A 110407-nucleotide genomic window follows, 5' to 3' on the forward strand; every position below is an offset into this window, starting at 1 on the left:
TTATGCTGGGGGCCTTTCCTTATTTCCGGGGAAGAACAGACGCGGTCACGCCCATTGGAATCGCCAGGCCGGGCGCTTGACGAGGCCGGCCGCATAGCTGTTCAGCGCGACCTCTTCCTGCCAGATACTCGGGCAGAATCCCGCGTGCTCCAAGGTGATTCGTCGGGCCTCGGTGATGGTCGACGGCGGTGCGGCCACCGACAGTTCCAGTGTGGTGCCGCCGAGCCGGATCACCCGGACGCCGAACCTGTCCTCCCAGGTACGCAATACCGCGGAGATCTTCTCGACGTCCCAGGTGTAATCCATCGCGCCGGTCCAACCGATCAGCGCCGGAGTATCTGCACCGCGGACGCTGGGAACCAGTGCGAGCCGAGCTGTGTCGGCCCCCTCGGCGGCCAGGCGGGCGGCGGCGTATCCGGGATGTACGGCCAATCGTTGTGCCGGAGCGAATCCGGGCCATCCGTTGCCCGAGAAGTCGAAGTACTCGCGGATGAGCTGGTCGCCCGGGACGCGGTCGATGACGTCGGCGGTGGGGGCGGTGCCCAGCAGGGCGATATCGATGGATTCATCGAGTAACAGTGGATACAAGCCGGTCTGGGGATGGTCGTCGAACATCGGCTCCCACCACCGCTGGATGGCGAGACCGGCGTGCTCGGACACCCACATGACGGGCCGGCCGCGGCCTCCCTCGGCGGAGACGACGTGTCCGGCGGGAAAGCCCGCGGGCAAGGTGTTGAACGAATTCTTGACGCACATGACGGATGAACCCCCTGGAGTCCGTTGGCAACTCGATCGGATCTGTCCGGTGAAGCTATGCCGGGGCACCGACAGACAGCGACCTCGGAACGCATCTCCAAGGTGAGAGATATGTGCAGGTCGGGGCATCACCATTTTCGCCGCGGCCGTGAGCTGCGGTTGGCGCGGGTACCGGCTCAATCTGATCGATACGCCAGGGCACGTGGACTTCTCCGATGAGGTCGAGCGATCGCTGCGGGTGCTGGACGGCGCCATCGCGATCTTCGACGCGGTCGCAGGTGTCGAGCCGCAGAGCGAATCGGTGTGGCGACGGGCCGATCGATGCGGTGTGCCGCGAATCGCCTTCGTGAACAAGATGGGACCGTGCCGGAGCCGATCTCGACGCCGCTGTGGATTCCATCCGCCGCAGGTTGCATCCGACTCCGGTCGTGGTGCAGCTGCCGATCGGGCGGGAGGACGGATTCACCGGTGTCGTGGATCTGGTGCGGATGCGGGCGCTGGCGTGGGCGGACGACTCCGGCGTGTTCGTGCAGGAGTCGATTCCGGAGCACCTCGTCGCAGAAGCGGTTCGTCGACGCGCCGAGCTGGACGAGCTTGTGGCCGAACGACATCCGGCGGCACTGGAGGAGTATGTCGTGCGGTCCGAACTGTCGGCGAACACACTGGTCGAGGCGTTGCGGGAGCTGACTCGTAGCGGCGAGGTCGTAGTGGTGCTCTGCGGGGCGGCCTACGGCGACCGCGGGGTCGAACCACTGCTCGATGCGGTGGTGGACTATCTGCCCGCACCGCTGGATCGTCCGGCGGTGTGCGATGTCGGTGACCCGACGCGACGGCGCTCCGCAACGGTGGGTGTGGCGCTCACGGCCGGAGTCGCGGCTATGCCGGGCGGGTTGCCTGGTAGTAGACGATGTGGCCCATGCGGGGGTGGGATTCGGAACTGATGAGGGTGTGGTCGAAGCCGGCAGTTTCGAGGAGGTGCGGGAGGGCGAGGTTGGCCTCGACGTGGCCGTTGCGCAGCAGCTGGCGGCCCAGGAAGGTGTTCGCCCGGGTGATGTCGCCGCCGACGTCCACCAGGTGGAGGCGGCCGCCGGGGCGCAGGACGCGGCGGGCCTCGGTGAGGGCCGCGGCCTTGATGTCGGTGGGGAGGTGGTGCAGCATCAGGGCCGACAGGACTCGATCGAATTCGCCGTCGGGATGCGGCAGGTTCTGGGCGTAACCGCGCTCGAAGCGTAGTCCGCTCAGTCCCTTGGCCTTTCGTTCGGCACGTGCCAGTGCCTTGGGGTCCGGATCGGAGCCGATCACCTCGGCGGCCGGTTGGGCTCGTATCGCCTTGATGACGAGATTGCCGGTACCGCAGCCGATTTCGATGACGCGATGTCCGGGTCGGAGCTCGGCTTGTGCGACGAGGCGGTCGTGGAGTGCGGGCGTGCCCAGCGCCCGGGAGAGCAGGTCGAAGGCGGGGAGCAGGATGTCGTGCCCGGCCGCCGGGAGGTAGTCGTGTGACTGGAGAACCGAATGTGGACGATTTTCGTTCATGAAGTCCATGGTGGGCGCGTATCAGACCTGGAAGTGGGGTGATAGTCGGCAGGAATTGGACTATCTTCGGTTCATGAGCGAGCCGACGCGGGTGGTGCGCCATCAGGGTGGCGTGCCGGTCTACGACTACCGGAGCGATCCGGTGACGCCGCCCGTTTCGACCATGCGAGCCCCGGCCTCCGCGCCCACCCGACGTCGGCATATCCACGATTTCCCGGCACTGTGGTACGTGCCGGGGACCGGTTCGGTGCATGTGGTCGCGGCGGGGCAGGTGGTCGACGGTGCGATGATCGACTCCGTCCGCTCGGGTGTGGGCGTGTTCTTCGATCCGGCCGCGCTGGGCGAGGATGCGCGGGCGCCGTGGCCGGTGTGGCGGTCGCATCCGCTGCTCTATCCGTTCCTGCACGCGCAGCGGGACGGGCTGTTGGAGCTCACCGTGCCTGCGGCGCGACGTCCGGTGTGGGACAGCACGATCGAGGCCATCGAGACCGAGTTGTCGGAGCAGCAGGACGGTTATCGGCTGGCGGCCTGTACTCATCTGACTCTGTTGCTCATCGATCTCGCGCGGTTGGCCGCCGAGACGGTGGGCGATGTGCGGCGCAGTGGTGAGCCGCTGCTGGCCGAGGTGTTCGAGGTGATCGACGAACGTTATGCCGAACAGTTGTCGCTGCGTGATGTGGCGCAGGCGGTCGGCATGACGCCCGGGTACCTGACTACGGTGGTTCGTCATCGCACGGGCCGCACGGTGCAGGACTGGATCCTGCAGCGCCGCATGGACCAGGCTCGTCGGCTGCTGTCGGGAACCGATCTGCCGATTGCCGAAATTGCCCGTCGCGCAGGATTTTCCGACCCGGGATACTTCAGCCGGCAGTTTCGTCGGGCCTTCGGGGTGTCGCCCCGAGCCTGGCGCGCGGCCTCACAGACCTGAGCGCTGAACCGATCGGTCGTTCCGATGTGTGCCCGCACCGACCACCGTCGCGATCCCGGTGAGCGTCCTGGCGCCGCAGATACGCAGCTGGATGTCTCTCGCCGACATGCCTTCTCGTAGGTGGTGGACGTGTCGGTCGCAGAGTCCGGCGTCGGCGCGAGACGACTGTGGGCGGTATCGGCCCGCACCGATACCGCCCACAGCAGGACTGCCAACTACAGCCAGGTGTCGAGAGTGGTTGTGGTGAGGAAGTGTTCGAGGTCGGCGCGCCAGGGGGCCGGGGTGGTCTTCTCCGGTTCGATGGCGGTGTACTGACCTCGGTAGAACAGCAGCGGCCTGTCGGAGTCGGTGGACTCCGACAGGGCCTGTACTCGGCCGATCACGACGTAGTGATCGCCGCCATCGAGCACGTTGTCCACTGTGCACTGGATCGTGGCCAACGCGCCGTCCAGGGCCGGAAGGTCCAGGTCCGTTGTATGCCAATCGATTCCAGCGAACTTGTCGGGTTCGCGGGAGCCGAAGCGGGCACAGACGGGCTGCTGTTCCTCGGCGAGCATGTTGACGCAGAAACTGCCGTTGCGCTCGATCGCCTTCCAGGAGCGGGACTCCTTGGTGGGGCAGAACAGCACCAGCGGCGGTTCCAGCGACAGCGCGGCGAAGGACTGGCACGCGAACCCGATCGGGGCGGCATCCTCACCGAAGGTGGTGATCACGGTGATGCCGGTGCAGAACTGCCCCAGCACATTCCGAAACTGGCGCGGGTCGATGACGGGTTGCTCACTCGTGGTCATTGTGCGTGGCCCTCTACTTGAATCCCACCGAGAAGTCGTGACCCCACAGGCTCACCGCGGTGGACTCCCGGGCGATCCAGGAGTGATCGTCGACTTCCAGTCCCTCGCAACCATATTCGATATCGAAGCCGCCGGGGGTCTTCATGTAGAACGACAGCATCTTGTCGTTGATGTGGCGGCCGAGGGTGGCGGACATCTTGACCTTCTTGCGCATCGCGCGATCCAGGCACAGCCCGACGTCGTCGGAGTTCTCCACCTCGACCATCAGATGCACGATGCCGGTCGGATTCGGCAGCGGCAGGAACGCCAGCGCGTGGTGGCGCGGGTTGCAGCCGTAGAACCGCAGCCAGGCCGGGTCGCCGTCCGCGGGACGCCCGACCATCTGCGGGGGCAGCCGCATCGAGTCGCGCAGCCGGAAGCCCAGCACATCCTGGTAGAACGCCTGTGCCGCAGCATCATCGGTGCAGGTCAGCACGACGTGGCCGAGGCCCTGTTCGGCGGTGACGAACTTGTGGCCGTACGGGCTGACGAACCGGCGGGCCAGGTACTGCGCACCGTAGAACGCCTCGAGCGTGTTGTCGCCCGGGTCCTGGAAACGGATCATGCCCTCGACGCGGCGGTCGGCGAGTTCTTCCTTGGTGGCCTCGGTGAACGGGACTCCCGCCTTGGACAGCGTCTCCCGAAGGCGTTGCAGCGCAGGGGCGTCGGTGACCTCCCAGCCGGAGACCTGTAGCCGGTCCTTCTCGCCGGGCACGATGACCAGGCGGGCCGGGAAGTCGTCCATGCGTAGATAGAGGGCGTCGGGGTCGGAGCCCTCGCCCTCCATCATGCCGAGCACCTTGAGCCCGTACTCGCGCCAGGCCGCCATATCGGTGGCCTCGATGCGCATGTATCCGAGCGCGCGAATACTCATATCACCTCTCCTTGAGGCCGAGCAGGAAGTCGGTTGTCAGACGGTTGAATTCGTTGAACTTCTCCGCCTGAGCCCAGTGACCGCAGCCACCGAACACATGCAGTTGTACCCGCGGGATCGACTTGACCGCCACCAGAGCGCCGTCGAGCGGGTTGACCCGGTCCTCGCGGCCCCAGATCAGCAGCACCGGCTGGCGCAGCTTGTAGGCGTCGCGCCAGAGCATGCCCTTCTCGTAATCGGCCGAGGCGAAGGATTTGCCCATCGCGCGCATGGCGGCCAAGGACTCCGGGGTACGGGCCAGTTCGAACCGCTCGTCGATCAGTTCCGGGGTGACCAGCTTCTGGTCGAAAACCATGATCCGGATGAACTTCTCGATGTTCTCCCGGGTCGGCTCGCCGACGAAGGTGCTCAGCGCCTTCACGCCCTCGGTCGGATCGGGCCCGAACAGGTTCGTGCTCACTCCGCCCGGACCCATCAGCACGAGTTTGCCCGCGCGGTCGGGGTAGTCGAGCGCGAAACGCACCGCCGCGCCGCCGCCGAGCGAGTTGCCCAGGACGTGCACCCGGTCGGTGATTTCGAGGGCGTCGAGCAGATCCTTCAGCGCCGAGGCACTGTGCACGAAGTACTGCGGATGCTCGGTCGGCTTGTCGGACAGGCCGAATCCGGGCTGATCCACGGCCAACACGTGAAAGTCCTTGGCCAACACCGGAATATTGCGCGCGAAGTTGGCCCAGGACGACGCGCCCGGACCGCCGCCGTGCAGCAGCACGATCGTGGGGCCGTTGCCCACGCCCGCCTCGTGATAGTGCAGCTTCAGATCCGGCCGCACCTGGGCGTATCGGGAGGTGGACTCGAAGGTGATCTCCGAAACCGTCGTCATCACACCATCCCGTCGGTGACCGGCATGCCGAACGCGTGCGTGCCGTACATCGTGTAGGCGCGCTCGGGATCGTTGGCGGCGTGCACGCGCCCGGCGTGCGCGTCACGCCAGAAGCGCTGCAGCGGAGTGCCGTTCGCCAGCGCGGTGGCGCCGGAGCTCTCGAACATCTTGTCGATCGAGGCGATGGCCCGGCCGGTGGCGCGGACCTGGTCGCGACGGGCGGCCACGCGCAGATCGAACGGGATCTCCTCGCCCGCGACCAGCAGCTTGTACTCGTCGGCGACGTTGCCCGAGAGCTGACGCCACGCGGCGTCGATATCGCTGGCGGCCTCGGCGATGCGGACCTTGGCGAACGGGTCGTCCTTGGCCTTCTCGCCGGCGTAGGCGGCACGCAGGCGCTTGCCCTGGTGCTCGACGTGCGCCTCGAGCGCACCGTAGGCCATGCCGACAATCGGGGTGGAGATGGTGGTGGGATGGATTGTGCCCCAAGGCATCTTGTAGACCGGGTCGGTGTTCTCGGTCAGGCCGGGCGCGGTCAGGTCGTTCATGGCCTTGTAGCTCAGGAACCGGTGCCGCGGCACGAAGACGTTCTCCAGCACCAGCGTGTTGGAGCCGGTTCCCTTGAGGCCCACCACGTTCCACACGTCATCGATGCGGTAGTCGGTGCGCGGCACCAGGAAGCTGCCGAAGTCGACCGGCTTGCCGTCCTTGATCACCGGGCCGCCGACGAAGGTCCAGCTGGCGTGGTCGCTGCCCGAGGACCAGGCCCAGGAGCCGTTGACGATGTAGCCGTCGCCGCTTTCGGTGACCACGCCCGCGCCCATCGGGGCGTAGGAGGAGGAGATGCGCACGGACGTGTCCTCGCCCCAGACCTCTTGCTGGGTCTGCTGGCTGAACAGCGCCAGATGCCAGTTGTGCACGCCGATGATGCCCGACACCCAGCCGGTGGAGCCGCAGGCGCTGGCGATCCTGCGCACGGTGTCGTAGAAGATGACCGGATCGCACGCGTAGCCACCCCACTGGCGCGGCTGCAGCAGCTTGAAGAAACCGGTTTCCTGTAGCGCCTTCATGGTCTCGTCGGGGATGCGGCGCAGATCCTCTGCCTCCTGCGCCTGCTCGCGCAGCTTCGGCAACAGCGCTTCGACCCGTTCGGTCACTTCTTGCGTCATCTCGGTGGCTGCTCCTGGCTCGATCGGTGCGGGGATCCTTCGTCCTGGGGCTGATGTGTCCCCGGGACTGATACTTACTCTGAGACTAGAACACGTTCTTGTTCATGTCGAGAACGGGTGTTCGCTGAGGGTGGTGGGTGGCCAGTGCCTGGTAGTCGCGGGAATAACTGGCGCAGGGCCGGACAATTTTGTAACGTGTTCTAGTAATCGTAGAGGAGGGATCGCAATGGCAGTAACCCCACCGCGGGGCGGTAAGGTCCGCGAGATCGATGTCGGCACCGCGCCCACCCGGTATGCGCGGGGATGGCATTGCCTCGGCCTGGCCGCACCGTTCCGGGACGGCAAGCCGCACGCCATCTCGGTGTTCGGCACCAAACTGGTGATTTTCGCCGACAGCAACGGCGAGCTTCAGGTGCTGGACGCGTACTGCCGGCACATGGGCGGCGACCTGAGCATGGGCGAGATCAAGGGCGATTCGGTCGCCTGCCCGTTCCACGACTGGCGCTGGGGCGGTAACGGCCGCTGCACGGGAATCCCGTACGGCCGCCGGGTGCCTCCGCTGGCGCGGACCCGTTCGTGGACCACGCTCGAGCGCAACGGACAGCTGTTCGTCTGGCACGACCACGAGGGCAACCCGCCGCCGGAGGATGTCACCATCCCGCACATCGAGGGCCCCTACACCGACGCCGACGGCAACGCGACCGAGACCCTCGACGACGGCTGGACCGAGTGGACCTGGCACTCGATGCTGATCGAAGGCGCCAACTGCCGCGAGATCATCGACAACGTGGTCGACATGGCGCACTTCTTCTACATCCACTTCGCCTATCCGACGTTCTTCAAGAACGTCTTCGAAGGGCATGTGGCCTCGCAGTTCCTGGAGACCAAGTCGCGTCCGGACGTGGGTATGGGCTCGCAGTACGGTGATTCGCTGCTCAAGTCGGTGGCCGCGTACTACGGACCCTCCTACATGATCAATCCGCTGAACAATTTCTACGGCGGGTTCGAGGTCAAGAGCGTCCTGATCAACTGCCACTATCCGGTGTCGCAGGATTCGTTCATGCTGCAGTACGGCATCACGGTGCAGAAGCCCAAGGGCCTGGACGACGAGTCCTCGAAGAAGCTGGCCGCGAAGATGACCGAGGGCATCGGCGTCGGCTTCCTGCAGGACGTGGAGATCTGGAAGCACAAGTCCAAGATCGAGAATCCGCTGCTGTGCGAGGAGGACGGGCCGGTCTATCAGCTGCGTCGCTGGTACGACCAGTTCTACGTCGACGTCGCCGATGTCGATCCCAAGAGCACCCAGCGCTTCGAATTCGAGGTCGACACGACCAAGGCGAACGAGGCGTGGGAGGCGGAGGTCGCCGAGAACCTGCGCCGCAAGCGGGAATCCGACGAGGCGGCCGCCGCGGAGGCGGGAGTCTGATGACCGCCTGGGCGAAAGCACCGGACTTCGTGGATCGTCCGGAGCGGCGGGCGCAGGTGCGCGCCCAGACGGTCGTGGACAAGCAGCGCTATCTCGAAGACGGGATGACTCCGCTGTCCTGTCTGACATGCGGGACGAAAGTCCTTGTGCGCAAGTCCAGTTCGCAGCAGACCTCGGTGCAGTGGACGGTGGATCCGGCCCAGCACTGCCCGGTGTTCCAGCAGTTGGCCGGCGGGCCGGGCCGTCCCGAGGGGTGCCCGAACCTGCATCGTGCGATCGAGCACGCCGTGCACGAGGGGATCATCGCCGTCGAGGAGTAGCGGCAGATCCGTTGTGCCGGAACGCACCCCGCCCGAATGTCCGGGCGGGGTGCGTTTTGTCATGATTGCCCACTGATCATCGATCGCCGAACGATGAATATGCCTCGCATCCCTGGGGTATCCTCGCTGCTGTTCTTCACCAGATATGCGCTCGGGTTGAAATTCTTCTTCCATGCGAAAGGTGATCTGTGGGAACAGGCAAACATCGAGCTGTGCGTCAGCGTCGATACAAGATGCCATCGTCGGTCGTTCTGAGCGCCGTTCCATTTGCGCTCATTCTGACAAATGCCGGGACCGTGAACGCCCAGCCTGTCAAGAGTAGCGCGGTATCGCGGGCCGATCAGGACCAAGGCGACCAATTCGTCCCTGACCAGCCGGAGCAATGGCCTTCGGCGGTGGCACCGAATGTGCATACGTACCGAGGAGCGCATATTCCGGATGACACGTTGAGTTCGTTGCAGTGGGCGCGGCCGATTCCGGACGAAAAGTATCTGGCTCCCCTGGGGCCGCTGACTGCGCCGGTTCAGGTCGCGCCGGTACCACCGATCGCACCTCGGCCGGGCAAATTGCGTTTCGGTGACCTGCAAGTCGATTCACCGGGATGGCTCGGTCGGGAGCAGGCGATTCAGCTCAACGACGGTGCCGCCGAAACCGAAGCCGGACTGGCAACCTTTCTCGATTCGATTGGAATGGAACGCAGTCGATCCGACCGCGTCGCGGGAGAAACTGTCGCAGGCGCCGTGACCGGCGCGACTGCGGGCGCGGTGGCGGCGAGTCCCTTCGGCGTGATCGGCGGGGTCGCCGGCGGAGCACTCGGCGCTGTCATCGGCATTCCATTCGCGCCGATCGGCCTCGTCGCGGTTCCCATCGGCGCCGCATACGGCCTCGCGCTCATGGAGGTTCCGATTGCCGCACTCGGCGCCGGTGTGGGCGCAACCCTCGGCGCGGCGGACGCGCTGAGCGCACCACCACGGGCGCTTCACGACTGACGCCGTGAACCTCGATCGTCCGGGGCGGTGCGGACCTAGCGGGTGCTTCGGATACGTCGACGAGCATCAGCCCGTCCACCCAGGCACGCCTCAGTCGAGGCGGAAGTCGGCGAAGTCGAATCCGGGGGCGACGATGCAGCTGACCAGGACGTATTCGTCGGTGGCGGGTTTGGCAGACTGGCTCACGCCGCCGGGGACGACGGCCTGGAGCAATTGTCCGCCTTCGACATCCGGGCCGAGGGTGATCTCGTCGCCGCCGATGTTCAGCAGCAGTGGGCCGCCGCGCTGCCACAGCCAGATCTCGTCCGAGCGGACCGTATGCGGTGCGGAGTGCTCGTGCGGCAGCAGCAGGAAGTGGATCGCGGTCGCGGACGAGCGCGGGGCGCCGTAGCCTTCGGGCTCGAATTCCACCGGGCTGCGGTAGGTTTCGCGGAACCAGCCGCCCTCGGGGTGCGGTTGCAGGTCGAGGGCGCGGGCGAGTTCGGGGCGGTCGGTCACGGTGTGTGCCTCCTGGGCTGGCGGATGCGGTCCATCGAGACGATCGTGCTGGGTCGCGCGCCCGAACACGAATCGGCCGTGGACTTATCGGTCGGTGTCGTGCGGCCGGCTGTAGGCCAGGGCGACGTGCGTGAACAGGTCGACGCGCTGGGCGTGGGCGGTGGCGCTGTCGGGTTCGAGCAGGCATTGGGTCGCGGTGCCGTCGTGGACGGCCACCAGGGCGCGGCCCAGGGCGTCGGGATCGGTCACCGTGCGGCCCGCGCGGTCCAGCAGCGCGCCCAGTACCGGCAGCAGGGCGGCGACGATCGCCTCCTCGCGTGCGGCCATCACCCGCCGCAGCGCGGGATTGCGCAGGGCGTGCGCGGTGAATTCATAGGTGATGCGAAACCATTTGTCCTCCAAGGGGATCGCATCCAGGACCCGTTCGACGCCGGCATGCAGATCGTCCACGTTCGCGACCTCGTCGAGGACCGCGGACAAATCGCGCAGCATATTCGCCGACCGCTGCTCCCACATCGCCAGGAACAATTCCTCGAGCGAGGTGAAATTCGAGTAGAACGCCCCGCGGGTATATCCGGCCCGCTCGCAGATCTGCTCGACGGTGCAACGCCCGAAACCCTCCTGCGCGAAGGCATCGAACGCGGCGTCCAGCAGCCGCTGCCGAGTTTCGGCCCGCCGCTTGGTGACCCGGGGCGTACGCGGTGCCGCCGCGCCGGTCTCGTCGGCCTGCACGGACATCGTCACCTCCCGCTCAATGGATACACGACCGTATCAAACTTCGGGTCCGCGCTGGTTGCTCGGCTGATGCCGGTGGAGTGGGCCCGCGATGCGACCGGTCGGCGGTTAGTGTGTCCGGTATGAGCTGGCGGCGACGTGGCGGCTCGGTCGGGGTGCTGACCGGCGCGGGAATCTCGACCGATTCCGGAATTCCGGATTTCCGCGGACCGCGCGGGGTGTGGACCGAGGATCCGATCGCGGAATTGCTCTCCACCTACGACAACTACATGGCCGATCCCGAACTGCGACAACGTGCCTGGATCGCGCGGCGGGACAATCCGGCCTGGCAGGCCCGGCCCAATGCGGCGCATCGCGCGCTGGTCCGATTGGCGCAGGCGCGCACGGTCAACATCGTCACCCAGAACATCGATCGGCTGCATCAGCGCGCCGGATCGCCGCCGGAATCGGTGGTGGAGATCCACGGCAACATGTTCGAGGTCGAATGCACCGTCTGCGATTTCCGCACGACGATGTCCGCGACGTTGGAACGGGTGGCCGCCGGTGAGCCGGATCCGCCCTGCCCCGACTGCGGCGGCATCCTCAAGGCCGCGGTCATCATGTTCGGTCAGCAATTGAATCTGCGCAGTATGCTCACCGCCCAGTTGGTCGCCGAAACCTCGGACATCTTCCTGGGCGTGGGCACATCGCTGCAGGTCGAACCGGCCGCCTCGCTGTGCGGCATCGCTGTGGAGCACGGTGCGGACCTCGTCATCGTCAACGCCGAGCCCACGCCCTACGACTCGATGGCCACCGAGGTTATCCGCGATCCCATCGGTACCGCTCTGCCGGATCTGGTCGCCGATCTGCTGGCCCGCCCCGATTCGTAGGCGGGCCGGGCTTCGACAACCACGGCTACCTGCGCGCCTGACCAGTGGAGAGCCGATGGATGGCCGTGTCGGCGCGCAGGGCCGGTTTCAGGCGAAGGGCGAGTCCGGACGGGGTTGGAGTTCCTCGTCGAGATAGATGTCGACCTTCTCGTTGTAGAAGCAGACCAGGCCGGTCACCTTCTGGCTTTCGGGCAGCGGGGTTCGGTAGATCCAGACGAGATCTTCGTGAGTGACGCCGTTGACGTCGAGGTTGAAATAGCCCGCGGTGCCCTTGTAGGGGCAGTGCGTCCGGGTCTCCGACGGAGTGAACAGGTCCTGGCGGGTGTCCGGGAGGGGGAGGTAGTAGCGCGGCGGGAGGCCGGTTTCGAACAGGATGTGCGGAGAGTGCGAATCGGCGACGGTGACGCCGTCCACCACGACCCGCACGTGCCGGGAACTGCTCAGGATGTCCACGCGGGTGTAGGGGTTGCGGGGGTGGACGTAGATGGGTTCGTCCTCCTCGAACCATTCGTCCATCGCACTCCACTCGAGGCGCACCAGATCACGCAGCTCCGGAATCGGTGAATCCGGATAACGCAGGGCCGCAGCGGATTTGGTGATGCCGTCGACGACGACGTCGTGGATCAGGCCGTCGCCGCGACTGGGCGAGTGCTTGGTCTCACCGGTCGCCTTCAATTCGGCGTGCACATCGTCCAGCGGCACGTAGTAGGCGGGGTAGTACGGAATCTCCCAGACCAGGGTGGGATGGATGGTGTCGGCGACGAGCCGACCGGCAGCGTAGGCGCGCACACGTTTGTGTCCGGGTTCGGTTCCGACCCGGCCCCGATTCCTGTCGCTCATACCCGCCCAAGGTACTCCCGGACGGTGACATCCCGGTGTCGCCGTGCGCAGGGTCAGTCGGTGACGAGGAAGTCGCGGGCCGCGGTCAGGATCTGCTCGGACAGGTCGTCGCCCGCGGCGGCCCGGGCGAGCATCACCGCGCCCGCCATGACCGCAATTTCGACCAGGGTGTCCCGATTGTCTTCGGAGGCAGTCGGATTCAGGCGACCGAGATCGTCGATCATCTGCCGCATGCCCTCGAGGTATGCCGCGCGCAGGGGGCTGTCTGGGTCGGTGCGGGCGACGTCGCCGGCCAGGGCGGCGATGCCGCAGCCCTGCGCGGGGGTGTCGCGGTGGGCTGTGGACAGGTAACGCTCGAGGAAGGCGCGGCGTGCGGCGCGTTCGTCGGGCCCGGCTTCGAGCAGATCCGCTCGTTCGCGTTCCTTCTCCGCGCAGGCGGCCGAACAGGCTTGTGCCACAAGGTCTTCCTTGGATCGGAAGTGCCGGTAGAAGCCGCCGTGGGTGAGTCCGGCCGCGGCCATCACCTCCGGCACCGTCACGCCGTCGACCCCGTCGCGGCGCACCAGTGCCGAGGCCGCGTCCAGGACCTCTCGGCGGTGCGTCTCGGCCTGCGCACGCGATGACCGCGGCATGGCGTCCCCTTTCCGTGTGCTGTGTATCGCCTCACCAGTCTTGCGCAGCAGAATAGATGATGGCAATAATCTAAAACGTAGCGGGTGCGGGCTCACCGCATCCGAACCGCATCGGAAGGACACCGCATGACCAGGATCGAAGGGGCGACCGCGCTGGTGACCGGCGGTCAGCGCGGTCTGGGCCGCGCATTCGCCGAGGAACTGCTGGACCGTGGCGCGCGGAAGGTCTACGTCACCGCACGCCGTCCGGTCGAGGCCGAGGATCCCCGCATCGTGCCGCTCGCGCTCGAGGTCACCGATCAGGATTCCGTCGCGGCCGTGGCAGCGCGAGCCGGCGAGGTGAGCATCGTGATCAACAACGCCGGGGTGCTGCGCCCGGCTCCGCTGCTGACGGCCGAGATCGCCGATGTCGCAGCGACTTTCGATACCAACGTGTTCGGCCCGCTGCGTATCGCGCAGGCGTTCGCGCCGATCCTGGCGGCCAACGGCGGCGGCGCGCTGGTGGACATCCACTCGGTGCTGTCCTGGGGATCCGGCGCGGCGGCCTACGGCGCGTCCAAGGCGGCGTTCTGGTCGCTGACCAATTCGCTGCGCACCGAACTGGCCGCGCAGCACACCCAGGTGGTCGGGGTGCATCTGGGATTCGCCGATACCGACATGGTCAAGACGCTGCAGGCCGAGAAGATCAGTCCCCGGCAGGTTGCCCAGGCCGTTGCGGACGGTCTGGAGAAGGGCGAGAACGAGGTGCTGGTCGACGATCTGACCAGGCGCGTCAAAGCCGCGCTGTCCGGTCCCGTGGAAAACCTCGCATTGCCGATCGGCGGCTGAGCACTACCCATTCGCAATCCGCAGAGTAAGGATTCACCCATGCCGCTGTGGCAGATCTACCATCCGGTCGGGGTCTATTCCGACCGGGACAAGCAGGATTTCGCCGCCGATATCACCAAGCATTACGCCGATGTCGGCCTTCCGGAGTTCTACGTCGTCGTACATTTCCACGAACTGGCCCAGGCTGATTTCCTGGTTGGTGGCAAACCGTCGGCGAACACCGTGCGCATCGTCGTCTCGCATCTGGCCCGGCGAATCGACGACGCGCCGCGACGCAGGCGCATGACCGAATTCGTCAACGCGATCACCTTGCCCTACACCGCTGATCGCGGCTTGCATTGCGAATTCCACATCGAGGAGAGCGCTCGGGATCTGTGGATGATCGACGGGTTGTGGCCGCCCGAGGCGGGCAGCGATGCGGAGAAGGCGTGGGCCGCAGCGAATTCGCCGGTACCGGCCGATACGTAATCCCTCCCCTGGGAAACGGAAACGGCCGCCGCGACATCTCGGAAGAAGATGCCGCGGCGGCCGTTTCGGTGGCTACCGGGTCAGTTGCCCTGGAGCAGGCGGAAGAACGTGGAGTTGATCTGGTTGCCGTTCGGGCTGCCGATCGTGCCGCCGATGGCCGCGCCGATCGCGCAGCCGGGCAGGACGAAGAACCAGAAGCCCAGCAGGCAGCCGATGATCGCGCCGACCGCGCCGCCGTGCTGCACGCCCCAGACCCACTCGTTGATGAGCTGGTTTCCGGTGTCGGTGAAGCCGATCTGCTTCAGGGTCACCGAGCGGCCGTTGTTGCTGATGGCGGCCGCGACCGGAACGGTCTTGCCGTGCACCGACATCGGGATGGACTCGGTGGTCTTACCCGCGGCGTCGACGATGTCGATCGTGTGGGCGGCCGCATTGGAGATGAAACGACCCGCGGGCAGCGTCGCGGTGATCGTGTGCGCGGACGTGTCGTTCGTGGCGGAGACCACCTGGGTCTCGACGTTCTGCGGCTGCTTGGCGACCGGGGCCGCACCCGAGGTGCTGGAACCGATCATCACCGCGCCCGCGGTGAGGACGGCGAGGGCCATGCTGCGGCCGAGGGTCTGGATCGAAACTGACACGAGGATTCCTTACATCACTAAAGATTGTCGGGTCATGGCGAAAGGACGCCCCGAAAAAAACTTACGCCCCGTTCGACATTGCGCCCACACTATGTGGAAATCGGCCGCATGTAAATTGGTGGTGACACAATGTCCGGATCCGCGGACGCACCAATCGACGTTCTCGTCCAGTGGTTGTCGCAAATGTGCCATGAATTCGCTGTGGGCCGCTCCGAGATGGAGCGGCCCACTGATTCGCGCCTCACGAATGGATCGGGATCAGTCCTCCCCGGCGCTGATCGCCTGTGCCTCCTCGATGCTGTGCGGCTCGGGATCGTGATCGTCCACGTGCGCCAGGTACGAACGTCCGGCCAGCAGCACGATCACACCAACTGCGGTGCATGCCGCGCCGACCCAGAACGGCAGGGCCATGTGCTGTTCGCCGAGCTTGCCGGCCAGGTAGGGAGCCGCCGCGCCGCCGACGAACCGGACGAAGCTGTACGCGGCCGAGGCGGTCGAACGCTCCACCGGTGCGGAGATCATCACGGCCTCGGTGATCAGGGTGTTGTTGACGCCCAGGAACAGTCCGGCCAGGACGGTGCCGACGATCAGCACGATCTTCTGGTCGGCGAAGATCGCCATCACCGCGAGATCGGCGGCGAACAGGGCCAGCGCCAGGGCGATCATCGGCACGGTGCCGAACCGGCGTTGCAGTTTCGGCGCCAGGAACACCGAGGCCAGCGCGAGCATCAGACCCCAGCCGAAGAAGATGAAACCGATCGAATAGGTGCCCATGTTCAGCGGGAACGGGGTGTAGGCCAGCAGGGTGAAGAAGCCGTAGTTGTACAGCAGCGCGGTGATGCTCACCAGCAGCAGGCCGCGGTGCCGTAATGCCTTGAACGGCGCGGTGATCGAGGTGTGGTGCGTCGGTTTCGGAGCCTGCGGCAGTAGCACGATGATGGCGATGAAGGCCACGGCCATCAGCACCGAGACGCCGAAGAACGGTGCGCGCCAGCTGATTCCGCCCAGGACGCCGCCGACCAGCGGTCCGGCCGCGATGCCGATGCCCAGTGCGGCCTCGTAGAGGATGATCGCGCGGGCGACGCCGCCGGTGGCCGCGCCCACGATGGTGGCCAGCGCGGTCGCGATGAACAGCGCGTTACCCAGGCCCCACCCGGCGCGGAAGCCCACGATCTGGCCGACGGTGCTGGAACTACCGGCCAGCGCGGCGAATACGACGATGATCGCCAGACCCGCCAGCAGCGTCTTCTTCGCGCCGAAGCGGCTCGACACCACGCCGGTGATCAGCATGGCCACGCCGGTTACCAGCATGTAGCTGGTGAACAGCAGCGTGACCTGAGAGGTGGATGCGTGCAGTTGTTCGCCGATCGGTTTCAAGATCGGATCCACCAGGCCGATGCCCATGAAGGCGATGACCGAGGCGAAGGCGACGGCCCACACGGATTTGGGTTGTTTCGCGCGGTTCGGGCGGGTGGTGTTCGGCGCGTCGGCGATGTCGGCACGCGGAGACACAGTGATGCTCATCAGAGACGCTCCTGGGTGATCTGCTTGTTACGCGGCCGATTTCAGGGCTTCGAGCAACTCGTCCAGCTCGGCGCGCAGATGCGCGAGCCGGGCGGTGTCGAAGTCGGGCAATCGTGTCGTGAGGGCGGTGCCGATCGCGCGGCGGGACACGGCCAATCGGTCGCGTCCCGCCGGCGTCAGCGCGACGACCACGGCTCTGGAGTCGCCGGGATCTGCTGTGCGGCTGACCAATCCGGCTGTCGCCATCCTGCCGATCAGCGCCGTTGCTGTCGGCTGCGAGCAGCCGTCGAACCGAGCGAACTCGCTGACCCGCAGCGGTCCCCGCTCGTCCAGGACCGACATCGCACGCAACATCGCGTTCGGGAGGTCGTCCTCGCGGAGTGTGCGGGCCAGCCGGGTCAGCTGCGCCGCGGCCGAGACGATGTCGACCACGTGCTTGTTCCCCTCGGCGAGGGGTTCGGATTCGGCTGCCTGGTTCAACTGCACGGTTATTAATTTACATAGGCTAACTAAGTATGTACATAGGTTGGCTATGTAAATGGCTGTGAGATCCCCCACCGGCGAGCCGGGTGTGCTTGTTGCTCACGAGTCGGTGCTGGGGGACGGCCTGCGGCCGGATGCGGACCGTCAGCGCGGGAGCGCTCCGAACGGATCGGGATGTGGATTTCGCGAATCATCCCCAGGGGTGGTGGGTCTTGCATGGGCGGTGGCGTGCGGCCGGTCGGTAGTGTGCCCGTTTGCCTATGGCCGGAGAAATGGGGGCGACGTGCTGGAAGAACCGGAAGGCACGCCGGTGCAAGTGGCGGCATCTTCCGCCGTTCCTGGTGCCGGTGACAATTCGTCCGGTGGCAGCAGTAGCGGTGGTGGTCAGTCGAATTCCGGTGGGGGCCAGGGAAGTTCGGCGACAGGCGACACCGTGCCCAACGACAGCGGCTCGGGGGTGCACGTCGACCCGGACGGTCTCATACACCCCATCGCGATCGTCTCCAAAGCGGCATCCACCTACTCCACGGCGTATGCGTCTCTGGTCGGAATGATCTTGTCGGGCGCGCTCGATTTGGGGGATTCTGATGTCAATTCCGCCTGGAGCGCGTTTCTGATGGCGTGGCTCGGCGAGGTCGACACCGCCCAAAAGGCGCTGAAGGAACTCGCGAGTCACGTGCCCAAGGCCGTTCACGCAATGCAGGCCGCTGATACCAGCGGTGGTGGGTCGGTGAGTGGCGCCACCGGCCTGATCGGTGTTCCCCCGGCCAGCCTTCCCCCTGTCAGCTCTGCGCCGAGCAGCACCGGCGGGAAGGGCGGGAGTTCGTCAGGCAGCGCCACGAACGGACGGGTGCGTCCCCAGTGAGCGCCGTGCAGGTGCTCGAGGAGGCCCTGGACCTCCTCGATGTGTGCAAGCTGTTGCCCAGCTTCCTCCCGCAGGTGATCAATATTGCGCTGCAGCCGCCGACCCCTGGCGGTTCGCCGGAGCAGATCGCGGGTTCACCCCCGGGACACGGTGGAATGGCGCACATCTGCAACACGATTTCCGTCGATTCGTTCGGTTCGAGTTCGGATCTGGCGGCTGTCGCCGAAACTTCGCTGCCGGCCGCTTGGCGAGGGCAGGCGGCCGAAACTGCGGCCGAGGCCGTCCGGGCGGTGGGGGCGCAGGCGCAAGCGGCGGGAACGGCATTCGAGTCCGGGTTCGCCACGCTGACGACATGGGGAGAGCAACTGGCGGATGCGCAGCGCCGCGACGAGCGAGGGCTGGGGTTGCTGCGCCAGGCCAAGGGCCTGACTGCGGACGAGTCCGTCCTGGGCAGGTTGTTCGGGCTCTCGAAGTCCCAGCGAAAAGCGCAGGCGTTGGCCGACGAGGGCTGCAAGGATCGGCTGGCCGCGGCGAAGATTATCGAGGGTGCGGCTTCGGATGCCGCCGGCGTGCTGAATCAGCTCGCGGCGCAGGCGCGAGCGCGGCAGATCAACTCACCGGGCATCGATCCGCTCAGCGCGGTGGTGCTCGGATATTCCTCGGACTTCGGCTGGACCAGCGATCCGCTGATCGCCATCATGAGCCCCACCGCGCTCGCCCGCGCATCGCAAGCGCTGAACGCCATGTCCGACGCCGATCGTGCGGCGTTCGAGAAAATGCTCGCAGATGCCAAGTCACCGCAGGAGGCGGCCTATCTGTGGAAGGCGCTGGGCGCGGGATACAAATTGTCCGACGTGCAGAAATTCGACAAGGTGATCCATCCGCATGGTGATGATGACGGGTGGCTGTCCAAGCATCTGGATCCGCACATAAACGACATCTCCACCTCCGATACGGGTAAGGATGGCAAATACACGCTGAGCTACGCGGGGCAATCGAAATACTGGGTTGCGAACCCCGACAAGCCCGGATACGGCCACTACACCGATTTCTACTACCAGCTCACCAATGGCGACAAGAACTCGGGAGACTGTGTCGCCGCCTCGACCGTTATGGCACGAGCTGCCAATGACCCGGTGTTCATGCTCGGCATGACCACAGGACAGGGGCCCATGGCAGTTGGCGGAGCCAAGGTGGGCGATGACAGCCCGAAAGCTGTCCACAACCGGCTGGAGCAGAACTACACCAGCAACTACAACCTCAACAAAGGCGACCCGACGGCGAACGCCAACACTCTCCTCAAATCCTCCACCGGAAGCTCGTATCAGGATGTCTCCGTACACACCTCCGAGGAGCGAAAGGCGGCGCTTCCTCGCATCGAGGCAGCGGTCGACGCCGGAAAGCCGGTTCCTCTCGGTGTCTTTCCGACCGACCCGAAGCCGAACAAGGACGGAGTCGTCGTCGGCCACCAGGTGATGATTCTCGCGGCCAAGGGCGATGAACTCGAGATCTACAACCCGTGGGGGTTCACCGAATGGGTCACCAAACAGCAGTTCGTCGACGGACAGCTCGGTGAAGTGACCAACGCTACGCCGACCGGCGGGTTGGCCGATCCCGCCAGTGTCGAGTTGCCGCAATGACCGGCAGACGTGCCGACGAGATGGTGCGCGGCCTCGATATCGAGGCCGCGATCGTCGCGGGAATGCCGGAGGGGGATGCGCGCCGCACGATGTTCTCCGATGCCGCCATCGCGGCATCGCATCTGGCCGAAGCTCTGGGGGTCGGGCCGTATCCGGTGGAGTTCCTGGCGGACTGTGTGCGGTCGATGGGGCTGGGTGGGGCACTGGAGTTGCCGGAGCCGTTGATCGGTCCGGAACCCACCGCGCTCGTGCGGCGGTGGATGTCGGCTGCCGCCGGAACGAGTTCCAGCATCGAGCGCGACGAGCTGTTCGCGCGATGGCTCGAACGCGTCGCCATGCTGATCGCCGTGCGCAGGCAGGTAGCGCCTCCGGGCCCGGTCAACGACACCCCGGACGAGATCGGGCGGCCGGTCAGCGACGACGAAATCCACGAAGCGGTCCGCTCCGGTAGGAACACCATCTCGGTCCGCCCCGACGCCATCGGTGGCACTGCGCTCGGCTCTGGCAGTCCCGTGATCGACGACGCCGGTCCCGTGATCGATGAGGGCGGCATCGCGATCGACGAAACGCGTGCCGAGGACCGGTCCGACCAGGGCCGCCGCTGAGGCGGTGCGTTTCCTCGAGTGGGGTTGTATCGGGTCGGTGGTTTCGCATCGCGATGGCTGGGTTGTGTCAAGGGGGCGATACGTCACCGACAGGGCGCTGGGAACGATCACCGTGCCCGATGGCCCGCCACCGGCGTGGAGCCGATTCACCCAGGTTGGCATCCGTGTGCGGGGTCTGCCGAGTCCCCCGGGGAAGACCCGGTGATGCGCCCGCCGCAGGAGCCCGCCGCCCGGCCCGATCGGGCGGATTCTGTTTGAGCAGAGGACCGGCGGGAATTGCGAGTGCACACCATCCAACAACGTTGGGATACGCCATGATTGCACTCATCGGTTTGATCGTGCTCATCGCGGCCGTCGTAGCCGGAGTAGCCGCGGTGACCGGAAATATCGGCCAAAGCCATCTACTGCCAACAGATTTCACCATCTTCAACCAGCACTACACCGGCTCGGCCGGTGAGGTGTTCGCCGCGGGCATTGTCGTCGGCGCGGTCGCCGCGATCGGGCTGGCCCTGCTGCTGGCGGGGTCTGTGACGACGACCCGCCGACACTGGGCGACCCGCCGCGAGCTGCGCCGGTCTCGGCGTGAGGTCACCGCCACGCGGCGCGATCTCGACCGTGCCGCGCCCGGGAAGTCCGGGACCGGGACGTCGCGTCGGGCGCAGCCGCAAGGCTGACACCGGGTCCGCGGTGAGGGTGGCTCTGACATCTCGTCCAGCTGCCGACGCGGACATCAGCTTCCGTCATATGAGCGAGGGGCGGTCCCACTGCTGTGGGACCGCCCCTCATCACATGCCTGGGGCGAATCTAGGCCGGGCGGGCCAGGGGGCGGGGTGGCTGGCCGAAGAGTTGGGCGTCGCCGTGGGCGCGTTTGAAGAACAGGTGCGCGTCGTGCTCCCAGGTGATCGCGATGCCGCCGTGCATCTGGACGGTCTCGCCGACGATCGCGGAGAAGGTGTGCGAGCAGTGGATGCGGGCGGCGGCGATGTCCAGGGGGTCGGCGGCGCCTCGGGCGAGGTCCGCGATGACCGCGTAGGCGGCCGAGCGGGCCGATTCCACCAGGACGTACATATCGGCCATCCGGTGTTTGAGGGCCTGGAAGCTGCCGATCGGGCGGCCGAACTGGACTCGGGACTTGCTGTACTCGACCGTCATCTGCAGGCAGGCTTCGGCCGCGCCGACCTGTTCGGCAGCGATTGCGGCCCAGGCGATTTCGCGCAGCCGGGTGATCGCGGCCGGATCGCCGCCGAGCGCGCGCGCCGGGGCGGCGGTGAAGGTGATCTCGGTCAGGCGACGGGTCGGATCCATCACCGGCGCGGTGGTGCGGGTGAGCTCCGGTGCGGCCGCGTCGATTTCGTACATGCCGTCGGCGGTGACCACGATCAGGGTGTCGGCCGTGTCGCCGTCCAGAACATAATGCGCTGTGCCGTTGAGCTTTCCGTCGGCGACCCGAACGCCGGGCTCGTCCCAGCCCGACGCGCTCGCCCAGCAGACCGCGAGCGTGCGGCCGCCCTCGGCGACATCGGGCAGTAGCCGCTCACACGCCTCGGCATCGCCCGCCAGCAGCAGCGCCTGCACGCCCAGCACCGCGGAGCCGAGCATCGGCGGCGTATGCAGAGTGCGGCCGAGCTCCTCGACCACCGTGAGCGCCTCGACGAGTCCGGCCCCGATCCCGCCGTACTCCTCCGGAACGGCCAGCGCGGCCACCCCGACCTGCTCGCACAGCAGCGTCCACAGCGCCGGGTCGTATCCGGCCTCACCGTCGATCGCCCGGCGCAGCGTGTCGCGATCGCCGTGCTTGGCCAGCACCGCGCGCACGGTGCCGGCCAGTTCCTGCAGTTCGGCCGTGCTGCTCACGGTGTTCCTCCTGATGTGTTCTCGGCGTGGGAGACCGGGGCCAGGTGAGCTGGACCGACCTGGTGGAGCAGTTCGTTACGGATGCTCATGCGGCGTCCGGATCACGCAGCGCCGCGGCCACTCGCGAACGATGGAAGTCGGTTGTGCCCCAGGCCGATTGCAGGGCGGTGACCTTGGTGAGCCACAGCGACAGGTCGTATTCGGCGGTGTAGCCGATGGCGCCGTGGACCTGCAGGGCGATGCGCGCGGTGCGGTAGGCGGCCTCGGCGCAGGCGATCTTGGCGGCCGAGATGTCGCGGGACGTGGACGTCAGCGCGGCGTTGAACAGCAGAGGCTGGGCCATCTCGAGGCCGATCAAGGCGTTGGCCAGGTGATGTTTGATCGCCTGGTACTGGCCGATCGGCTTACCGAACTGGTGCCGCTGCTTGACGTAGGCGACGCTGGTGTCCAGCAGCGCCTGGCCCGCACCCAGCAGCACCGCCGCGGTGGCCAGGGCGCCCGCGTCGAATGCCGCCGCCGCGGCCTCGCGCACCGAATCACCCTCGGCCACCAGCTCGTCCGGAGAAACGGGGAACAGCCGGCGCGCGCGGTCCACGGACCGGATGCTCGCCGTGCGATGCGCGGTGTACAGCCGATCACCATCGACCAGCAGAATCACCTCGGCGGTGTCGGCGTCCACCGCGGGCTGGTCGGGGGACAGGGCCACAGTGCCCAGGGCCGCGCCTTCGGCGAACGAGCCCAGCCAGCGTCCGGCGAGTTTGCTGTCCGGAAGTGCTTGCAGCAGTGCGGGAATCGCGGCAGCGGTCTCCACCAGCGGGCCGGGCACGGCGGCCCGGCCGAATTCGGTGAAGGCGACCACCGAGTCGATCGTCTCCGCGCCCATGCCGTCGTGCGCCTCGTCGATCGCCAGGCCCAGGGCGCCCGCACCGGCGAGCTGCCGGATCAGTCCGCGCCCGCCGTGGTGGTCGCCCTCGCCCCAGTCGCGGATGATGCCGGGCGTCCCGGCCGCATCGCTCATCTTGCGCAGGCTGTCGGCGAAGTCCCGCTGTTCGGGCGAAAGTGCAAATCTCATCGATCGGTCCAATCCGGGTCGGGCGAGTTCAGCGGGGCAGGCCGAGCAGGCGTTCGGCGATGATGTTGCGCTGAATCTCGTTGGTGCCCGCGTAGATCGGGCCCGCGAGGGAGAACAGGTAGCCGTCGGTCCAGGTGCTCTCCTGTTCGGCGACGGGGCCGAGCAGTTCCAGGGCCGTCTCGTGCATCGCGATGTCCAGGTCGGACCAGAACACCTTGTTGACCGAGGATTCCGCGCCGAGCTTGCCGCCCTCGGACAGGCGGGTCACGGTCGCGAAGGTGTTGAGCCGATACGCCTCGGCCCCGATCCAGGCGTCCACCACTCGATTTCGCGCCGCGGTGTCACCGGCCCCGGTATTCGCGCGCCACAATTCGATGAGCCGGTCCGCGGTCGCGTTGAACCGGCCCGGACTGCGCAGCGACAGGCCGCGCTCGTTGCTGGAGGTCGCCATCGCCACCCGCCAGCCGTCGTTCGGCTCCCCGATGACGTCGTGATCGGGCACGAAGACGTTGTCCAGGAAGATCTCCGCGAATCCGGGCTCACCGTCGAGCTGCGGGATCGGCCGCACCGTGACCCCGTCCGCGGACAGCGGGAACATCACGTAGGTCAGTCCGCGATGACGTTCGGCCTCGGGATCGCTGCGGAACAGCCCGAATCCCCAGTCCGCGAACGAGGCCCGCGAACTCCAGGTCTTCTGCCCGTTGAGCACCCAGCCGCCCTCGACGCGTTTGGCGCCGGACCGGATACCGGCCAGATCGCTGCCCGCCTCGGGCTCGGACCACGCCTGCGCCCAGATGTCTTCTCCCCGGGCCATTCTCGGCAGGATCCGGTCGAGCTGCTCGGGGGTGCCGTGCTCGAACAACGTCGGCGCGAGCAGGAAGATGCCGTTCTGGCTGACCCGTCCAGGCGCACCGGCCGCGTAGTACTCCTGCTCGAACAGCACCCATTCCAGCAGGGAGACATCGCGTCCGCCGTATTCGCGCGGCCAGGCGACCACCGACAGCCGGGCATCGGCCATTGTGGCCTCCCAGCGCCGGTGCGCCTCGAAGCCCTCCTCGGTGTCCATCGACGGCAACGGCGTCGCCGGGACGTTGGCGCGCAGGAATTCGCGCACCTCCAGCTGGAATTGCTCTGCGGCGGAATCGAGTTCGAGATCCATCTAGTTCGCCTTGTTCTCTACGGATACGGTGGCGGTGGCCTTCATCGACTTGGCGTTCATGCCGCCGAGCGAATCCGCGCCGACCTCGGCATTGTGGGCGTGCGCGAAATGATGCAGTCCGAAGACCGAATCCATTCCCGAGCGCAGTCCCATCTGGTCCTCGCACTGGTTGACGGCCTTCTTGGTCAGTGCCAAGCCGAATTGCGGCATGGTGGCGATCTTCTCGGCGAGGGCGAAGGTTTCGGTCTCGAGGTCTTCGCGGGCCACGACCCGGTTCACCATGCCCCACTCGTACGCCTGCGCGGCGCTGAAGCGGTCACCGGTGTACAGCACCTCCTTGGCCCGGCGCGGTCCGAGCACCCAGGGGTGGGCGAAGTACTCCACACCCGGAATACCCATGCGCACAACGGGATCGGAGAAGAACGCGTCCTCGGAGGCGACGATCAGGTCGCAGACCCAGGCCAGCATCAGCCCACCGGCGATGCACGCGCCGTGCACCATCGCGATCGTCGGCTTGGGAATTTCCCGCCAGCGGCGGCACATGCCGAGATACACCTCGAGTTCGCGGGCGTACCGTTGATCGCCGCCGGGGCGGTCGAGGTGGTCCCACCACAGCGCGGCCTTGTTCTCGTACTGCACGTGGTGGTCGCGGCCCGGGGTGCCGATATCGTGTCCGGCGCTGAAGTGTTCTCCGTTGCCCGCCAACACGATCGCCGTCACCTCGGCGTCCTCGACCGCGCGCGTGAAGGCCGCGTCCAGGGCGTAGGTCATCACCGAGTTCTGCGCGTTGCGGTAGTCCGGCCGGTTCATCGTGACGACCGCGATCGGACCACGCCGCTCGTAGGTGACGACCTCACCCTCGTCGGGCACGGCGCCGGGGATATCTGTGCTGGTCACGAATTCTCCTCGCGTAGTTGCCGTTTGAGTACTTTCCCGGCGGCGCTGTAGGGCAGTTCATCGCGGAATTCCACGTAGCGCGGGACCTTGAAGTTGGCGAGTGTCTGCTTCGCGTGCGCGACCACGTCCTCCGCGGTGAGCGTGGAGCCCGGACGCCGGACGATGAATGCCTTGCCGACCTCGCCCATGCGCTCGTCCGGCGCGCCGATGACCGCGGAGTCCGCGACGCCGTCCAGGCGGGCCAGGGTCTGTTCGACCTCGGCGGGGTAGACGTTGAATCCGCCGCTGATGTAGAGGTCCTTGAGCCGATCGGTGATCTTCAGATAACCGCGCTCGTCCAGGACGCCGACATCGCCGGTGTGCAGCCAGCCGTCGGAATCGATCGTCCTGGCGGTGTTCTCGGGATCGTCGAGATAGCCGAGCATCACGTTCGGGCCGCGCAGCAGCACCTCGCCGTGCTCGCCGATGCGCACCTCGAACTCGGCGATCGGGCCGCCGGAGGTGTTGGCGACGGTCTGCGCGTCGTCGTCGGGCAGGCACATGGTGCCGAATCCGGCCGATTCGGACAGGCCGTACGCGGTGACCACGACGTCGAATTCCAGTTCCCCGCGCATTCTTTCGATCAGCACCACGGGAACGGTCGCCGCGCCGGTGACCGCGACCCGCAGGCTGCTCAGGTCGAACTCGGCGCGGGCCGGATGGTCCAGGATGGTCTGGTAGATCGTCGGGGGACCGGTCAGCACGGTGATCTGCAATTCGTGCACCATCCGCATCGCCTGCGGCACATCGAAACTCGCCTGCGGGACGATGGTCGCGCCGGTCACCAGACAGGCCAGCATCGCGGCCTTGTAACCGAAGTTGTGGAAGAACGGCGGGATGACCAGGTACCGGTCGTCACTGTTCAGCGTCGAGCAGGCCACCCACGCGCGCACCACGCTCAGCGCCTGCCGATGCGCGACGAGCGTGCCCTTGCTGCGCCCGGTGGTGCCGGAGGTGAACAGGATGTCCGAAATGTCTTCGGAGTCGACCGATTCCCCGCGCGCGAGCACCTCCGCGGCCGGGGTCTGCTCGGCGATCCGGGCCAGATCCGGCCAGGGGACGACGGTGTCGGTCGCCTCGGGGAGCGCGGCGTCCGCCTCGGCGGGCACCACGATGATCGTCTCGATGTTCAGATCCGGTGCGGCAGTGCGCAATTCGGCCAGTCGATCGCGCCCCAGGAAGGGGCCGGAGATGAACAGTGCTTTGGCGCGCACCCGCTCGAGCACATCCACGGCCTCGTCGGCGACGTAGCGGGTGTTCAGCGGAACCAGTGCCGCGCCGGCGTAGTGCGAGGCCAGCGCGGCCACGATCCAGTGGTAGGTGTTCGGCGCCCAGATCGAGATCCGGTCGCCGCGCTGCACACCGCGAGCGATGAGCGCGCCCGCGACCTGTTGTACCTGGTCGAGCAGTTGAGTCCAGCTCAGCTGCACCTCGCCGTCGTGGACGGCCGGTGCGTCGCCGTAGGCGCGCGCCGCATCGTGCAGGGCCCGGGGGGTGGTCTGCGAAAGGGTGGTCACGGGCGTCCTCCCGCGGCGAGCCGCGATTCGAAACTGTCGGTCTACAAAGCAAGTGCTTGGTAGGTTACTCTACCGGAGTGAGTGTGATCCAGACCCCCGATGCCGCGGCCGGTAGCGACACGTCCGCGGATGTGAAGTTCCGCGCCGACGTGCGCGAATGGCTGGTCGAGAACCTCGAGGGCGAGTTCCGTGAGCTGCGTGGACTGGGCGGGCCCGGTCGCGAGCACGAGGCGTTCGACGAGCGGCTCGAATGGGACCGCCACCTGGCCGCGGCCGGTTGGACCTGCCTGGGCTGGCCCGAACAGTACGGCGGCCGCGACGCGACCCTGCGCCAGCAGGTGATCTTCCACGAGGAGTACGCCAAGGCCGATGCGCCCAGCCGCGTGTCGCACCTGGGTGAGGAACTGCTGGGCCCGACGCTGCTGGCGTTCGGCACCGAGGAGCAGAAGCAGCGCTTCCTGCCCGGCATCCGCTCGGTCACCGAACTATGGTGCCAGGGTTATTCCGAGCCGGGAGCCGGTTCGGACCTGGCCGCGGTGACCACGTCGGCGCGGCTCGAGGGCGACGAGTGGCGGATCAACGGTCAGAAGATCTGGACCTCGCTGGCGCATCTGGCCGACTGGTGTTTCGTCATCGCGCGCACCGAACCGGGCTCGAGCCGACATCACGGCCTGTCCTATCTGCTGGTGCCGATGAAGCAGGACGGCGTCGAGGTTCGGCCCATCATCCAGCTCACCGGTACGGCCGAATTCAACGAGGTGTTCTTCGACGACGCCCGGACCGAGGCGAGTCTGGTGGTCGGGGAGCCGGGCAAGGGCTGGGGCGTGGCCATGGGCACCCTCACCTTCGAACGCGGCATTTCCACTGTCGGACAACAGATCCGGTTCGCCCGCGAGCTCGCCGACCTGGAGGCGGTCGCTCGCGACAACGGCGCACTGGAGAACCCGGTGATCGCCGAACGCATCGATCAGGCGTGGGTGGGTCTGCGTGTGCTGCGCGCGCATGCGTTGCGCACCTTGGCAACCGCGCACGAGAACGTCGACCCGCGCACCGCCGCCGGACAGGCGTCGGTCTCGAAGCTGTTGTGGGCCAACTGGCATCGCGATCTCGGCGAACTCGCCATGGACGTCCTGGGCGCACCGGGCATGGTCGCCCTCCCGGACGACCTGAACGAATGGCAGCGCCTGTTCCTGTTCAGCCGCGCCGACACCATCTACGGCGGTTCGAACGAGGTGCAGCGCAACATCATCTCCGAACGCGTGCTCGGCCTCCCGCGTGAGGCCCGCTAACCCTTGACCGGATCGGCCGCACCCGGCCGGATCGACCGATCGGATGTGAAGATCCGATCAGACCTGGAGGAATCACAGTGACCGATCTTTCTGTTGCGCCGCAGCCGGTTTCGGGGCACGGGCTGCTGGCCGGGAGGATTGCGGTGATCACCGCCGCGGCGGGGACCGGGATCGGATCGGCCACCGCGCGCCGCATGCTCGACGAGGGCGCGGACGTCGTGGTGTCCGATTGGCACGAGCGGCGTTTGAAGCAGACCGAGGAGGAGCTGGCCGCGGCCTATCCGCAGCGCCGGGTGGCCTCGGCGGTCTGCGACGTCACCAGTTCCGAGCAGGTGGACGAACTGATCGCCGCGGCCGCGAAAGCGTTGGGGCGCATCGACATTCTGGTCAACAATGCCGGACTGGGCGGTGAGACGCCGGTCGTCGACATGACCGACGAGCAGTGGGACCGCGTCCTGGACATCACCCTCAACGGCACGTTCCGCTGCACCCGCGCGGCCCTGAAGTACTTCCGCGAGGCCGGGCACGGCGGCGTCATCGTCAACAACGCCAGCGTCCTGGGCTGGCGCGCCCAGCACGGCCAGGCCCACTACGCCGCCGCCAAGGCCGGTGTCATGGCCCTGACCCGCTGCAGCGCGGTGGAAGCCGCCGACCTGGGCGTTCGCATCAACGCCGTCGCGCCCAGCATCGCCCGCCATCCCTTCCTGGACAAGGTCTCCTCCAGCGAACTCCTCGACCGACTCTCCGCCGGCGAAGCCTTCGGCCGCGCCGCCGAACCCTGGGAGGTGGCCGCCACCATCGCCATGCTCGCCAGCGACTACACCTCGTACATGACGGGCGAGGTCGTCTCGGTCAGCAGCCAACGGGCCTGATCTGTCGCCAGGACGCGTCCTTTTCGAACGATTCGACGACGTTCGACACTGTTTCGGCGAAGTTCGGGGAAGATATGATCGAACGTGCTCCTCGAGGTACCGCTGCTGACGTGGCGTGCTCGCTCAGGCGTCGCAGTGGTGGCGACATATTCGACCGCGCGATGTATCAGCCGTTTCGATCAGCGGTCGCACACAAACTCGCAATCACAGAACGGAGAAATCTATGCCTGTGCGCGATACGCCCTGGTCCGCGGGAACCCCGTGTTGGGTCGACTGCCAGGTCGATGACCCGGCCAAGGCGAGCGAGTTCTACTCCACCCTGTTCGGCTGGCAGATCCAGGGGGGTGAAGCGGAAGCCGGCGGATATCTGATGGCGTCGAAGGACGGCAGATCCGCCGCCGGGATCGGCCCGAAGCCGCAGCCCGGAATGCCTTCGGTGTGGACCACGTATTTCGCGACCGATGACAGCGACAGTCTGGCCACTCGGATCACCGCGGCGGGCGGCCAGGTACTGATGCCTCCGTTCGACGTACTCGACGCGGGTCGAATGGCGGTTGTCGCCGATACCACCGGCGGCGTTTTCGGCATCTGGCAGGCACGCGCACACCACGGCGCCGGCGTCTACAACGAGCACGGCACCTACTGCTGGAACGAATTGCACACCCGGCAGCTCGACACCGCGAAACAGTTCTACGCCGACGTCTTCGACTACACGTATACCGACGCCGGGGACGGCACGAATATGCGATACGTGATGTTCACCCCGCCCGGCGGTACCGAGGCCGTGGGCGGCATGAACGACGACTCCCTCATGCCCGGCGATCCGATGCCGACCCACTGGCTGACCTGGTTCCAGTTCGACGGCGTCGACACCGCCGTGGAACGGGTGGCGGAGTTGGGCGGGACGATACTGATGCCCACGGCCGATTCACCGTTCGGCCGGATGGCGATGGTCGCGGGGCCGCAGGGTGAGGTATTCGGTCTCATCGACACATCGGTCCGCGCGGGTTAGCGCCCGGTCGCGACAGTCGTAGAGGAGGGCCGTACCGGCGTATCGGTACGGCCCTCAACCCTTTTCGACTCCGATCGCACATGCGGTAGGCGGTCGGACGGATCCGGCGACGGTCAGCAGCAGTCGTCGCCGCGCCAGGACTGCACACCCTGCCAGACCGCCGCACCCGCCACGCCGAGGCCGACGATCGAGTCGAGCCACCAGCCGCCACTCCACACCGATGTGAGCGCCAGAGCGGCCAGGACGGCGGCGGCCTGGATGGCGCACAGGTAGTTCTGGGTTCCCTCACCGGCGGTCGCCGCGGAATCCAAGCGGACGGCCAGGCGATGCTTCGCGCGCCCGAGCAGGGGCATGGCCACCAGTGACAGTGCGGTCACGACTATTCCGAGCGCTGTGGCTTCGGATCGATGCTCACCCAGCAGATTTCGCACGGATTCGATGGCGATATACGGAGCGAGTAGCCAAAACGACACGGCCACAAGCTTTTGCGCAGTCCGCTCGGCGGTTTCGGACATGGTCCGCTCACCGGTGAACCGCCACACCACGATCACACTGGCCATACCCTCGACCACGCTGCCCAGCGCCCAGCCGAGCAATGCGATCGACCCGGCCGCCACCCCCTGCCACAGCCCGATCACGCCCTCGGCGAGCATCCACACCAGGCTCACCCAGGCCAGAGCGCGCGCCCATCGCGCGGCACGATGCCACGCCGCATCCTTGACGACCGGTGCGGCACACGAACTTCCGCAGCAGCTCTGCGTCGCCATCAGGTTCGTGCTCGCATCCACCTCGCTCACGACTCCACCTCGCTGGCGCTCGGCTCCATCGTGCGCGAGGCGCGCTGTGCCGACGGTTCGCTGCGCTGCGCTCCGCTCACGACACCTCCCGCGCACAGCACGAATCGATGCCGTATTCGGGGCACAACGCGACGGCGTTCCCGGTCGCGGCCAGCACGGCCTCCGCCGAGGACAACATCTGCACCAGCTCCGGGCGGGTCAACCGGAACAGTGATGCCCGCCCGACCGGCTCCGAATCCACCAGACCGCAATCACGCAGGCAGACAAGATGTTTCGACACCGTCGACTGCGCCAGACCGACGGCCTTGACCAGATCGGTCACCCGGGTCGGACCCGCCGCCAACCGTCGCACGATCGCCAATCTGGCCGGATCGCCCAACGACCGGAACAGTGCCGCAGCGGGAATCAACTCCACCCGCTCGACATCGATATCAGACGCTTTCATCGTCATGCAGCGATGTTATACCTGGCGGTCCTTGTGTACCAAGAGTCGGGTGCGGCGGCCGGACTTGCCGCCGCGGCTTGCGAACGCCCCGAAGGCAGTCGAAACCGCTGGCTGGCGGCCGAATCGCCGTGCGCCGCGATGTGAACGGCCGCCGATTACGCCTGCGGAGCGGTGCGGTTCGCGTTGATCTCGTCGCGGTGCGCCATGGCCCACTCGGCGAGGGAGACCAGCAGCGGCAGCAGGGTGCGCCCTAGCTCGGTCAACTCGTACTCGACCCGGGGCGGCACCTCCGCGTAGGCCGTGCGACCGACCAGGCCGTCCTCGACCAGGTGCGCGAGCGTCAGGGTGAGCATCCGCTGCGAGATGCCCGCCACGGCTTCGCGCAGTTCGCCGAATCGCAGCGGTCCCTCGCGCAGGGTGCCGATCACCAGCAGACTCCACTTGTCGCCGATGCGATCGAGCACCTCCCGGACCGCACCGCCGTCGGGTATTCGCACCGTCTTTCGTGTGACTTGCGTCATACCCGAGCTTCCTTCCTGGATACATACATCGATGTGCCTTTTGTCGCCGCATCGACGCTCACCCACGATATGACCACGTGCCAACGTGAGGATCGGTGAATACGGTGAATATCGCAGTGTGGATCGCGCAGGGCCTGCTCGCGTTCGTGTATCTCGTCGCGGGCGGATTGAAGCTCGTCCGCTCGCGCGAGCAACTCGCGGCGACGGGCCGGCTGGACTGGATGAAGGACAACTCGGATGCGGTCGTGCGGGCGGTCGGCGCGATCGAAGTGCTCGGGGCGCTGGGCGTGATCCTGCCCGCGGCGACCGGCATCGCGCCCATTCTGACTCCGATCGCCGCGGTCGGGCTGGTCATCGTGCAGATCGGCGCGTTGCGGGTGCACCTGACCCGCAACGAGCGACAACCCGTGCCCGCCAACGTGATTCTCCTGCTGCTCGCGGCCTTCGTCGCGATCGGACGTTTCGCGAGCTGACCTCGGCACACCGGATCATGCCCCGGGTTCGAGGCGGCAGGTGAATCGGTCGAACACCGGCTCACCAGGTGTCGGGTTCGTCCTCGCGGAGGCGTTGCAGGGCTCGTTCGATCCAGGTTTCGAAGGTGGTGGTGAGTTCTCGGGGGCTCGCGGGGCGCACGGTGAGGTGCTCTCGGGTGCGTAGTTGCAGGTAGCGGCCGTCCCGGGCGACGTCGACCCATTGCACGGCGTACCAGGGGTCGAGGGTGTGGAAGATCGAGCCGGTGAACAGGGCCGCGCCGCCGCCGCCGTCGACGGGACGCTGGGATATGCGGTCGTAGCGGTCGCGGGGAGTGTTACGGCTCAGCCCCTCGGCGGGGCGGCGAATGTCCGCCAGGTGGAAGGTGTCCGGCTTCTCCTGGCCCGGCGGGAAGGACGGCACGATGGTGGCAAGGCGCTGGGCGAGCTGTTCGGTGCGGAACAGGCGGCAGCGCACGGTGCCGTCGATGCTGTCCTCGACGCCCGGATCGGCGGTCTGGGTGAGCATCATCGCGTTGAATCTCGTTCGCGCGCCGATGATCCGGTAATCCTTCGGCTTGCCGCGGCCGAGAGTCGTGGACTGCCCGAGGATTTCGATGCGCAGCTCGGCGTCGGTCAGGGTCTGGAAGGCGAGTTCGATGAGGTTGCGCTCGTCCGTGTCGTACCGGCCGTGCACCTGCTGACGGTGGAAGCGAACCTCGTCCTGGGTCGGGAAGCGGCTGGTGTAGCTCAGCGGGCTCGGCAGCCGATCACGCGCCTCGCCGAGCCACAGGGCAGCGAAATCATCGGGCTCCCAACTCCATTCGGTCATGGAACATCCTTCGATCACGAACTCCGGTCACCTGAGAACCGGAACGACAGTGGAACGAGCGCCGAAGCGCCCCCGCATTCGCGGGGGCGTCCGGAAATACAAGGGGCACACCGGGTTCGGCGCTCACCCGCGAGTATTGGGGTCCTGGTCGAAATCCCCGCCGATGACGCCGCCCGGAATGCTCTTGGGCGCCGGACCGAGCAGTTCCTCAGCGTTCTCCATATTGCGCAGCCAGTCCGGGAGCGAGTGCTCTTTGTCGTCCTCGCCCTTACCTTTGCCCGCCGCGCCGCCCATTCCACCCATACCGGCCATATTGCTGTTCGTACCAGCGGCTTTCGCGGCATTCGCGGCCGCCGCGGCGGCGTTCGATCCGGTGCCCGCCACACTCTTGCCCAGTCCGCCGCCGGTCGCCGAGCCCAGCCCGTTCAACGCGCTGTCCCCACCCGATCCGCTACCGACCCCGCTGTAATTGCTCGGAGTGGTGGATGTCGGCGAGGTGCCGCTGTAGTAGCCGGTGGGCGAGGTGGCCGTCGAACTCGAGTACCCGGACATCGACGGCATGGACGAGGAGCTGTATCCCGCCGCCGACGTGGAATCCGACTGGCTCGAGGAGGTACCCGACTGACTTCCGCTGTCGCCGCTCGTACCGCTGGTACTTCCGCCGGGGACGCTGGGGCCGTTGCCGGAGTTCGGGGTGTACGAGCTGGAGGGGGTGTAGCTGTAGAGCGGGTTGCTGATCTCGTTCGGCTTGGGGACGACCGGGATCTGCTTGTCCGCGTCGACGAAGTTCTTGACGTAGTTGTTCTTCATAGCCAAGCGGGCATCGTCGCGAGCTTGGTCGATGGCCTTCTTCGACCGGATGCCGTGGTGCCCGAAGAGGTCGCCGTCCCAGAAGTTCCACCGACTCACGTGTTGCATCGGTACTGCGACACCGTTTTTGGTGCCGTTGACGCCGTCGACTGCCGCGGTTACCTGGGCGGACATGGCTTTCAATGCCTCGGTCAGATCCTCGGCGCGCTGAGCGTAGTTGGAGATCGCGGTCCGAGAAGCTTCGGCGGCATTGCCCTGCCAGGCAGCGGAGCTCGACTGGCGGATACGTGATGCGAAGAAGTCCGCTGCGGCGGACCATTTATTCGCGAGATCGTTGTACTGCTGGGCGGCAGTATGCCCGTTGGCGGTGTTCAGTGGATTGAACTTGTTGTATATGTCCCAATGTGAGAAGTTATCGGGATGCTCGCCGTCGCCGGGAATCTGTCCGGGCTCGGTCGTGACAGCCATCAGCTCGACTTTCCTATCCCGCTGACCTTTGTACCCGGCTTGAGATCAGTCAGGATCGGACTCTGCTCGATATTTGACTGTAGTCTCTTGTATTCTGCCGCAAACTTGGCATCCTGCTCGCAATACTGCTGAGCGATGGTGTGATGTAGGGTTTCCAGATCGTCGATTATTTTGTAGTGCTGATCGAGGATGTCCCATATGTTGTCGTCGGTGTCCGTAGAGAGATGGGCTTTCATTGCCTTGCTGCGGAACCTGGATATCAGGGTTTTTGCTGAAAACAGTCCCTCTGTCGATTCGCCGAGACCCCAGTTGGGTATCTCTGCGATCGATTTTGCAATGTTTTGAAGAGTGGTTATCTCTTGTTTGAATGCTTTACAGTCTCGCTCGATGTACACGAACTCGTCGGCGTTTACCACGACGTCCGGGCTGAAGTTGACGCTCAGGGTCCCGTTCTGGGCTTCGGTGATGAGGTTTGCCAACGGTCCAGTTTGCGTCGGCTTGCTATCATTTGCCATTGTTCGAGTGTCCTCCCCAAATGGATCCGAGTGACGTCCGCAGATTAATCGACCAGAGTGCTATGCGGACGCGGGGAGTGTCGGTACGATATCCCCGGCCAGCTGTTTGGCGATTTCGCAAGCGTCGAGATTTCCGGTTGCTTTGTGTGATGCCGGGTTATCAACCAGAAGATCCAACCCGCCCCCCTTGATTTCGACATTGATCAGGCAACTTTCGCGCAGATCGGTGTCATCTACCGAGTGATACGTGACCGCCTGTCGGCCACCGATGGTGAGGTGCTCTGCAACTTTGTAATCACTCATCTTTTCGATCATCTGGACAGTCATATTGGTGGTCCGGACGTTGACGCTGTACCCATCGCCTTCGTGCGTTACCCAGATGCACCCGCGGAACTTGATTCCGCCGTTCGCCTCGAGATTGGAGGGAGTGGAAGGGGGAGTGATCTGCTCGGAGTCGATTATCGACTGCGGAAGTTGGCACCCGTTGAAGGACGTTGGTGCATCCGGCGCGATGGTTGATGTCGTGGAAGCAGCCGATGAGCTGACACTCGATGTCCCGCCTCCGCCATCGTTACACCCAGCCAGCAGGGCAGTTGCACCGACCCCCACTGCCGCACAACGGATTACGCGTCCCCAGTCGGTCATGTCGTCCTCTCGGCCCCGGTACCACAGTGACGAGGGCCGGATCGACTCCCACCCCTCAACGGCTCGTAAGGAACTTACCTGCTCACTGTGCCCGCTTCAATACACCTGTGTTTCGCCGCATCTCGTTGCATGGGGCTTGCGATGTGGATGACACCACCGGCGTAGGGATGCTGGAATCTAGGCCGAAGGAGGGAACGTGGCTACCAGTTCTCCGGTCAGCTTCTCGGCGATCTTGCAGGAATCATGGGTTCCTGTCACCTTGTTCGACGCCGGATTATCGATCTGAAGCTCCAAGGTTCCCCCTTTCATCTCGGCATTCAGCAGGCAGTCTGCGCGCAGATCCGTGTCGTCGCTCTTGTGGTAGGTGAGTGCTTGGCGTCCGCCGACCGTCACGCGCTCAGCGATCGTGAACCCTTTGTTGGCTTCGATCATCGGGATTGTCAGATTGGTAGTCCGTACATTTGCCGAGTAGCCGTCCCCCTCGTAGGTGGTCCAGATGCAGCCACGCCACTTGATACCGCCGTCGACCGCCGCGTCGGACTTCATCGGAGCTGTGCCTGTGTAGCCCAGGTGCTCGGCGTCGATCACGGACTGAGGTAGTTGGCATCCGTTGAACGATGTCGGCACATCCGGCGCGACGGTGGACGGCGCGGACGCTGCCGATGGGCTGGTGGCCGATGCCCCACCCCCGCCGTTCTGGCACCCTGCGAGCAGGACAGCTGTGCCGACTGCCGCTGCTGTGCACCAGATTTTGTGCATCCGACGAGTCATCTCATCCTCTCTCGGTGCCGTGTCACGGTAGAGAGGTCTGGATCGACGGCTCGCCCCCAACGGCTGGGATTGAACTTATCCGGTGATGAACTCGGCCTCGAAAGAAGCTGTCCGGTGCGGACGGCTTGGCTTGCAGACCAACAGGGTTCGTGGGCGGTCAGATCCAGCGGGAGAGTTCGGGGCGGGCCAGTTCGCACCAGAGGACTGTGCGGCCGTGGTGTTCTCGGCGGCCGCAGTGGTGGGCTACGTGTTCGACCTGGGGGGAGATGAGATTGTCTGCTGCGGAGATGAGGTGGGCGTTTTCGGGGGAGTCGTGGACTTCGATGACGAGGCGTCCCGCGGAGAGGGCGCGTAGGCGGAGGGTTAGGCGGGTTATGTGGCTCGGGTCGTCGTCGACTACGGCGGTTACGAAGGCTTTGACGAGTTCGTAGGTGACCAGGACGCCGTCGAAGAGGACGTCGTGCCACCACCAGGCGGCGAGTTTCTTGCGGACGAACCATCCGGCGACGGTGACCGCATTCCATTGGGCCGCAAGGTCTATGCGTTCGTTGCCTGCGCCCGGGAAGGTGCCCGGCGGCGGCATGCCCTCGGCGATACCGGCGCGGGATGCCATGTGGGCGGCAACCATTCCCAATCTGCCCGCGAGGACGTTGATTTCGCGAGTGCCGAGGAGTTCGGCCACGGCGTCGAGGGTGGCGTGGTCGCAGGCGCTGACGCGGCGGATCTCGTCTCTGACGAGGTGAATCCTGTTGTCTCCGTTCATGTGTTCGCCTGCCGGATGGTCAGGCCGCAGGTTTGGGGTCGGGGATCGGCGAGGTCGGGCACCCTGCGGCGACCGGCGTAGATCTCCGAGGCCAGGTCCTCGTAGGCGACGGCGAGTTCGGACATGCGTTGCCAGAGATAGTGTCGATGCAGTTCCAGAACCCCTTGTGCCGAACCGGCCTGTGCGGCAATCGAATATTCCGCGATTCGGTCTATCACCATGCCGACGGTCTCGGTGTGCAGAAAGGGTGCGGTCGGAGCCTGCGTGCCGCTCGCCGACAGCCAACGGTCGACTTCGCGCACGGCTTTTCTTCGGGCGCTGTCTATTTCTGGAATATCCGTAATGGAATAGTCCAAACGGGCCTTATGCAGACACGCCAATTCCTGACACGCCAGCAGAACTGGATGATCCGGCGTCGCAATGCCTGTGCACGCCTGGACAAGAAGAACTTTCGATGGCAGCGCGGTCATGCCGTCCCCTCCCTCGGCACGATCCGAGCAGCGGACTCGTGCTGCCGCTTACCGCATAAGACCAGGTGAGGCATCGTCGCAGGACGATCGAGGTTCACACACCTTTCGGCCATCGTATGCCGCACGTCGACAGCATCTTTCGCTCGAACTGGTGATCGATGAACCCTTGTCGAGACCTCGGATCGCGTGGTAATCATGGAGTTCCCCGGAATTGAGTCGGAAAATTTTGGTCGAACGCCCGGAACCAGGCCGGTAGGCGGTGCGTTCGAGGTCACCCATCAGGTGCGCGATCCATGTCACACCTGATTCTCCGGACGCACAAGCATTTTCGGAAATTTGGTGACTTCGTAAAACCGAATTATTGGTTCAGGGGTGGGCATTTCCGCCGGTCACGATGGGAGACAATCAATGCCAGCACAGCCGAGTACAGTGTCCGTTCCGCGCCGACAGGTTGCGCGGATCTTGACCGGACTTCACCGAGAGTCCGGTCTCTACATCAAGGATGTGGCTGAGCAGATCAACCTCCATCACACGACGGTGTCCAAGATGCTCAAGGGGGAGCCGTGCAAGCTCAAACCGATCTACATAGACAAGATGTGCGACGTCTACCGCGCGACGGCCAAGACCCGCGCGGACCTCAAAAGCCTTGCGATCGAAGCTGAGTCGGCCAGGGACTGGTGGTACAGCTTCAATGATGTCGTATCACCCGACAAACTGGACGTCTACATCAACCTCGAAAGCGCGGCCACTGCTCTGACGATGTATCAGAGCGCTCGGATACCGGGTTTGTTGCAGACCGAGGAGTACGCACGGGCGCTGCTGCGAACCAGCCCAGATCTGACTCCAGAGGAGGTCGAGCGACACATCAAGGTTCGTATGCGTAGGCAAGCCATCCTGGTCGAGTCGGACATGACACTCAACGCAATCCTCGACGAGAGCGTGATCCGCCGCTCACTCGCTGACTTGAGCCTTTCCCAACGCCATATGGAGCGTCTCGTCGAACTGTCGGCGATGCCCAACATCACCATTAGGCTCGTTCCGTTCGATGCGGGCGTCTATCGAGGCACGGAGGTTGGCCCCTTCGTCATCCTCGAATTCGCGGATCCCGTAGTTCAGAGCCCTGATTCTCCCGTCGTGTACGTCGAGACGGGAGCGGGCAGCGGAAATCTGTTTCTCCAGAAACCGGATCAAGTAGAGCGGTATCGTCGATCTTGGGCTGAGATCGAGCGGGTCGCGTTGAGCGCCAAGAGGACCCGTGTTCAGCTGTCCAAGATCGCAAAGGAGCTTCCGCGATGACCAACTCTCGAGTCGGGTGGTTCAAGAGTAGCTACAGCCAGCAAGGAGGTGAGTGCGTTGAAGTCGCCTTCTTCCTCAGTGACACCGTCGCTGTCCGTGACTCGAAGAATCCCAGCGGCCCAGCGCTGTCCTTCACATCCTCCGAGTGGGATGCCTTCACAACGAACCTTCGGTCCGGAGCATTCGCTGACCCCGCCTGATCGGATCACATTGGGCGTCAAGCTGATCCGGCGCTCGACTCGAACCGCTGCCAAGTTGTGTCGGTGATGAAGCCTTCCGTTGCCGCTCGCTGTATCTGCACGGGCTGTTGGGTGATATCGGCCCGACGTGCCGTGCACGCCGCGCCCGGTCGTCCTCGTCCGCGCCGGAGCCCGATTCGACCGCGATCGCACGCGCGGCATCATCTTGCAGTTCGAACACCGCAGGCCCTCAGCAACGGAGAACACGATGCCGGACGACTCGACGCCCGCAGCCGGGGCCGCACGCGCACGACCAAACGCTGAACGCGTTCGGTAATCCCGGTGTCGGTTCGTTGGCGTCGATGATGTCCTCGCCTGGGCGGCCTACGCGGTTGTGGCGATGCCGCCGTCGACGGGGATCACGGCGCCCGTCAGGTATGCGCCTGCCCGGCTGGCGAGGAACACGGCGACACCCGCCATGTCGTCGTCGCGGCCGATCCGGCGTAGTGGGGCCGACGCCGCGATCGCCTCGCCGAGTTCATCGAGGGTTGCGGCCATCATCGTCGACGGGAACGGTCCCGGCGCCACGGCGTTCACGGTGACGTGCTGCGGTCCCAGTTCCCTGGCGAGCACTCTGGTGAGTTGATGCAGTGCGGCCTTGCTGCTGGAGTACGAGTAGTTGGGCCGCTGGGGGATGTGGATGGCGGCGATGCTGCCGATGTTGATGATCCGCGCGGGATCGTCGGCGGTGCCCGCCCTGCGAAGTGCGGGCAGCAGCGCCTGGACCAGCCAGAACGGCGACTTCAGGTTGAGATCGACGACCGTATCCCAGGCCGCGTCCGGGAACGTCGCCAGCGGCTCGTCCCACATGGCGCCCGCGTTGTTGACGAGGATGTCGAGACGCTCCGAGTCGGCGGTGACGAGGTCGGACAGTCGCCGACACTCGTCGTGGCGGGACAGGTCGGCGGGGATGGCCCGCACCTCACCGAATTCGGACAGCTGTTCCTGCGCCTGAGCGCACGCTTCTGCGTTGCGTGAGCTGATGACCACGCGGACGCCCGCCTGGAGAAGGCCACGCGCGATCATCATCCCGATGCCTCTGGTGCCACCGGTGACGAGCGCGCGCTTTCCACTCAGATCGAAAAGTTCTGCATGCGTTGTGAATTGGTTGTCTACCACTTGCCGTCTTTCTCGTTGGTCGTGCGGGATGACGCGTCGCCGCGTCGGGTGTTCGGTTCAGCCGAATGAGCGGTTCGGCAGCAGGGCCGAAGTGCAACCTGTCTGCGGGGCTGTGGGCGGATTGAGCTGAGCGTCAGAAGGATTCGTGATTCTGCCCGAGTCTCGACCGGGATCTGTTGCAGCTGAGGGAGTTTCAGGGAACTACCCTGATGCCACCACGTCGTCACGGATGACGGACAGCGCTGTCTCGCGGTGCGCATCGTGTTCGGCCAGGCGTGCGACCAGGGAGGCGCGCACATCGCGGTAGGTGTCGGAGCCGAGCGGGAGGCGTAGCGGGTTCGCCTGGCTGTCGACCAGGTCGATCATCGCTCGGGCGATCTTTTCCGGGTCGTTGCTCAGCGGGAACGTGCCATTGTCGCGGGCGCGGCGGACGTCGCCGGCCGGTGTGCGGTCGTATTCGGGCATGGCCGGTGGGGTGGCCAGTGCGGTCCCGAATCCGGTCGGTGTCGCGCCGGGTTCGACGATGGTCAGGCCGATGCCGAACGGCTCGATCTCGCGGGCGACGGTCTCGCAGAAACCTTCGATACCCCACTTCGAGGCGTGGTAGTAGCCGAAGTTCGGATACGTCGTCTGGCCGCCCGCGCTGGAGACCTGGAGGATGCGGCCGTATCCCTGCGCGCGCAGATGCGGCAGCACGGCGCGCACCACGTGCATCGATCCGAGCAGGTTGGTGTCGATCACCTGGCGGATCTGCTCGTCCGTGACCTCCTCGACCGAGCCGAACGTGCCGAATCCGGCGTTGTTGACGATCACGTCGATCGTGCCGAGGGCTGCGAATGCCTCCTCCACGACGTGGCGGACCGACTCGGCGTCGGTGACGTCGAGCCGGGACACCCACAGGCGGTCACCGTGGGCCGCGCGGAGGTCGTCGAGAGCCTCCGGCCTGCGCAGTGTCGCGGCGACCCGATCACCCCGCGTGAGCAACCGCTCGGTGAGCAGCCGCCCGAAACCCGAGGACGTTCCGGTGATGAACCATGTTCCGGCCATTGCGCTTTCCTTCCGTCGGTCTGTCGTGGCCGACGGTATGAGTTCGAGTCGACTCGAAGTCAACCCGCGTACGCTGGCCCCTGTGACGACTGTTCCCGAGACGATGTTGAGCATCGGTGAGGTCAGCGCGCTCACCGGCCTGTCGACGCACACGTTGCGGTTCTACGAACAAGAGGGCCTGTTCATCGAACCGGTCCGTCGCAATTCCGCCGGACGACGCGTCTTCACCGACCAGGAAGTCGGCTGGCTGAAGGTCTGCGCGAAACTGCGCTCCTCCGGAATGTCCCTGCCGAACATCCGCCGCTACGCCGAACTGGCCCGGCAGGGCCCCGACACCACGAACGAACGCTTCGACCTACTCCGCGCCCACGAATCCACAGTGCAACAACAGATCTCCGACCTCGAGGATGCGCTGGCGGTCATCCGCGGGAAAATCGCCCTGTACGCCGACCACCTCGCCGCCGGATCCGCCGACGAACTATGGCGCAACGGACCCGACTGCACCCCGGTCGAATAGTCCGTTCGCCTCTTGTCGAATCAACCTGTTGCTGAGCATCTCTCGGACGCCGGCCGCGTCCGGCGATGATGTTCGCAGAGGGACATCTACCAAACCGATGAGGTAGCGGCCTGGATGGAGCAACTTCGGCGCGATGATCCTGCTGCTGCCGAGCATGTAGACGCGGCGGTTGATGTGCTGTCCGAGCGTGGTCGTACGCTGGGGCGACCGTTGGTTGACACTCTGGTCGGGTCTACGCTCGCGAACCTCCAGGAGTTGAGGCCGAGGCAAGTCACGTGACTTACGATATCGGCGGTATGCCCAAATCGTCCAGCAGGGTGCGGATGTGGTGTTCGATCTCGTCGCGAATCGGTCGGACCGCTTCGATGCCCTGTCCGGCGGGATCGTCGAGTTTCCAGTCCAGGTAACGCTTTCCGGGGAAGTACGGGCAGGTGTCCCCGCAGCCCATGGTGATCACCACGTCGGAGGATTCCACCGCGTCCACGGTGAGGATCTTGGGGATTTCGGTGGCGATGTCGATGCCGATCTCGGCCATGGCCTGTACGGCGGTGGGGTTGACCCGGTCGGCCGGCTCGGAGCCTGCGGAACGGACCAGGACGCGGCCTGCGGCGAGGTGGGTCAGGAAGGCGGCGGCCATCTGGGAGCGTCCGGCGTTGTGGACGCATACGAACAGCACGCTGGGTGTGGAAGGCATGAGGTTGTGTCGGACTCTCGGTCGGTTGCGAGGGATCAGAGCTGAATCGGTGTGTCCTGAATATCGCTGCGGGGAAATCGATTTCGAAGGGCAAGGGATACGTAGACGAGGCCGACCAGCACGGGGACCTCGATGAGCGGCCCCACGACTCCGGCGAGGGCCTGTCCGGAAGTGACGCCGTAGGTGGCGATCGCGACGGCGATGGCCAGTTCGAAGTTGTTGCCCGCGGCGGTGAACGCGAGGGTGGTGGTGCGTTCGTAGCTCAGGCCGATGATGCGGCCGTAGAGGTAGCCTCCGCCCCACATGATCGCGAAGTACGCCAGCAGGGGGACCGCGATGCGCACGACATCAATTGGGCGAGAGGTGATCTGGTGGCCCTGGAGGGCGAACAGGATCACGATCGTGAACAGCAGACCGTACAGTGCCCACGGGCCGATGCGTGGGAGGAGTGTGCGTTCGTACCAGTCGCGGCCACGGGTCCGCTCACCGAACCGGCGCGTGAGGAATCCCGCGACCAACGGGATGCCCAGGAAGATCAGCACCGATTTCGCGATCTGCCACGGGGAAGTGTGAATCGTGGTCTGCGCCAAGCCGAGCCATCCGGGCAGGACCGAGAGGTAGAACCAGCCCAGCACGGCGAACATGACGATCTGGAAGATCGAATTCACCGCGACCAGGACCGCGGCGGCCTCACGGTCGCCGCAGGCCAGGTCGTTCCAGATGATCACCATCGCAATACATCTGGCCAAGCCGACGATGATCAGGCCGGTTCGGTATTCGGGCAGGTCCGGCAGCAACAGCCAGGCCAGTGCGAACATCAGCGCGGGGCCGATCAGCCAGTTCAGCACGAGGGAGCCCAGCAGCAGACGGCGGTCGCCGGTCACTGTGTCGAGGCGGTCGTAGCGGACCTTGGCCAGCACCGGATACATCATGATCAGCAAGCCGATCGCGATCGGTAGTGAGATTCCGTCCACCTGCACGGCGGACAGCCCGCTGCCCAGGGCGGGGATCAGGCGGCCCAGCAGGAGTCCGGCGGCCATGGCCGCGCCGATCCACAGCGGGAGGAATCGGTCCAGGGGGGAGAGTTTCCTCGCGACTGCTGGATGGGTATTGGTGGTGGTCATGGGGCTTGGCATCGGTCAGCAGCAGCCGGCGCGCGAGGAACTCGCCTCGGCCTCGGTGTCGGCGCCGCAGCATGAGCCTGCTGCGGCGGCTTCGGTGCCGGTTCCGCAACACGCCTGCACCGCTGCGGTGTCATCGGTGGCGAATTCTTTTGCGGTACCGAAGTGTTCGGTATCGGCGAGCACGGTGTAGACCTCCCATCTCTCCGCGTTCGGGCCGGTCACCCACACCTTGTCCTGGGTGGCGAAACAGCATGTCGTCGCGATCTGCTCCTCGGTGAACAAGCCCGCCTGCGAGAGCCGGGCGATCTCGCCGTGGACCTGCTCGGAGGACTCGACCTCGACCCCGAGGTGGTTGAGCGTGCCGCCCTGACCGGTGTTCTCGAGCAGTACCAGCTTCAACGGCGGTTCGGCGATCGCGAAGTTGGCGTAACCGGGTTTGCGTTTGGCGGGCTCGGTGTCGAACAGCTTGGAGTAGAACGTGATTGCCTGCTCGAGGTCGTCGACATTGAGCGCTAGTTGGACGCGGGACATCAGAACCTCCATTGTGTGACATATATCGAAAAGGTTGGGTGACCACGAGTCTTGCACCTTTTCGACATATGTCAATACCGTGGGTATCGTGGGGCGCATGCCCAAGGCATTGCCAGCGATCGATATGTCCGCGCCCGTGTGCTGTGCGCCGGTGGCCGCGGGGCCGATCGACGACGCCGCCGCGCTCGAAGTCGCCCTGCGTCTCAAGGCCCTCGCCGACCCGGTTCGGGTCAAGCTGATGTCAATGCTGTTGGCCAAGCGCGAGATCGGCGAGAACGGCGGTGACCTGGCCGCTGCCGTCGGGCTGTCCGAATCGACGGTGAGTCACCATCTCGGCCAGCTGCGCAAAGCCGGACTCGTCGACTCCGAACGCATCGGCATGAACGTCGTCCATCGCGCCAGACGTGACGCACTCTCGGCGCTGTGCGTCGTGCTGGACCCCGACTGCTGCTGCTGAACGGTTGCGGCCGCCTTCGCGGAAATCTCGAACGTCGTCGTCATGCGCGACCAGCTCACCGTTGCGGTTACGCAGATCGGTGAAATGTATGCGCAGGGGAGTCGGTGTGGGATCATGAACTGGCGACAGCCGTCGGATCGATGACCTGGCTGTCGCGGTCCACAAGTTTCATGAACACCCGAACGCAGTTCGTCTTTGCATGCTCGATGTCTGCAAATCGTCGGCCACAACTTCGGGAGGATTGTCATGAACGATGCGATCGACCAGTTCGCTGACCTGTCCGAGATCAGAATGTGCTACCGCGACGAAGGTGATCCGGCGGGGCCACCGATGCTGATGATCATGGGACTCGGCTCGCAGCTGATCCACTGGCCCCAGGAAATCGTCGATGACCTCGTCGCGCGCGGCTATCGGGTGATCCGGCCCGACAACCGTGACAGCGGCCTGACCACGTGGAAGGTCACGCCCAGTCAGTACTACCTGCGGGCGATCGCGCGCGACTGTGTCGAATTGCTCGACCACCTCGGCATCGAACAGGCGCACGTCGTCGGTGCGTCGATGGGCGGGATGGTCGCTCAACTGATGGCGATCGAGCACGCGCCGCGAGTGCTGTCGCTGTGCTCGATCATGAGCACCCCGCACGCCAGCATCGGCATGGCCGACGGCGACGTGCTCCAGGAGCTGATGCGGCCGGTTCCGCCGGATCGCGAGGACGCGATCGAGCAGATCGCCGCACTGTACGAGCTCATCGGGTCGAAGACCTACGCCGAGAGCGAGCGGCAACGTCGTTGGGATCTGGCGACTCGCTCCTACGACCGCGCGCGGCACCCGGAAGGGGCGGCTCGGCAGGTCACCGCGGCCGTCATCGCACCCGACCGCAGAGCCAGGCTCCAGCAGTTGCGGGTGCCCGCGCTGGTCATCCACGGCGCGGAGGATTCGCTGATCAAGATCGCCGGTGGCGAGGCCACACACATGGCGATCCCCGGATCGAGTTATCTGCCGCTCCAGCCGATGGGACATGACGTACCCGTGCCGTTGTTCGGTGCGGTTATCGAGGCCATCTCCGAAAACGCTGCTCGGCGGCCCGCTGTCGTGTAGCGCCGGCCTCACGTTCGGTGTCGTCGCCGGGTGGCCGCAGCCAGCGGTCATCCGGTGACGGGAGCAAGTCGCTCGTGCACAGCATGGTGGGAAATCGCGGCGAGAGTCCTTCGTGGAGAAGGGCTCTCGCCTTTTGCTGGACGGCTTCCCGCCTCGGTGGCGCGCGCTGGAAAAATCGGTGGCGCTGACCACCCTGGACTGTGCGATCCTGAGGTAGGCCGGTTCGGCGGAAATTTTTCGAAGGGACCACGGCCCATGGGTCTGGACCACCGTGACAACGAAGAGCTGGAACTCGAGCTGGTGCGTGAAGTGGTACTGGCCCGAAGACGGCTGGACGGCAAGGTGATGGCCGCGTTGGCGCTCGGCGCGGAACTTCTCGATCACGAATCGGATGATGTTGCCGCGGCGCGTGCTGCGCAGATTCTCGAGGAGTATGCGGTGGATGAGGACGAGGTCGCACGCGATCCACGGTGTGCGTTGCGGGCCGATATGGCTCGGGATCGGGCGCGGGCGGCGCGGATCGGGCTGTTGGCCGGGTCGGGAGGCGGGGAATCCGAGGAGGAGCGGCGGCGACGTCAGCGCACGCTGCTGCTGTGTGAGGTGCGTTCGGATCTGCTCGCGGTGGTACGGCGGTGCCGCAGATTCAGCTACGACCGGGTGGCCTTCGCCGACGGGATCGCCGAAGGATTGTGCGCCGCGACGGACAAACTGGTCGACGGCGCGGATATGGATACCTATCGCGCCTGGCAGCGGGGGATGGTGCTGAAACTGATCGAGGAACCCGTCGCCAGCGGGCCGCCGCGGGTGATGGCGACGGTCGACGCGGGGCCGGGCCGCGGGCCGCTGACCGTCGAATGGGACAGTTGTGAACGGCGGTTGGCGCTGGTCGCGCGGATGGCGCGGGCCGGAGTGTCGCCGGTGGCGATCTGCGATCGGCTGCTCGCGGACCTGTCGGTATCCTCGCCGCTGCGCTATTCGGTGCGCTGAATCATCGGGCGATGCAGAGGTAGCGTGGCCGCGAACCGCCGGAGCGGAGGCCATAGACCCTGTGGACCAAGCAAATGCTTGGTTGTACTATGGGCGAGTGCCCGCACCCGACGCATCCAAATCCGCACGTCGCAACGAGCTGCTCGCCATCGCGGCAGGTCTGTTCGCCGAGCGCGGGCTGCGTGCGACCACGGTCCGCGATATCGCCGACGCCGCCGGAATCCTGTCCGGCAGTCTCTACCACCACTTCGATTCCAAGGAATCCATGGTGGACGAGATCCTGCGCGGCTTCCTCGACGAGTTGTTCGGGCGGTACCGGGAGATCGACGCGGCCGGGCTGCCCGCGCGTGACACGCTCGAGGCGTTGGTCATCGCGTCCTTCGAATCGTTCGACCGGTCGCACGCCGCGGTCGCGATCTATCAGGCCGAGGCCAAAAGGCTCAGCGGCACACCGCGTTTCGACTACATCGACGAGTACAACCGGGAGTTCCGGGACCTGTGGCGGCGGGTGCTCGACAAGGGCGTGGCGGGCGGTAGTTTCCGGGCCGAGCTCGATACCGAACTGGCCCTTCGCTTTCTGCGCGACACCGTTTGGGTGTCGGTGCGCTGGTACAAGCCCGGCGGTCGCATCACCGTGGACAACCTGGCCAAGCAGTATCTGACCATCGTGCTGGACGGTCTCACCGATCCCGAGTCCGGCGCGAAATCCACAGTCCAGCACGGCAAGTAGGAGTTACCCCATGTCAGCACCGTCCCGTCGTCAGTATTCGCCCGTGCGGGAGGCGTATGTCGTCGACGCCGTGCGCACGCCGGTCGGCAAGCGCGGCGGCGCGCTGTCGGGTGTGCACCCGGCCGATCTCGGGGCTGCGGCACTGCAGGGTCTGCTGGGGCGCAACGCAATCGACCCCGCGGCGGTGGACGACGTGATCGTCGGCTGTGTGGACAACGTCGGCCCGCAGGCGGGCAATATCGGCCGCACCATGTGGCTGGCCGCCGGATATCCCGAGCACGTGCCGGGCGTCACGGTGGACCGGCAGTGCGGCTCGAGCCAGCAGGCGATCAATTTCGGCGCGCAGGCCATCATGAGCGGCACCGCGGAGGTCATCGTCGCGGGCGGTGTGCAGAACATGAGCGCCATCCCGATCTCCGCGGCCATGCTGGCCGGTAGGGAGTACGGGTTCGACTCGCCCTTCGTCGGCGCGCAGGGCTGGGACCACCGGTACGGCACCGGTGAGGTGTCGCAGTTCAACGGCGCGCAGCTGATCGCCGAGAAGTGGGACATCAGCCGCGAGGATATGGAGCGCTGGGCGCTGCGCAGCCACGAGCGGGCCCGAAAAGCCATCGCGGAGGGCACTTTCGACCGCGAGATCGTGCCGGTCGGCGAGTTCTGGATCGACGAGGGCCCGCGCGAGACGACGTTGGAGAAGATGGCCGGGCTCAAGCCGCTGAGCGAGGGCAGCCGCCTGACCGCCGCGGTCGCCAGCCAGATCTCCGACGGCGCCAGCGCGACCCTGCTCGCCTCCGACTGGGCCGTCGCGGAATACGGGCTGAAGCCGCGGGCGCGCATCCACCACGTCAGCGCGCGCGGCGCGGACCCGATCTACATGCTCACCGCACCGATCCCGGCGACCAAGTGGGCGCTGGAGAAGACCGGCCTGAGCATCGAGGACATCGACGTCATCGAGATCAACGAGGCCTTCGCCTCGGTCGTGCTGGCCTGGTTGAAGGAGACCGGCGCGAATCCGGACAAGGTCAACGTCAACGGTGGCGCGATCGCCCTGGGCCACCCGCTCGGCGCGACCGGCGCGAAGCTGTTCGCGACGCTGCTGAACGAACTCGAGCGGGTCAACGGGCGGTACGGCCTGCTGACCATCTGCGAGGGCGGCGGTACGGCCAACGTCACCATCATCGAGCGGCTGAGCTGAGTTCGCTTGTGGCCGAGGGGCGTTCGTAGCGCCCCTGCGGCCCGCAGTTCTGACGAAACTGTGAACTCCGGCCGCAGGTGATTGTCCGCCGATCTCGTCCCGCTTAGCGTCGAATCCCGTAACGGGAAGGGAGACACGCTGTGCGGGATATCGGGGCAGGGGAACTACCGAACCGGCGGGCCGCCCTCGGGGCGCTGCTGGTCGGCGGGGCCGGGGTGGTGAGCATCGGCGGGTTTCTGTTCGCCCGCGATGTGATCGGCCCGGAGCGGTTGACCGCCGGGCGCATCGTGGATCGGTTGCAGGCGGTCGGGGGCCGGTTTCCGGGGTTTCGCCGCAACCACGCGAAGGGGGTCGCGGTGGCGGGGCGGTTCGAAAGTAACGGCGGGGCAGCCGAACTCAGCACCGCGTCGGTGTTCCGGGCCGGGAATCATGCACTGCGCGGGCGCTTTTCGCTGAGCGGGGGTAATCCGGACCAGACCGACGCGGTCGGCGCGGTTCGCGGGCTGGGGTTGTGGTTCGCGCTGCCCGGCGGTGAGCAGTGGCGCACCGCGATGGTCAACCTGCCGGTGTTCCCGGACCCCACACCGCGCGACTTCTATGATCGGCAGCTCGCGTACGCTCCGGATCCGGCCACCGGTAAGCCGAATCCGCACCGTGTCGCCGCATATCTGGCGGCACATCCCGAGACCGCCGCGGCCATGCGGGTCATCGCCGCGCATCCGCCGTCGCCCACCTTCGCGACGTCGATCTTCCGCGGTCTCAACGCTTTCTGGTGTGTGGACGATGCCGGACGTCGTACGCCGGTGCGCTGGGAATTGACGCCTCGTAACGGCCCGACGACCCCTAGTTCGGCCGGTCGGGATGTGCTGTTCGACGACCTGGTGACGGCTCTGCGTCGTGGACCTCTGTCATGGACGCTCACCGTGATCGTCGGCGTGGCCGGGCAGGACCCGACCGACAACGCTTCTGTCCCTTGGCCGTCCGAGCGGCGGCGGATCGAGGCGGGCACAGTGGTGTTGACCGATATCGCCACCGAGACCGCGGCGAACGTCCGGGATGTGAACTTCGATCCGCTGGTGCTGCCCGGTGGTATCGAACCCTCGAATGATCCACTCCTACAGGCACGTTCGGCGGCATATGCCGAGTCCTACCGGCGTCGTGCGGGCGAACCCGGATGCCCCGGCTCGGTGCGGGTGGTGGGTCTGTGACGACCATGGAATCCGAATCGGACGTGCCTCAGCATATTGCGGCTTCCGCACCGCGAGACCGCTTCGGTCGCATCGCTCGCCTGTTGCACTGGCTCATGGCCGTGCTGATCGTGACCATGTTGTTCCTCGGCGCGGCGCTGGTCGGCACGATCGGAAATTACGGGCTGCTGCTGAGTCTGCACAAGACCATCGGCATCGCGATCCTCGTACTGGCCGTCCTGCGCCTGGTCAATCGTGTGCGCCGTTCCGCGCTACCGCGCTCTTCGTTGCGCGGGGTCGAGCGGTTCGTGGCAGGCGGGTCCGAGGCGCTGATGTACCTGCTGTTCCTGGCTCAGCCGCTGGTCGGCTGGGCGCTGGTGTCGGCCTCCGGAGCGCCGATCGAACTGTTCGGCGGCATATATCTGCCCGCCATCGCGCCTGCCGACGCGCATCTGTACGCCGAACTGCGCACCCTGCACAGCTGGCTGGCCTACGCGCTGCTCGCGGTCTTCACCGCACATATGTGCGCGGTGCTGGCACACGCCTCGATCCTGCGGGACGGGTTGTTGCGTCGCATGCTGTGACGCGACAGTCGGGGTTAGTCGAGGCGGGTGGCCGCAACGGCCCACACGGGCAGGTGCACCCGGTCGTCGCGCAGCAACGGCGCGAGGATCCGGAACTGCTCCTGCACCGGCCGCATCCGTTCGGCCCATGCGGAGTCGCCGTTCATCTCCTGAGTGAGCCGGATGAACGTCTCCGGGGTGAACGTGGCCTGGTAGGTGGTGGTGCCCAGGTAGTCGATGCGCCAACCGGCCGCGGGCAGCACCCGCTCGAAGTTCTCCGCCGGTAAGCCTTCGGGTTGCAGCCCGTTGACGTTGTGGCGGCCGAATTCGAACATGAACAGTCGCGCCCCCGGCCTGGTCGCCCGGTGCAGGGCCTGCGCGTACCGGTGCTGGGTTTCCTCGTCGTCGAGGAACACGTGGTAGAACGCGCTGTCGACGACGGTGTCGAACCGATCCTCGAGGCCGTCGAGCCTGGTGGCGTCAGCCACCTGGAAGTCCACCTGCACCCCGGCGCGCTCCGCGTTGCGTTTCGCGCGCTCGATCGCCGCCGGCGACGCGTCGATCCCGGTGGCCGAGTAGCCCTTGGACGCGTAGTGGATCGCATGATGTCCCGGGCCGGTTCCGGGGTCGAGCACCTCGCCCCGCACCGCGCCGTAGGCCACCAACTGCTGCACCGCCGGTTGTGGGCCGCCGATGTCCCAGGGGATCGAAGCGGGAGCGTTCTGCTCCGGCGGCGCCTCGCGGTACAGCGCCTCGAAGTCCGGTGTGCGGTTCGCTTCCTTGTCCATGACTCCTCCTTCGATTGCGGACGGGCCACACCTGAAGGGTCGTGCTGGAGGTGAGACCAATCGTTCCGCAACTCGGTCGAGGGCGCCACCATCTTGCCGTGATTGTGGGCCTGTGCGGTCGGAATCAGGGCCGTTCGGCCGCTTGCCTTCGATGACGGACAGGTGGACGCTCGGGTTCATGGCCAAGTCGTATCGAGCGGGGTGGGCCGTCAAGGCGTCCAACGCGTGGATGCGGGTCGTGATACGCGCCGGATTGCCGATGTGGACATTCCGTGTGCTGACGGTGGCCGGACGTCGGAGCGGCCGGGCGATCGAGACGCCGCTGACGGTGTTCGAACACGACGGGCGACGTTATCTGGTGGCGGCCTACGGAACGGTGAACTGGGTGCGCAACCTGCGTTCGGCACGAGGGGCCGCGACGCTGCGACACGGTAAGCACGTGGAGGCCGTGACGGCGGTGGAGTTGCCCGCCGACGAGTCGGCCAGGGTGTTCCGCGCGGCGCTGCTGGCCGGGCCGCCACGTGTGCCGAAACCCTTTGTGGCGCTGTATCGGCGGTACTTCGTGCTGCCCTATCTGGATGTGGACGGGGACTCCTCGCCGCAGGAATTCCTCGACAACGCTCGCACTCATCCGGTGTTCGAGATCGTGTCGGCCTGACTCCGGTACGACACTGTTCGGGCGGACTCACCACGAGCCGCCGTGCGCTGCGGGGAACCTCGGCAGCATCGGCCGACGCGCTCGGTTGCCCGGGGTCCGGCTCAGCGGGAACATAATGCGATCCGGCGTGCGCGCGAAGCCCGGACCAGGTCAGGGGCATATCGTGCCCGCCGGCGCGGACGGGGACAGGGCTGGGCAGCGGATCTGCTGGCTACGATCGATCGGGTGAAGGTGTTCGGGGCTTGCGCGCTGGATTGTCCCGACGGGTGCTCCTGGGAGGTGACCGTCGAGGACGGCGTTGCCGTGGGGATGCGGGGAACCAAGGCGCACCCGGTGACCAGGGGTGCGTTGTGTGTGAAGGTGAACCGGTATCTCGAGCAGCTGAACGCGCCGGATCGGATCCGGTATCCGATGCGGCGGGTCGGGCGTAAGGGGGAGGGGCGATTCGAGCGGATCGGGTGGGACGAGGCGCTGGACGAGATCGCCGGACGTCTGCGCGGAATCATCGACGAGTATGGGGGAGAAGCGATCTGGCCGTTCCTGGGGACCGGGAATCTCGGGTACATCCAGGGCACCGAAGGGCTCACGGTGCGGCGGCTGTTCAACGTGCTGGGCGCCTCGCTGCACGATCCGACGATCTGCTCGGCGGCGGGGTCGGCGGGACTGAAGTACACGCTGGGCACGGCCGGCGGGATGGATCCGGAGGATTTCGCGCATTCGGAACTGGTGCTGCTGTGGGGGACCAACCCGCTGACCTCGGGGCATCACCTCTGGAAGTTCATCCAGGACAGCGGGGCGTACACGGTCGCGATCGATCCGGTGCGCAGCCGGACCGCCGAACGGTGCGACGAACATCTTGCGCCGATGCCGGGTACCGATGCCGCGCTGGCGCTCGGGTTGATGAACGTCATCGTGTCGAAGGGGGCGCACGATGCGGGCTATCTCGCCGAACACACCGTGGGATGGGATGAATTCCGCGGTCGGATCATGGAATTCACGCCCGATCGGGTCGCGGGGATCACCGGACTGCCGGTCGAGCGGATCGTCGAGCTGGGTGAGCGGATCGCCCGCACCCGGCCCACCGCGATCCGGGCCTCGCAGGGGATCCAGCGGCATGCCGGTGGCGGGATGGCGCTGCGGACCATGGCCTGTCTGCCCGCGGTGACCGGTGACTGGGCGATTCGCGGTGGGGGACTGCACTATTCGACCTCCGGGCATTTCCAGCTCGACGTGGCCGGGCTGGCGCGGTTCGATCTGCTGCCGCATCCGGTGCGCACGCTGTCGCAGACGCGGGTGGGTGCGGGACTGCTCGAGGCGTCCGATCCGCCGGTGCAGGCGTTGTTCGTGATCGCGGCCAATCCGGTGGGATCCAATCCCGAACAGCGCGCCGTGATCGAGGGGCTCTCGCGCGAGGACCTTTTCACCGTTGCGCTGGAACACTTTCCGACCGACACCGTCGACTACGCCGATATCGTGCTCCCGGCGACCATGCAACCCGAGCACACGGATTTCGTCGCCGCCTACGGGAATCTGTATCTGGTGTGGAACGAGAAGGCGGTCGAGCCGCCCGGCGAATGTCTGTCCACGACCGAGACGTTCCGCAGGCTCGCACGTCGCATGGGCCTGACCGAACCCGCGCTGTACGACTCGGACGAGGAGCTGCTCCGAATCGTGTTGCAGGGCTACGACATCGACCGGCTGCGCTCGGAGGGTTTCCTCAAGATCGAGCCTCGCCCGGTGCCGATCGAGAAGATCAACTTCACTTCCCCGCTCGCCGAACGAGCCGGGCACGATCGGTTACCCGGCTACACCCCACCCGGCGACCCGGGCACCGGTCTGGTGCTGATATCCGCTGCGCCGCACTACTTTCTGAACACGACGTTCGGCTCGAACCCGGAATTGCGCCGCCGTTCGGGCGAACCCCGCATCACCATTCACCCCGACGACGCCGCCGCCCGCGACATCGCCGACGGCGCACCGGTTCTGGTCGCCAACGCCCGCGGCTCCTTCGAAGCCGTCGCCGAGATCTCCGACCGGGTCCGCCCCGGCGTCGCGGCCACCACCAAGGGGCGCTGGGCCAAGTTCACCAACGGCGCCACCGTCAATGCGACCATCGCCGAACGTGATTCGGATTTCGCCGGCGGTGCGGTGTTCCACGACAACCGGGTGGAGATCACGCCGCGCTGAGCGAGCCGGGCCGCGATCAGGCCGGTGCGACGCGGGCGGGGCGGAGGCCGAAGCGCTGCCGGTCGAAGTCCCAGAACCGGTAGATCGGCCACTGGACGGTGTGCGTCAGCCAGGCGGCCGAGATGAGGACTCGGTGGATGGGCTGAACCGGCAGGCCGTGGTCCCGGAGGGTACGCAGACCTCGGAGATGGAACTGCCAGCGGCTGTTCGGGGTGTCGCGCCGACGCCGGGCCGAGGTCCGGGCGCGCATGTGGATCAGTTGATCGATACGAATTCCGCTCTTGCACAGGCACAACGCCAGATCCAGATCTTCGATGACGTCGCTGCGGGTCTGGGTTTCGGCACGGACTTGCAACCAGGCGTCCTGGCGTATCGCCATATTCGGCCCGTACATATTGCCGACCTGACCTCCCAGTTTTCCGGCGCGGATCAATATCCACTGGCCGAATTCCAGGAAGAAGCCGATCGGGGAATCGTGGTATATGCACAGGCCGGTCAATGCGCCGGTATCCGGATGGTCGGCGAAGAAGTCCCGAATCGTCGCGGCCCAGTCCCGGTCGACGAGGGTGTCGGCATCGGTGCGGGCGACGAATTCGCCACGCGCCTCGTCGAATCCGGCGTTGCGAGCAGGGGCGATACCGCGATTCGGTTCGTGCAGCAGGCGCACCCGCGGGTGATCGGCCTGGAAGTCGCGGACGACCTCGATGGTGCCGTCCACGCTGCCGTTGTCCACGACGATCACCTCGTCGACCGCATCCTGGGCGACCAGACTTCGCAGCGTGCGTGGAATATTCGCGGCTTCGTCGAGAACGGGGACGACTACCGACAGAACGATCGGTGAATTGGTGTCCGTCATGAATGCAATCCGTCCGGGGGTCGTACTCGACGAACAACATATCGCACGAAAGTTACGACGAATGGCGAATTGTGTCATCCCCCAACGAGTCCGCACTGTGATTGGAGTCGATCTCGGCCCGCCGATCGGTATTGTGCCTCGCGGGGCCCTATCGGGGTGCAGGGGCAGTGGCGTGCATCATGCCCGTGCCGCGAGGGTCTCGCGCGCCACGCGCTCGGCGTCGTAGGTTCGCAGTTCCAATCGGTCGTAGATGGCGACGATCCGGTCGGCCTGCTGCTCCGGTGACAGCCCGGTCGAGCGGTAGAGCTGCCCGGCCTCTCGCGCGCCTTCGCGGACCTGGCGATTGCGTTCGACGCGCAACTCCTCGTAGCGTCGCAGCTGCGCCGGAATGTCGGCGGCGCAGGAATTTTCGAGCAGCACGGCGAGCGTGATGGCATCCTCGACGGACTGGTTCGCGCCCTGCCCGAGGTGTGGGGTCACCGCGTGAGCCGAGTCGCCCAGCAGGGTGATGCGGTCGGTCGACCAGCCCTGCATGGGTTCGCGATCGTAGATTCCCCACCGGAAGGTCCGGTCCATGACCGCGATGACGTCCTGAACCTGCCGGTCCCAACCGTCGTATGCCGCGGCGAGGGCGGCGACGTCACCCGGCGCACTCCAGCTTTCCTCGACATCCAGGTCCGTGGGGACGAATGCGACGAGGTTGAGCAACGCCCCGTCCGAGACCGGATAGGTCAGGAAGCTCTGACCCGGCCCGACCCACAGCGACCACAGGCCCATGTCGTAGATGCCATCGAGGCGCTCGGCCGGGATGAGTCCGCGATAGGCCATGATTCCCTCGCTGACCGGTGCACTCTTCGCGCCCACGAGCGGCTGGATCGCCGAGTGGATGCCGTCGGCGCCGATCAGCAGGTCCGCGTGCGTCGTGCTGCCATCGGCGAAGTCGATCCGCACTCCCCGCTCGTCCTCGACGGCGGCCACGCACTCGTGGCCGAGCCGGACCGTACCGGGCGGCATCGCGGCCACCAGCAGGTTCTGAAATTCGGCCCGATGCAGCGAATAGGTTTCCGTGGCGGGATACGGCGGCCGGTACCCGGGCAGCGCCTGGCCCTGCCAGGTCTGCATCGTCACCGTCGAGGACTTACCGGCGATGGCGGCGATGGAATCCAGCAGGCCCAGGCTGTCGTAGACCCGGGCCCCGTTGGCTCCGATCACCACCCCGGCGCCCAATTCCCGCAGTTCGCGCGCCTTCTCGTAGATCGTCACGTCGATTCCACGCCGGTGCAGCGCAATCCCCGCCGTGAGCCCGCCGATACCGGCTCCCACGATCGCGATCCGAAACCCACTCATGATCCGCTGCCTCCAATTCCCAGAATGCCTCCGCGTCCTTCTCAGCCTCGCCCCACCGGACTCCTCGACGCCAGGGCTGAGCACTCCTAGGAGTGCTGCACCCACTGCGCCCGGTCCGGTGGTCCGACCGGGACTAACATGGCGCTGTGCCGGCGAACAGGTTGGGGGAATTTCTTCGCGCCCGCCGAGCGGCCGTGCAACCGCCCGCCGACCCGCAGCGTCGCCGACGGCAGACACCCGGCCTGCGCCGCGAGGAGGTCGCCGTGCGCGCCACCATCAGCACCGACTATTACGTCCGGCTGGAGCAGGGCCGCGAACGGAATCCGTCGCCGCAGGTACTCGATGCCCTCGCGACCGCGCTGGAACTGTCGACGGCCGAGACCAGCTATCTGCACGGCCTGGTCAGCCCGCCCCCGGCCCCGCGCAAGCCGACCGGCCTCCGCGAGGAGGTCAACGAATTCCTGTCGCTGGTCATGCGATCGTGGGAGCCGGGCCCGGCCTACATCGTGAACCACCGCAGTGACGTGCTGGCGGCCAACCGATCGGCGCAGGAACTCTTCGAGCGTTTCGAGATCTCGGACAACATTCTGCGCATGCTGTTCCTGGATCCGGCCGCGCCGCGGATATGGGCGGACTGGGATGCGTTCGCGCGGTTCTTCGTCGGCGGCATCCGCCGCATGATCGGCCCGGCGCCCGAGGACGATCCGGTGACCACCGCACTGTTGGCGGACGTCTCGGCCAGGAATCCCGCATTCGCCGAGCTGTGGAACCGGCACGAGATCGGCGTCCCGGAACGCAAGCAGAAGTGGATTCACCACGAGGAACTCGGCGAGATCAGGCTCGACTTCGAGATATTGGCCGCGCTCGACACCCCGCACCAATATCTCGTACTGCATCGAATCCAGCGGCAGTGATCGGCGCGACGCGAAGCGCAGGCCGCCCCGTGAGAGGTGGTCGGGGCGGCCTGCGGTGATCGGCACGAGGCCGATCACGTTGTGGGGGTGGTGGTTCCCGTGGTGCGCAGTTCGGCGAGGGCATCGATGCGGGCGACGGCCTCGATGACGATGCGGTCGATCAGGTCGGCCACCGTGGGCAGGTCCTCGATGATGCCGGTGACCTGGCCCGCGGCCAGCACGCCCGCGTGGGTATTGCCCTCGACCAGACCGGCCTTGAGCAGCATCGGAGTGTTGGCCGCCATGATGACCTGGGACCAGGTGAGGTCCTTCTGCTTACGCATGGTGAGGCCGTCACGGATGATCGTGGACCACTTCATACCGGTCATCGACTTGAACTTCATGGCGTTGGCGACCGCGGCGGTCAGGCCGCGCCAGCTGCCGGAATGTTCCAGGCGGTCGACGAGATCGGTGTTGAGCACGCGGTGCGGCATACCGTCGACCTTGCGGGAGACGACGGTGTCCTGCAGGCCCCGGCGCAGGTACTCCTGCTTCACCGAATCGGGCACGCTGCTGTCCTGGGTGAGCAGGAAACGGGTGCCCATCGCGACACCCGCCGCGCCGTAGGACAGCGCCGCGGCCAGGCCGCGACCGTCGAAGAATCCGCCACCGGCGATCACCGGGATGTCGACGGCGTCCAGCACCGAGGGCAGCAGCAGCGTCGTGGCGACCGGACCGGTGTGGCCGCCGCCCTCGCCGCCCTGCACGATCACCGCGTCCGCGCCCCAGGAGGCGACCTTCACGGCGTGCTTGGCCGCGCCGATCGACGGGACGACCACCACGCCGTTGTCCTTCAGCCGCGCGATGAGCTCCTTCTTGGGCGCGAGCGCGAACGAGGCCACCTTGATGCCCTCGCGGATCATCAACTCGATCCGATCCGGCGCATCGGTGGCGTCGGCGCGGATGTTGACCCCGAAAGGCTTGTCCGTCTTGGCTTTCGTCTTGGCGATGGCCTCCTCGAGTTCGGCGAGGGTCATCGTCGCCGACGCCAGGATGCCCAGCCCGCCCGCGTTGGCGGTGCCCGCGACCAGGCCCGGACCGGCGACCCAGCCCATGCCGGTCTGCACGATCGGATGATCGATGCCGACCAGTTCGGTCAGCGGAGTCCGCAACCGCTGCGCGGTCACGACTGGACTTCCTTCTCGCGAATGCCCTTGGGGTCCAGGACGTTGCGGATGATGTTCAGTTCCTCGTCGGTGGGCAGCCGAGTCTCGCCCGCCTCGGCCAGACCCGCGATCTCGAACGAGGTGTTCTCCGCGACCTCCTCGGCGCTCACGCCCGGGTGCAGCGACAGCGCGCGCAGCGTGTGGTCCGGCCCGCCGAAGTCGAACACGCCCAGATTCGACACCACGCGATGCAGGTGGTGGAACCGGTACGCCGGATTCTCGGGATCGACCTTGTCGTAACCGATTCCGGAGACGATGTCCACGCTGTCGCAGAACACCCGCTTACTGTGCCGGGGGATGAAATAGCTGGTGGGGTGGCTGACGGTGTTGCCCGGAGCGCCGCGCACGCCGAACATCTGCCGGGTCGGCTGTTGCAGCGGGCCGAAGGCGGACAGGTTCTGATTGCCGTGGCGGTCGATCTGGTTCGCACCCATCACCACGTGGCGGCGACCGGAGTTCACCACGTCGAACACCTTCGAGAACGGAATCCAGCCCTCGACCGGAGCCTTGCCGCCGATCGGCGGGACCTCGGCGAAGAACAGCGCCTCACCGTCGGACAGCAGCAGATCCGGCTCGAAGGTCAGCCGCGCCAGCCGTGCGCCGATGGTGGTGATGGTGGACATCGGCGAGGCCATGATTTCGCCTGCGCCCCGGAAGATCTCGGCGGAGGCGATGACGCAGACCTCGGCCCGGGTGATCGTGTTCGTCTCGGTCATTACTTCTGCTCCTCGGCGAAAGCCTTGACGGCGGCCTGGTATTCGTCCTCGGACACGTCCAGATAGCGAGCCTTGAACTCGGCCCACGACTCCGGAGTCTTGGCGGCCTCGACGTAGTGACGCTGGAACTTCTCGTCGCGGCGGTAACTGCCGGAGAAGGTGAAGTGCGCGCCGCCGGGGGCCTCGACCACGCCGTCGACCATCATGCGATTGAGGATGAGCGCCTGCTGCGGAACGGCTTTCACCAATTCCTCGGTCTCCACCAGGCGATCCACCGACAGGTAGCGCTTCTCCGCGGCGAGGGCGTACAGATCGTCCATGTACGGGTCGACACCGGTGTAGGCGGCGTTGCCGTGCTTGTCGCCCAGATCCAGATGGAAGAACGCGGCATCCAGATTCAGCGCGGGCATGGCGACCAGGGTCTCGGGCTTGCCGTCGGTGAGGTACGGCGAGGTGACCGTCTTCAGCTCACCTTCCCAGAAATCGATGACCGCGGAACCCAATCCGGCACGCACCGGCAGGAACGGCAGCCGCGCGGCCGCGGCCTGCAAGCCGGATTTGACCATGCCCTCGTCCATTTCGCGCACGGTGATCGCGCCCTCGGTGCGCGCCTTGGCGAACCACGGATCGTAGAACGGCGCGGAATCCAGGGATACGAAGCCGTAGTACGCCTTTCGCACCTTGCCCGCCGAGCACAGCAGACCCAGATCCGGGCCGCCGTAGGTGACGACGGTGAGATCGGTGACGTCCGAACGCAACAGCGCCCGCACGAAGGCCATCGGCTTGCGCCGCGAACCCCAGCCACCGATTCCGATGGTCATACCGCTGCGCAGCTCGCCGACGGCCTCGTCGAGCGTTGTTCGCTTGTCGCGCATACTTTTACGACTCCTTCTGCTGTGCTGAACTCTTTTGGGCGGCCAGATCGTCGTCGAACCGCGCCCGGATCTCGTCGGCCACACCCGCCAGATTCAGCTCCATGGTGAAGCCCTGTTCGAAACGGTAGGAGCGGTGCACGTCCTGAACGTCGATGCCGTTGAGGGCCTTCTTGGCGGCGCGGATGACGCGCCCGTCCTTGTTCGCGATGTTCTTCGCGACTTCCAGTGCGGCAGCGTCGAGTTCGGACCTCGGGACCACCTGGTACACCGAGCCGAAGTGGTGCAGCTGCTGCGCGGTGAGCTTGCCTGCGGTGAAGAACATGGTGCGCATCAGATGCTGGGGGACCAGGCGCGCGAGATGGGTGGCCGCGCCCAGCGCACCGCGATCCACCTCGGGCAGGCCGAAGGTGGCGTCATCGGAGGCGACGATGACATCGGAATTGCCGACCAGGCCGATGCCGCCGCCGAGGCAGAAGCCGTTGACCGCGGTGACGACGGGGACCTGGCAGTCGTAGACGGCCGCGAACGCCTCGAAGCAGCCGTGATTGGCGCGGATCAGCGCGGTGTGCCCGGAGTCGGCGTTCATCTCCTTGATGTCGACGCCCGCGTTGAAACCACGGCCCTCCGCGCGCAGCACCACCACCCGGGTCTGCGGGTTGCGCCCGGCCTCGCGGATCGCGTCGGCCAGGGCGAACCAGCCGTCGGACGGCAGGGCATTGACCGGCGGGTAGTCGACGGTGACGACCTCGACGCCCTCGGTTTCGGTGTGACGGTTGATCCCCATCTCGAGTCCCATCGTTGGCAAAACAAGCAAGTGCTTGGTAGGTTAGCACGGTGGCAATAGAAGTGGACCTCTCCGGATCCGTAGTTCTCGTGACGGGCGGCGTGCGGGGGGTGGGCGCCGGGATCAGCCGGGTTTTCCTGGACGCCGGAGCGACGGTGGTGACCTGTGCGCGCCGTCCCGCCGACGCGCCGGTCGAGAGCTCGGGCCGCACGGCCGAATACCTGCCCTGCGATGTGCGCGACGGGGATGCGGTCACCGCGCTAATGGATGCGATCGTGGCCCGCTACGGCCGCCTGGATCATGTGGTCAACAACGCCGGGGGCGCGCCGTTCGCACCGGCCGCGACCGCCAGCAAGAACTTCCACTCCAAGATCGTCGAGCTGAACCTGCTTGCCCCGCTGCTGGTTTCGCAGGCCGCCAATGCGGTCATGCAGAAGCAGGCCGACGGCGGTTCGATCGTGATGGTCTCCAGCGTCAGCGGGCATCGCCCCTCACCCGGCAGCGCGGCCTACGGCGCGGCGAAGGCGGGTGTCGACAGTCTGGTCACCTCACTGGCCATCGAATGGGCTCCGAAGGTGCGGGTCAACTCGGTGATCGTGGGCATGGTCCACACCGAGAGCAGCCATCTGCACTACGGCGATCAAGCCGGAATCGACGCGGTCGGCTCGACGGTGCCGCTCGGACGTCTGGCCGCGCCCGAGGAGATCGGCCGTTGCGCGCTGTTCCTGTCCTCGCCGCTGGCCTCCTACGTCACCGGCGGCACGCTGCTCGCGCACGGCGGCGGTGAGCGCCCGGCCTTCCTGGATGCCGCGACCGTCAACGAACCGGCCGCCGCGCCGCACTGAAATACACCGCACCACAACGGAAATGAGAGCAGAAAAGATGGCTGACATAGACAAGCTCTGCGCCGGACGCACTGTCATCGTCACCGGAGCCGGTGGCGGCCTCGGCCGGGCGCATGCGCTGGCGTTCGCGGCCGCCGGGGCCAATGTGGTGGTCAACGATATCGGCGCGGAACTCGACGGCACCCCGCGCACCGATTCCCCGGCCGCGCACGTGGTGGAGGAGATCCTCGAACTGGGCGGCAAGGCCGTGGTCAACGGTGACGACGTCGCCGACTGGGCAGGCGCGAAACGCCTGATCACACAGGCCGTGGAGACCTTCGGCGGGCTGGACGTGCTGGTCAACAACGCCGGAATCGTCCGGGACCGGATGCTGGTGAACCTGTCCGAGCAGGAGTGGGACGCGGTCGTGCGGGTGCACCTCAAGGGCCACTTCGCGACCATGCGGCACGCCGCGGAGTATTGGCGCGGGGAGTCCAAGGCCGGGAACGCGGTGGACGCGCGCATCATCAACACCAGCTCCGGCGCGGGCCTGCAGGGCAGTGTCGGGCAGGGCAACTACGCCGCGGCCAAGGCCGGCATCGCCGCGCTGACCATCACCGCCTCGGCCGAATTCGGGCGTTACGGCGTCACCGTCAACGCGATCGCCCCCTCCGCGCGCACCCGGATGACCGAGACGGTGTTCGCGGACATGATGGCCAAGCCCGAGGACGGTTTCGACGCGATGGCCCCGGAGAACGTCTCACCGCTGGTGGTGTGGCTGGGCAGCGCCGATTCGGCGGGTGTCACGGGCCGGATGTTCGAGGTCGAGGGCGGCAAGGTCGGACTGGCCGACGGGTGGCGGCACGGCGTTCCGGTCGATCGCGGCGCGCGTTGGGCCCCGGCCGAGGTCGGCGCGGCAGTGCGCGAGCTGATTGCCCAGTCGGCGCCGCCGGAGGTCGTCTACGGCGCCTGAATTGTGCGCTACGTCCCGGGTTCGCGAGGCCCGGGACGATCCGCGCGGACCGGATCGCGCGATGTGCCGGAGCCTTCCCCCGGCAACGATCCGGACATCCGTCGGCATCGAATATTCCTGTGCGAGTTGCGATGACCGGGTCCGCCCGCTGACCTGCGCGAGCCCCTCACGTCACCGGCACAGCCTGCTGTCAGGGCCGTTGCCGAACCGGGAACAGCACGGTTCCAAGATCAAGTGAGGTCATCGGAACGAGTGCGATGTCTCACATGATCCCGCTGCGCGAGCAAACAACCCGCAGTTATGATGATCAACATCGTTCGACTCCCGGACTTCTCACGCGACCGGGTACAGATCTGCGCTGAACACGATGAGGGGAAGGCAAGCGCATGGCCATGGGTCGCATTCTGCGCGTCCTGACAGTGACCGGCATGGCTGCCGGTTACGGGCTGCTGGGAGCATTCGCCGCCCAGGCGCAGCCTGCCCCACCCTGTCCCCGGTGCAGCCCGGCGACTCCGGGTAGTTCGGTGGATCCCGACCAGGGCATTCCCCTGAAGATTCCGGGACGCCCCTCGTCCGCGTCGCGGCCCGTGCCGCAATCCTCCTCACCTGTGCACCAGTCGCCGTCGCAGCGGATCACCACGCCCGGCCCCGCTGCCGCGCACGCCACCGGCCCCACCGCGGGCCTGCCCGTGCGGCCCACCCCGGCCGCCGGTCCCGAAGGTCTGGCAGGTTTGCTCGGCCTGCTCGGGACGGGTTCTGCCGCGGTCGGTTCGGCGGCGGCGGGTCCCGCCGTGGCATTGGCCGGTACCGGCTCGGCGGCGGTCGGCTCGGCCGCGGCCACCACCGGTTCGGCTCTCGCCGGAACCGGGTCCGCTGCCTCCGGCGCGGGTGTCGGACTCGGCGCAACCGGTTCTGCCGCAGCGGGTTCGGCGGCTGCCGGTACCGGCTCTGCGCTGGCCGGTACCGGATCGGCCGCCACCGTGCTGCTGGCCACGCTGCTCGGAACCGGTTCCGCCGCAGTCGGTTCCGCTGGCGCGGCGACCGGTGCGGCATTGCTCGGAACCGGTTCCGCCGCGGGTGCGGCCCTGCTGGGTACCGGCTCGGCCGTCGCACCGGCGCTGGCCGCGATCCTCGGCACCGGTTCCGCCGCAACAGGTTCCGCACTCGCCGGAACGGGTTCGGCGCTGACCGGTTCGGCGGCGCTGGGTTCGGCCGCGGCCGCCTCACCGCTGCTCCTGCTGCTGTTGCAACCGGCCCGGCCCCGGCCGCACCCGCCGCGCCGCTGGCCATCCCGCCCGCCCCCGCGGGGCCCGGGGCCCCGGCGCCCTCGGTGCCGATTCCGGCCGTGGCGCTGCCCGCCGCACCCGCGGCGGCTCCGGCTCCGGCCGCACCAGCACCCGCGGCGCCTCCGGCCGTGCCCTCGGCGCTCGCGGCGCAGGCCCAGCCGAATCCGGATGTGCGTCCGACCTCGGCGAACTCCGATCTGCCCAAGCCTGCGGTCCTGACCGTGATCGGCGGCCTGATCGCCATGACATTGGCCGCGGCCGGGTCCGGCGCGGTCAGCTTCCAGAGCGCTTCGGCCGCGCAGGCGCGCATCGACGCCGCACGCGCGGAATTCTTCGGACCTCGGGCATAAGGGGTAGAGGTCATGACTGAGAGTCGCGCACAGAGCACTCGTTCGTATCGTCGCGTCGCGGCCGCGGTGGACGCGGTCTGCGCGGTGGCCGCCGATTTCGACGCCACCGATCTGGACGAGGTGGTCCTGGCGATCTCCGCCGAACGCCGCCGACCCATCGAGATCGCCAGCGCCCAGCTCGGGCCCGGTGTGTGTGGTCAGCGGCGGAGTTATCCGGAGAAGGACGTCATCGTGCTGGCCTCGGCGCTGCCGAGCCGCGACCACACCCTCGCACACGAGTTGGGGCACATCATCTTCGATCATCCGGGTGAGACGGCCACCGAGGTCACCCTCGAGGCCAGCGACGATCTCATCGCCTACATGCTCAGCCAGCGTTCACATCAGCAGGTCGTCGACGACGGCGAGGACGAGCAGGCCGAATGGGAAGCCGAAACCTTCGCCAACATGTTGATGACCCGGCTGCGCGTATTCCACAACCGCGGCGCGGGCGTCTCGGTGCTGCGTTTCGACGAGGCGCTCGGATGAGCGCGCCCGGAACGCCGCTCGCACCGACGGCCGGTACGACATCCGATCACTCTGAGTCGCAGGGATATTCGCGAGGGGAAGCGGCATGACATTCTGGTTGACTGCGCTGCTGATCTGGATGGCGGCGGGTGCCCGCGTGGGCCGGGTGCTGGTGAAACCGGCGACGACCGCTCGGGTGGCGATCGTGGTCGCGGTGGCCTCGGTGGCGGCCGCGGCGACCGTGTCGGTTCCGGAAATCGCTCTGGCACTGGACAACCTGGTGCCGCATGGAATCAACGGCATGATGTTCGGCGACCGGATGACCGTCGCCGCCTGGTTGTTGTTCACCGTCGCCACCTCGGTGGTGGCCGCGGCGGCCTGGCCGGTGGTGTCGCGGCAGAATCTGCGGCAGATCGCGCTGGTGATCTACGGCATCGGCCTGATCGCCATCGCGCTCACGGTGGCCTGGTCGGTGCTGTTCGGCTGGGTGATGACCCTGCTGGGCTGTGTGTTCATCGCCGTGACCGGTCTGCGGAACCTGGACTGGACCGCGCTGGGCCGCGGTATCGCGCTCTACACCTTCGGCACCATCGTGGTCGGCGTGCTCGCCGCGCTGTCGATCCGGCGGCTGGCGATCGGCGAACTGCCCGCCCGGCCCTCGGCGCCGGGCTGGTACTGGCCGCTCTGGCAGATCGCGAGCCTGCTGATCGCGGTGGGCGCGGTGTGGATCGTCATCGAGCTGTGGGTGCGAGCGCGCGTGCTGCTGCGGCAGATTCGGCCCCTGCACCACACCATGACCAAACGTTTCCCGGAGGTCGTGGCGCACGATCAGACCAGTTCCGCGACGCAACTCAAGGCGTCCGACCACGTCGCGCAGATCATGGACGCGCTGTATCTGCAGTCCGGCGGCGGCGTCGAACTGGCCGCCGCGGGAATGCCGCCGGGCTCGGCCGCCGAACGCGCCGAACTCGTCGCCCGCTGGGCGCACAACCCGCTCGGCGATGTGATTGTGGACGCGCGTTGGATCGCGCCGCCGCAAGGCGTGAGCCCGCGTGGATGGGTGCAGGCGATCGCTCGCGCATTCGATGCCGAACCGGGACACCCGGCTCTTTCGCCCCGTGCATGAAATACCCGGGGCGAAAGTCCGGTATGCATGTTTTGTCTTCTGTGATTACGGGAACACTAACCGATTCTTATGGTGTTCGGTCACAAACGCTCGGTGTTCGCCGAACCAACCGGTATGGCGGTGTCGATCACATCAACTAATCCGTTGTGCGCACATGTCCGCGCACGACTGAAGACCGGAGCACTACCTCGAGGTATGTGCTCGCACTTGTGACCGAAGCGCTACCCGCTTCGGTTATCGACCCAAAAACGACACAGTGCGGGTACAAGACTCCGCACTGTGTCGCTTTGTGGTACTTCCTATTCCGTGCCGTCCGGCGGGATCTCGGGCAGACCCTCGCTCGCCCGCAGCTTCTCGGCCATGGAGGTCAGGAGGTTCTGCGATTCTTCGGAGAGGTCGAACGCCCTACTCGACAGACGACGCAGTCCATAGCCTTGCAGCTGGGACAGCAGCTCGAGATCGTGATCGATCTTGGCCGCGTAGATGTCGTTGAAGAAGTAGTCCGGTTTGACCTTGAAGAACTTCGCCAGCGCGGCCACCGTCTCGTCAGAGGGGTTTGTGCGCTGTCCCGACCGCAGCTGTGAGAGATACGGTTTCGAGATCGGATGGCCGGAGGCCGTCAGCGCAGCCGCCACCTCGGCGTTGGTGTGCGGCTTACGCCCCGGGGGATGCACGGTTTCGAACAGCTTGTTCAGCCGCGCCGCGAAATCAGCCATTGTGAGCCGCCCAATTCCCTTCGCTGTACTAACAGTCGTTATCTCGGATACGTATCATTGATATTAGCGGCTGAGTAACTGAAAACCTACGCCTGATTCGCGATTTCCTTGAAGCTTCCAGACGCCCGGTTCGTGAACCGGCGGTGGCGGGGGCGTTTGCGGGCCACCGCAACGGTTGTCGGGAACCGCAGGTAGAACCCGGTTCTGGCCCGTCGCAAGGGTCCTTCGCCTCACCCTCTCGGTTGCTTGAGAATAGCTGACATCTCATCGTCCTGTCTGTACTGCAGATTGTGTGGCGTACGCCACGTTCCGCTAATCCTGCCGTGAAGATTCAACAACGGCTGATAAGAGCGCTGTTCGGTCCCGCGCGGCCGTGATCAGGGCTGTCGCATGTGCGCCATCGACGCACATGAGGACCTTACTCACGACGCCGCCCCGGCGCGCGGCATGGTGCGCATCCGGGGCGGAGGTGCCGGGATCGTTGCTGACCGAAATGTCGAGTTTGTCAGATCCGTTCGATGATGGTGCCGGTGGCCAGGGCGCCGCCGCAGCACATCAGGACCATCGCGGTGCTCTTGTCCGACCGCTCGAGCTCGTGCAGGGCCGTGGTGATCAGACGAGCGCCGGTGCTGCCCACCGGATGTCCGATCGCGATCGCGCCGCCGTTGACGTTCACCCGGTCCAGATCCGGCTTGTGCACCGAGGCCCAGGACAGCACCACCGAGGCGAAAGCCTCGTTGATCTCGAAGATGTCCAGATCGCCGATGCTCATCCCGCTGCGCTCGAGCAGTCGCGAACACGCTTGCACCGGGCCGTCGAGGTGGAACTCCGGCTCGCCGCCGACCAGGCACTGCGCCACGATGCGGGCGCGCGGACGCAAACCCGTTCGGCGCGCGGCATTTTCGTCCATCAGCAGTACTGCGGCCGCACCGTCGGAGATCTGCGAGGAGGTACCCGCGGTGTGCACGCCGCCCTCCAGGACGGGCTTGAGTTTGGCCAGACCCTCGCGGGTGGTCTCGCGCAGCCCCTGATCCCGGCTGACGTCCAGCTTCTCGCCGGTGAGGTTGCCCTCCTTGTCGACCTGCGGTGCGCCGGCGACGGTGAGCACCTCGCGATCGAAGCGGCCCTGCGCCCACGCCTGCGCGGCCAGGCGCTGCGAACGCTCGCCCCATTCCTCGACGTCGTCGCGAGTCAGCCCGCGCCGCTTGGCAATTCGCTCCGCGGCCTCGAACTGGTTGGGCATATCGATATCCCACGACGCGGGGCGGCGCGGCCCGGCGTTCTCGCCGACGTTGGCGCCCAGCGGAACATGGCTCATCGACTCGATGCCGCATGCGAGGCCGACCTCGATGGCGTCGGTGGCGATGAGTCCGGCGACCAGACCGGCGGCCTGCTGTGCGGAGCCGCACTGGTTGTCGATCGTCACCGCGCCGGTCTGCCACGGCAGTCCGGCGTGCAGCCAGGCGGTGCGGGTGACATTGTTACCCTGCTCGCCGACCTGCATGACGCAGCCGCCGACGACCTGTTCGACGAGGGCGGGGTCCACCTGAGCTTTGTCGAGCACACCCTGCTGTGCGACGCCGAGTAGTTCGGCGGCGTGCAGACCGGCCAGCCAGCCGTTGCGCTTGCCGATCGGGGTGCGCGCGGCTTCGACGATGACGGGTGTTCCCATGGCTATCCTCCCGTAGGGAAACTGTAACAAGTTCTCCAGATGTCATGCGAGCAGAATCTGGCTTCTTTACTACTGATACCACCTATGCTGCAATGAAGGTAGAACGTGTTTCAGTTAGTCGAAGGAGACAAGCTGGTGGTTGACACTCGCATCGCGCCGAACCTGCCGAAGGGCTTCGACGTGACCGATCCGCAGATCTGGGCGGAACGGGTGCCGGTCGAGGAATTGGCCGAGCTGCGCCGAAGCGCACCGATCTGGTGGAACCCCAAGTCGCCCGAGGTGGGTGGGTTCCAGGACGACGGCTTCTGGGTCGTCAGCAAGCATGCTGACGTCAAGGAGGTGTCGCGTCGCAGCGACGTGTTCTCCAACTACGAAAACACCGCCATCCCGCGGTTCAACGACGACATCCAGCGCGAGAACATCGAGATGCAGCGTTTCGTGCTGCTCAACCAGGACGCGCCGCAGCACACCCGGATGCGCAAGCTGATCGCGAAGGGGTTCACCCCGCGTGCGGTCAACGGGCTGCGCGACGAGCTGTCCGCGCGGGCAAAGGGGATCGTCGAGGCGGCTGCCAAGTCCGGCGCGGGCGATTTCGTCACCCAGGTGGCCTGTGAGCTGCCGTTGCAGGCCATCGCAGAGCTGATCGGCGTGCCGCAAGAGGACCGGATGAAACTGTTCCAGTGGTCCAACGACATGACCGGGTACGACGACCCCGAGTCCACCGCCGACCCGCTGCTCGCCTCGACCGAGATCCTCGGCTACGCCTGGCAGATGGCCGAGGCACGCAAGGCCAGCCCGGCCGGTGACATCGTGACCGAACTGGTCAACGCCGACATCGACGGTGAGGCGCTGACCTCGGAGGAGTTCGGCTTCTTCGTGATCCTGCTGGCCGTGGCCGGTAACGAGACCACGCGCAACGCCATCTCGCACGGCATGGTCGCCTTCCTGGAGAACCCGGATCAGTGGGAGCTCTACAAGAAGGAACGCCCGGCCACCGCGGCCGACGAGATCATCCGCTGGGCCACCCCGGTCTCCTCGTTCCAGCGCACCGCGCTAGAGGACACCGAACTGGGCGGCGTGACGATCAAGAAGGGGCAGCGGGTGGTGCTGGTGTACCGCTCGGCCAACTTCGACGAGGAGGTGTTCGAGAATCCGTTCTCCTTCGACATCACCCGGGATCCGAACCCGCACTTGGCATTCGGCGGCACCGGTGCGCACTTCTGCATCGGCGCGAACCTGGCTCGACTGGAGATCGATCTGATCTTCAACGCGATCGCCGACCACCTGCCCGATATCTCCAAGCTCGGTGACCCGAAGCGCCTGCGTTCCGGCTGGCTCAACGGCATCAAGGAGTTCGAGGTCAGCTACTAGAAGACAGCGAGAAGGGGCGGGCACCGGATGGTGCCCGCCCCTTCTCGTCTCGATCCCCACCGAGACCCGTTGTCACGAACGGGGTTTCACTCCTGGGGGCGGATCGTGCGCATGGCGCGGTCGGTCTCCCAGTAGGCGCGCAGGGCCGCGATCTTGCCGTCGTCGTCTACGCGATACGTGAAAACGCCTTCGGCGTCGATGATCTGACCGCCCATACGGGTGCGGATGAGGCCGGTGTAGGCCACCTCGTTACCGCAGGCGAAGGAGTCGCCGAAGACGAACTCGATGGACTCCGTCGCGGCGATCGCCTTGTCCCAGAACGCCGAAATCGCGTCCCGGCCGCGGTGACCCTTACCCTCGGGGTCGAAGCCGGAGGGGCCGATCGGGTCCTCGACGATGCCGTCCGCGGCGAACAGGTCGAGCCAGGCCTCCTTGTCGCGGGCGCGGACCGCCGACTGCGAGGCGCGACCGGCCCGGCGGGCAGGATGTTCGTCCTGCCCGCTTCCCGCCGTGCTCATTTCGACCCCTCGATGTACTGATCGGCGAAGCGGCGCAACGAATCCTGTTTGGCCGAGAGTTCGGAATCGAAGCCGAGGCCGTCGAAGATCCACGGGACCACGATGGAGTCGGTGACCCCGGCGGCGCCCAGTTCCTCGTAGCCCGACTTGCCGAAGCGGTCGATGCAGACCACCTGGATCTCGAACGGGTCCGCGGCCCGGCCGTATTCGGCGCGCAGCTTGGTCAGTTCGGCGATGGTGCTGACGATATCGTCGTATTTCATCATCGCCGAGGTCCAGCCGTCGCCCACCCGGGCGGCCCGGCGCAGGGCCGGACCGGTGTGACCGCCGATGTAGAACGGCACCGGTGCGGTGGGCGCGGGGCTCATCTGCAGCTTGTCGAAATCGTAGAACTCACCGTGGAATTCGACCATCCCGCCACCCAGGACGAGCTTGATCACGTCGATCATCTCGTCCACGCGCGCGCCGCGGCGCGCATAGGGCACCCCGCACCACTCGAATTCCTCGGGCGCCCAGCCGATCCCGACGCCGAAGCCGAATCGGTTGCCGCTCATGGCCGCCACCGATCCCACCTGACGGGCCAGCAGCAGCGGATTGCGCGAACCGAGTTTGAGCACGTTGGTGTAGAAGTGGATCTTCTCGGTGACCGCGGCCATCGCCGTCGCGCCGATCAGCGGATCCACCCACGGCGTGTCCGGGCCCCAGAAGCGGTTGCCGTCGGGGGTGTACGGATACTTCTCCGACTGGGATTGCATGTAGAACAGCGAATCCGGCAGCGCGATGCTCGAAAACCCGCACTCCTCGGCCGTTTTCGCGAGCTCGGGCAGCTGCTCGAGCGGGCTCATCGCGATTCCGACGGTGAATTTCACGGCTGCTCGCTCCCGACCACCCACATCGAGAAGTACTGCGACCCACCGCCGTACGCGTGGCCGAACGCCTTGCGGGCGTTCTCCACCTGGTAGTCACCCGCGCGGCCCATCACCTGCTTGGCAGATTCGGCGAAGCGGATCATGCCCGACGCGCCGATCGGGTTGGAGCTGAGCACGCCGCCGGACGGGTTGACCGGCAGCTTGCCGCCGATGCGGGTCTCCCCGGCGTCGGTCAGCTTCCAGCCCTCGCCCTCGGGGGCGAAGCCGAGGTTCTCCAGCCACATCGGCTCGAACCAGGAGAACGGCACGTAGATCTCGGCGGCGTCGATCTCCTCGACCGGGTTGGTGATCCCGGCCTGCTTCCACAGCGCGGCCGAGGCGTCCTTACCGGCCTGCGGGCTCACCTGATCACGGCCGGAGTAGGCCAGCGGCTCGGTGCGCATCGCGGTGCCGTGCACCCACGCCACCTTCTTGCCCGACGCCTCGGCCGCGCGGGCGGAGGTCTCGTCACCGAAGACGATCGCGCACGCGCCGTCGGAGGACGGGCAGGTCTCGTCGAAACGGATGGGGTCCCAGAGCATCTGGGAGCCCAGCACCTTCTCCAGGGTGATGTCGGCCTGCTGCAGATGGGCCAGCGGGTTGCGGGATCCGTTCAGCCGGTCCTTCACGGCGACCATCGCGCCGATGTGCAAGGGCGCGTTGGCCCTGCGGATGTAGGCGCGCACGTGCGGCGCGAAATAGCCACCCGCACCGGCGCCGACGGGCTTGGTGAACGGAACCGGATTCGACAGCGCCCACATGGCATTGGATTCGGACTGCTTCTCCCACGCCACCGCGAGCACCTTGCCGTGCACACCGGCCTGGACGTGGTTCACCGCGACGATGGCGGTCGAGCCGCCCACCGAACCCGCGGTGTGCACGCGCAGCAGCGGTTTCCCGGTGGCGCCCAAGGCATCCGCCATGAACAGCTCGGGCATCATCGAACCCTCGAACAGGTCCGGCGCCTTGCCGATGACGACCGCGTCGATCTCGGCCATGGTCACACCGGCGTCCTCGAGCGCGCGATCGATGGCCTCACGGCACATGCCCGACATCGATACGTCGGAGCGTTTCGTCACATGATGGGTCTGTCCGGTGCCGAGCACCGCGGCGGGGGAACTCATTTGGCCTCCAGGGTGGCGACAAGGTTCTGCTGCAGGGCGGGGCCGCTCGAGGCGTGTGCCAGCGTGCGATCGGCGGTGCCGTTGATGATTGCGGTTGCCGCGTAACCGATCCGCTCGAGTCCGGCGGAGAACATCGGATTGCCGGACAGCGCACCGCCGGACGGGTTGATCCGGGTCTTGTCGCCCAGTCCGATGGCCTGCTTCAGGATCAGCTGTTCGTGGCTGTACTGCGCATGCAGTTCGGCCACATCGAATTCGGCGGAGTTGCCGCCCAGGGCCGCCTTCGCCGCCGCGGTGGTCGAGGGGGAGGTGCTCAGATCGCGCGCACCCAGCATCGGGGTGTCGATGCGGTGGGCGATGCCGGTCAGCCAGGCGGGACGCTCGCAGAGTTCGCGGGCGCGATCCCCGGAGGCCAGCACGATGGCCGCTGCGCCGTCGGTGATCGGCGCGATGTCGTGCTCGCGGAACGGATCCGCGACGAACGGCGCGGCCAGGCGCTTGTCGATCTCCGCGTCGTCGGCGGCGTTCACCGCGGCCATGTCGCGCTCGGTCCACCGTCCCGCGTCCAGTCCCGCGCGGGCCGCCAGCCCGGCCATCGAGACCGCGTCCGGCCACAGCGGGCCGACCAGATACGGGTCGGTCTGCAGCGTCAGCACCTGACGCAGGGTGCCGGCCGACGGCTTGCCGAAGCCGTACACCAGTGCCGTATCCACCTGTCCGGAGCGGAGTTTCACGTACGCCTCGTAGAGCGCCCAGGCCGCGTCCATCTCCACGTGCGATTCGTTGATCGGCGGCACCGCGCCGATCGAGTCGATCGCCGAGATGAACGAGAATGCGCGTCCGGCAAGGTAATCCGAGGACCCTGAGCACCAGAAGTCGATATCGGACACGCCGATGCCGAGCTTGTCGTACAGGGTCCGGAAGCAGGGGATGAGCATTTCGACACCGTTGGTGGTGCCGTAGGTCTCCCGGACATGCGGGGCGTGGGCGAATCCCACCACCGCGATGTCGTTCGTGTTGTCGCTCAAGGGTTCTCCTAGAGATGCTGCGCGAAGGTCTCGTAGTCGGCGTCGGGTTCGCCGCTGGGCTCGAAGTGGGAGACGTTGTCCAGACCGTCGTAGGTCCACTCCTCGCGGGGTTTCCACACCGCCTTGACCCGCATGCCCATGCGCACCTCGGCGGGGTCGCAGCCGAGCACCAGGTGCAGGAACGGGATGTCGCTGCCGTCGAGCAGCACGTAGGCGGCCACGTACGGCGGTTTGATGCGCTGGCCCTGGAACGGCACGTTCACGATGCAGAACGTGGTCACGATGCCGTTGTCGGCCAGTTCGACGTAGTCCTCGGTGGGCTCGCCGGTGCGCGGATCCGCGCCGCGCGGCGGGAAGTACACCTTGCCGTCGCCGGCGCGGGCGCCCAGCAGGCGGCCCTCGGCGATCGCCTTCAGGAACACCGTCTCCTGCGGCGAGGCAGTGTGCTTGTAGCGCAGGTCGATCGGGGTGACGATGCCGGTCACCGGCTCGTCGGCCGCGGCGGATGCGGCGGGCGCGGCGGAGGTGTCACCGGGTTCGAAGGCGGCGATGTCGTGGATGTCGCCGGTGCGTTCGGCGGCCCAGCGCACCCGGACCCGCAGGCCGGTGTGGATCTGCTCGGGGGAGGCGACGTCGACCGCGTGCAGCAGTGCGGTGTCGGCTCCGTCCAGCTTGATCAGCGCCCAGGCGAAGGGGCGATCGAACGGCTGGCCCGGCAGCGGCTCGGCCACCCAGGACCAGCTCTGCACCGTGCCGACATCGGCGACGTCGACGAAATCCGTCAACGGCTCGGCGGTCACCGGATCGTATTCGGCCGGCGGGACGATCACCCGGCCGTCGGAGCCGCGTACGCCGACGACGCGACCCTCGCGAAGTCCGGTCAGGAATCGCCCGATGGTCGGGCCGACCGATCGGGTGTAGTCGAACTTCATCCGCAGCTCTGCGGCCAGTACTTCGGGAGCAGGTTCCGTTTCCGGACCGCTTCCTTTCGCAATTGTGCCGGTCATGGTGTTTCCCTGAGTCACGATATCGAGTAGAACAGGTTCTTATTCTGGTGACAAGAGTAGCGCCGAGAAGGAGGAGTCATGCGATTCGGGTTACAGCTCGGATATTGGGGCGCGAGCCCGCCGGTCAATGCGGCACAGGTGGTCACCGCTGCCGAGGAGGTCGGATTCGACGCGGTGTTCACCGCCGAGTCGTGGGGTTCGGACGCGTTCACGCCGCTGGCCTGGTGGGGTGCGGCCACGCAGCGGGTGCGGTTGGGCACCTCGGTGGTGCAGATGTCCGCGCGCACCCCGACCGCGACCGCGATGGCCGCGCTGACCATGGATCATCTCAGCGGCGGACGGCACATTCTGGGCCTGGGCGTGTCGGGTCCGCAGGTGGTCGAGGGCTGGTACGGACAGCCCTTCGCCAAACCGCTGGCGCGCACCCGCGAATACGTCGGGATCGTCCGGCAGGTGCTCGCGCGCGAAGCCAAGGTGACCAGCGACGGAGCGCATTACCCGCTGCCCTACAACGGTCCCGGCGCGACCGGGCTGGGTAAGCCGCTCAAGCCCATCACCCATCCGCTGCGGGCGGATCTGCCGATCTGGCTGGGTGCGGAAGGGCCCAAGAATGTGGCGCTGACCGCGGAGATCGCCGACGGCTGGCTGGCCATCTACTACACCCCGCGACTGGCCGGAATGTACGACGAGTGGCTCGAGGAGGGGTTCGCCCGGCCGGGCGCGCGGCGCTCGCGGGAGGACTTCGAGATCGCCGCGAGTTGCCAGGTCGTCGTCACCGACGACGCGCGTGCGGAGATCGACCGGATCAAACCGGTGATGGCGCTGTACATCGGCGGTATGGGTGCGGAGGAACTGAATTTCCACGCCCAGGTCTACCGCCGGATGGGGTACGGCAACGAGGTCGACGAGATCACCAGGCTGTTCCGGTCCGGGCGCAAGCAGGAGGCCGCCGCGGTGGTGCCGGACGAGCTGATCCTGGACACCATGATCGTCGGCGACGAGACGCAGGTCCGCAGTCAGTTGCAGGTGTGGGAGAAGGCCGGGGTGGACATGCTGCTGGTGTCGGCGCGCGACACCGAGCAACTGGCCAGACTGGCGCCTCTGGTGCAGGGGTAGATCTCCGGTGAGTGGCCGGATCTCGAGGTGAACACGAGGTTCGGCCGGGCCGATCGGCGGAGCCCGCCCGAAATGTCCGGGTGGGCTCGTCGGCGCTGGGTGGCGGGTCCGGACCGCGCGGAGCGTGAATTAGTAAACCCCGTAAATCAAGTCTTGTCAGGCTTAGGAACACGTTCTATTTTTGTCGTGTGAGCCATAACATAGCGGACCTTGTCGAACACACAATCGACCTCGTGCCGGAGCGCGTCGCGCTGGCCGATGACACCCGCTCGGTGACCTATGCCGAGTTGGAGGATCGGGCCAACCGGCTGGCGCATCATCTGCTGGAGCAGGGTGTGCAACCGGGCGACAAGGTCGGCATCTACTCGCGCAACACCATCGAGGCCGTCGAGGCCATGGTGGCGGTGTTCAAGGCGCGGGCGGTCATGGTCAACGTCAACTTCCGGTACGTCGAGAACGAGCTCCAGTACATCTTCGACAACTCCGACATGGTCGCGCTCATCCACGAGCGCCGCTACACGGATCGGGTGAGTGCGGTGCGGCCGAACACCCCGAAGCTGAAGGCCGTCCTGGTGGTGAACGATGGTACCGAGGACGAGTACCCCCTCGCCACGGATTCGGTGGAATACGAAGCGGCCCTTGCCTCCTCGCACGGCGAGCGGGACTTCGGCGACCGTTCGCCCGACGACATCTTCATGATCTACACCGGCGGCACCACCGGCATGCCCAAGGGCGTGATGTGGCGTCAGGAGGACTGGTGGCGGGTGCTGGGCGGCGGCATCAACTTCGTCACCGGCGAGTACATCGAGGACGAGTGGCAGCAGGCCAAGAACGGTGCCGGCGGTCCGCAGATGGTGCGCTACCCGATTCCGCCGATGATCCACGGCGGTTCGCAGGCGGCGACCTTCCACAGCCTGTTCGACGGCGGCAAGGCCATCATGCTCCCGGAGTTCAACGGGCACGGCGTGTGGCAGGCCATCGATCGCCACAACGTGAACCTCATCTTCATCACCGGCGACGCGATGGCGCGCCCGATGCTCGACGCGCTCGAGGCGGGCCACCCGGAAACCGGTGAGTCCTACCAGCATTCGAACCTGTGGGCGATGGCCAGCAGTGCGGCGCTGTTCTCGCCGGCGCTGAAGGACAAGTTCATGGAGCACCTGCCGACCACGATGATCACCGATTCGATCGGGTCGTCGGAGACCGGCTTCGGCGGACTGTCCGTGGCGGCCAAGGGCGCCACCCACACCGGCGGCCCGCGGGTGAAGATCGATTCGGCCACAGAGGTTCTCGACGACGACGGCAACCCGGTGGCGCCCGGATCCGGCCAGGTCGGCATCCTCGCGCGCAAGGGCCACATCCCGCTCGGCTACTACAACGACCCGGTCAAGACCGCGGCGACGTTCAAGGAGTTCAACGGAACTCGCTACTCCATCCCCGGCGACTTCGCCCGCGTGGAGGAGGACGGCAGCGTCACCATGCTCGGCCGCGGTTCGGTCAGCATCAACAGTGGCGGCGAGAAGATCTACCCCGAAGAGGTCGAGGGTGCGCTCAAGTGCCATCCGGAGGTCTTCGACGCGTTGGTGATCGGCGTTCCGGACGAGCGCTGGGGTCATCGGGTGGCCGCGGTGGTGCAGTGTCGCGGTGCGGCGCGGCCCACGCTGGAGGAGCTGCGTCCGGTTCTCGCGCAGGAGATCTCGTCCTACAAGCTGCCGCGCAGCCTGTGGTTCGTGGACGAGATCAAGCGTTCGCCCGCGGGCAAGCCCGACTACAAGTGGGCGCACGCGCAGGCCGAGGCGCGCCCGGCCGACGAGGAAGCGCACGCTCCCGCGACGAAGTAGTTCCCTTGCAGGCGTGAGCGATCCGATCCATCGGAATGCCGATGGATCGGATCGGAAACTCTATTGGTGCGCCGCGGGTCGTCCGGCGACGATGGGGGCATGCAGCAACGCACTCTCGGTAGTTCCGGACCGGTCGTCTCCGCGATCGGTCTGGGTTGTATGGGGTTCTCCCAGGGTTACGGCACGGTGGACGACGACGAGTCGGTGGCGTCCGTGCACACGGCGATCGATTCCGGGACAACGCTTTTCGATACCGCGCAGAGTTACGGCGGCGGACACAACGAGCGACTGCTGGCGCGGGCGCTGCGCGATGCGGGGCCGGATGTCCGGGTGGCGACGAAATTCGGCATCGTGCGCGGTGAGAACGGTGTGCATCTGGACGCGAAACCCGAACGGGTGCGCGAATATTGCGATGCCTCGCTGGCTCGGCTCGGGCGCGAGGTGATCGATCTGTACTACCTGCACCGGGTCGATCCGCAGGTGCCGATCGCCGAAACCGTCGGCGCCATGGCCGATCTGGTGGGCGCGGGCAAGGTGCGGCATCTGGGTGTGTCCGAGGTGAACCCGGAGCAGCTCGCGCAGGCGGCCGCGGTGCATCCGATCGCGGCGGTGCAGTTCGAATGGTCGATGTTGTGGCGCGAACCGGAGAACGATGTGGTGCCCGCCGCGCGTGAACTGGGTGTCGGGCTGGTGCCCTACAGTCCGCTCGGTCGCGGATTGCTCACCGCGACACTGACTTCCGACACCGTCGCCGCCAGCGACTTCCGGCGCAACGATCCGCGATTCTCCGGGGAGAATCTGGCGAACAATCTGACGCAGGTGGCGGCGTTGCGCGCGCTCGCGGAACGGCTGGGGATCACGCCCGGACAGCTGGCCCTGGCCTGGCTGCTGGCGCAGGGGCCCGATGTGGTGCCGATTCCGGGCAGCCGCCGGGCGGCGCGGATCATCGAGAACGTCGCGGCGGCGGCGATCGAACTCGACGCCGAGGATCGGGCCGAACTGGAGAAGATCGTCGCCGCGGGCTGGGCGGGGGATCGGCAATCCTTTGCCGCGCACGGCACCTCGCGGTCGGATTCCTAGACCGTCCTGGTCGTGGACTCGCTCCAGGTTCGCAGAATCGCCTCGCCCGGTCGAAGTGCGAATTTCCGCGATGCGGAAGTGAGGCGGATCACGTTTGAATCGGCGCTGCCCCGGATTCGGGGGTGTTTACTTGTCGGTGGCCTGTGCCAGAGTGTGTGACATGAGCCATCGAATCAGATTCACAGCCGAGCGCTAGCGGGGTCGGGCATGAACCAGACGCGTTCCACCGGCGCCATCGATGAGGTGCTGCAGCAGTTCGAGGGGTATCGGCGGGAGCTGTGCGCTTACGCCTACCGGATGTTGGGGTCCTCGTTCGAGGCCGAGGACGCCGTTCAGGAGGCATTCACCCGGGCATGGAAGTCATACGACTCGTTCGAGGGACGGGCCAGCGTCCGGTCGTGGCTGTACAAGATCACCACCAATGTCTGCCTGGACATGCTCGACGGTCCGCAGCGCCGCGCCCGGCCGATGGACCTGAACGGCCCGTCGAGTCCCAGCAGTCCGATTCCGCCGCCGCAGCCGGACTACGTCTGGATCGAGCCCATCCCCAACGGCCTGGCCTTCGGCGCTGATCCGGCCGAACATGCCACCGCCAAGGATTCGTTGCGGCTGGCGTTCGTGGCTGCGGTGCAACACCTTCCGGCCACCCAGCGCGCGATCCTGATCATGCGTGAGGTGTTGCGATTCTCCGCCAACGAGACCGCCGACATGCTCACCATGTCACCGGCCTCGGTCAACAGCGCGCTACAGCGGGCCCGCGCGACCATGTCCAAGGTGCAGCCGGACTCCGGTGACGGCTACGACGAGTCCGACGAGAAACAACGCCAACTCGTCGACGGCTTCGTCCGCGCATTCGAGGCGTACGACATGGACGCGCTGACCTCCCTGCTGAAAAAGGATGTGGCGCTGTCGATGCCGCCGATCGAGCTGTGGGTCTCGGGCCCTGGCAACATCGCGGAGTTCATGCTCGGTCCGGGCCCCTCGGCCTGCAACGGTTCCCGCCTGATCCCGCTCGAGGGAGCCAACGGCCTGCCCGCGTTCGGTCAGTACAAGCCGGGGCAGCGGCCGGGTGTGCTCGAGCCGTGGGCGGTCGTCATCCTGGAACTCGACGGTGACGGTATCGGCGGGCTTAACTTCTTCCTCGACACCGAGCGGTTGTTCCCGCTGTTCGGACTGGCACCGGAGTTGCGGGTGTAGGCCGGATCACGCGCCCGGGACGGCCATGCAGAACGGTTCCCACTGATGGCCGTCCGGGTCGGCGAAGGTCCGCCCGTACATGCCGACCTCGCGTTCCTGGGCGCGCTTGTCCACGTTGACCTCCTCGGCGGCCCCGGCGCGCAGGGCCGCGCCGGTGAGGTCGTCGACCTCCTGCGCGCTGCCCAGGGCCAGCGCGTAGATGGATCCGACCGAGGCGGTCGTCTCGGCCAGGGGCCGGCGGGTGAAGGTCTCGAAAAACGGTTTGATCAGCAACATCAGGCAGATGTTGTCGTCGATCACCACGCAGGCGGCGTTGTCATCGGTGAACTCCTGATTCACCGTCCAACCGAGTGCCGCGTAGAAGCTCTTGGACCGTTCCAGATCGTCGACCGGGAGATTCACGAAGATCATCTTGCTGGCCATATCGGTCCTCTCGCGCACAGTCCTCTGGTTGTCACCTATGTCGACGGGGCGCGGGGACCGAATTCATCGGATGTCGCGGCGATCGACGCGTAGGGCGTCCATCAACAGGTCCATCATTCGGTCCGCCTGTTCGCGTTGTTGGGGTGCGCCGCAGGCCAGGAAGATCCCGAGCAGGCTGGCGACCACGTCCTGTGCGGGGACGTCCGGGCGCAGGGTGCCCTGGGATGCGCCCGCGTCGATGAGTTTCTGGACGGCTGTGGACAATTCGGCGCGGGCCTCCTCCGCGGTGATCGCGCCGGAGGCGATGATGGCGCGCAGGGTCTCGGCCATCTCGCGTTTAGCGGAGATGTAGTCGCCGAAGCGGTCCATCCAGCTGCGTAGTGCCGCCGCGGCGTCGGGGCCGGTGACCAGGTCGTCGGCGGCCTCGCACAGGCGTCGGCGTTCAGCCCGGTAGACGGCCTCGATCAGATCCTCGCGGGTCGGGAAGTGCCGGTAGAGCGTGCCTATGCCGACTCCGGCCGCGCGGGCGATCGATTCCAGGGACACCTTGTCGCCCTCGGCGAACGCGGTTTTCGCGACCTCGAGCAGGCGCTCTCGATTGCGATGCGCGTCGGCGCGCGGGGCTCGGTTTCTGTTCACCAAGCGGAGGCCCCTCCGTTTCTGCTACGCTCGAACTATGCGGAGGGTCCTCCGTATAGCCGTCGATTCCACTATCCCACTCAGAACAGGATCATGCAGATGGCAGTCCAATCCGAATTCACCGCCCCCGGCGGCACCGCATCGCTCGGCCCGCGCAACGTCGCTCGGATCGGTTACGGCGCAATGCAATTGACTGATCACGATGGTCGCGAATACGACCGGCGGGCCGGTATCGATATCCTCCGGCGGGCCGTCGAGCTGGGCGTGAACCACATCGACACCGCACAGTTCTACGGAGCCGGGGCATGCAATGAGCTGATCCGCGCGGCGTTGTCGCCGTATCCGGCGGATCTGGTGTTGGCGACCAAGGTGGGCGCGGTCTACGACGCGGACGTCCGGCTGCTCGCGGCGCAGCGGCCGGAGCAACTGCGTGCGCAGGTGGAGGCCAATCTGGTTGCGCTGGGCGTGGATTCGCTCGGCGTGGTCAATATGCGCCGCGCCGACGTCCCGCCCGGCATCGTCGCCGAGGGCGATCAGATCGTGGATCTGGACGATCAGCTCGCCGAGCTGACCGCTCTGCGAGACGAGGGCAAGATCGCGGGAATCGGCCTGAGCCACGTCTCGGCCGAACAGCTGCGTCAGGCGTTACCCGCCGGAATCGTCTGCGTGCAGAACCTCTACAGCCTGCTGAACCGCTCCGCCGAACCGGTTCTGGAGCTGTGCCGCGCCAACGACATCGCCTGGGTTCCGTACTTCCCCCTCGGCTCGGCCTTCCCCGGCCTGCCCAAGGTCACCGAACACCCGTCCGTCCTGTCCGCGGCCACCGCCCTCGACGCGACGCCCGCCCAGATCGGCCTTGCCTGGCAACTGGCCCACTACACCCACACCCTCCTGATCCCCGGCACCTCCAATCCGTCCCACCTCGACGAAAACCTCGCCGCAGGCTCGGTCGAGCTTCCCGCCGACATCGTCGAAACGCTCGACAACCTCGCCGAGTCCGAGGCGTAACCGATCGGAAGGCGAAAGCTGGCGGTGTCATCCGGCGCGATCGGTATCTGTGAAGAAGTGGAAAGCCCCGGTGTCGCGCCGCCTGATGAATCGGATGCCCTGCGCACGCGTGCCGAAGCGGCGGGAGTCGGGAAGGTGCCGCAGTCGACGAACGAGCGTGCCTGTCCGAGGAAGCGGCCGAGTATGTGTTGCGGGCCAGTGCGGAGTCGAACCGGGCCCTGGTCTGACGCAGACACGACAACGCCCGCGCCGCGGGGGCGGCGCGGGCGTTTCGACCGACGGCGAGAGAGGTTGCGCGTCAGTGGGATTCGGCCAGCTGCGCGCCGAGGGCGCGGAGGTGGTCGGTGGCGCCGCCGAGCGCGAATTCGTTGTGCTTGGCGGCGGTGAAGAACTGGTTGACGATGTGGTCGCGGTCGATGCCGACGCCGCCGTGGACGTGTACGACGGTGTGCGACACGCGGTGCCCGGCCTCGGCGGCCCAGAACTTCGCGGTGTGGATCTCCGCGGCGGCGGGCAGGTTCTCGGACAGGCACCAAGCGGCCTGCTGGACGGCCAGGCGGATGCCCTGGACGTCGATGTAGCTGTCCGCCAGACGCTGTGCCACGGCCTGGAAGCCGCCGATCTTGCGGTTGAACTGCTCGCGTTCGCGGGCGTAGTCGGCGACCAGCTCGAGCCCCTTCTCCACCACACCCAGCTGGTGCGCGGACAGGCCCAGCCAGGCCCGGTGCAGCAGCCAGTCCAGGATTTGCGCGCCCTGTTCGACGGTGCCGACCAATTCCGCCGGGGTGCCGGAGAATTCGATCTCGGCCTCGGGCGTGCGGTCGGTGATGATCTGATCGGTGATCCGCACCGAAGCGTCGGCCGGATCGACCAGGAAGACCGCTGCCTGTCCGGAGACCGTGGCGGGCACCAGAATTCGTGACGCCTGCCGCGCGAACGGCACGGTGATCTTCAGTCCGGTGATCCGCCAGCCGGCGCCTTCCTGTGCGGCGGTGGTTACCGGCTTGGCCGGCTCCCAGTTGCGCTCCTCGCTCAGCGCGACGGTGAGAATCTTCGCGCCCGAGGCGGCTTCGGCCGCCAGTGTGCGCTGGGACTCGGAGCCGAACTCCGCCAGCGCCCCCGCGCCCAGCACGATCGACCACAGGTACGGCACCGGCGCCACCGAACGCCCGAGTTCACGCAGGACGGCGGTCTGCTCCAGGATGCCGAAACCGCCGCCGCTCACGGACTCCGGCAGCGCCGCGGCCAGCACGCCGGTCTCGGCCAGCGAGTTCCACAGCGGTTCGTCGAACCGCACGACGTCCGAATCGGCGTCCAGTTCGCGCAGCCGATCGGCGGTGACCAGTTTGCCGGTCACCTCGGCGGTGAGCCGGGCCAGATCCTGCTGCGCTTCGGTGAGGGTGAAATCCATTGTGTTTCCTAGCTTTCCATTCAGCGCGCAGCGGCGGGCTGCTTCAGGGCGGTCATGGCGATGATGTCGCGCTGCACCTCGTTGGTGCCGCCGCCGAAGGTGAGGATCAGGCAGGCGCGATGCATGCGTTCGAGGCGGCCGAGCAGCTGCGCGCCGGCCGAACCCTGGCGCAGATAGGCCTGCGGGCCGAGCACTTCCATCAGCGTGCGGTACGCCTCGGTGGCCAGTTCGGTGCCGAGCACCTTGCAGGTGGAGGCGTTCCACGGCTTGGGCGCGGAGTCGCCGCCCGCGTCCGCACCGGACGCGATTTCCCAGTTCAGCAACTTGAGGTATTCGACCTTCGCATGCACCCGGGCCAGATTCAGCTGCACCCATTCGCTGTCGATCACGCGACCGCCGTTGGAGTCCTTGTTGTTCTTGGCCCAATCGACGGTCTGGGCCAGCGCCAACTGCAGGGAGGCGGCCGAGGTCAGCGCGACGCGCTCGTGGTTGAGCTGGTTGGTGACCAGTGACCAGCCGCCGTTCTCCGGGCCCACCATGCTGGTGTGCGGGATGCGGACGTCCTGGTAGTAGGTGGCGCTGGTGTCCGGACCGGCCATCGTGTGCACCGGCGTCCAGGAGAAGCCCTCGGCGGTGGTCGGCATGATGAACATGCTGATGCCCTTGTGCTTCTTGGCATTCGGATCGGTGCGCGCGGCCAGCCAGACGTAGTCGGCGTACTGGATCAGGCTCGTCCACATCTTCTGCCCGTTGACGATCCAGTCGTCGCCGTCGCGCACCGCGCTGGTGCGCAGCGAGGCCAGGTCGGTGCCCGCGCCCGGTTCGGAGTAGCCGATGGAGAAGTGCAGCTCACCTGCGGCGATCTTGGGCAGGAAGAATTTCTTCTGCTCCTCGGTGCCGTAGTGCATGATCGTCGGCGCGACCGAGTTGATGGTCAGGAACGGCACAGGTGCGCCGGCGATGGCGGCCTCGTCGGTGAAGATCAGCTGGTCCATCGTGGAGCGGTCCTGGCCGCCGTACTCCTTCGGCCAGCTCAGCGTGAGCCAGCCGTCGTGACCCATCTGCTGGACCACCTCGCGGTAGACGTTGCCCTGACCGTATTCGCCGGTCTGCGAGGACAGTGCCTCGCGCCGCTCCGGGGTGATCAGCGTGGCGAAATAATCGCGCAATTCCGCGCGTAGCTGTTCCTGCTGCGGGGTATACGCAATCCGCATGGCGGTAACCTCGTCGTTCCTCTGGGTAGCCGGCTCGTTCGATAGCCAGCCGACATGGACTGGGCGGTTGTCCCGATCATTGCACAACTACTGAAACATGTTCCAGTATGGACCCGAAACCGGGCCGCTTCCGCCTCGTTGGCCGAGGTGGGCTTGTAGGCTCGTGCTATCAGTGACAAAGGAGTTGTCAAATGAAGGTCAGTGTGGATTTCGACCAGTGCGAGGCCAACGGCATCTGTGTCGGATACGCCCCCGACGTGTTCGAACTCGATGACGAGGACAACCTGCACGTCACCTCGGGCGATGTGCCGGACGACCAGCTCGACGACGTGAAGACGGCGGTCGCGCAGTGCCCGAAGGCGGCGTTGAAGCTCGTCTGAACCGATGCTTGCCGTTAACTGGAACACGTTCTAGAGTCACCGTGTGAGCGAATCTGAAATCAGCTTGTCCGGACGGGTGGCCATTGTGACGGGCGCCGGTGCCGGGCTGGGGCGGGCGGATGCGCTCGCCCTGGCCGCTGCCGGAGCGTCGATCGTCGTCAATGATCTTGTCGAGAACGACGCTGTGTCGGCCACCCTCGCCGATATTCGCGCGCTGGGCGCCAAGGCTGAATTCGTCGCCGGGAGTATTGCCGATCGTGCCACCGCCGATGCCTTGATAAGCACTGCGGACGAGACGTTCGGCAGTGTCGACATCGTGGTGAACAACGCCGGAATTGTCCGTGACGGAATGCTTTTCAATCTCACCGATGACGACTGGGATTCGGTTCTGGCTGTTCATCTGCGCGGACATTTCCTGTTGTCCCGCAATGCCGCCGCATACTGGCGCGGCAAATCCAAGGCAGCCGGTGCGCCGATCTACGGCCGTTTGATCAACACCTCGTCCGAGGCGGGTCTGCTCGGCCCGGCCGGGCAGCCGAACTACGGCGCCGCCAAGGCCGGAATCACGGCGCTGACCTTGTCCGCGGCCCGCGGCCTGGAGCGATACGGCGTGCGCGCCAACGCGATCTGCCCCCGCGCGCGCACATCGATGACCGAGAAGGTCTTCTCCGATGCGCCCGAGGACGGCATCGATCCGCTCTCGCCCGATCACGTCGGACGATTGGTCGCCTATCTCGCCTCGCCCGCCGCGGACGCGGTGAACGGCCAGGTATTCGTCGTCTACGGCCCGATGGTCGCACTGATGGCGGCGCCGGAAGTCGAACGGCGTTTCGATGCGGCGGGTGCGGAATGGTCGCCCGAGGATCTGGCCGACACGCTCGGTGGATATTTTGCCGAACGCCCGGCGGGGCGTACGTTTTCGGCGTCATCGTTGCACGAACTCGGCTAGTGGCGAACAGCTACCGACCACGTTGTTGATCACCGGTCCACCAGTTGGTAGACATGAGGATCGACGGTGTGGGGCGACTCACACAGTTTCTCCTTACGCCGTATGAACAAGTTCTAACTTCCGATCACCGTTCGGTAGGAAAGAGCAGTTCAATATCGCCAAACGGTGCTCGACAACAGAGTGAACGTGTTCTAATCTTCCAGACCGACGGCCGGTTGAGACCGCCGTCACAAGCTCGACGTGCATGGCATGGCAAGGAGGGAATCGGGAATGAACGAGGTTCTTGCCGTGCCGTTGCGAGCGGTCGGCGGGTTCTTCGAACTCACCGCTGCGGTGGCCAAGGCAACCGTGCGGCCGCCCTTTCAGCGTCGTGAATTCGTCGACCAGGCGTGGTTCATCGCGCGAGTTTCGATCCTGCCGACCCTGCTGGTCGCCATCCCGTTCACCGTGCTGGTGAGTTTCACGCTCAACATCCTGCTGCGCGAGATCGGCGCGGCCGACCTGTCCGGCGCCGGCGCCGCATTCGGCACCGTCACCCAGGTCGGCCCGATCGTGACGGTGCTGATCGTCGCGGGCGCGGGCGCCACCGCGATCTGCGCGGATCTGGGCGCGCGCACCATTCGCGAGGAGATCGACGCGATGAAGGTGCTGGGCATCGACCCCATCCACCGACTCGTCGTCCCGCGCGTGCTGGCCTCGATGTTCGTCGCGGCGCTGCTGAACGGCCTGGTCTGCCTGATCGGCATCGGCGGTGGCTTCCTGTTCTCGGTCTTCCTGCAAGGCGTGAATCCGGGCGCGTTCGTCAACGGGATCACCCTGCTGACGCACCTGCCCGAACTGGTCATCGCGGAGGTCAAGGCGACATTGTTCGGCCTGGCGGCCGGGCTGATGGCCTGCTATCTGGGCCTGAACGTGCGCGGCGGGCCCAAGAGCGTCGGTGACGCGGTGAATCAGACGGTGGTGTTCTCCTTCATGGTCCTTTTCGTGTTGAACGTGGTGGTCACCGCGGTCGGTATCAAGTTCACGGTGAGGTGACCTCATGGCCTTCGTGATCCACGCCCGCTTCCCGCGTACTGTTCGACGAGTGCGCCGCATGTCCGACTCGCTCGACAATGTCGGACGCCATGCGCTGTTCTATGCCGAATCGCTGCGCGCGGTGCCCAAGGCGCTGGTCAGCTATCGCACCGAAACCATCCGGTTGATCGCCGAAATCAGCATGGGCACGGGCGCATTGGCCGTCATCGGCGGCACGGTCGTCATCGTGGGCTTCCTGACGCTGTTCGCCGGCGGCACCATCGCGGTGCAGGGCTACAGCTCACTGGGCAATATCGGCGTCGAGGCGCTGACCGGATTCTTCGCCGCCTTCCTCAATGTTCGCATTGCGGCGCCGGTGATTTCGGGTATCGGTCTGGCGGCCACCATCGGCGCGGGCGCGACCGCACAGCTGGGCGCGATGCGCGTCGCGGAGGAGATCGACGCACTCGAGTCGATGGCGATCCGCCCGGTGCCGTTCCTGGTCGGCACCCGGGTGCTGGCCGGGATGATCGCGATCGTCCCGCTGTACGCGCTGGCGGTGATCGCCTCGTTCGTCGCGAGTCGTTTTGCGACCGTGGTGATCTACGGGCAGTCGGCCGGTGTGTACGACCACTACTTCTCGACCTTCCTGATTCCCAGCGACATTCTGTGGTCGTTCGTGCAAGCGATCGTCATGGCGTTGGCGGTCATGATGATTCACACCTATTACGGCTACCACGCGACCGGCGGACCGGTCGGTGTCGGCATCGCGGTCGGTAACGCGGTGCGTACCTCGCTGGTGGCGGTGGTGACGGTGACCCTGCTGGTCTCGCTGGCCATCTACGGCACCTCCGGCAATTTCCATCTCTCCGGGTAGGCGGTATGGCGAGAAATACACTTGTCGAAAAAGACGGTGCCGGAAGGGTGTTCGGCGCGGGCTGGGGTGTCAAGCTGGCGGGCCTGGGCCTGGTGCTGAGCCTGGCGGCGATCGTCGCGGTCGCGCTGACCATGTTCGCGGGCGGCTTCCAGAGCACCGAGGCGGTCTACGTCGACTCGCCGCGCGCGGGTCTGGTCATGGACAAAGACGCCAAGGTCAAGATGCGCGGGGTGGACATCGGCACGGTCAAGGCCATCTCGTACACCGGCAACAGTGCGCGGCTGAAACTGGCGATCGACCCCGACCAGCTGAAGCTGGTTCCGGCCAATGCGGGCGTGGACATCCGCTCCACCACGGTGTTCGGCGCGAAGTACGTGAATTTCACTGTGCCGCAGAACCCTTCGTCCGATCATCTGCAGGAGGGCGCGACCCTGAGCGCGACGCAGGTGACCGTCGAATTCAACACGCTGTTCCAGCATCTGACCGACGTGCTGAGCAAGGTCTCGCCGGAGAAGCTGAACGCCACGCTGACCGCGCTGGGCACCGCACTGCAGGGCCGCGGCGACGAACTCGGGCAGTTGCTGGCCAACAGTGATCAGTATCTGAAGGACATCAATCCGAGCATGCCGGATCTGCAGAGCGATCTGCGCACCAGCGTCCCGGTGACGAATCTGTACAGCGACGTCGTACCGGATCTACTGCACACCACCGACAACGTGTCGGTGACGAGTAAGACGCTGGTGGATCGCAAGAGCGATCTGGACGCGGTGCTGCTGAACCTCATCGGCCTGGTGAACACCACCGAGCCGATCCTGAAGCAGAACCAGAAGCCGCTGGTGACCGCGCTGGATCTGCTGCAGCCCACGACCGCGCTGCTGAGCGAGTACAGCCCCGGGCTCTACTGCTTGGTGGTCGGCGTCGCCAACGCGGTGCCGGTGGCCAATCAGGTGTTCGGCGGCCTGGGCCCCTACGTGACGCTCAACGCCAGCTTCATGCCCGGCGGCACGCCGTACAAGTATCCGAAGGATCTCCCGAAGGTGAACGCCACCGGCGGTCCGCGCTGCGACAACATCCTCGATCGCAAACCCGGCAGCCACTCCAACTACCTGGTCACCGACACCTCGCAGGGTGAGGTGTGGACGCCGTCGCTGAGTTCGCATCTGAACGATCCGAACACCAGCGTCTTCCAGCTGCTGTTCGCCGGAATGCCGGGGGTGCCGAAGCCGTGAGATCCAAACCACGGGCCGTCTCGGTCAAACTGTCCATCTTCACGCTGGTGATGGTGCTGGTGCTGGCCCTGCTCGCGGTCATCTTCAGCCAGATGCGCTTCGCCAGCGAGACCGGATATCACGCGGTGTTCACCAGTTCCTCGGGCATGCTGCCGGGATCCAAGGTGCGCATCGCGGGTGTGCCGGTCGGCTCGGTCAAGCGGGTCTACGTGGGCAAGGATCACCTCGCGCACGTCGACTTCGAGGTCGATCACCAGTACCGCCTCTACGACAGCACGCAGGCCGCGGTCCGCTACGAGAACCTCGTCGGTGACCGGTATCTGGAACTCATGGACGGTCCGGGCACCGCGAAACGGATGTCCGAGGGCGGCACGATCGGCACCGACCGGACCAAACCCGCCCTCGATCTGGACATGCTGCTCGGCGGGATCAAACCGCTGCTGCGCGGTCTGGATCCGGCGCAGGTCAACGATCTGACCAATGCGCTGCTGCAGGTGTTCCAGGGACAGGGCGGGACGCTGGTGGCCCTGCTGAACAGCTCCGGCTCGTTCGCCAAGACGCTGGCCGACCGGGATGCGCTGATCGGCAGCGTGATCAACAACCTGAACACGGTGCTGTCCACCATCGACGCCAAGAACAAGGATTTCGACGCCACGCTGACCGAACTGCAGCGTCTGGTCAGCGGCCTGGCCGCGGACCGCGACCAGATCGGCGAGGCGCTGCCGCGCCTGGCCGGGGCGACCGGTGATCTGACCGGCCTGCTGCGGCAGGCCCGGCCCGATCTGAAGAACGACTTCGATCAGCTGGGCCGGTTGTCGGGGAATCTCAACGACCGCACCGACGACGTGCAGTGGGTGCTGGACCGGCTGCCGGATACCTACAAGAAACTCGTGCGGCTCGGTTCCTACGGCTCGTTCCTGAACATGTACGTCTGTGGGACGAACTTCCTGATCGACGGCCCCGACGGCAAGCCCATGCATGTCAACCTGCCCGGTTTGCAGACGACCGGAAGGTGCTCGGCGCAGTGAAAGAAAAACGCTCACCACTGATCGACATCGGCATCGTCGGTGTGGTCCTCGCAGTCGCCATCTCGTTGTCCGCCTTGCAGTTCCAGCGCCTGCCCTTCGTGCGCAGCGGTGCGGAGTTCAGCGCGTACTTCGCCGATGCGGGCGGTCTGCTGCCCGGTGACCACGTCCAGGTGGCCGGGGTGCGCTCGGGACAGGTCGAGTCCGTCACCCTGGCCGGGGCGAAGGTGAAGGTCCGGTTCACCCTGGACGAGTCGATCGTGCTGGGGCGCAAGACATCCGCGGCGATCAAGACCAACACCGTGCTGGGCCGCAAATCGCTCGAGGTGGTTCCCAGCGGTGACGGTGTGCTGCGCCGCGACGACATCATCCCGCTGTCCCGCACCACCTCGCCGTACTCGCTCAACGACGCACTCGGCGATCTGGCCTCGACCGTGCAGGGACTGGACACCGATCAGGTCAACAAGACCCTGGACACTCTCTCGGCGGCGTTCGACAACACGCCCGGACCGCTGCGTTCGGCCCTGGACGGCATCACCGCGCTCTCGCGCAGCTTGAACACCCGCGACAAGGCCCTGACCGAACTGCTCTCGCACGCGCAGAACGTCACCAAGGTGCTCTCGGATCGTGCGAACCAGATCAACACGCTGCTGCTGAGCGGTAACGATCTGCTCGGCGAACTGAACGCCCGGCGCACCGCGCTGAGTCAGCTGATCCAGTACGTCAACGGCCTGGCCCAGCAGCTCACCGGATTCGTGCAGGAGAACGAGGCATCGCTCAAACCCGATCTGGACAACCTGAATTCGCTGCTGGCCCTGCTGCAGAAGAACAAGGACCAGCTGGGCAAGGCCCTGGACGCGCTCGGCCCGTACGCCGGTGCGCTGGGTGAGCAGGTCGGCAGCGGCCCGTACTTCCAGGCGTACGTCTCGAACGCGACGAGTATGACGCTGCAACCGCTGGTCGACGCGCTGGTCTGGCCGCAGCACGTGCCGCAGTCGTTCCAGAACTACATCAACCACCCGCCGCTGAATGTCGGTCCCTCCATCCAGGAGCCTCCGCGATGAACGCTCTACTGAAGATGCGCAAGGTGCCCCGCTGGGTGCGCATCGTCGCCGCGGTACTGGTCGTCGCACTGGCCGGTTGGATCGGCTACGGCGCGGTCACCAATATCGGCAAGACCCACATCACCGCGTACTTCCCGTCCACGACCGGCATCTACAACGGTGACGGGGTGGAGATCCTCGGGGTGAAGGTCGGCAAGATCAATTCGATCGAACCGGGCAAGGACAACGTCAAGGTGACGATGACCGTCGACCGCGGCGTGGACATCCCCGCGGACGCGAAGGCGGTGATCATCGCGCCGTCGCTGGTCTCGGCGCGATTCATCCAGCTGGCCCCGGCCTACACCGGCGGCCCGAAGATGCACGACAACGCGACCATTCCGATCGAGCGCACCGCCGTTCCGGTGGAGTGGGACGACATCAAGGCCGAGCTGACCAAGCTGTCCAAGGCGCTGGGACCGATCGGCCAGGACAAGCAGGGTTCGTTCGGTCGGTTCGTGGACACCGCCTCGGACAACCTCGCCAACGGCAACGCGCAGGCGTTCCGGGACACGCTGAAGGAGCTGTCCAGCACGCTGAGCACGTTGTCGGACGGGCGAACCGACCTGTTCGGGACGATCAAGAATCTGCAGCAGTTCGTGGACGTGCTGTCCAAGAGCAACGATCAGATCGTCCAGTTCGGCGGGCGACTGGCCTCGGTGTCCTCGGTGCTGAACAACGTCTCCGGCGATCTCGGTGCGGGACTGGACAATCTGGATACCGCGGTGGCCGACGTACAGCGGTTCCTCAACGAGCGCGGTCCGGCGCTGACCGACAGCGTGCAGCGCCTGGCCGACGTCACCCAGCTGCTGGTGGACAAGAAATCCGACATCGAGCGCGTGCTGCATTCGGGTCCGACCGCGCTGGCGAACTTCTATCAGATCTACAAGCCGGCTCAGGGCACGTTGACCGGCGCGGTCGTCGGCACCAACTTCGCCAACCCGTTCGCCTTCCTGTGCGGTGCGGTGGAGGGTCTGCAATCCGATGATTCGGACAGGACCGCGGCGCTGTGCAGGCAGTACATCGCACCGGTCATCCAGTCGCTGATGATGAATTACCCTCCGGTGCTGTTGAATCCGGCATCCGGTCAGGGCGCGTTCCCGAGTCAGCTGACCTACAGCACGCCGGATCTGGCCAAGCGGGTGAACACCAACCCCGACGGCGCGCCCGCCGCGGCGCCGGTGGCCACACCTGCGGTCGTGGTCCCGAAGGGCATTGCCGGACTTCTGCTTCCGGGAGGTGGGCACTGATGGCTTGGGGAAACGCACGTAAGCGACTCGCGGGTGCGGCGATCGGACTGGTCCTGGCGTTGGGCGTCACCGGCTGTCAATGGGATGGGCTGAACACGCTGCCGATGCCGGGTGCGGCCGGAACGGGCGAGGGCTCGTGGCAGGTGCGCATCCAGATGCCGAATGTGACCACCCTGACCCGCAATTCGCCGGTCATGGTGAAGGACGTCACGGTCGGCACGGTCACGAACATCGAGGTGCAGGGGTGGCACGCACTGGTCACCGTAAGCCTCGATCAGGGAGTGCAGTTGCCCGCCAACGCGATCGCGAAGATCGGGCAGACCAGTCTGCTGGGCAGCAATCACGTCGAACTGGCTCCGCCGTCGTCGAATCCGCAGGGCCGGTTGCAGAACGGGGATGTGATCCCGCTCGATCGCGCCGGTGACTATCCGACCACCGAGCAGACGCTGTCCTCGCTGTCGGTGGTGCTCAATGGCGGCGGCATCTCGCAGCTCGAGACCATCACCCACGAGCTGGATGCGACGTTCCACGGGCGCACCGATTCGATCCGGGATCTGTTGCCGCAGTTGAAACAGCTGACCGGCACGCTGGATCAGCAGACCCAGGACATCATCGCCGCGACGAGCGGGCTGGACCGTGTCTCGGGTGTGCTGGCCCAGCAGAAGGATCAGGTCACCACCGCGATCACCAAGATCCACCCGGCGCTGACGGTGCTGGCGGATCGTCGGCAGAACATCACCAAAACCCTTGTGGCACTGGGGAATCTGAGTGACGTCGTACAGCAGATCATCCAGCAGGGCGGGGAGAGCCTGAAGGCGGATCTGGCCAATCTCGGTCCGGCGCTGAAGTCGCTGTCCGACACCGGCGGGAAACTGGCCGATTCGCTGCAGATCCTGCTCACCTTCCCGTTCCCGATGAAGAATCTGGACAAGGCGCTCAAGGGCGACTACCTGAATCTGCTCATGACGGTGGATCTGACCGGTGCGCGCATCGATTCGAACTTCCTCACCGGAACTCCGCTGGGCGGGCGATTCGGCGGCGTCGAGGGCGCTCTGGGCACCATCGCCCCGCAGACCGCGCAGGGTAAGGGCGATCCGGTGCACGGACCGCTGCAGACCCAGCCCAAACCGGCCACTCCCGCGCCCACGCCGAGTATTCCCGGGCTGCCCTCGATTCCGGGGCTGCCCGCCATTCCGGGGATCACCGTTCCCGGCCCGTCGCAAGGAGGCGGCCGGTGAAACTCACCAAGTTCGTCCGCACCCAGCTGGTCATCTTCGCGGTGCTGACCGTGGTCGGCCTGGTGGTCATGGCCGGGAGCTACGTGCATCTGCCTGCCATGTTCGGCATCGGCCGGTACGGGGTGACGGTGAAGCTGGTCGCGACCGGCGGGCTGTATCCGACCGCCAACGTCGCCTACCGCGGCACCAATATCGGCAAGGTCGACAGCGTGCGGCTGACGCCGCAGGGGGTGGACGCGAAACTGTCCATCCAGAGCGGTTACAAGGTGCCCAGCGACGTCGAGGCGTACGTCAAGAGCGTCTCGGCGATCGGCGAGCAGTACGTGGATCTGGTGCCCGCCGAAAATCCGAAGGGCGGCAATCTGTCCGACGGCGCGGTGATCCCGGAGGATCGCACCAAACTGCCGCAGGACGTCGGCGCTATGCTCGATCAGGCCGACCGGTTGCTGTCCAGTGTCGCGGACACCAAGTTGCGTGAGCTGATCGACGACGCGTTCACCGCGTTCAACGGTGCGGGCCCGGATCTGCAGAAGTTCATCGATTCCGCCTCGCTGCTGGTGCAGGAAGCGCAGAAGAACACCGGGCCGACCAAGGATCTGCTGAAGAAGATCGGCCCGCTGCTGAACACGCAGAACCGTTCCGCGGACTCGATCCGCACCTGGACCCATGATCTGGTCGCGGTCACCGATCAACTGCGCCGGCACGATCCGTCGCTGAATCAGCTGCTGCAGCGCACTCCGGCCGCGGCGCAACAGGTCAGCCAGACCTTCCAGGACCTGCAGCCCACGCTGCCGATCCTGCTGTCTAATCTGGTCAGCGTCGGGCAGGTCGCGGTGACGTATCACGCTGGGCTGGAACAGATCCTGGTGATCTATCCGCAGATGATCTCGGCGCTGCTGACCGTCGTGCGCGGGCCCGCGCAGTACGGCGCGATGGTCGACTTCATGCTCGGCCTGAACGATCCGCCCGGCTGCATCACCGGCTTCCTGCCGCCGAGTCAGCGTCGCTCGCCCGCGCTGACCGACACTCCGGACACGCCGGGCGATCTGTACTGCAAGGTTCCGCAGAACGCCGAGGAGGCCGTGCGCGGTATTCGCAACACGCCATGTCAGGATGTTCCGGGGAAGCGCGCCCCGACCCCGGAGCTGTGCCACGATCCGCGCGGTTACGTGCCCGAGGGCAACAACCCGCCGTTCGGTGCGCCGCAGCCGGTGGACAATTCCGGTGCGCCGCTGCCGAATCCGGCCGCGAAGCCGGGAACGGTGCATCCGGCCTCGTTCGAGAACAGGAGTTACGACCCGGCAACCGGAACCTTCACCGGACCCGACGGACGCACCTATCGGGAGGGGGACGTCAAGCCCGGTGGCTCGGGCACGGTACCGTCCGGGTGGCAGGCGATGCTCGAGGAGCAGCAACAATGAGCGAAACCACACCACCAACACCACCTACATCGGGACGAGTCCGGCGGCGTGCGAGTCGCCAGGCCGGTCCCGTCGGCGAACAGGCGAAGACCGGTGAGGCGACCGTCGTTCCCACCGCGAGCAGTTCCGCATCGGGCGCCGCGCAGGCATCGGCGGTCACCGATACCACGGTGAAGGCCGACGCCGTTCCGATGGACGCGGAGCCCGGGGCGGAGGTCTCGGCGGCGGGGACGGCCGCCGGGCCGGTCAGCGACGGCGATGTCACCTCCACGGTTGCCGGTAAGACGTCGGCGAAAACTGCTGCAGTCGAGGGTGATTCGACTGTGAAGCTCGGTACCGCCGACACGGATTCGACGGTCGAGCTCGGTGCCGCCGCCGATTCGACCGTGAAGTCGGGCAAGGCCGACTCCGGCGTTCGGCCGGGTGCTGCCGGTGCGGACCCCGTCGACGCGCCGGTGGACGAGCCCGTCGACGCACCCGACACCGAGGGCGACCTCGTCTCGGAGAAGGACGGCTTCTGGCGTTCGATGCGGCCGATCGAATGGGTGGCGGCCGTGGTCGCGGTCGTGTCGCTGCTGGCATTGGTCGGCGGCGGCGGGGTGTACTTCTACCACCAGTCACACGCCGACGCGCTGGCCTCGCAGCGGACCGAATACCTCCAGACCGCCAAAGAAGCCATCCTCAACCTCACCAACATCAAGGACGACACCGCCGCGCAGGACATCGATCGCGTGCTGTCGGTGGCCTCGGGTGATCTGAAGGCCGAGTACACCCAGCGTAAGGACGCCTACGCGCAGGTCGTCAAGGAGGCGAAGGTCAAGGCCAGCGGCGAGGTGATCGAGGCCGCGATCGAGAGTCAGAACGACGATTCGGCCAAGGTGCTCATCGCGGCCAAGCAGACCCTCACCAATGCGGGCGATTCGCAGCCGCAGGACCGGTACTACCGGTTCCGGGTGACCGTGAACCGCGGTGACGGCGGCGTCACCGCGTCGAAGGTGGAGTTCGTGGCATGACATCGCGAGGAAATCGTCTTCCGATCCTGACCGCCGTCGCGGCCGTACTGCTGGTCGCGGCCGTGACCGTCGGAGTGTTCACCGGAATCCGGTTCTGGAACGACCGGCAGGCCGAACAGGCTCGCAGTGCCTCGGTCGACGCCGCGCGGCACACGGTGTCGGCGATGTTCACCTACGACTTCAACAACGTCGACACGCAGCTGCCCAAGGCCGCCGAGGCGTTGACCCCCTCCTTCAAGAGCGACTACCTGAAATTGATCGATCAGGCCATCGCGCCGGGGGCCAAGCAGAAGCAGCTCACGGTGCAGGCCACCACGCAGGCGGCCGGCGTCGTGTCCGCCGACCGCTCGCACGCGGTGGTGCTGCTGTACCTGAACCAGGTGACGACCAGTAAGGATTCACCGCAGGGCACCGTCACCCCGAGCCGGGTGCGGGTATCGCTGGAGAACGACGGCGGTCACTGGCTCGTCGGGCAGGTCACCCCGATCTGAGGTCGCTGAGCGAAAGCCGTTGCTAGCGGCCGGGATCCAGGTCCGCGTCCGACAGCAGTGCGCTGCCCGCGACCTGTCCCTGGGCCAGTGCGTCGAGAAACGCTCTGGCCCAACGGTCCACGTCGTGCGCGAGGACCTGGCGGCGCAGCGCGCGCATGCGGCGGCGACGGGTGTCGGGATTGTCGGTGAGCGCGGCCATGATGGCGTCCTCGACGCTGTCCAGGTCGTGCGGGTTGCACAGGTACGCCTGGCGCAATTCGGCTGCGGCTCCGGTGAATTCGCTCAGCACCAGCGCGCCGTTGAGACCGCTGTGGCTGGCCACGTACTCCTTGGCGACCAGATTCATGCCGTCGCGCAACGGGGTCACCAGCATGGCGTCGGCGGCGACGAAGAAGGCGAGCAGTTCCTCGCGCGGAATCGGCCGGTGCAGATAGTGCACGACCGGATAACCGACGCGGGCGAATTCGCCGTTGATGCGGCCGACCTGGCGTTCGATATCGCCGCGCATCTGGATGTAGCTCTGCACCCGCTCGCGGCTGGGCGTGGCCAACTGCACCATCACCGTGTCGGCCGGATCGATCCGGCCCTCGCGTAACAATTCCTCGAGCGCGGCCAGGCGGATATCGATGCCCTTGGTGTAGTCGAGCCGATCCACGCCCAGCAGAATGTGTTTCGGGTTGCCGAGCTCGGCGCGGATCTGTGCGGCCCGCTCGCGCACCGAACGTCGCCGGGACTGCTCGTCGAGTTCGGCGGAGGCGATCGAGATCGGGAACGCGCCGACCCGTACCGTACGGAAACCCACCTGCACCACACCGAGTTTCGAGCGCACGCCGACGGTGCCGCGGGAAGTCGGTTGTCCGGCAAGGCGTTTGGCCAGATACAGGAAGTTCTGCGCGCCGCCGGGTAAGTGGAAGCCGATCAGGTCCGCGCCCAGCAGACCCTCGATGATCTCGGTCCGCCACGGCATCTGCATGAACAGTTCCACCGGCGGGAACGGGATGTGCAGGAAGAAGCCGATCGTCACATCGGGGCGAAGCATCCGGAGCATCTTGGGCACCAGTTGCAGTTGATAGTCCTGCACCCAGACCGTGGCGCCCTCGGCGGCCACCTTCGCGGTGTACTCCGCGAAACGCCGGTTGACCTCGACGTATGCGCTCCACCAGTGTCGCCGGTACTCCGGCCGTACGATCACGTCGTGATACAGCGGCCACAGGGTGCCGTTGGAGAATCCCTCGTAGTAGTCCGCGACCTCGGTGGCGGTGAGCGGCACCGGATGCAGTTCCAGGCCGTCTTCGATGATCGGGTCCAGGTCCACGTCGGGGACTCCGGCCCAGCCCACCCAGGCGCCATTGTTGTTGCGCAGCACCGGTTCCAGTGCGGTGACCAGTCCGCCGGGACTGCGCTTCCAGCGGGTGGTGCCGTCGGGCAGCTGTTGCAGATCCACCGGCAGGCGGTTGGCGACCACGACGAATCCGGAACCCGCGCCGTGTCGAGCTGTCGCGGGAGATTGGGCCCCCGCGTCCGATCTTCGCTGATCCGACGGGTATGCGCTCATCTGGTCCATTACTGGAACCTCCGGTTTGCCGCGGGCCGGGAGAGCCCTGTGGAGTTGTAGTCGTGCGGGTCGGGGCTGTTATTCGCCCCGGCCGCCGGGAGCGATGCCGAGCATGGACAGCAGCATCCGGCATTCGTCCGCATCTTCAGCGTAGGCGGCGACGACCCGCTGGGCCTGTCGAGCAGTCTCGTCGGCGAGCGGCTCCAGATCGTCGTCCGCGATGTCGTTGGCGCCCTTCGCGGCCATCCTCGTGTCCTCTCGTCTATGGGTTGGGTTCTCACGGTTGCGAGATGTCAATGGTATCGGTCGTTGAAATGGGGGCGGTTCGGTCGGTCCATACCGGGTATGAACGTGACATCCGCGGCAACCCTGAAACGGGGAAGTTCGGGTCGGCTATACCTTTGGGAAGACAGTACGAAGTGTAGACAGAAAGGGTTTGGAACATCATGCCGTTGGCCACGGTGAACGGAATCGCACTGAACTATCAGGTGAAGGGGGACAAGGCCAAGGGCAGCGATATCAAGGGCGCCGCCCCGCTGGTCGTCCTGGTCATGGGGACCGGAAGTCCGGGGCGGGTGTGGGAGTTGCACCAGGTTCCCGCACTGGTCGCGGCCGGATATCGGGTGTGCACTTTCGACAATCGCGGCATCGCCCCGTCCTACGAGGCCGCGAACGGGATGACCATCGAGGACCTGGTCGGCGATACCGCCGCGCTGATCGAACTCCTGGACGAGGGCCCGGTGCTGCTGGCCGGGACGTCGATGGGTGCGCGGGTCGCACAGGAACTCGCGCTGGCCCGTCCCGATCTGGTGCGCAAGGCGGTGTTCCTGGCCGGTCACGGGCGGTTGGACCAGTTCCAGAAGACTTTGTCGCTCGGTGAGCACGAACTCGATGCCAGCGGGGTGAAGCTGCCGCCGAAGTACGAGGCCGCACTGACCGCTGTGATGAATCTTTCACCGGCGACGCTTGCCGAGGTCAATGCGGCGCGGGACTGGCTGGACCTGTTCGAGTTCACCGGCGGTCCGGTCGCACCCGGAATCCGGGCGCAGCGCGCGATGGATCACGATTTCGACCGGTTGCAGGCCTACCGCGGCATCAAGGTGCCGTGCCTGTCGGTCGGATTCGCCGACGACCGGATGATCCCGCCGTATCTGGCCCGCGAGGTCGCGCAGGTCATCCCCGCCGCGCGGTACCAGGAGATTCCGGACGCCGGGCACTACGGCTATCTCGAGCGTCCCGACGCGGTCAACAAGGTGCTGCTGGAGTTCTTCGCCGGCTGAGGCGATCCGCCCGAGGAGGTAACGCCCCGACGGTAACGCCGCTCTTGCTAGGGTCGACATTACGGATGGGGGTCGCTCTGGCGGCCGTCAGTGTTTCGTACCCATAGCGCGTCCCAACACACACAGCGCCAGTATCAGTGAGGTGAGATGAGCACCAACCCCTTCGATGACGAAGACGGCCGCTTCTTCGTTCTGGTCAACGACGAGGAGCAGCATTCCCTCTGGCCGGCATTCGCGGAGGTTCCTGCCGGTTGGCGAGTCGTGTTCGGTGAGGACAGCCGGGCTGCCTGCGTCGAGTACGTCGAGAAGAACTGGACCGATATGCGTCCCAAGAGCCTGCGCGATGCGATGGCCGCCGACGATGCGGCCCGGCAGTCCAGCCAGTCCTGATCGCAACCGCTCGATACCGCGTGGGCACGATGAACCGGCGACCGCATGCCACCCTCATGCGGTCGCCCGGATCTCCCCATCCCCGGTGACCACGCCTTTTCTCCCCCGGCCATCCTCCCGGTTATGATGGCTGCGCTTTTCCCCGCCTCCTTAGCTCAGTGGTAGAGCACTCGCCTTGTAAGCGAAAGGTCGTCAGTTCAATCCTGACAGGGGGCTCCACTGAAAACACCTCCTAACCTGTGTGTTTGCGGTTCTTGGACTTCTTGCGAGTCGCGGCCGCGGAGGGGGCTTGGTCACACTTGGTCACAAGTCCCTCCCAGATCTTCGCCGCGTCCCTGATCGCGTCGTCCTGAGCGTGGACGTAGGTCCGCATCGTGAAGGCGCTGTCCGCGTGACCGAGCCACGCGGCGATGACGGCGACCGGCACTCCCTGGAGATGCATCAGCGTCCCCGAGGTGTGCCGAGCGTCGTGCAGCCGGATCTTGCGAACCTTGGCGGTGCCGCAGATTTCCGTCCAGAAGTCCGACAGTGAGTCGGGGTGGTAGGACTGGCCTACCTCGTTCACAACCACGTGTGTGCCCGGTCCGTAGAGGTTTCCCAGCTGAAGCTTCTCGGCTGCTTGCTGCGCCTTGGCCCGCTTCAGAACCCTGTGCAACGTCGGCGTGAGCGGCAGGGTTCGAGCCGACTCCGCGGTCTTTGTGTTGTATTCGACCGCTTCGCCTTTCGCGCTCACCCGGTTGTTGGCGATCGTGAGTGTGCCGTGGTCACCGGCCTCGAAGTCGATATCCGACCACCGCAGACCACCGATCTCACCTCGCCGGAGCCCCGACAGCGCCAAGTGCCACGCGTGCCCGCGACGATCCTTGTCCGCCTCGGCCAGCAGCGTGCGGACCTCGGCTTCGGTGAAGGTCTCCATCGTCTTCTTGGTGCCTGGCATACGGTCCACCAGCGAAGCGAGGTTGCGGGCGAGCTGACCTTGGGCGACCAGCGAGCCCAGCACGTTCTCGATGCGGTCGAGCATCGGGTTGACGGTCTGCGGACCCCACGGGGCGCGTTTGCAGTCGCCGGTCTTGTCGTTGGCCCGCATTCCAGTGACCAGGTCGTTGACCAGGTCATCGAGATGCTTTTTGGTCAGCTGCTGAACGGGCAGGCTCCCGTGGCGGTCTCGTAGCGGCTGCAACGCGTAGGTATAGGCGGTCAAGGTCGTCTTCTTGATGCGCTTGCCCGCGAGCCAATCCGCACAGGCCTGCTCGATGGTCAGCTCCGTCGTCGGTACGTAGATGCCCTTGTTGACCTGGAACAGAACCTCGGCCAGCTTCTCCTTGGCCTCATCGGCGGTGTCGTAGGTTGCCTTGAACTGGGCGCGTCTGCCGGTCGTGGGGTTGATCCCGACATCGACGCAGAGCTTGTATCGTTCGGTGCCGTTCTTCAGGGCCTTCTTCTTGATCTGTGGTGGAAGTTGTTGTCTTGCCATGTGTTTGCTGTTCCTTTCACTAATCCCCCTTGTCGCCAAGAAAAATCCGGGGCGAGCGGATCGTCAAGATCAAAAAAGTTGCCTGAAGATTGCTACTGCTGACGCTTCAGGCTGGACAGGTAGTCGTCGATCTGGCTGTCGGTGACGAACCGCCGCGACCCGATCCGGATGCTCGGCAAAGCTCCGGACGCCAGTAGCTCGAACACCGTTGTGCGGCTCACCCGCAAGATCCTCGGGACCTCCGCCAGCGTGTGCAGACGTTCGTGTCCTGCCGATGGTGGCCCTGGGGTGTCGTGCTCGGCCGGAGGCTGCTCGCGGACGTTCGGGTCGACGTCAAGGGATGGCTTGGTGTGGGCTCGGCGGCCGTGATGGACTCCCGTGCAGCCCTGCCGGGGTCTGGGCCCGCGATTGTCGTCAACGCGAAAGAACTGTCCGATGGCCAGTCTGTTGTTCCTGCAGCCGCGGTAAGGAGACAGGACGATCTTGGTCGGGGTGTAACCGCTGTCGGGATTGAGCACTCGCACCACGCCCTCGTCCGGCGCGACGGCGGTAGTGAGTCGAGCGTGGTCTTCGGGTGGGAAGAGTTCGTCGGGGGAGCGGGTGCAGTCGAACCACGGTGGGGGATCGCTCAGCCAGTGGACGATGGTGCCGTCGGGGATGTGGACGACGCCGAGGTAGGTGCCGGCAGACCGGAGGTACTCGCGTAGCCCTTGCTGTTCGAGAGTCGCTGTGGGCGGTCGGGAGGTATCGGAGGTCAGATCCTCGAGGAGTCCCCAGGCGCCGATCGTGTGGCTGTCGTGACGCGTGCGAATCGTTGCCTGCCAGAGCATTTCACGATTGTCGGCATGTCGAACCGTTCCCATGGTTTGCAGCCGAGCGTGCTCCTTGGGGCGGTAGAGCAGGTTGAACACGGCCTCGTGGTCGTCGAACCTGGAGGCGTAGCGCCAGAAGGTCGCGAGGGGCACTTCGGGAACGAATATGGCGTCCGATATCCCGGCCATTCGGGTGCAGTCGGGCGTCAGGCGCACCATCCTGCTGGCGAGGTCCCAGACGACACCGGTCGCGCGCCGCGGTTCAGGTGGTTCCAGATCTGCTGGGCCGAGCCAGAATCGGACTCCGTGCACCTGCTCGTTCGGGCCTAGAACTGGAAGTGCGCGAAAGATGCAGTGGTGCTTGTCTTTCCTGATCGGCCAATCGATCGGCTCACTGCGATCCCGTACCGCGATGATGTGCCGGTACAAGTCGTCCGCGGTCACGTATGTGCCGAGCTGCGCATTGTTGATGGCACGTTCGAGGACTCGGTGCGTTGAGGTGAACTCGCGCGTGCTGTCGCCGCTGGAGACGACCGTGGGGGAGGCGGCAGGGTCGAGAGTCTCGATCATCGTCCAAGGCGTGGGCTTGGGGTTCGCGGTCTGCATGGTTCGCCCCCTCAGCGCTCTGCGTCGTCGGCTGCAAAGGCGACCGCGAGATTCGAGAACTGTTGGGCGACTGCATCGCTGTTGTTCGCGCCCATGCCACGCTGGAACTCGGTGACCATGGCGGCGATGATGCGACCTGGACGTAGAGCGGTCGGAGGGTCCGCCAATAGCTTCAATGATTCGGCGAGCGCGTACTCGTCGTGACGGGCTGCGTGGGCGAGGATCGCCAGTGCCAGCTGTTGCTCGTATGCCGATGCTTGGTGGGGCGACGGTTCCATGGCGGTGCCTTTCGAGGCGGACTGATCGTTGGGTGTCCGGACCTCGAAGACACGAAGACGACCCGAGGCCCGATGGCATGCCGCTTCCCCGGTAGGGAAACGATGGCCGTGCACCGGGTGAAGTCCGGTGTCGGCTGGTGCTCATCGGCGCCGGAAAACCTCGGATCGCCGGAAGTCTTGAAGAATGTAGTTGTCGTACAACAGTTTTCGAGGTAGAGGTGGGACGCCAGTTATGTCTGGTCGTCTATCCAGAAATCGATATTCGCCTGGGGCCGAGCGTAATCGGCCAGTGGTGTGCACACAGCCTGCAGCGCAATCCAGGCAGCATCGTCGAAAAATCGTATGCGCAGGGCGACCCTCGTCGGGCGATTGCGGGCAAGGTCGGCGATCGCCTGCAGGACTTTGGATACGTCGTCCGGATGTACCTGCGGATTTCGGTGCCGCCAGGCGGCGATACGGGAGTCGTCCTCGCAGTGGAACGAGTGCATCAACGTGGTGCGCAGGTCCATCAGGACTGAGCCGTGGGCGCGAGTGGCGCGGTTGGCCAGGTGTTCGGTCAGCGGGTCGTGGTTGGGAGCAGGCACCACAGCGGTGAGGTCGGCGATGACTGCACGCACGATGCGTGAGCCGTGCTGATCGGTCGCGGCTCGTGCGGCCATCCACAGATGTCGTCGTACTTTCGTGACAGGGTCGTCCACCACAAGGCTCTTGCACCAACGGGAGGCAGGTTCGAACGGGTCGAACATGGCGATGAGCTCAAGGCGCTTGTCTATCCACACGACTCGTTCCAGCAATGCCGGTAGAGTCCACGTCCGATCGAGATGAAAGTGTTCTGGCACAACGTAATCCGGCCGCCCGAAGTGGGCCAGATAGTCCGCGTCGAACTCGAGCGGAATCAGTGGTACAGGCTGGCTGGAATCCTCAGGAGAGCCAATCTGCATCTGGAGAGCGTGAACTGCCCCCGAAGGGCCCAACACGGGTCGACAGCTGGCCGGTAGACGTCGGCCCCCGACGTCGAAGTTCGCGACCACAGGTCGGCCATCGTCCGCGGCGTGCTGGAGAAGTTCCAGTCCTTGCTCTGCGAACTCGGGTGCCAGGTGAAAGAGTTGCGTCTCACGGATTCTGCGGAACATGCGCTGGAACCGGCGTGGTCCGACGGTATCGACGATCACGGTCGGCTCTAGGGCCTTGCCCGCAAGGCACTCGGCGGTGAACCCGAACCCAGAGGCGGTGCCGGCCGATCCCTCTACTGCGGCGTGGTGGGCGCGGTGCGGCACCGGTGGTGAGCAACGCGCGGGAGTTCCGATTCCACTCGACTGCTCGGATGTGAAGATGTCGGCTTTGAGCGGACTGATCCTTCCTGCGGAGTTACGTGCGCGGCATGCGCCCTCCTTGTCGCCGGAAATATCTGCAGATGACTTCATTGGAATCCCCTACCGGTCGAATTAAGAACGGATGCAGGTCCTTCGGACCTTTCGGATCGGCGCTTCTGTGGCAGCCAGTTCCGTGTGATGGTTCATGTGATTCATGACACCATTCTCGAGACGGCGTGTCGACGCCTCCCAGTGATGCTGACCAGCGGTATCGCCGGTCAGAGTTAGTTGGAGATCCGCCGATGAAAACCGGTGTGCGGTTTGTATAAGCGCAGATTCCGGACTCTTGGTTCAAGATCGAGAACGAGTGCGGGCAGATACGATGACTGAGTGAACGTCGGCCATAATGCGTACTCGTCCACGAATACTGTGAATTCCATCCGGTGCCAGCGCAGGGGAGCGAGGCACCGATGAAGACCGCCGAAGAGTTACGCCCTCCCAATGTCGCCGACTTCGTGCGCACGCGTCGCACCCGCCCCAAACCCGGATACCCGACCGGATTCACACGACAGGAACTCGCAACCCGCGTGCCGTCAAGCTTGAGCTACCTCAACCAGATCGAGAACGGCCAGCGCAAAGCGCTTACCCCCGACTTCGTCTCGGCCCTGGCCGCCGCTCTTGAGCTCACCGCCACCGAAACCCAGCACCTCAACAATCTCGCCGCACTCAAGGGACCGGGGCCGCACAGCCATAAGCCCATGGCCATCGAGCAGATGCGCTCGCTGATTACCGATGACATGCGCGACCACATGGACAGCCTCACGCCACACCTGTGCGGCTACGTCGACGACCGCTGGAACATCCTGGCCGCCAACGAGATATACGCACACGCCTACCCACGACTGCTGGACGTGACGAACATTCTGGTCTGGTTCTTCACGGTCTCGGAAAGCCGCGTCACGATGCTCGAGTGGGAGGACGAGGCCCGCCTGACCGTGAACTGGTTCCGATGGCATATGGGCAACTACCGCAACCCCGCCTGGGCGAAGGACCTACTGGCCAAGCTGAGCACCAGCACGGAGTTCCGGGAGATGTGGCTCGCCGAGGAAGTCGAGTTCACCCGCCACCAGCCCCTGATGCACCTACGCGATCCGTCCGGGGAGCCGTATTCGGTGAACGTGAAGATCACGAACGTCCCAGGGATCGAGGTGCCGTTTCAGCTGTTCGTCGGAGTCAAACTGCCCTTCAGCGGACCCGAGCAGCTACTACACGGCCCAGGAACTCGCCCAGAACCTCGTTGACCTGATCCGGGTGGGTCCAGTTTGCCGCGTGCCCCGCCCCAGGAATTGTCACCACCGGCTCGGCGGCTGATAACCCGTCAGCTAGGGCCTGAGACTTCTCCGCAGTGCTGGTTTGATCGAACTCGCCGCGCAGTACCAGTGCGGGACAATCGATTTCCCTCAATCGGTCAAGCACCGACTCGCGATCGATCAGGCACTCACCGGCGGCGCGGATCGCGGCGCGATCCGACGCGTGCCAGCGTGCCCGCCACGGTGCCTGATCAGCCTCGGTCCCCCCGATCAGGCGAGGCGCCAGACTGTCCGCGAGCGGATCCAGCGGTACGTCCGGGTTGGTCCACGCATCGAAAAGCTCTCGATACCCGGTCTTTTCGGCCTCGCCGGACGCACCTGCCTCGGTGTCGAGCAGCATCAACGCCTCGATCCGTGCGGGAGCCAGCAACGCAGCCCGTAGCGCCGCGTAACCCCCTTGCGACATCCCCACCAGCGTGGCGTGCGCGACTCCCGCGTCGTCCATCACAGCGAGTAGATCCCGCGCGGAATCCCAGTAGGTGAAGGCGCGATCCGGTGGTGATTCGGTCTTGCCGTGCCCGCGCGCATCCCAGCAAAGCACTCGAAACCCCTGCGATACAAGGTATTCCACCTGTGGAATGAACATGAACGAGTCCATGTAGAACCCGTGCCCGAACACCACCGCCGGGCCGGGACCACCGGTGTCGGTGTAGAAGATGCGAACAGCATCGGCATCGGATACGAACGGCATGGCGGCAGCGTACTCATCCGCGCTTGATCCGACGGCGAAAACGCAATGACGCTGTATAGCGTTACCAAATCCGCTGGGCGGCGCCGACAACAGATGGTTCTGGTGGAAGCTGGCATGTGCATAGTCGGTCAGTGACCGGATCGAAGCCTTGCGGCAAGTGGACGACAGGGTCTGGGGCCTGGGCGCTGGCGAACCAGCCGGGCCCGACCGTGAACGGGACACCAATGCGCGCGACCGGACCAGCCGATGTCCGGGTGATCGCCGGTGTCGGGCGAGGTGCCGAAACCTGCATCCGAGATCATCTGACCGCTGCATAGAAGCGGCACAACAGCTTCGGAATCTGCCTGGAGGTTCGCTGGCCAGCATGCTGTGTCTACTCGAGCGCTGGACTGGCCGGGGGCTGGGGACCGCTAGCGGCCACAGCGGAAGTAAGAAGGTGCCGCTGATCTGGCGGAAGCCAAATTCCGTCACCGGCAGGCAGGTTGATTCCCCGGACTCCGAGGTCGGCGCGCGCGCACGCGTAGAATTCATCACGAAGCGGCCCCATGACCTCGTACAGCCGCAGGTACTCGACATGGTCGATGCTCTCCCCCAAGACGAAATAGCTGAGTTCATATGCTGCCTTGTGCCAGCGGCGGGCAGCGGCGATGGTTTCGGGAGAACCCAGGAGCAGCACCTTTTCCCATTTGACCGTTCGCTCCGCCTCCGCCTCGGCAAGGGCGTTGGGGCCGACGGGGCTGCCCGCCGGTGCGGTGAGCTTGGGCAGTCCTAGGCCACCGCCTGTTGAAATAGCACTTCCATGAACAACTTCAGCGCGTTGGCGTACTCGCTGTAGGCGATCAACCGCTTATCGTCCCAGCGTGTTTCGATACTTCGCCGCCACTTGATCCGCTCGGTATGGGTAGTCGCGGCAAACGTTGCACCGGCACCTACCAGCACGCCCGCAAGCGTAATCAGTTGCTGCAGTAGCGGTCCCATTGCATCACCCCGCGTCAGGAGCAGGTGAGCTCTCAAGACGATGCCTGAAGGTGAACTCGGCGGTGAGGACGGCCAGGCCTGCGGCGGCTATCAGACCACGCACGAAAGCGATTGAGTAGATGCCAGGATCCAGGCTCATGGACGTGCAGAACGCCGCGATGCCTAGGCACGCGCTCAGGCCGAGGAGCCCCTCGCGAGTGGAGTGGTACAGCCGAGGTTGTGCGCGACGTTCCCAGGCGATCAACACCGCCGAGAGGTACGCCGCTGGCGGGATGACCCACGTCAGCCACGCCATGAACCCGGGTAGGTGCATCAGGATGGTGCCCGCTGGGCCGATGACGTAGGTGGCCTCGGCGCCGCAAAGGGCGATCACGACGGTGATCGCGCCGAGCTTGATCTTGTCCACGATCGATCCCCTCACATGTGTCTCAGTTCCCTTGCGGTGCAATACGAAACGGTGCATATCCATGATGCCCGCGAAGGCCGACACCCCGCTGGCATTCACGCGACGGGCCGATCACTGGTTGCTTCTGGGCGATGTGGGCACCGGCAGTATCGATCACGGCTCGGCGCCCGATAGCCAGATCACCCCGCTCACGGAATCGGCGGGCCTGGGAAGGAAGGAAGCCCGATGAGCGATATGCAGGAGCTGGCGGAAGAGATATTCGAATCGCTCCGCCGCCATGTCCTGATGGCCCGGCTCTCACCCGCCGGGGGCGCGTTCTTCGCGATAATGAAACTCAGGCAATCTTATTCGACGAGCCGAAACCGGCCGCTGTTCTTCAACCTCACGTTCTCCGCCGAGAACCAAGCGCTGGTCACCGAGCCGACCTTGTCAACGGTGCAGATCGACCGCCAGACCGAAATGTTCGGCCCGAGCGGGGAGTACTCCCGATGGTTCAACCGCGCCTGGATCCCCTCGTTCTTCGCGGAGTGGGAGGGAGACTACAGACATCGACTCGCCCCCCTGCTGGGCAAGAGCAGCGGCGAGGACGTGAGGATCGGGTACTTCGGTGATCTGCGGCTTCTGCGCAACGACATCATCCACCACAAGGCCAAAACCGACGAGGCCGCGCGCGCGAAGTGCGTGGTGCTGAAGTGGTTCGAGCAAGGGGAGGAAATCGCTCTCAACCCCAGCCATTATGCGGACCTGTTCGGGCTCTTTCCGTGGGAAAAACTCGGTGCCGTAGTCCCCGATCCGCCAGCGCCGAAACCGGTGGATACGCGGTTGCCGACGACGCCGTTTGAGGCTCTGATGCAGTTGCGCCGCAATCCCGGACACTTCTTCGGCTGACCTTCCCTGCTGGCACCTCGCCCGCGTGTGCCCGCTCGAACGTTGATCCTGGTTACGAGGAGTTCGACGGATTCCCCAGTTTGTCGTCGAGCACGATGGGCGGTATCGCCGTGCCCGGCTTGGCTTGTGGATCGACTGTGTCGCGTGCCGCTGTTTCAGCTGGTAGCTCCCGTGTTGGACCGCGCGTCCGGGGCGGAGCCGCCGCGATGACGGAACCCACCCTCGGCCTGGCCCCGACCAGCCTCCAATCTCCGTGCCTGGACGCGGTTCGTCCTGGGTCTTCTCGCGGCCGGGGCAGCGGCAACGCCGTTCCTGCTTTAGCGCGACAGCGGCGCGGCGGCGACGGTCGCGGTCGCGGTGCTCAGCGTTGCCCCGCGACCGCGAGTTGATCCCGTTGACAAGGACGGAATGAACTGGCCCATGTGACCGCTCCTGCTCGCCCCTCCCGGCGACGAGGAGGGGCGAGCAGGAGTATGTGGAACTGCTGATCACCCTGCGCTGGTGGCTATTCGGTGGCTTCCGCCACGCGAAGCGAAGGCGAGAATTGGTCGACTCGGCGGACAGCGTCGCGAGCTTCATAGACGTCGCCAGGGGAGTCCTGGGCGTAGTCGGCGAGTTTGGCGTCCTGGGCGCGGCGACGGCAGTCCCGCACGATTGGGACGACGAGGTCGGCTAGGCGGTCGCGGAACGCGGGATCGGTTTGCGGGATCGAATAGGGGTGCTTGCTGTGGTCCTCCAGGAATCCGTATCGGCCGTTCCAGGAGATGGTTGATTGTGTCCATGGAAGCAGACTCCTGCACCGAGTACGCGGACGGTGTCGTCGCCAGCAGGCTTGCATTCCGCAGTCCGGGCGAAGTGCTCGCCGACGCTGTGCGGGCGTTTGACGTGGATGGCCATCACCTTCCAGACGGTTCGAGGTATGCGCAGTTCTGAATGATTTTCGGAACTGGAAATGCACCCCCGCAGGCCACGCTGTAGAGCTCGGCAGGTCAGCCCTCAGCGCCGTAGATCTTGCGTTGGAGATCGCGTCCATGCCGACTGACAATTTGATACAAAAATCAGCACAAAAAGCCCGTGGGGTCTCCATTGGGCGCTGCCATAGAAAGCCGCGTAAGACCCCGGATAAGGGTTGTCTCTCACTCCGGTCGCCCGCCCGCGAGCGCGCAGGTCGGGCGAAGATGTTCGCACGCGACTTGGAGATATTTATGCAAAATGAGGCCGAGCAGGTCACTTTCGGGCCGGCCTTGGGGTTCGCCACCGACGCCGAGCTCGTCGTCGAGCTGTCCCTGCGGGGCTTCGCGGGCCCGTTGTGTCACGCGCTGGAGCGCCAACTCTGGCTCTACGGCTGGCGGGTACTACGCGGCATGGTGCGCGACCGCACGATCCTGCGGGTGCACACCGCACTGCCCCCGATGCACATCAGCCTCGACGACTCCCGCGCGCTGCATGACAGCGCCGACCATCGCAACGACTTGGTCGTCGACACTCTGGCTCTCGCAGTCCCTTTCATGATCGACCAGTTGCGCGAGGGGAAGTGGCAGCCGACGAAGTCACGCAGCGCCGATCCCAAGCTCGGCACCTACTTCATCACCGCCTGCGCCATGAAGTTCCGTGATGCCTACCGGTCATGGCACCGCACACGACTCAAAGAGATCCGGGACATGCTCCATGCACCCGACTATCAGGAAGCGATCGCTAACGTGCGCGCCACGCAGGACCTGCATTCTGTTGTCGCGGACCGCTTCCGGCTTCGCCTGATCCTGAAGGCCGCCACGCTCGAGGAGCGAGTGATCATTGCCGGGTTGCTTGCCGACAAGACCCGAGCTGAGATCGCTGACGAGCTCGGCATCGGTGTGCGCGCCGTCGAGGGACGCCTCTACCGATTGCGGCAGAACGTCTGGGAGTACCTCGGTGCCGCACCCGTCGGCCACACGCGCAAGCGGAAGCCGAAGCAAACGGTCCACGTTTCGAAGAGCCGCCGATGAGCCTGCCTGAATCCCCGGAGCCGACGCCCGATCCTGAGCCCCAGGCGGGAACGGGCCCCCACGACGCCGGGCAGCGACCGGCCTCCATCGCCCCGCGCTCGGATACTGCAGCAGGATCTGAGCGGAAAAGGAAACGAGCCAGCCCGGCACCGAAGAGCCTGCGCGCAGACACCGCACCCCAGAACGGGTTCGACCTCTACGAGCGACAGATGGTCTGGATCACCGGCAACACCAACGTCCTGATCCGGACGATCACGCTGGTTTTCGCCGTGCTCGCCGCAGGACTCCTCTTCGTGGGCAGTACCGCCTTAGCCATGCATGCCTTGGGCGTGTCACCGGTGTGGAGCACTGTCGTCGCAGGTGTCAGCATCGTGGGAACCGGCTTGACGAAGA

General features: G+C 66.0%; 121 protein-coding genes, 1 tRNA gene and 1 pseudogene (1 of these 123 cut by a window edge). 62 read left to right on the forward strand and 61 right to left on the reverse strand.

Annotated elements, in window-relative coordinates; genetic code table 11:
• Positions 1-45: 45 nt before the first annotated feature.
• The gene (locus ON40_RS47810; protein ID WP_051192570.1) at positions 46-756 is read right to left on the reverse strand and encodes a DUF4253 domain-containing protein; all 711 of its coding nucleotides are present in this window, start codon (positions 754-756) and stop codon (positions 46-48) included.
• Between the two features lie 148 nt (positions 757-904).
• On the opposite strand from ON40_RS47810, the pseudogene ON40_RS55915 reads away from it, so the two are divergent.
• Positions 905-1054: pseudogene (locus tag ON40_RS55915) on the forward strand (GTP-binding protein); the annotation flags it as partial.
• A 91-nt stretch (positions 1055-1145) separates the two neighbouring features.
• Positions 1146-1697 carry a hypothetical protein gene (locus tag ON40_RS54295; protein ID WP_245567621.1) on the forward strand — a complete coding sequence of 184 codons (552 nt, stop codon included), beginning with the start codon at positions 1146-1148 and terminating at the stop codon, positions 1695-1697.
• Here the strand turns inward: ON40_RS54295 and ON40_RS02120 are convergent.
• The gene (locus tag ON40_RS02120) at positions 1633-2292 is read right to left on the reverse strand and encodes a class I SAM-dependent methyltransferase (protein ID WP_040818064.1); all 660 of its coding nucleotides are present in this window, start codon (positions 2290-2292) and stop codon (positions 1633-1635) included. The genes ON40_RS54295 and ON40_RS02120 overlap by 65 nt on opposite strands.
• A gap of 73 nt (positions 2293-2365) precedes the next feature.
• On the opposite strand from ON40_RS02120, the gene ON40_RS02125 reads away from it, so the two are divergent.
• A complete protein-coding gene (locus ON40_RS02125; protein ID WP_040818066.1) occupies positions 2366-3220 on the forward strand; it encodes a helix-turn-helix transcriptional regulator in 855 nt (284 codons plus the stop codon).
• A 215-nt stretch (positions 3221-3435) separates the two neighbouring features.
• Here the strand turns inward: ON40_RS02125 and hsaB are convergent, their stop codons facing one another.
• The 4 genes from hsaB to hsaA are packed head-to-tail and all read right to left on the reverse strand — an operon-like array spanning position 3436 to position 6973.
• Positions 3436-4011: a 3-hydroxy-9,10-secoandrosta-1,3,5(10)-triene-9,17-dione monooxygenase reductase subunit gene (gene hsaB, locus ON40_RS02130; RefSeq protein WP_040817892.1), complete on the reverse strand. Its 576-nt coding sequence runs from the start codon at positions 4009-4011 to the stop codon at positions 3436-3438.
• 13 nt (positions 4012-4024) lie between these two features.
• The gene (gene hsaC / locus ON40_RS02135; protein ID WP_040817893.1) at positions 4025-4924 is read right to left on the reverse strand and encodes an iron-dependent extradiol dioxygenase HsaC; all 900 of its coding nucleotides are present in this window, start codon (positions 4922-4924) and stop codon (positions 4025-4027) included.
• Between the two features lies 1 nt (position 4925).
• The gene (gene hsaD, locus ON40_RS02140) at positions 4926-5804 is read right to left on the reverse strand and encodes a 4,5:9,10-diseco-3-hydroxy-5,9,17-trioxoandrosta-1(10),2-diene-4-oate hydrolase (RefSeq protein WP_040817895.1); all 879 of its coding nucleotides are present in this window, start codon (positions 5802-5804) and stop codon (positions 4926-4928) included.
• On the reverse strand, positions 5804-6973 hold the full coding sequence (gene hsaA / locus ON40_RS02145; RefSeq protein ID WP_040817896.1) for a 3-hydroxy-9,10-secoandrosta-1,3,5(10)-triene-9,17-dione monooxygenase oxygenase subunit: 1170 nt from the start codon (positions 6971-6973) through the stop codon (positions 5804-5806). Before hsaA ends, hsaD begins: the two co-directional genes overlap by 1 nt.
• A 226-nt stretch (positions 6974-7199) precedes the next feature.
• Between hsaA and ON40_RS02150 the strand changes: the two genes are divergently transcribed.
• The 3 genes from ON40_RS02150 to ON40_RS02160 all read left to right on the forward strand — a co-directional run bounded on the left by ON40_RS02150 (position 7200) and on the right by ON40_RS02160 (position 9708).
• Positions 7200-8399 carry a 3-ketosteroid-9-alpha-monooxygenase, oxygenase component gene (locus ON40_RS02150; RefSeq protein WP_040817898.1) on the forward strand — a complete coding sequence of 400 codons (1200 nt, stop codon included), beginning with the start codon at positions 7200-7202 and terminating at the stop codon, positions 8397-8399.
• Entirely contained in the window at positions 8399-8719 is a 321-nt protein-coding gene (locus ON40_RS02155) for a hypothetical protein (protein ID WP_040817899.1), read from the forward strand. Before ON40_RS02150 ends, ON40_RS02155 begins: the two co-directional genes overlap by 1 nt.
• Positions 8720-9165: 446 nt before the next feature.
• A complete protein-coding gene (locus tag ON40_RS02160) occupies positions 9166-9708 on the forward strand; it encodes a hypothetical protein (RefSeq protein ID WP_245567622.1) in 543 nt (180 codons plus the stop codon).
• Between the two features lie 90 nt (positions 9709-9798).
• On the opposite strand, the gene ON40_RS02165 is transcribed toward ON40_RS02160, so the two are convergent.
• Together ON40_RS02165 and ON40_RS02170 are read right to left on the reverse strand one after the other, a co-directional pair.
• Positions 9799-10206, reverse strand: coding sequence for a cupin domain-containing protein (locus ON40_RS02165; RefSeq protein WP_040818067.1), 408 nt, complete (start codon positions 10204-10206; stop codon positions 9799-9801).
• A gap of 84 nt (positions 10207-10290) precedes the next feature.
• A complete protein-coding gene (locus tag ON40_RS02170) occupies positions 10291-10944 on the reverse strand; it encodes a TetR/AcrR family transcriptional regulator (protein ID WP_051192571.1) in 654 nt (217 codons plus the stop codon).
• Between the two features lie 119 nt (positions 10945-11063).
• Between ON40_RS02170 and ON40_RS02175 the strand changes: the two genes are divergently transcribed.
• Positions 11064-11810, forward strand: coding sequence for an SIR2 family NAD-dependent protein deacylase (locus ON40_RS02175; RefSeq protein WP_040817902.1), 747 nt, complete (start codon positions 11064-11066; stop codon positions 11808-11810).
• Between the two features lie 87 nt (positions 11811-11897).
• Here the strand turns inward: ON40_RS02175 and ON40_RS02180 are convergent, their stop codons facing one another.
• Both ON40_RS02180 and ON40_RS02185 read right to left on the reverse strand, forming a co-directional pair.
• The gene (locus ON40_RS02180) at positions 11898-12650 is read right to left on the reverse strand and encodes a DUF427 domain-containing protein (RefSeq protein ID WP_040817904.1); all 753 of its coding nucleotides are present in this window, start codon (positions 12648-12650) and stop codon (positions 11898-11900) included.
• A gap of 53 nt (positions 12651-12703) precedes the next feature.
• Entirely contained in the window at positions 12704-13282 is a 579-nt protein-coding gene (locus ON40_RS02185) for a TetR/AcrR family transcriptional regulator (RefSeq protein ID WP_040817905.1), read from the reverse strand.
• Between the two features lie 126 nt (positions 13283-13408).
• On the opposite strand from ON40_RS02185, the gene ON40_RS02190 reads away from it, so the two are divergent.
• Positions 13409-14110: an SDR family oxidoreductase gene (locus ON40_RS02190; protein ID WP_040817906.1), complete on the forward strand. Its 702-nt coding sequence runs from the start codon at positions 13409-13411 to the stop codon at positions 14108-14110.
• Positions 14111-14149: 39 nt separating this feature from the next.
• Complete coding sequence (locus ON40_RS02195; protein ID WP_040817908.1) at positions 14150-14578, forward strand: tautomerase family protein; 429 nt, start codon at positions 14150-14152, stop codon at positions 14576-14578.
• Positions 14579-14658: 80 nt separating this feature from the next.
• Here the strand turns inward: ON40_RS02195 and ON40_RS02200 are convergent, their stop codons facing one another.
• The 3 genes from ON40_RS02200 to ON40_RS02210 all read right to left on the reverse strand — a co-directional run bounded on the left by ON40_RS02200 (position 14659) and on the right by ON40_RS02210 (position 17226).
• Positions 14659-15216: a DUF8020 domain-containing protein gene (locus tag ON40_RS02200; protein ID WP_157186165.1), complete on the reverse strand. Its 558-nt coding sequence runs from the start codon at positions 15214-15216 to the stop codon at positions 14659-14661.
• A gap of 258 nt (positions 15217-15474) precedes the next feature.
• Positions 15475-16740 carry an MFS transporter gene (locus ON40_RS02205; protein ID WP_040817912.1) on the reverse strand — a complete coding sequence of 422 codons (1266 nt, stop codon included), beginning with the start codon at positions 16738-16740 and terminating at the stop codon, positions 15475-15477.
• A gap of 27 nt (positions 16741-16767) precedes the next feature.
• Complete coding sequence (locus ON40_RS02210) at positions 16768-17226, reverse strand: MarR family winged helix-turn-helix transcriptional regulator (RefSeq protein WP_040817914.1); 459 nt, start codon at positions 17224-17226, stop codon at positions 16768-16770.
• A 280-nt stretch (positions 17227-17506) separates the two neighbouring features.
• Here ON40_RS02210 and ON40_RS02215 point away from each other — a divergent pair, with 280 nt between their 5' ends.
• From ON40_RS02215 to ON40_RS02230, 4 genes are all read left to right on the forward strand, one after another.
• The gene (locus ON40_RS02215) at positions 17507-18088 is read left to right on the forward strand and encodes a hypothetical protein (protein WP_157186166.1); all 582 of its coding nucleotides are present in this window, start codon (positions 17507-17509) and stop codon (positions 18086-18088) included.
• Between the two features lie 290 nt (positions 18089-18378).
• Positions 18379-19728 (forward strand): hypothetical protein, encoded by a 1350-nt coding sequence (locus ON40_RS02220; RefSeq protein ID WP_157186167.1) that lies wholly within the window; start codon positions 18379-18381, stop codon positions 19726-19728.
• Positions 19725-20333 carry a hypothetical protein gene (locus ON40_RS53680; RefSeq protein WP_063712925.1) on the forward strand — a complete coding sequence of 203 codons (609 nt, stop codon included), beginning with the start codon at positions 19725-19727 and terminating at the stop codon, positions 20331-20333. Before ON40_RS02220 ends, ON40_RS53680 begins: the two co-directional genes overlap by 4 nt.
• 314 nt (positions 20334-20647) lie before the next feature.
• Positions 20648-21007 carry a hypothetical protein gene (locus tag ON40_RS02230; RefSeq protein ID WP_063712926.1) on the forward strand — a complete coding sequence of 120 codons (360 nt, stop codon included), beginning with the start codon at positions 20648-20650 and terminating at the stop codon, positions 21005-21007.
• Positions 21008-21137: 130 nt separating this feature from the next.
• Here ON40_RS02230 and ON40_RS02235 read toward each other — a convergent pair whose 3' ends face one another.
• The 5 genes from ON40_RS02235 to ON40_RS02255 all read right to left on the reverse strand — a co-directional run bounded on the left by ON40_RS02235 (position 21138) and on the right by ON40_RS02255 (position 26871).
• Complete coding sequence (locus tag ON40_RS02235; RefSeq protein WP_051192573.1) at positions 21138-22187, reverse strand: acyl-CoA dehydrogenase family protein; 1050 nt, start codon at positions 22185-22187, stop codon at positions 21138-21140.
• 85 nt (positions 22188-22272) lie between these two features.
• Positions 22273-23259, reverse strand: a complete 987-nt coding sequence (locus ON40_RS02240) for an acyl-CoA dehydrogenase family protein (protein WP_040817918.1) — start codon at positions 23257-23259, stop codon at positions 22273-22275.
• A 28-nt stretch (positions 23260-23287) separates the two neighbouring features.
• Entirely contained in the window at positions 23288-24418 is a 1131-nt protein-coding gene (locus ON40_RS02245) for an acyl-CoA dehydrogenase family protein (RefSeq protein ID WP_040817920.1), read from the reverse strand.
• Positions 24419-25315 carry an enoyl-CoA hydratase gene (locus tag ON40_RS02250; protein WP_051192576.1) on the reverse strand — a complete coding sequence of 299 codons (897 nt, stop codon included), beginning with the start codon at positions 25313-25315 and terminating at the stop codon, positions 24419-24421.
• The gene (locus ON40_RS02255) at positions 25312-26871 is read right to left on the reverse strand and encodes a FadD3 family acyl-CoA ligase (protein WP_040817921.1); all 1560 of its coding nucleotides are present in this window, start codon (positions 26869-26871) and stop codon (positions 25312-25314) included. The genes ON40_RS02250 and ON40_RS02255 overlap by 4 nt, the downstream gene beginning before the upstream one ends.
• A 77-nt stretch (positions 26872-26948) precedes the next feature.
• Between ON40_RS02255 and ON40_RS02260 the strand changes: the two genes are divergently transcribed.
• The 3 genes from ON40_RS02260 (at position 26949) to ON40_RS02270 (ending at position 30044) form a co-directional block, all read left to right on the forward strand.
• Complete coding sequence (locus ON40_RS02260) at positions 26949-28160, forward strand: acyl-CoA dehydrogenase family protein (protein WP_051192578.1); 1212 nt, start codon at positions 26949-26951, stop codon at positions 28158-28160.
• 71 nt (positions 28161-28231) lie between these two features.
• Positions 28232-29032: an SDR family oxidoreductase gene (locus ON40_RS02265; protein WP_174434996.1), complete on the forward strand. Its 801-nt coding sequence runs from the start codon at positions 28232-28234 to the stop codon at positions 29030-29032.
• A 223-nt stretch (positions 29033-29255) separates the two neighbouring features.
• Positions 29256-30044 (forward strand): VOC family protein, encoded by a 789-nt coding sequence (locus ON40_RS02270; protein ID WP_040817924.1) that lies wholly within the window; start codon positions 29256-29258, stop codon positions 30042-30044.
• 113 nt (positions 30045-30157) lie between these two features.
• On the opposite strand, the gene ON40_RS02275 is transcribed toward ON40_RS02270, so the two are convergent.
• The 3 genes from ON40_RS02275 to ON40_RS02285 all read right to left on the reverse strand — a co-directional run bounded on the left by ON40_RS02275 (position 30158) and on the right by ON40_RS02285 (position 31807).
• Positions 30158-30811 (reverse strand): cation efflux transmembrane domain-containing protein, encoded by a 654-nt coding sequence (locus ON40_RS02275; RefSeq protein ID WP_040818082.1) that lies wholly within the window; start codon positions 30809-30811, stop codon positions 30158-30160.
• A gap of 106 nt (positions 30812-30917) precedes the next feature.
• Positions 30918-31292, reverse strand: a complete 375-nt coding sequence (locus ON40_RS02280; protein ID WP_085997625.1) for an ArsR/SmtB family transcription factor — start codon at positions 31290-31292, stop codon at positions 30918-30920.
• 149 nt (positions 31293-31441) lie between these two features.
• Positions 31442-31807 carry a winged helix-turn-helix transcriptional regulator gene (locus tag ON40_RS02285; RefSeq protein WP_040817925.1) on the reverse strand — a complete coding sequence of 122 codons (366 nt, stop codon included), beginning with the start codon at positions 31805-31807 and terminating at the stop codon, positions 31442-31444.
• 104 nt (positions 31808-31911) lie between these two features.
• Between ON40_RS02285 and ON40_RS02290 the strand changes: the two genes are divergently transcribed.
• Positions 31912-32280 (forward strand): DoxX family protein, encoded by a 369-nt coding sequence (locus ON40_RS02290; protein WP_040817926.1) that lies wholly within the window; start codon positions 31912-31914, stop codon positions 32278-32280.
• A gap of 61 nt (positions 32281-32341) precedes the next feature.
• On the opposite strand, the gene ON40_RS02295 is transcribed toward ON40_RS02290, so the two are convergent.
• The 7 genes from ON40_RS02295 to ON40_RS49140 form a co-directional block, all read right to left on the reverse strand.
• A complete protein-coding gene (locus ON40_RS02295) occupies positions 32342-33109 on the reverse strand; it encodes an ESX secretion-associated protein EspG (protein WP_040817929.1) in 768 nt (255 codons plus the stop codon).
• A gap of 123 nt (positions 33110-33232) precedes the next feature.
• Positions 33233-34387, reverse strand: a complete 1155-nt coding sequence (locus ON40_RS02300) for a WXG100 family type VII secretion target (protein WP_040817931.1) — start codon at positions 34385-34387, stop codon at positions 33233-33235.
• Entirely contained in the window at positions 34387-34902 is a 516-nt protein-coding gene (locus ON40_RS02305) for a hypothetical protein (RefSeq protein WP_040817933.1), read from the reverse strand. Before ON40_RS02305 ends, ON40_RS02300 begins: the two co-directional genes overlap by 1 nt.
• A gap of 60 nt (positions 34903-34962) precedes the next feature.
• Positions 34963-35547, reverse strand: a complete 585-nt coding sequence (locus ON40_RS49520) for a DUF3558 domain-containing protein (RefSeq protein WP_083895356.1) — start codon at positions 35545-35547, stop codon at positions 34963-34965.
• A 177-nt stretch (positions 35548-35724) separates the two neighbouring features.
• Positions 35725-36318: a DUF3558 domain-containing protein gene (locus ON40_RS02315; protein ID WP_306305366.1), complete on the reverse strand. Its 594-nt coding sequence runs from the start codon at positions 36316-36318 to the stop codon at positions 35725-35727.
• A 157-nt stretch (positions 36319-36475) separates the two neighbouring features.
• Entirely contained in the window at positions 36476-37081 is a 606-nt protein-coding gene (locus tag ON40_RS02320; RefSeq protein ID WP_040817935.1) for a hypothetical protein, read from the reverse strand.
• Entirely contained in the window at positions 37078-37551 is a 474-nt protein-coding gene (locus tag ON40_RS49140; protein WP_063712927.1) for a DUF4254 domain-containing protein, read from the reverse strand. The genes ON40_RS02320 and ON40_RS49140 overlap by 4 nt, the downstream gene beginning before the upstream one ends.
• A 504-nt stretch (positions 37552-38055) precedes the next feature.
• Between ON40_RS49140 and ON40_RS02330 the strand changes: the two genes are divergently transcribed.
• Complete coding sequence (locus tag ON40_RS02330) at positions 38056-38847, forward strand: DUF5753 domain-containing protein (RefSeq protein WP_040817937.1); 792 nt, start codon at positions 38056-38058, stop codon at positions 38845-38847.
• Positions 38844-39047, forward strand: coding sequence for a DUF397 domain-containing protein (locus ON40_RS49525; RefSeq protein WP_083895358.1), 204 nt, complete (start codon positions 38844-38846; stop codon positions 39045-39047). Before ON40_RS02330 ends, ON40_RS49525 begins: the two co-directional genes overlap by 4 nt.
• 363 nt (positions 39048-39410) lie before the next feature.
• Here the strand turns inward: ON40_RS49525 and ON40_RS02335 are convergent, their stop codons facing one another.
• Both ON40_RS02335 and ON40_RS02340 read right to left on the reverse strand, forming a co-directional pair.
• Positions 39411-40205: an SDR family oxidoreductase gene (locus ON40_RS02335; protein ID WP_040817938.1), complete on the reverse strand. Its 795-nt coding sequence runs from the start codon at positions 40203-40205 to the stop codon at positions 39411-39413.
• 201 nt (positions 40206-40406) lie between these two features.
• Positions 40407-41252, reverse strand: coding sequence for an SDR family oxidoreductase (locus ON40_RS02340; RefSeq protein WP_040817940.1), 846 nt, complete (start codon positions 41250-41252; stop codon positions 40407-40409).
• Positions 41253-41334: 82 nt separating this feature from the next.
• On the opposite strand from ON40_RS02340, the gene ON40_RS02345 reads away from it, so the two are divergent.
• A complete protein-coding gene (locus tag ON40_RS02345; protein WP_245567624.1) occupies positions 41335-41769 on the forward strand; it encodes a MerR family transcriptional regulator in 435 nt (144 codons plus the stop codon).
• Positions 41770-42049: 280 nt separating this feature from the next.
• On the opposite strand, the gene ON40_RS02355 is transcribed toward ON40_RS02345, so the two are convergent.
• The 3 genes from ON40_RS02355 to ON40_RS02365 are packed head-to-tail and all read right to left on the reverse strand — an operon-like array spanning position 42050 to position 44118.
• A complete protein-coding gene (locus tag ON40_RS02355) occupies positions 42050-42463 on the reverse strand; it encodes an arsenate reductase ArsC (protein WP_040817941.1) in 414 nt (137 codons plus the stop codon).
• A gap of 35 nt (positions 42464-42498) precedes the next feature.
• The gene (gene arsB / locus ON40_RS02360; protein ID WP_083895360.1) at positions 42499-43599 is read right to left on the reverse strand and encodes an ACR3 family arsenite efflux transporter; all 1101 of its coding nucleotides are present in this window, start codon (positions 43597-43599) and stop codon (positions 42499-42501) included.
• A gap of 3 nt (positions 43600-43602) precedes the next feature.
• Complete coding sequence (locus ON40_RS02365) at positions 43603-44118, reverse strand: ArsI/CadI family heavy metal resistance metalloenzyme (RefSeq protein WP_040818093.1); 516 nt, start codon at positions 44116-44118, stop codon at positions 43603-43605.
• Positions 44119-44215: 97 nt separating this feature from the next.
• On the opposite strand from ON40_RS02365, the gene ON40_RS02370 reads away from it, so the two are divergent.
• The 7 genes from ON40_RS02370 to ON40_RS02400 all read left to right on the forward strand — a co-directional run bounded on the left by ON40_RS02370 (position 44216) and on the right by ON40_RS02400 (position 50356).
• On the forward strand, positions 44216-44575 hold the full coding sequence (locus tag ON40_RS02370) for an Rv2640c family ArsR-like transcriptional regulator (protein ID WP_040817944.1): 360 nt from the start codon (positions 44216-44218) through the stop codon (positions 44573-44575).
• A gap of 246 nt (positions 44576-44821) precedes the next feature.
• A complete protein-coding gene (locus ON40_RS02375) occupies positions 44822-45673 on the forward strand; it encodes an alpha/beta fold hydrolase (protein WP_040817945.1) in 852 nt (283 codons plus the stop codon).
• Positions 45674-45928: 255 nt separating this feature from the next.
• Complete coding sequence (locus tag ON40_RS02380) at positions 45929-46660, forward strand: hypothetical protein (protein WP_040817946.1); 732 nt, start codon at positions 45929-45931, stop codon at positions 46658-46660.
• A gap of 97 nt (positions 46661-46757) precedes the next feature.
• Positions 46758-47390, forward strand: coding sequence for a TetR/AcrR family transcriptional regulator (locus ON40_RS02385; protein WP_040817948.1), 633 nt, complete (start codon positions 46758-46760; stop codon positions 47388-47390).
• Between the two features lie 43 nt (positions 47391-47433).
• The gene (locus ON40_RS02390; RefSeq protein ID WP_040817950.1) at positions 47434-48585 is read left to right on the forward strand and encodes an acetyl-CoA C-acetyltransferase; all 1152 of its coding nucleotides are present in this window, start codon (positions 47434-47436) and stop codon (positions 48583-48585) included.
• Between the two features lie 140 nt (positions 48586-48725).
• Entirely contained in the window at positions 48726-49793 is a 1068-nt protein-coding gene (locus tag ON40_RS02395; protein WP_040817951.1) for a catalase family peroxidase, read from the forward strand.
• A 5-nt stretch (positions 49794-49798) separates the two neighbouring features.
• Positions 49799-50356, forward strand: a complete 558-nt coding sequence (locus ON40_RS02400; protein ID WP_051192605.1) for a cytochrome b — start codon at positions 49799-49801, stop codon at positions 50354-50356.
• 14 nt (positions 50357-50370) lie between these two features.
• On the opposite strand, the gene ON40_RS02405 is transcribed toward ON40_RS02400, so the two are convergent.
• On the reverse strand, positions 50371-51123 hold the full coding sequence (locus tag ON40_RS02405; RefSeq protein ID WP_040817952.1) for a class I SAM-dependent methyltransferase: 753 nt from the start codon (positions 51121-51123) through the stop codon (positions 50371-50373).
• A gap of 178 nt (positions 51124-51301) precedes the next feature.
• On the opposite strand from ON40_RS02405, the gene ON40_RS51550 reads away from it, so the two are divergent.
• Together ON40_RS51550 and ON40_RS02415 are read left to right on the forward strand one after the other, a co-directional pair.
• Positions 51302-51781, forward strand: a complete 480-nt coding sequence (locus ON40_RS51550) for a nitroreductase family deazaflavin-dependent oxidoreductase (protein WP_051192587.1) — start codon at positions 51302-51304, stop codon at positions 51779-51781.
• Positions 51782-52006: 225 nt separating this feature from the next.
• Complete coding sequence (locus ON40_RS02415) at positions 52007-53968, forward strand: molybdopterin-containing oxidoreductase family protein (protein WP_051192589.1); 1962 nt, start codon at positions 52007-52009, stop codon at positions 53966-53968.
• A gap of 16 nt (positions 53969-53984) precedes the next feature.
• Here ON40_RS02415 and ON40_RS02420 read toward each other — a convergent pair whose 3' ends face one another.
• Positions 53985-54824: a glycosyltransferase family 2 protein gene (locus tag ON40_RS02420; protein WP_040817955.1), complete on the reverse strand. Its 840-nt coding sequence runs from the start codon at positions 54822-54824 to the stop codon at positions 53985-53987.
• Positions 54825-55001: 177 nt separating this feature from the next.
• Complete coding sequence (locus ON40_RS02425; RefSeq protein ID WP_040817956.1) at positions 55002-56171, reverse strand: FAD-dependent monooxygenase; 1170 nt, start codon at positions 56169-56171, stop codon at positions 55002-55004.
• 146 nt (positions 56172-56317) lie between these two features.
• Here ON40_RS02425 and ON40_RS02430 point away from each other — a divergent pair, with 146 nt between their 5' ends.
• Positions 56318-57085 carry a helix-turn-helix domain-containing protein gene (locus tag ON40_RS02430; RefSeq protein WP_040818098.1) on the forward strand — a complete coding sequence of 256 codons (768 nt, stop codon included), beginning with the start codon at positions 56318-56320 and terminating at the stop codon, positions 57083-57085.
• A 74-nt stretch (positions 57086-57159) separates the two neighbouring features.
• Here the strand turns inward: ON40_RS02430 and ON40_RS02435 are convergent, their stop codons facing one another.
• Genes ON40_RS02435 through ON40_RS02450 form a run of 4 tightly spaced genes read right to left on the reverse strand, consistent with a single transcriptional unit; the run spans position 57160 to position 60665 of the window.
• Positions 57160-58251: an NAD(P)H-dependent flavin oxidoreductase gene (locus ON40_RS02435; protein ID WP_040817957.1), complete on the reverse strand. Its 1092-nt coding sequence runs from the start codon at positions 58249-58251 to the stop codon at positions 57160-57162.
• On the reverse strand, positions 58248-59006 hold the full coding sequence (locus ON40_RS02440; protein WP_040817959.1) for a CoA-transferase subunit beta: 759 nt from the start codon (positions 59004-59006) through the stop codon (positions 58248-58250). The genes ON40_RS02435 and ON40_RS02440 overlap by 4 nt, the downstream gene beginning before the upstream one ends.
• Complete coding sequence (locus ON40_RS02445; RefSeq protein ID WP_040817962.1) at positions 59006-59881, reverse strand: CoA transferase subunit A; 876 nt, start codon at positions 59879-59881, stop codon at positions 59006-59008. The genes ON40_RS02440 and ON40_RS02445 overlap by 1 nt, the downstream gene beginning before the upstream one ends.
• A 4-nt stretch (positions 59882-59885) precedes the next feature.
• Positions 59886-60665 (reverse strand): enoyl-CoA hydratase family protein, encoded by a 780-nt coding sequence (locus ON40_RS02450; RefSeq protein WP_040817964.1) that lies wholly within the window; start codon positions 60663-60665, stop codon positions 59886-59888.
• Positions 60666-60715: 50 nt separating this feature from the next.
• On the opposite strand from ON40_RS02450, the gene ON40_RS02455 reads away from it, so the two are divergent.
• Together ON40_RS02455 and ON40_RS02460 are read left to right on the forward strand one after the other, a co-directional pair.
• A complete protein-coding gene (locus tag ON40_RS02455) occupies positions 60716-61510 on the forward strand; it encodes an SDR family oxidoreductase (RefSeq protein WP_373281837.1) in 795 nt (264 codons plus the stop codon).
• A gap of 37 nt (positions 61511-61547) precedes the next feature.
• Positions 61548-62462: an SDR family oxidoreductase gene (locus ON40_RS02460; RefSeq protein WP_040817966.1), complete on the forward strand. Its 915-nt coding sequence runs from the start codon at positions 61548-61550 to the stop codon at positions 62460-62462.
• Between the two features lie 439 nt (positions 62463-62901).
• On the opposite strand, the gene ON40_RS51555 is transcribed toward ON40_RS02460, so the two are convergent.
• Positions 62902-63456, reverse strand: coding sequence for a hypothetical protein (locus tag ON40_RS51555; RefSeq protein WP_157186169.1), 555 nt, complete (start codon positions 63454-63456; stop codon positions 62902-62904).
• A 336-nt stretch (positions 63457-63792) separates the two neighbouring features.
• Here ON40_RS51555 and ON40_RS53825 point away from each other — a divergent pair, with 336 nt between their 5' ends.
• The 3 genes from ON40_RS53825 (at position 63793) to ON40_RS02475 (ending at position 65728) form a co-directional block, all read left to right on the forward strand.
• Positions 63793-64098 carry a hypothetical protein gene (locus ON40_RS53825; protein ID WP_176572810.1) on the forward strand — a complete coding sequence of 102 codons (306 nt, stop codon included), beginning with the start codon at positions 63793-63795 and terminating at the stop codon, positions 64096-64098.
• A gap of 12 nt (positions 64099-64110) precedes the next feature.
• Complete coding sequence (locus tag ON40_RS02470) at positions 64111-64623, forward strand: ImmA/IrrE family metallo-endopeptidase (protein ID WP_040817972.1); 513 nt, start codon at positions 64111-64113, stop codon at positions 64621-64623.
• Positions 64624-64708: 85 nt separating this feature from the next.
• Positions 64709-65728 (forward strand): hypothetical protein, encoded by a 1020-nt coding sequence (locus ON40_RS02475; RefSeq protein ID WP_040817974.1) that lies wholly within the window; start codon positions 64709-64711, stop codon positions 65726-65728.
• A 299-nt stretch (positions 65729-66027) separates the two neighbouring features.
• Here the strand turns inward: ON40_RS02475 and ON40_RS02480 are convergent, their stop codons facing one another.
• Together ON40_RS02480 and ON40_RS02485 are read right to left on the reverse strand one after the other, a co-directional pair.
• Positions 66028-66444, reverse strand: coding sequence for a helix-turn-helix domain-containing protein (locus tag ON40_RS02480; protein WP_011207048.1), 417 nt, complete (start codon positions 66442-66444; stop codon positions 66028-66030).
• Positions 66445-66949: 505 nt separating this feature from the next.
• Complete coding sequence (locus ON40_RS02485; protein ID WP_040817978.1) at positions 66950-68116, reverse strand: steroid 3-ketoacyl-CoA thiolase; 1167 nt, start codon at positions 68114-68116, stop codon at positions 66950-66952.
• 135 nt (positions 68117-68251) lie between these two features.
• Here ON40_RS02485 and ON40_RS02490 point away from each other — a divergent pair, with 135 nt between their 5' ends.
• Positions 68252-69487: a cytochrome P450 gene (locus tag ON40_RS02490; protein WP_083895362.1), complete on the forward strand. Its 1236-nt coding sequence runs from the start codon at positions 68252-68254 to the stop codon at positions 69485-69487.
• 86 nt (positions 69488-69573) lie between these two features.
• Here the strand turns inward: ON40_RS02490 and ON40_RS02495 are convergent, their stop codons facing one another.
• The 5 genes from ON40_RS02495 to ON40_RS02515 are packed head-to-tail and all read right to left on the reverse strand — an operon-like array spanning position 69574 to position 74072.
• Entirely contained in the window at positions 69574-70005 is a 432-nt protein-coding gene (locus tag ON40_RS02495) for a nuclear transport factor 2 family protein (protein WP_040817980.1), read from the reverse strand.
• Positions 70002-70874 (reverse strand): TIGR03619 family F420-dependent LLM class oxidoreductase, encoded by an 873-nt coding sequence (locus ON40_RS02500; RefSeq protein WP_040817983.1) that lies wholly within the window; start codon positions 70872-70874, stop codon positions 70002-70004. Before ON40_RS02500 ends, ON40_RS02495 begins: the two co-directional genes overlap by 4 nt.
• On the reverse strand, positions 70871-72037 hold the full coding sequence (locus ON40_RS02505; RefSeq protein WP_040817986.1) for a thiolase family protein: 1167 nt from the start codon (positions 72035-72037) through the stop codon (positions 70871-70873). The genes ON40_RS02500 and ON40_RS02505 overlap by 4 nt, the downstream gene beginning before the upstream one ends.
• Positions 72034-73065 (reverse strand): thiolase family protein, encoded by a 1032-nt coding sequence (locus tag ON40_RS02510; RefSeq protein WP_040817987.1) that lies wholly within the window; start codon positions 73063-73065, stop codon positions 72034-72036. The genes ON40_RS02505 and ON40_RS02510 overlap by 4 nt, the downstream gene beginning before the upstream one ends.
• Before the next feature lie 8 nt (positions 73066-73073).
• Entirely contained in the window at positions 73074-74072 is a 999-nt protein-coding gene (locus ON40_RS02515) for a Zn-ribbon domain-containing OB-fold protein (protein WP_051192591.1), read from the reverse strand.
• A 78-nt stretch (positions 74073-74150) separates the two neighbouring features.
• On the opposite strand from ON40_RS02515, the gene ON40_RS02520 reads away from it, so the two are divergent.
• The 4 genes from ON40_RS02520 to ON40_RS02535 all read left to right on the forward strand — a co-directional run bounded on the left by ON40_RS02520 (position 74151) and on the right by ON40_RS02535 (position 79306).
• Positions 74151-75188, forward strand: coding sequence for an LLM class F420-dependent oxidoreductase (locus tag ON40_RS02520; RefSeq protein ID WP_040817989.1), 1038 nt, complete (start codon positions 74151-74153; stop codon positions 75186-75188).
• Positions 75189-75376: 188 nt separating this feature from the next.
• Positions 75377-77029, forward strand: a complete 1653-nt coding sequence (locus tag ON40_RS02525; RefSeq protein ID WP_040817992.1) for an acyl-CoA synthetase — start codon at positions 75377-75379, stop codon at positions 77027-77029.
• 99 nt (positions 77030-77128) lie between these two features.
• Positions 77129-78109: an aldo/keto reductase gene (locus tag ON40_RS02530; protein ID WP_040818107.1), complete on the forward strand. Its 981-nt coding sequence runs from the start codon at positions 77129-77131 to the stop codon at positions 78107-78109.
• 207 nt (positions 78110-78316) lie between these two features.
• A complete protein-coding gene (locus ON40_RS02535; RefSeq protein WP_040817994.1) occupies positions 78317-79306 on the forward strand; it encodes a sigma-70 family RNA polymerase sigma factor in 990 nt (329 codons plus the stop codon).
• A 6-nt stretch (positions 79307-79312) separates the two neighbouring features.
• Here ON40_RS02535 and ON40_RS02540 read toward each other — a convergent pair whose 3' ends face one another.
• Both ON40_RS02540 and ON40_RS02545 read right to left on the reverse strand, forming a co-directional pair.
• Positions 79313-79729, reverse strand: a complete 417-nt coding sequence (locus ON40_RS02540; protein ID WP_040817996.1) for a VOC family protein — start codon at positions 79727-79729, stop codon at positions 79313-79315.
• 63 nt (positions 79730-79792) lie between these two features.
• Positions 79793-80371 (reverse strand): TetR/AcrR family transcriptional regulator, encoded by a 579-nt coding sequence (locus ON40_RS02545; RefSeq protein ID WP_218008724.1) that lies wholly within the window; start codon positions 80369-80371, stop codon positions 79793-79795.
• Between the two features lie 96 nt (positions 80372-80467).
• On the opposite strand from ON40_RS02545, the gene ON40_RS02550 reads away from it, so the two are divergent.
• Complete coding sequence (locus tag ON40_RS02550; protein ID WP_085997628.1) at positions 80468-81376, forward strand: aldo/keto reductase; 909 nt, start codon at positions 80468-80470, stop codon at positions 81374-81376.
• A 298-nt stretch (positions 81377-81674) separates the two neighbouring features.
• Here the strand turns inward: ON40_RS02550 and ON40_RS02555 are convergent, their stop codons facing one another.
• Positions 81675-82787 (reverse strand): acyl-CoA dehydrogenase family protein, encoded by a 1113-nt coding sequence (locus tag ON40_RS02555; protein WP_040818004.1) that lies wholly within the window; start codon positions 82785-82787, stop codon positions 81675-81677.
• A 20-nt stretch (positions 82788-82807) separates the two neighbouring features.
• Positions 82808-84001 carry an acyl-CoA dehydrogenase family protein gene (locus tag ON40_RS02560; RefSeq protein ID WP_040818007.1) on the reverse strand — a complete coding sequence of 398 codons (1194 nt, stop codon included), beginning with the start codon at positions 83999-84001 and terminating at the stop codon, positions 82808-82810.
• A gap of 191 nt (positions 84002-84192) precedes the next feature.
• On the opposite strand from ON40_RS02560, the gene ON40_RS02565 reads away from it, so the two are divergent.
• The 12 genes from ON40_RS02565 (at position 84193) to ON40_RS02620 (ending at position 95988) form a co-directional block, all read left to right on the forward strand.
• Entirely contained in the window at positions 84193-84381 is a 189-nt protein-coding gene (locus ON40_RS02565; RefSeq protein ID WP_040818010.1) for a ferredoxin, read from the forward strand.
• Between the two features lie 43 nt (positions 84382-84424).
• The gene (locus tag ON40_RS02570) at positions 84425-85330 is read left to right on the forward strand and encodes a 3-oxoacyl-ACP reductase (RefSeq protein WP_040818012.1); all 906 of its coding nucleotides are present in this window, start codon (positions 84425-84427) and stop codon (positions 85328-85330) included.
• 270 nt (positions 85331-85600) lie between these two features.
• Positions 85601-86365, forward strand: coding sequence for an MlaE family ABC transporter permease (locus tag ON40_RS02575; RefSeq protein ID WP_040818015.1), 765 nt, complete (start codon positions 85601-85603; stop codon positions 86363-86365).
• A 4-nt stretch (positions 86366-86369) separates the two neighbouring features.
• The gene (locus ON40_RS02580) at positions 86370-87221 is read left to right on the forward strand and encodes an MlaE family ABC transporter permease (protein ID WP_040818018.1); all 852 of its coding nucleotides are present in this window, start codon (positions 86370-86372) and stop codon (positions 87219-87221) included.
• Positions 87222-87226: 5 nt separating this feature from the next.
• Entirely contained in the window at positions 87227-88450 is a 1224-nt protein-coding gene (locus tag ON40_RS02585) for an MCE family protein (protein WP_051192593.1), read from the forward strand.
• Positions 88447-89478 (forward strand): MCE family protein, encoded by a 1032-nt coding sequence (locus ON40_RS02590; protein ID WP_040818024.1) that lies wholly within the window; start codon positions 88447-88449, stop codon positions 89476-89478. The genes ON40_RS02585 and ON40_RS02590 overlap by 4 nt, the downstream gene beginning before the upstream one ends.
• Complete coding sequence (locus ON40_RS02595; protein WP_040818110.1) at positions 89475-90539, forward strand: MCE family protein; 1065 nt, start codon at positions 89475-89477, stop codon at positions 90537-90539. The genes ON40_RS02590 and ON40_RS02595 overlap by 4 nt, the downstream gene beginning before the upstream one ends.
• Complete coding sequence (locus ON40_RS02600) at positions 90536-91825, forward strand: MCE family protein (protein ID WP_040818026.1); 1290 nt, start codon at positions 90536-90538, stop codon at positions 91823-91825. Before ON40_RS02595 ends, ON40_RS02600 begins: the two co-directional genes overlap by 4 nt.
• Complete coding sequence (locus ON40_RS02605) at positions 91825-93063, forward strand: MCE family protein (protein ID WP_040818028.1); 1239 nt, start codon at positions 91825-91827, stop codon at positions 93061-93063. The genes ON40_RS02600 and ON40_RS02605 overlap by 1 nt, the downstream gene beginning before the upstream one ends.
• Positions 93060-94484, forward strand: a complete 1425-nt coding sequence (locus ON40_RS02610; RefSeq protein WP_040818031.1) for an MCE family protein — start codon at positions 93060-93062, stop codon at positions 94482-94484. The genes ON40_RS02605 and ON40_RS02610 overlap by 4 nt, the downstream gene beginning before the upstream one ends.
• Complete coding sequence (locus ON40_RS47825) at positions 94481-95497, forward strand: Rv1363c family protein (protein WP_051192595.1); 1017 nt, start codon at positions 94481-94483, stop codon at positions 95495-95497. Before ON40_RS02610 ends, ON40_RS47825 begins: the two co-directional genes overlap by 4 nt.
• Entirely contained in the window at positions 95494-95988 is a 495-nt protein-coding gene (locus ON40_RS02620; RefSeq protein ID WP_040818034.1) for an Rv1363c family protein, read from the forward strand. The genes ON40_RS47825 and ON40_RS02620 overlap by 4 nt, the downstream gene beginning before the upstream one ends.
• Positions 95989-96010: 22 nt before the next feature.
• On the opposite strand, the gene ON40_RS02625 is transcribed toward ON40_RS02620, so the two are convergent.
• On the reverse strand, positions 96011-97543 hold the full coding sequence (locus ON40_RS02625; protein WP_444543719.1) for an alpha,alpha-trehalose-phosphate synthase (UDP-forming): 1533 nt from the start codon (positions 97541-97543) through the stop codon (positions 96011-96013).
• 78 nt (positions 97544-97621) lie between these two features.
• The gene (locus ON40_RS53050; RefSeq protein ID WP_169541807.1) at positions 97622-97789 is read right to left on the reverse strand and encodes a hypothetical protein; all 168 of its coding nucleotides are present in this window, start codon (positions 97787-97789) and stop codon (positions 97622-97624) included.
• A gap of 200 nt (positions 97790-97989) precedes the next feature.
• On the opposite strand from ON40_RS53050, the gene ON40_RS02630 reads away from it, so the two are divergent.
• The 3 genes from ON40_RS02630 to ON40_RS02640 all read left to right on the forward strand — a co-directional run bounded on the left by ON40_RS02630 (position 97990) and on the right by ON40_RS02640 (position 99432).
• Positions 97990-98823 (forward strand): alpha/beta fold hydrolase, encoded by an 834-nt coding sequence (locus ON40_RS02630; RefSeq protein ID WP_040818038.1) that lies wholly within the window; start codon positions 97990-97992, stop codon positions 98821-98823.
• Between the two features lie 147 nt (positions 98824-98970).
• Positions 98971-99213: an MbtH family protein gene (locus ON40_RS02635; protein ID WP_040818041.1), complete on the forward strand. Its 243-nt coding sequence runs from the start codon at positions 98971-98973 to the stop codon at positions 99211-99213.
• Between the two features lie 144 nt (positions 99214-99357).
• Positions 99358-99432: transfer RNA gene (locus ON40_RS02640), tRNA-Thr, on the forward strand.
• A 13-nt stretch (positions 99433-99445) separates the two neighbouring features.
• Here ON40_RS02640 and ON40_RS02645 read toward each other — a convergent pair.
• The 4 genes from ON40_RS02645 to ON40_RS51570 all read right to left on the reverse strand — a co-directional run bounded on the left by ON40_RS02645 (position 99446) and on the right by ON40_RS51570 (position 103807).
• The gene (locus ON40_RS02645) at positions 99446-100687 is read right to left on the reverse strand and encodes a tyrosine-type recombinase/integrase (RefSeq protein WP_051192597.1); all 1242 of its coding nucleotides are present in this window, start codon (positions 100685-100687) and stop codon (positions 99446-99448) included.
• 92 nt (positions 100688-100779) lie between these two features.
• Positions 100780-102105 (reverse strand): GAF domain-containing protein, encoded by a 1326-nt coding sequence (locus ON40_RS53055; RefSeq protein WP_040818043.1) that lies wholly within the window; start codon positions 102103-102105, stop codon positions 100780-100782.
• Positions 102106-102116: 11 nt separating this feature from the next.
• Complete coding sequence (locus ON40_RS02655; protein WP_040818045.1) at positions 102117-102383, reverse strand: hypothetical protein; 267 nt, start codon at positions 102381-102383, stop codon at positions 102117-102119.
• A gap of 230 nt (positions 102384-102613) precedes the next feature.
• Positions 102614-103807 (reverse strand): hypothetical protein, encoded by a 1194-nt coding sequence (locus tag ON40_RS51570; RefSeq protein ID WP_157186170.1) that lies wholly within the window; start codon positions 103805-103807, stop codon positions 102614-102616.
• Positions 103808-104166: 359 nt separating this feature from the next.
• Between ON40_RS51570 and ON40_RS02665 the strand changes: the two genes are divergently transcribed.
• Positions 104167-104997, forward strand: a complete 831-nt coding sequence (locus ON40_RS02665) for an MmyB family transcriptional regulator (protein ID WP_051192599.1) — start codon at positions 104167-104169, stop codon at positions 104995-104997.
• On the opposite strand, the gene ON40_RS02670 is transcribed toward ON40_RS02665, so the two are convergent.
• From ON40_RS02670 to ON40_RS02680, 3 genes are all read right to left on the reverse strand, one after another.
• Entirely contained in the window at positions 104942-105847 is a 906-nt protein-coding gene (locus tag ON40_RS02670) for an alpha/beta fold hydrolase (RefSeq protein ID WP_245567625.1), read from the reverse strand. The genes ON40_RS02665 and ON40_RS02670 overlap by 56 nt on opposite strands.
• A 678-nt stretch (positions 105848-106525) precedes the next feature.
• Positions 106526-106735, reverse strand: coding sequence for a hypothetical protein (locus tag ON40_RS47835; RefSeq protein ID WP_051192603.1), 210 nt, complete (start codon positions 106733-106735; stop codon positions 106526-106528).
• Positions 106736-106739: 4 nt separating this feature from the next.
• On the reverse strand, positions 106740-107141 hold the full coding sequence (locus ON40_RS02680; RefSeq protein ID WP_040818051.1) for a hypothetical protein: 402 nt from the start codon (positions 107139-107141) through the stop codon (positions 106740-106742).
• Positions 107142-107202: 61 nt separating this feature from the next.
• Here ON40_RS02680 and ON40_RS51575 point away from each other — a divergent pair, with 61 nt between their 5' ends.
• The 5 genes from ON40_RS51575 to ON40_RS51580 all read left to right on the forward strand — a co-directional run.
• Complete coding sequence (locus ON40_RS51575; RefSeq protein WP_157186171.1) at positions 107203-107370, forward strand: hypothetical protein; 168 nt, start codon at positions 107203-107205, stop codon at positions 107368-107370.
• The gene (locus tag ON40_RS02685) at positions 107367-108029 is read left to right on the forward strand and encodes a hypothetical protein (RefSeq protein WP_040818052.1); all 663 of its coding nucleotides are present in this window, start codon (positions 107367-107369) and stop codon (positions 108027-108029) included. Before ON40_RS51575 ends, ON40_RS02685 begins: the two co-directional genes overlap by 4 nt.
• Positions 108030-108504: 475 nt before the next feature.
• On the forward strand, positions 108505-108705 hold the full coding sequence (locus ON40_RS02690; protein ID WP_040818053.1) for a hypothetical protein: 201 nt from the start codon (positions 108505-108507) through the stop codon (positions 108703-108705).
• A 502-nt stretch (positions 108706-109207) separates the two neighbouring features.
• Positions 109208-110014 carry an RNA polymerase sigma factor gene (locus ON40_RS02695; protein ID WP_040818054.1) on the forward strand — a complete coding sequence of 269 codons (807 nt, stop codon included), beginning with the start codon at positions 109208-109210 and terminating at the stop codon, positions 110012-110014.
• Positions 110011-110407, forward strand: partial view of a hypothetical protein gene (locus ON40_RS51580; RefSeq protein WP_157186172.1) — the 5' portion only. Its footprint extends 92 nt past the window's final position; 397 of the gene's 489 nt are visible here — the first part of the coding sequence; the start codon lies at positions 110011-110013; the stop codon falls past the right edge of the window. Before ON40_RS02695 ends, ON40_RS51580 begins: the two co-directional genes overlap by 4 nt.

The sequence above is a fragment of the Nocardia jiangxiensis NBRC 101359 genome (assembly GCF_000308615.1).
Lineage (GTDB): Bacteria > Actinomycetota > Actinomycetes > Mycobacteriales > Mycobacteriaceae > Nocardia > Nocardia jiangxiensis.

Coding starts and splice junctions, on each gene's coding strand:
- ON40_RS53055 (WP_040818043.1), bottom strand. CDS start 102,105: ATGCAGACCGCGAACCCCAAGCCCACGCCTTGGACGATGATCGAGACT.
- ON40_RS02565 (WP_040818010.1), top strand. CDS start 84,193: ATGAAGGTCAGTGTGGATTTCGACCAGTGCGAGGCCAACGGCATCTGT.
- ON40_RS02305 (WP_040817933.1), bottom strand. CDS start 34,902: ATGGCAAATGATAGCAAGCCGACGCAAACTGGACCGTTGGCAAACCTC.
- ON40_RS02630 (WP_040818038.1), top strand. CDS start 97,990: ATGCCGTTGGCCACGGTGAACGGAATCGCACTGAACTATCAGGTGAAG.
- ON40_RS02370 (WP_040817944.1), top strand. CDS start 44,216: ATGCCCAAGGCATTGCCAGCGATCGATATGTCCGCGCCCGTGTGCTGT.
- hsaC (WP_040817893.1), bottom strand. CDS start 4,924: ATGAGTATTCGCGCGCTCGGATACATGCGCATCGAGGCCACCGATATG.
- ON40_RS02495 (WP_040817980.1), bottom strand. CDS start 70,005: ATGAGCACGGCGGGAAGCGGGCAGGACGAACATCCTGCCCGCCGGGCC.
- ON40_RS51570 (WP_157186170.1), bottom strand. CDS start 103,807: ATGAAGTCATCTGCAGATATTTCCGGCGACAAGGAGGGCGCATGCCGC.
- ON40_RS02440 (WP_040817959.1), bottom strand. CDS start 59,006: ATGACCGAGACGAACACGATCACCCGGGCCGAGGTCTGCGTCATCGCC.
- ON40_RS02475 (WP_040817974.1), top strand. CDS start 64,709: ATGACATTCTGGTTGACTGCGCTGCTGATCTGGATGGCGGCGGGTGCC.
- ON40_RS47810 (WP_051192570.1), bottom strand. CDS start 756: ATGTGCGTCAAGAATTCGTTCAACACCTTGCCCGCGGGCTTTCCCGCC.
- ON40_RS53680 (WP_063712925.1), top strand. CDS start 19,725: ATGACCGGCAGACGTGCCGACGAGATGGTGCGCGGCCTCGATATCGAG.
- ON40_RS02150 (WP_040817898.1), top strand. CDS start 7,200: ATGGCAGTAACCCCACCGCGGGGCGGTAAGGTCCGCGAGATCGATGTC.
- ON40_RS02155 (WP_040817899.1), top strand. CDS start 8,399: ATGACCGCCTGGGCGAAAGCACCGGACTTCGTGGATCGTCCGGAGCGG.
- ON40_RS02120 (WP_040818064.1), bottom strand. CDS start 2,292: ATGAACGAAAATCGTCCACATTCGGTTCTCCAGTCACACGACTACCTC.
- ON40_RS51550 (WP_051192587.1), top strand. CDS start 51,302: ATGGCCAAGTCGTATCGAGCGGGGTGGGCCGTCAAGGCGTCCAACGCG.
- ON40_RS02535 (WP_040817994.1), top strand. CDS start 78,317: ATGAACCAGACGCGTTCCACCGGCGCCATCGATGAGGTGCTGCAGCAG.
- ON40_RS02605 (WP_040818028.1), top strand. CDS start 91,825: ATGGCTTGGGGAAACGCACGTAAGCGACTCGCGGGTGCGGCGATCGGA.
- hsaB (WP_040817892.1), bottom strand. CDS start 4,011: ATGACCACGAGTGAGCAACCCGTCATCGACCCGCGCCAGTTTCGGAAT.
- ON40_RS02230 (WP_063712926.1), top strand. CDS start 20,648: ATGATTGCACTCATCGGTTTGATCGTGCTCATCGCGGCCGTCGTAGCC.
- ON40_RS02625 (WP_444543719.1), bottom strand. CDS start 97,543: ATGAGCGCATACCCGTCGGATCAGCGAAGATCGGACGCGGGGGCCCAA.
- ON40_RS51575 (WP_157186171.1), top strand. CDS start 107,203: ATGATGCCCGCGAAGGCCGACACCCCGCTGGCATTCACGCGACGGGCC.
- ON40_RS02355 (WP_040817941.1), bottom strand. CDS start 42,463: ATGCCTTCCACACCCAGCGTGCTGTTCGTATGCGTCCACAACGCCGGA.
- ON40_RS02520 (WP_040817989.1), top strand. CDS start 74,151: ATGCGATTCGGGTTACAGCTCGGATATTGGGGCGCGAGCCCGCCGGTC.
- ON40_RS02365 (WP_040818093.1), bottom strand. CDS start 44,118: ATGTCCCGCGTCCAACTAGCGCTCAATGTCGACGACCTCGAGCAGGCA.
- ON40_RS02445 (WP_040817962.1), bottom strand. CDS start 59,881: ATGCGCGACAAGCGAACAACGCTCGACGAGGCCGTCGGCGAGCTGCGC.
- ON40_RS02185 (WP_040817905.1), bottom strand. CDS start 13,282: ATGCCGCGGTCATCGCGTGCGCAGGCCGAGACGCACCGCCGAGAGGTC.
- ON40_RS02600 (WP_040818026.1), top strand. CDS start 90,536: ATGAACGCTCTACTGAAGATGCGCAAGGTGCCCCGCTGGGTGCGCATC.
- ON40_RS02620 (WP_040818034.1), top strand. CDS start 95,494: ATGACATCGCGAGGAAATCGTCTTCCGATCCTGACCGCCGTCGCGGCC.
- ON40_RS02460 (WP_040817966.1), top strand. CDS start 61,548: ATGGCTGACATAGACAAGCTCTGCGCCGGACGCACTGTCATCGTCACC.
- ON40_RS02320 (WP_040817935.1), bottom strand. CDS start 37,081: ATGAACGGAGACAACAGGATTCACCTCGTCAGAGACGAGATCCGCCGC.
- ON40_RS49520 (WP_083895356.1), bottom strand. CDS start 35,547: ATGACCGACTGGGGACGCGTAATCCGTTGTGCGGCAGTGGGGGTCGGT.
- hsaA (WP_040817896.1), bottom strand. CDS start 6,973: ATGACGCAAGAAGTGACCGAACGGGTCGAAGCGCTGTTGCCGAAGCTG.
- arsB (WP_083895360.1), bottom strand. CDS start 43,599: ATGCCAAGCCCCATGACCACCACCAATACCCATCCAGCAGTCGCGAGG.
- ON40_RS02575 (WP_040818015.1), top strand. CDS start 85,601: ATGAACGAGGTTCTTGCCGTGCCGTTGCGAGCGGTCGGCGGGTTCTTC.
- ON40_RS53050 (WP_169541807.1), bottom strand. CDS start 97,789: ATGGCCGCGAAGGGCGCCAACGACATCGCGGACGACGATCTGGAGCCG.
- ON40_RS02125 (WP_040818066.1), top strand. CDS start 2,366: ATGAGCGAGCCGACGCGGGTGGTGCGCCATCAGGGTGGCGTGCCGGTC.
- ON40_RS02400 (WP_051192605.1), top strand. CDS start 49,799: ATGGAATCCGAATCGGACGTGCCTCAGCATATTGCGGCTTCCGCACCG.
- ON40_RS02205 (WP_040817912.1), bottom strand. CDS start 16,740: ATGAGCATCACTGTGTCTCCGCGTGCCGACATCGCCGACGCGCCGAAC.
- ON40_RS02540 (WP_040817996.1), bottom strand. CDS start 79,729: ATGGCCAGCAAGATGATCTTCGTGAATCTCCCGGTCGACGATCTGGAA.
- ON40_RS02420 (WP_040817955.1), bottom strand. CDS start 54,824: ATGACGGACACCAATTCACCGATCGTTCTGTCGGTAGTCGTCCCCGTT.
- ON40_RS02505 (WP_040817986.1), bottom strand. CDS start 72,037: ATGAGTTCCCCCGCCGCGGTGCTCGGCACCGGACAGACCCATCATGTG.
- ON40_RS49525 (WP_083895358.1), top strand. CDS start 38,844: ATGACCAACTCTCGAGTCGGGTGGTTCAAGAGTAGCTACAGCCAGCAA.
- ON40_RS02380 (WP_040817946.1), top strand. CDS start 45,929: ATGGGTCTGGACCACCGTGACAACGAAGAGCTGGAACTCGAGCTGGTG.
- ON40_RS02550 (WP_085997628.1), top strand. CDS start 80,468: ATGGCAGTCCAATCCGAATTCACCGCCCCCGGCGGCACCGCATCGCTC.
- ON40_RS02180 (WP_040817904.1), bottom strand. CDS start 12,650: ATGAGCGACAGGAATCGGGGCCGGGTCGGAACCGAACCCGGACACAAA.
- ON40_RS02665 (WP_051192599.1), top strand. CDS start 104,167: ATGAAGACCGCCGAAGAGTTACGCCCTCCCAATGTCGCCGACTTCGTG.
- ON40_RS02340 (WP_040817940.1), bottom strand. CDS start 41,252: ATGGCCGGAACATGGTTCATCACCGGAACGTCCTCGGGTTTCGGGCGG.
- ON40_RS47825 (WP_051192595.1), top strand. CDS start 94,481: ATGAGCGAAACCACACCACCAACACCACCTACATCGGGACGAGTCCGG.
- ON40_RS02405 (WP_040817952.1), bottom strand. CDS start 51,123: ATGGACAAGGAAGCGAACCGCACACCGGACTTCGAGGCGCTGTACCGC.
- ON40_RS02240 (WP_040817918.1), bottom strand. CDS start 23,259: ATGAGATTTGCACTTTCGCCCGAACAGCGGGACTTCGCCGACAGCCTG.
- ON40_RS02195 (WP_040817908.1), top strand. CDS start 14,150: ATGCCGCTGTGGCAGATCTACCATCCGGTCGGGGTCTATTCCGACCGG.
- ON40_RS02175 (WP_040817902.1), top strand. CDS start 11,064: ATGAGCTGGCGGCGACGTGGCGGCTCGGTCGGGGTGCTGACCGGCGCG.
- ON40_RS49140 (WP_063712927.1), bottom strand. CDS start 37,551: ATGACCGCGCTGCCATCGAAAGTTCTTCTTGTCCAGGCGTGCACAGGC.
- ON40_RS02295 (WP_040817929.1), bottom strand. CDS start 33,109: ATGACCGAATGGAGTTGGGAGCCCGATGATTTCGCTGCCCTGTGGCTC.
- ON40_RS02685 (WP_040818052.1), top strand. CDS start 107,367: ATGAGCGATATGCAGGAGCTGGCGGAAGAGATATTCGAATCGCTCCGC.
- ON40_RS02315 (WP_306305366.1), bottom strand. CDS start 36,318: ATGACTCGTCGGATGCACAAAATCTGGTGCACAGCAGCGGCAGTCGGC.
- ON40_RS02170 (WP_051192571.1), bottom strand. CDS start 10,944: ATGTCCGTGCAGGCCGACGAGACCGGCGCGGCGGCACCGCGTACGCCC.
- ON40_RS47835 (WP_051192603.1), bottom strand. CDS start 106,735: ATGGGACCGCTACTGCAGCAACTGATTACGCTTGCGGGCGTGCTGGTA.
- ON40_RS02515 (WP_051192591.1), bottom strand. CDS start 74,072: ATGACCGGCACAATTGCGAAAGGAAGCGGTCCGGAAACGGAACCTGCT.
- hsaD (WP_040817895.1), bottom strand. CDS start 5,804: ATGACGACGGTTTCGGAGATCACCTTCGAGTCCACCTCCCGATACGCC.
- ON40_RS02530 (WP_040818107.1), top strand. CDS start 77,129: ATGCAGCAACGCACTCTCGGTAGTTCCGGACCGGTCGTCTCCGCGATC.
- ON40_RS02580 (WP_040818018.1), top strand. CDS start 86,370: ATGGCCTTCGTGATCCACGCCCGCTTCCCGCGTACTGTTCGACGAGTG.
- ON40_RS02645 (WP_051192597.1), bottom strand. CDS start 100,687: ATGGCAAGACAACAACTTCCACCACAGATCAAGAAGAAGGCCCTGAAG.
- ON40_RS02270 (WP_040817924.1), top strand. CDS start 29,256: ATGCCTGTGCGCGATACGCCCTGGTCCGCGGGAACCCCGTGTTGGGTC.
- ON40_RS02280 (WP_085997625.1), bottom strand. CDS start 31,292: ATGACGATGAAAGCGTCTGATATCGATGTCGAGCGGGTGGAGTTGATT.
- ON40_RS02585 (WP_051192593.1), top strand. CDS start 87,227: ATGGCGAGAAATACACTTGTCGAAAAAGACGGTGCCGGAAGGGTGTTC.
- ON40_RS02470 (WP_040817972.1), top strand. CDS start 64,111: ATGACTGAGAGTCGCGCACAGAGCACTCGTTCGTATCGTCGCGTCGCG.
- ON40_RS02275 (WP_040818082.1), bottom strand. CDS start 30,811: ATGGCGACGCAGAGCTGCTGCGGAAGTTCGTGTGCCGCACCGGTCGTC.
- ON40_RS02425 (WP_040817956.1), bottom strand. CDS start 56,171: ATGAGTGGGTTTCGGATCGCGATCGTGGGAGCCGGTATCGGCGGGCTC.
- ON40_RS02190 (WP_040817906.1), top strand. CDS start 13,409: ATGACCAGGATCGAAGGGGCGACCGCGCTGGTGACCGGCGGTCAGCGC.
- ON40_RS02480 (WP_011207048.1), bottom strand. CDS start 66,444: ATGGCTGATTTCGCGGCGCGGCTGAACAAGCTGTTCGAAACCGTGCAT.
- ON40_RS02635 (WP_040818041.1), top strand. CDS start 98,971: ATGAGCACCAACCCCTTCGATGACGAAGACGGCCGCTTCTTCGTTCTG.
- ON40_RS02555 (WP_040818004.1), bottom strand. CDS start 82,787: ATGGATTTCACCCTCACCGAAGCGCAGCAGGATCTGGCCCGGCTCACC.
- ON40_RS02300 (WP_040817931.1), bottom strand. CDS start 34,387: ATGGCTGTCACGACCGAGCCCGGACAGATTCCCGGCGACGGCGAGCAT.
- ON40_RS02285 (WP_040817925.1), bottom strand. CDS start 31,807: ATGACGCAAGTCACACGAAAGACGGTGCGAATACCCGACGGCGGTGCG.
- ON40_RS02655 (WP_040818045.1), bottom strand. CDS start 102,383: ATGGAACCGTCGCCCCACCAAGCATCGGCATACGAGCAACAGCTGGCA.
- ON40_RS02450 (WP_040817964.1), bottom strand. CDS start 60,665: ATGGGGATCAACCGTCACACCGAAACCGAGGGCGTCGAGGTCGTCACC.
- ON40_RS02485 (WP_040817978.1), bottom strand. CDS start 68,116: ATGGGAACACCCGTCATCGTCGAAGCCGCGCGCACCCCGATCGGCAAG.
- ON40_RS02245 (WP_040817920.1), bottom strand. CDS start 24,418: ATGGATCTCGAACTCGATTCCGCCGCAGAGCAATTCCAGCTGGAGGTG.
- ON40_RS02695 (WP_040818054.1), top strand. CDS start 109,208: ATGTTCGCACGCGACTTGGAGATATTTATGCAAAATGAGGCCGAGCAG.
- ON40_RS02375 (WP_040817945.1), top strand. CDS start 44,822: ATGAACGATGCGATCGACCAGTTCGCTGACCTGTCCGAGATCAGAATG.
- ON40_RS02560 (WP_040818007.1), bottom strand. CDS start 84,001: ATGCGGATTGCGTATACCCCGCAGCAGGAACAGCTACGCGCGGAATTG.